This window comes from Prevotella sp. lc2012 (assembly GCF_900107065.1).
Classification (GTDB): domain Bacteria; phylum Bacteroidota; class Bacteroidia; order Bacteroidales; family Bacteroidaceae; genus Prevotella.
This window is the reverse complement of sequence record NZ_FNUF01000001.1, coordinates 288,358-403,700: the sequence shown is the minus strand read 5'-3', so window position 1 is coordinate 403,700 and position 115,343 is coordinate 288,358. Positions and strand designations below refer to the sequence as shown.

The following is a 115,343-nucleotide window of genomic DNA, read 5'->3' as shown; positions in this document are numbered from 1 at the left end:
AGGTCGGCAATCTGAGGATGCTGGAGTTCACTTATTCCGTACAGGAGGGGAGGGTTACGCAACAGAAAAAAGCTTCCATCCCGCTGATGACTCTGGTGCCGTTGCCTTTGCTTCAGGTCAAGGAGGCTGACTTCGATTTCGATATCCAGATTATCGATGCGCTGGATCCTGACGATCATTCCACGTTCTCACTGAGGGACAGGGGGGACAACGCCGCACCGAAGCAGGAGGGGGTGAAGCTCAGGGTGTCTATGGCTGCGTCACGTATAGAGGGGGATGCAGAAAGTAAGATCAGACAGGGACTGGCTGCGAATATGAAGGTGAAAGTGAAGATGCGACAGGCGGATATGCCTGGCGGACTGTCTAACCTGTTGAATCTGGCAACCAACAATCTACAGGTGGCGGATGTGGTTGAGAAGAAAGAGGAGCCCCAGAAAAACGAGTAAATAAACAAAATAGTCAAATGGAAACAAAAGTAACAACAACTTCTCAGGCACAGCAACGTGTACCGGGCTTCGCTTGTCCGCGTTGTGGTCAGTTCATGCCTGTTCCTATCCAACAGCTTCTGCATCATAGCAGCTTGGTTTGTCCGTGGTGTCATCAACGGTTGAATATCGACCGACATGCGTCTGCGAAAGCGCTTTCTATACTGGCCAAGGTCGAGGAGGCCCAACAGAGGGTCAATAACGCCGGTTCTATCTAACCGTTAGTGAGGAAGATGTCGTTGATTCGTACATGGGGAAACTGGATCAGGTCGGTGTTCAGGCTTTTGTTTCGGCGGGGGTCTGGAAGACGCGAAAATGATCTCTATATCGAAACATTGACAGAATACCTTCTCCAGCGTTCCCCTCTGCGTTCCCTGAGCTTGTCGAAGGGTATACCGCAGGGGCACGGCCTTGTGCTTCGACCTGCCCTTCGACAAGCTCAGGGACCGCTCAGCACCCGCAACGCCCCTGGTCATCGCCGCTGGAAAGGGACGGTGTTATCTTTGACGGAGGCCTATACCTTTCTCCTGAACCTCCCTGGCGTTTGTCTCTCCCGTGTCGAGTGTTATATGATCGCCGACCGTCTGGTCTATCAGGTCCAGATCAATCGCCAGATGGAAATCATTATGCGGGAACATACGAAAGGCTTTGACAGGTGGGTCTGTCTGACGCTTCTTGAAAGCAAGAAGCCGAGACTGCAAATCAGGTTGCGTTTATGCGAGGTGGAGACTCACGAGTTGGTCAGTTATTAGCATGATGAGCTCTTTTTAACACGTTTCCTCGAGCCAATCAGCACGAACGCTTCTTCAACATTATAACGGTATTCCCTGCCAATGTTGAGTTCAACACCATTGTCCATTCTTATCATGTTACCGGCAAATAAGGTGACATGCTCGATGTTGATGGCATAGGAGCGATGGATACGTACAAACAGAAGAGGGTTCAGGTCCTCTAACACTTCGCACATGGGGATAGATACAATCTTCTTTCCGTTGTTCGGGGAAAGATGTATGTAACAATAGCTTTGTTGAGCCTCCAAGTAAATAATATCATGAATGCTGACTCGTTTGTAGCCCCATTCACTCAAAATAAAGACGTGTTCGCTGAATATTCGCTCAACCTCATGGACAGATTTCTTCTCCTCCTCCATACATACGAGATATAGTTGATTATTTTATTAACTGGATTGTGTTGGCATCTCTAAGTATCGTAAGATATCTTGTTATGTTTACCTAAGTTACAAAATTCGACAAAAAATCTGATATATGCAAGAATCTTTATCTTTTTTTTTGCCTGCCATCTCCCTGAGCTTGTAGTCCCTGAGCAATCCCCCTCCATACATTTTTATTCGTTTATTTGGTGGGATAGAAGAAAATGATTATCTTTGCCCACGATGTTCGAGAAAGAGATTGAACAATACGAAAGCATCCGACAGGAGTATCAGAGGAAAATCTCAAAGAGGATGAGTCAGAAACAGTGGATGGAATACAACGAGATTCTGTTCTCTGCTCATTCTTGTGCCATTGAGGGAAACTCGTTTACGGTCGATGATACGAGGATCCTCAGGGAACAGGGTATGGCGATGGTGCCAGTGGGGCGCTCGCTTCTGGAGTGTACGGAGATGGCGGATCATTTCCGGGCGTTCGACTATATGGTGACTCACTTGGATCATGCCTTCGATGAGATGTTGCTAAAGGAGATCAATCGTCTGGTGACGGAGCACACCTTAAGCTATCGTGTGCCTGATGCTGTTGCCGGAGCTTATACAACAGAGGATATGGCTGCTGGAGATACGGTCTTCGGCAATCATGAGGAACTGATCGCTCGGGTGCCGAAACTGATGGCGTCAACATGTCGGGCACTTGATGATGGACAGCATCCGATGGTCGTGGCTGCCAAATGGCATGGGTATTATGAATATCTGCATCCTTTCCGCGATGGTAACGGCCGGACGGGAAGACTGTTGTCGAACTTTATTCTTCTGAAGACTGGTCATCCTCTTTTGATTATCAGGATTGAAGATCGCGCAGCTTATATCTCGGCCTTGAAACAGATACGTACCGAGGGTACGGATGAACATCTGGTCGCTTTCTTCTTTAAGACGGCCATCGACCGAATGACTAGTGAACTGGAGCAGAAGCGTAAGAACTCTCTGCCCACGATGTTTTTCTAGACTGCCCTTACTGTCTCGCACTCCCTGAGCTTGTCGCGCTCGAGCTCTGCTCGCTTGGCTCGTCCAAGAAGGGCCATTCTCACTTGCGTCAAGAGTGGCGGCATAGTGCAGGGTTATACCCTGCGGGTTCACCAACAACCCCAACCCCTTCTTGTCCTTAAGAAGGGGCTTCGAACCACTCCCCAAACCCCTCGCCAATCGTTGGCAAGGGGCTTAACCGCTCCTCCTGTCGCTCTTACATTAAGGTAAGCTGGGACCATCAGAGGTCCCGCTTGTCACTCTCGGCTGGCGCATTGATGATGGCGCAGCACCCGCGACGTTCTTTGTGCTTCGACAGGCGCAGCACCCGCAACGCTCGGTGATCGTACTCTTGTATTAACAGGAAATGTTAAATAATGATATAAAATAGCAATATATTTGCCATAACTTATCATAAAATAAATAAAAACCTTTATATTTGCACACATAATTAAGTGTTGTGATTGTTATGGGTAAAACAACAATGGGTACAAAACTACCCCGTAAACTGGAACAGAAGATGCAGACGGTGGGCGAACAGATAAAGCTTGCACGACTGCGAAGGAATCTAAGTGTGGCACAGATCGCGGAACGTGCGACTTGCTCTCCGCTGACTGTGGCACGAATAGAGAAAGGTGCCCCGACAGTTGCTATGGGTATCTATCTCCGTGTGCTTTATGCTCTTCAACTTGATGATGATATCCTACTACTGGCACAGAAAGATGAGATGGGGCGTGCCTTGCAGGACCTCGCTCTCAAACATCGTGAACGCGCATCGAAGAAATAGTGAAATCTGAGGCACCGAAAGCCCTTGACGGTTTTGAACTATATAAACTCACCATAAGGTTGAGAATTCTGTTGATTTGTTGTATGTTGTCTTTATGTGGGTTTGATAATAGTAGGATTAATGAGATCATGAAGGAAAGTCATTCAAAGGTGTTAGAGGTCGTGTGAAGGACCTGCGGAGATGAGTAGTGAATGAAGGTGGGGAAATGGTCGTTATGGCATAACAACAAACTGAATGAATAAGAAGAAAAAAAGATATTATATAAAATTATTCAAATTAGGTAAGAGGTATAAGCGTATTAATCAAATTAGTAATTGTTCTCTTTTTTCGAAAAATAAAAAAAGGATTTCAATCATTTTCTTCTCACTCCGAGATGGTTAGTCATGATTTATATCGGCTGCGCGGGCTAGTGAGGAACGAGTGGGGAAATAAAAGCAATAAAATGAAGATTTTGGCATGATTGTTGTTGTTGTATCGGAAATTATTCCTATCTTTGCGCCATAAAAGAAAGTTGTAACAATGGCATTAGATAGAATTCATTTACCACAGGAACGTTTTCTTTGGGCAATTCAAAGAGCGGGAATGGATTTGGATACTTATCAGAGTAAGTACCCAAAGTCGTCTGTGGCAAAATGGATTACTGAAGAAAAGACGCCTACCTTGAAACAACTTGAGGATTTTGCTAAACAAGTAAGAGTACCTTTTGGCTATCTTTTCTTGGAGCATGCACCACAAGAAGAAATACCATTTCCTGTGTTTCGAGGAGAGGCAGGTCAACGGCAAGGTTTTGATTTAGACGTTTACGATACTGTGAATGGCGTGAGACAACGTCAGGAATGGTTGTCGGATTATCTGGTCGAGAATGAAATACCTGTGTGTGAAATCGTTGAAGTGGTATCGCTTCATACTCCGGTAGCAGAAACTGTAGATGTCTTGCGGAGAAAATTGCAGCTTGATGCCCGATGGGCTTTTGAATTAGCATCGGATGGTGCGGCTGTAAGCAAAATGACTGAACAACTGGAAAATGCAGGTGTATTTGTGGCATTCAATGGTATTGTTGGTAATAATACCCATCGCCCATTGGACGTTAAAGAATGCAGAGGCTTTGCCTTGGTAGATCATATTGCTCCATATATTTTTGTGAACAGTCAGGATGCCAAGAAAGCACAATTGTTTACCTTGGTTCATGAGGCGGCACATATTATGCTTGGGGTGAGTGCAGGACATGCGGAGACTCTGACCTTGAGCCACGATGCCACTGAGAGGTATTGTGATATGGTGGCAGCAGAGTTCTTGGTGCCTGCAATGGTTCTTCGTGAATTATGGGATGGTGATTTGAAAAAGTTGTCACGCAGATTCTGGGTGAGTGAATTGGTAATAGCTAGAAGGGCTCATGATTTGGGATTGATGTCGGATAATGACTATCGGAATTTCTGGCAAGAATATAGTCATCGACCTCATAGCCAAAAGAAGGAAGGCAATGGAGGCGATTTTTACAGGTCGAGCCTGAAGCGAGTAGGAAAGTTGTTCGCAATTCATATACGAAATGCCGTTAATAGTAGTCAGTTGTCGTATACTGAGGCGTATAGGCTTACTGGCTTGAAGGGGCAAACGTATGATGTGTTTATGAATAATAATATTTAGGCGTCATGGCATATCTGTTGGATTCAAATATATTTATTGAGTCGAGGAAGAACCTCCCGATGGATGTGTGGACTACATTCTGGAGTAAACTGTCTGAGATGGCCATGAATGGGCAGGTGGTAAGTAGTGTAAAGGTGAAAGAGGAAATAGAGGATGGCTATGATGAGCTATCGGATTGGATAACACAACATGTTCCTGATGGTTTTTTCCTGCCTGTGGATGCAGAAGCGCTTAGTTCATACTCGATGTTGCAGAATTGGGCAGCAGGAGGTGATTTCACTGAAGTGGCAAAAGCAGACTTTGCATCAAAGGCTGATGCCTTTATAATTGCTACTGCTTTGGCTAAAGGTATGACGGTGGTTACTTTTGAAAAGTCGGCCCCGCAGAGAAGGAAGAGAGTGATGATACCTGATGCATGTGCGGCAGTAGGAGTTGCCTGTTGTGACTTGAATACAATGTTAAGAGGGATGGGCGTGACTATTTAACAGGAGAATTTGGATGACAGTTATTTTTTTTATGCTCGCCAATTTGTTGGACGTTTTTTCTGCTCAAAATTTGATAGTTACAAAAATATCCATTATCTTTGTCAGACCTTGATGTAACATAAATTAATCAAAAGATTCAAAGATGACGGATAATCCTCAAGACAAACAACGTGTACCGGGCTTCGCATGCCCACATTGCGGCCAATTCATGCCTGTTCCTACCCAACAGCTTCTACATCAAAAAAGCTTGGTTTGCCCGTGGTGTCATTATAGGTTGGAAATTGATTGTCAGATGTCTGAAAAGGTTCAGTCTATCCTTGACAGGGTGGACGAAGCTAATCGGAAAGTTGACGATGGTGATGTTTAACGCTGTGGCGAGTGCTGAGCAATTCTCCCCCCTGCGGTATCCCCTTCTTGCGTCCCGTTGGTAGCAAGCGAGCATAGCTCGAGCGCGACAGGCTCAGGGACCGAGGGGGATTGTGGGGTGGAAGTGTTATTTGTATACTTAAAATGGTTGAATTCCTTGCAGGGTTCGTTTTTTATTTTTACCTTTGTGGCGATTTATCTTGATCAGAATCTTACAAGGAAAAAAGACGTGCATAATCATGGCAAATAAAAGAATCTACCTCTGTCTGGCTCATATGAGTGAGGCCGGACTGGAACAGAAATATATCAAAGAGGCGTTTGATACCAACTGGGTGGTGCCCCTCGGGCCGAACGTGAACGGGTTCGAGGAGGATTTGAAGGCGTTCGTGAACTCCGAAGGACAGGAGAAGGAGGTGGTGGCACTGTCGGCAGGTACGGCAGCCGTACACCTGGCACTCATCGCCTGTGGGGTGGGACCTGGTGACGAGGTGATCGTGCAGAGCTTCACGTTCTGTGCCTCGTCGCATCCGGTCACGTACCTGGGTGCCACACCGGTGTTCGTCGACTCTGAGAAGGAGACGTGGAACATGGACCCGGAGCTGTTGGAGACGGCCATCAAAGACCGTATCGCGAAGACGGGTAAGAAGCCGAAGGCCATCGTGCCGGTGGCGTTGTACGGTATGCCTTATCAGGCCGACCGTATCATGGAGGTTGCCAACCGTTACGGGATCCCTGTGATCGAGGATGCCGCGGAGGGTTTCGGTTCCCGTTACAAAGGACAGGTGTTGGGTACGTTTGGTGCGTATGGTGTGCTGTCGTTCAATGGTAATAAGATGATCACGACCTCTGGCGGCGGTGCCCTGATCTGTCCCGACAAGGCGGCCTGGCAGCGGGTGATGTGGTTGGCCACGCAGGCACGTGAGAGTTACCCGTACTACCAGCACGAGACCATCGGCTATAACTACCGCATGTCGAACATCTGTGCCGGCATCGGACGTGGACAGATGACCATCGTCCAGGATCATATCGCTCATCATCAGCATGTGCAGGCCTTATACGAGGCGTTGCTGAAGGATGTGAAGGGGGTGACCGTACATGGACAGCCCGCCAACGGCGACTACGACTCGAACTACTGGCTCTGCACCATCACGCTCGATCCGGAGCTGAAGGTGAAGGGACAGGAGAACGCTTATAAGACAGTGGTGACAGGGGCCGTGGGCGGTGCTGCCGGTGTGATCCATACGGCATCGGTGGCTGTGACCGACTGTCAGCCTAACGATAATGTGGAGGCCATGCGTATGGCGCTCGACAAGGCGGGCATCGAGGCCCGACCGGTGTGGAAGCCCATGCACAAGCAACCGGTTTACAAAGAGGCACCGGCCTACGTGAACGGGGTCAGTGAGGCCATCTTCAAGGTGGGCATGTGTCTGCCGGCAGGTCCTTACGTCTCCGACGAGGATGTGCGGTACATCGTTGACAGCATCAAGGCAAGTATTGAGGGATAAGATGATGCAAGACAACCGGTTGGAGACGTTTCCGTTGGTGGATGAGAACGGGGTGGTGATCGGGTCGGCCACGCGTGGCGAGTGTCACGACGGGTCGAAACTGTTACACCCGGTGGTACATCTGCATGTGTTCAACTCCAAGGGGGAGCTGTATCTGCAGAAACGTCCGGCATGGAAGGACATACAGCCCGGGAAATGGGATACGGCCGTAGGCGGACATATCGACTATGGTGAGACGCCCGAGGAGGCACTGACGCGTGAGGTCCGTGAGGAACTGGGCATCACGGCGTTCGTACCGGAACGGTTGGGGATGTATGTCTTCGAGAGTCAGCGGGAGAAGGAACTGGTGTATGTGCACCGTACGGTGTACGACGGTCCGGTCTGTCCGTCGGAGGAGCTCGACGGTGGACGGTTCTGGTCGGTACAGGAGATCCGCGAGACCATCGGGAAGGGGGTGCTGACACCGAACTTCGAGAATGAGTTCCAGCGGTTCTTCCCGAAGACACAGCGTTATTTCATCACCCTCAGCTATGACGGCACGCGCTATCACGGTTGGCAGGTACAGCCGAACGGTGAGTCGGTACAGGAGCGCTTGCAACAGGCGCTCTCGACCTTGTTGCGGGAACCGGTGGCGGTGACGGGTGCCGGACGCACGGATGCCGGCGTACATGCCAGGATGATGGTGGCCCACTTCGACTATAGGTGCGGGGTGATCGACTGCGAGCAACTGGCCTATAAGCTCAACAGACTGCTGCCTTATGATATTGCTATCCAGAAGATCGAACCGGTAGAGGATGAGATGCACGCCCGTTTCTCGGCGGTGTCTCGTACCTACCATTACTATATCCACACGGTCAAGGAACCGTTCCTGAGGGCTTATTCGTGTGAGCTGCATTACTCGCTCGACTTCGACCGAATGAACGAGGCGGCTCAGACGCTGCTGGAATACGAGGATTTCGGGGCCTTCTGCAAGAGTGGGGCCGACGTGAAGACGACGCTCTGCCGGGTGACGGCGGCGCAGTGGCATCAGACATCGCCCGACAGCTGGTACTTCGAGATCACGGCCAACCGCTTCCTGAGGAACATGGTGAGGGCCGTGGTGGGTACGCTGGTCGATGTGGGGCGCGGGCGACTGTCGGTCGAGGAGTTCCGACAGGTGATTGAGGGACGGCGGCGCACGGAGGCCGGAGAGAGCATGCCGGGGCATGCGCTGTTCTTAGAGAAGGTTGAGTATTAAGGTATGTGGCTGATATTGGCATTTATGTCGGCAGCGCTGTTGGGCTGCTATGATTCGTTTAAGAAACACGCGTTGAGAGAGAACGCGGTGATTCCGGTACTGTTCCTGAACACGTTGTTCTCATCACTGATATTCCTTCCTTTTATCGTCCTGAGCGGTTCGTCGACGGTGCTCGACGGAACGGTGTTCCATGTGGCCAGCGGCGGTTGGGAGCTGCACCGTTATATCCTGTTGAAGGCCTTGATCGTCCTGTCGAGTTGGATACTGGGCTATTTCGGTATGAAGCATCTGCCGCTGACGATCGTAGGACCGATCAATGCGACACGTCCGGTGATGGTGCTGGTGGGCGCCTTGCTGGTGTTCGGTGAGCGGTTGAACCTGTGGCAGTGGGTCGGTGTGTTACTGGCCATCGCCTCGTTCCTGTTGCTGAGTCGCAGCGGTAAGAAGGAGGGTATCGACTTCAAGCACGACCACTGGATCTATATGATCGTGGGAGCGGCTGTGTTCGGTGCTATCAGCGGTCTCTATGATAAGTTCCTGATGGCACCGCCCGAGAGTGGCGGCGTAGGACTGGACCGGATGATGGTGCAGTCGTGGTATAATATCTATCAGTGTGGGATGATGGGTGTGATGCTGTGGCTGCTCTGGTGGCCGAAGCACGGGGAGACGACCCCGTTCCACTGGTCGTGGTCGATCCTCGGCGTGAGTCTCTTTCTGTCGACGGCCGACTTCATGTATTTCTATTCGCTGAGTCTGCCGGAGGCCATGATCAGCATCGTGTCGATGATTCGTCGCGGCAGTGTGATTGTGAGCTTTATGTTCGGCGCCCTGTTCTTCCACGAGAAGAACCTGAAGGCGAAGGCCTTCGACCTGGCGCTGGTACTCCTTGGAATGGTGTTCCTCTATATCGGCAGCAGATAACAGCTCCCGTTCTTTATTTTTTCTTTTTGCGCTTCTTCTTGATCGTGAAGAGGTCGCGAAGTCCGTTGAAGTCTTTCTTCATGATAAGACCGATGCCCTGGGTGTTGAGCGACGACTTGGTGAAGTAACGGTCGTTGGTCTGGTTGTACACCTTCAGGGCCAGGTTGCCGTTGGGGTAGAGCAGGTACTGCACGTCGAAGTCGCCGATGAACGACGGATTGGCCTGGGTGGCATTGTCACGGTAACCGAACTGTCCGTTGAACAGCAGACGGTTGTTGAGCATGCGACCGTTGATGATACCCTCGTACTCGGCGTTATGCCATCCCTCGTTACCAGTGGAGATGTTCGCACCGAAGTTCCAGTTGTCGTTCTTGATGATCTGGTTCAGCAAGGTGTTGATCTGTGTGGAGAGCGTGCCGGAGAGGAAGCTCTGCATGGCCAGTGAGGCCTGGTCGGGCTGCTCACTGCCGGTGCTGTTGTTCACGCCCTGGTTGTAGAAACGTCCGATGCCGAGCAGATAGACCACCTGTTGGTTCATCTCCTGTTGACCGTTGATGACGGAGCGTACCATCTGTTGCTCGTCGGCATTGACGTTCGGCATCTCCAGGTCGAAGTCCACCTGCGGGGCCGCCGGTTGACCGCCGATGTTCATCAGACAGTTCACACGGATGGTGTTGTTCGTGAAACTGTTGCCGATATTCAGGTCGGAGAGGCTGACACCGTTGACGGGATAGACCGCCTGCAGGTTCAGTGCAGCCTGATAGGGGTCACCACCGAAGACGATCGTGCCGCCGCGGTTGAAGGTGAAGTTCTTCTTGATGATGTTCTGAATCGTGATGCCGTAGGTACCGTGGTCCACGGTGTAGGTGCCGAACATGTTGAAGGCGCCCTTATCATGGAAGGTGGCACGGATGGTACCGTCGCCGTTGAGCGTGATATAATCCTTCGTGGTGGCATCCATCAGCAGACGGAGGGTGGCCGCCGGGGTGGCATTAATCAGGAAATTGATATAGATATCGGTGTCAGTGGCCCGGTTGGGTACACTGGTGCTCTTGGCGGTCTGGGTGGCCGTGGAGTCGGGGGCTGTCACCCATTCGATGAACTCCTGACTGGAGATGGCATCGGGGTTGGCGGCGTTATAGACGAAGACAGAGTTGCGCTGCGGGGTGACATTACAGTCGATGACCACCTCGTTGGAACGTCCGTGGATGGCCACGTCGCCCGTGGCATAGACAGTGCCGTAGAACGTGTTCTCGCCGAAGTCGTTGAAGTCGTAGGCCAACAGGTTATTGGCCTCTACCGACAGGTCGTAGCTCAGGTTCGTCAGGTGCTGGTGGTGGATACCGCCGGAGAGGTAGCCGGTATGTCCGTCACGGTCGTAGAGCGGCATGTGGCGCAGCTCGATCTCGTCGGGGATCATGACCACCGTGTCGCGGCGTAGCTGGTAGGTGGTGTTGAGCGGTGTGACGGAGGCCTCACCGTCGACCACCAGTTGACCGGTCAGGTTGATGTTGTCGAGCGTGCCGGCCAGACGCACCTCACCGTCGGCATGTCCTGTGATATGACTCAGGAAGCTCTTCGTGAAGTTATGCATGAACTCGATATAGGTGCCGTCGGCACGGATGGCGAGGTCGATGGTGTTGTGTGTCGGCGACACGAAGCCGTTGATATGGGTCTTGGCCTCAGGTCCGTCGTCGGCCACGGCATGGATGTCGATCTGCTGTTTCTCCTGGTTCCAGGTCGTCTGTGCGTGTAGCACGCCCATGCGTCCTTGCTCGAACTTAAACTCGTCGACCGTCAGGTCTGCGTTAGCGGCGAAGTCGCCGAACGCCGATGATATCTGCGCCCGACCGGTCGCCTTACCGTTGAACTCCACAGCGTGGAAGTTGACGAGGTCGAGGATATAGCCCACCTCCACCTCGTTGAGGTCGACGGTGAGCACGTCGCTGCTATGTTTCGAGGCGGTGCCGTCGATGATGATATGCTGTTCGCCACGGTTCACAGCGAAGTGGTCCACCAGCAGGTGGTTCTGTGCATAGAGGATGTCTGACGGCTCCACCGTCCAGGTGCCGTTGTTCAGGATGACATGTGACGGCAGGATGCGGACATGCGCTTCCGACTTGTTGTCGATGTTCTGGTAGAGACTGATGATGCTGTTCAGCTGACCGCTCATCCGTTTCTCGAGGTTATGATTGTCCCAGTCGAGGGAGGCGATGATCTCGTTCTGATGGGCATCGGCCTGCAGGTGGATGCTCTGGATGTCACCGTCGTCCTGATGCTTCTTCACCTTCACGTCGCATTTCATCGTGTCGGCGGGGGAGGTGATGCGGATCATACCGTCGGAGTAGCGGGCACCGTTATAGGCGAAGGCTGGCAGTGTACCGTCGAGGTTGATCGCCTTGGTACGGTCGTTCATCTGGGCGGTCAGGGACAGCGGACGGGTGAGCTGGAGATCGACCCCGAAGAACCGCTGCAGCCAGTCGGACTTGGTCATCAGGAGCGAGAGACTGAAGTTATTGTCGGTCTTCTGACGTGTGACGGGCAGGCCCGGCAGGGTTGGGAGCTTGGAACCCACATAGTTGGTGACGCTCTGTGCGAGCGTTTTGTAGTCGAAATAGCCCTTCAGCTCCGCGTCGGCGAAGTCGCTCTTCAGCGATACGAAATGGATGCCACCGTCGTAGCCCGACGTGACGGTCAGGTGGTCGAGTCGGTAGGGTGCGGCATTCTCCGTGCCTGTCATGGTGAAGTCGCGGATGTGCAGACTACCTTGTGCGTCGTTGATGGTATGGGCGGTGAAGTCGGCATCGATGGTCGCCGACACCTCCGTCGTGCCCCAGTCGGCCAGTCCGACGGCTGCAGGTACGAATCGTGTGACTGCCCCTTCAACCTTCACCTTCTTGGCCTTGACGGAGGAACCGTCGAAGAGCCCCTCGGTCAGCTCACCACTCAGTTGGGCCACGATGTTCGGGTCGGCAATGTTAAAGGTGCCGCTCATGGCGCCCTGCTGGTAGGTGCCGTCGATGGTGATATGATTATAGGTATAGTGGTTATACTCCAGTTGGTCGATGAGACCATTGACGGTGATGTCGGGCTTCTGCTTGTCGTACAACCGACCTTTGACGTCGATCTGTGTGGCGAGGATGCCGAAGGCCTCGTCGGCCAACAGGCGCTGGAGCTGGAGTCCGTCGGTATGTACCTTTCCGTCGAAGGAACGGTCGGCGGTCATCGTGAACTGCAGGTCCACATCGCCCGCACCGGAGTTGACGATGCTCTTCAGCGCTGTCGTCCCTTGTTGGTTGCGGTCGAAGGTGCCGTTCATCCGCAGACTGCCGATACGCTTAATCTCCTGAGGCAGTTGGGGGAAGGTCTTGGCGAGGAAGTCCAGACTATATTCCGAGCAGGCGATCCGGTCCATCTGCAGATGCCAGGCGGGTTGCTTCTGCCAGTGCTCTATCCAGCCGTTGACATCGATGTCGATATCCTTCTCCTGGGTGAACAGCTGGAGGGAGGGGACTGTCAGGTGGGTGTCGGTACCATGCACCTGTGTCTCGATGTATATCTCTCTCTGGAAGTTCTTGAGTGAGGGATTGAAACATCTTAGGTCTGAAGGGGTTATGAAGGAGTTTTTGATGCCGCCATGGAAGGTCAACGTGCCCTTCGACAGGCTCAGGGACCGTGGCGTGGAGTGATGTGGGGACCGTGGCGTGGAGTGATGTGGACGGGCGGTCGATTTGGACGCTGTGGGGGATAGGCGGTAGGTGGCTTTGAGGGTGTCGATCTGCAGGCGCGAGCTGGGCATCTCCAACAGGAGATCCTCCAAAGAGGCCGACTGCTGACCAGCCTCGAGATGGAAGGTCAGACGGTTCACCTCCAGACCCGACTGTTCCTTAAATCCCAGTCGTCTCACGTTGACGTGCAGGGAGTCGTCGGTCAGAGCCTTCAGACTGATATAGGCACTGATATCACTCAGATACAGGTGGTGCGGGTTGAAGCGCCCGTGTGTCGGGGCGACATCATATTCGTCGTACGCCACACTGGAACGGCGCATGATGAACGAGTTGATCTTCAGGTCGAGGGGCGTATGGGTGGTCGTATCCTTCGATGCCAGGGAGTCGAGCACGAACTGGTAGTTGGGCTTCGACTGCGCATCCTTCCGGTACAGACGGGCATGGGCACCGAACAACTGTGCCGACGAGATGGAGATGCGTCCTTCGGTGAGTGGCATGAGCTCGACCTTGGCCGACAGGCGGGCCACCCGGAGCATCTCTTTCTGCTGCTGGTCGTAGATCAGTACGTCGTCGATGATCATACGGTTGAGGAACCCTAGGTCGACACGGCCCACGGACACCTGGGTACCCAACTTCTCCCCAAGCACCTCGGACACTTTCGAACCGATGTACCGTTGGGCTGCTGGCAGGTGCGACACGCCCAGGAGCATCAGGTTGATGGCGATGATGCTCCAGATGGCTATACTGACAAGTCGTTTGAGAACTTTCACGTGGATCTGTCCTGGTGGTTTCTATATTTTGTCAGTCAGATATGGCAATTATTTTCCCTTTGACTGAATTACTCTGCAAAAATACGACAATTTATCGGTATAATCGCATTTTTCTATTGTTTTTTGCTCAATTTATACCTAATTATTATTAATTTTGCAAGCGCATTTGAGCGACTATTCAATCAAACTTTATATAAATGGCAAATGTGATTAAGTTACGCAAAGGCTTGGACATTAACCTGAAAGGACTGGCTGAGGAGAAGAAGATCCAGTTGAAATCGAGCGGAAAGTACGCATTGGTTCCGGATGATTTCGAGGGAGTGACTCCGAAGGTGATCGTCAAGGAAGGTGATAAGGTCAAGGCCGGGGATGCTTTGTTTGTGAATAAACAGTATCCGGAAGTGAAGTTTGCCTCGCCTGTCAGCGGTACAGTCCGTGAGGTGGTGCGTGGTGAGCGTAGGAAAGTGCTCTGCGTGAAGGTGGATGCTGATGCCCAGCAGGAGTTTACGGACTTCGGCAAACGGGAGGTCGGCACCATGACAGGCGAGCAAGTGATCAACGCGTTGCTGGAAGCCGGTATCTTCGGTTACATCGACCAGTTGCCTTATGCTGTTTCAACCAACCCGAGTGTCCAGCCTAAGGCAATTTTTGTATCTGCGCTGCGCGACAAACCGCTTGCTGCCAGTTTTGAATATGAGGTGAAAGGTCAGGAGGCAGATTTCCAGACGGGTCTGACCGCCCTCTCGAAGATTGCCAAGACCTATCTCGGCGTGGGCGTGGGCTCTGCCCTGGAGGGCATGAAGGATGTCGATGTGAACGTGTTCGACGGTCCGTGTCCTGCCGGTAACGTTGGTGTTCAGGTGAACCATCTCGACCCGGTGAATAAGGGTGAGGTGGTGTGGACCATCGGTGATCCGACGGTCGTGCTCTTCATCGGTCGTCTCTTCAATACCGGAAAGGTGGACCTGCGTCGTACGGTGGCCCTCTGCGGTAGTGAGGTGAAGAATCCCGCCTATGTCGATATGCTGGTGGGTGAGGAGCTCGCCACACTCCTGAGCAACAGTTATGACGCCACGAAGAGCGTACGTATCATCAACGGTAATGTGCTGACGGGTCGTGTGACGACCAAGGACGGTTATCTGGGTGCCCACACCTCTGAGATCACCGTGATACCCGAGGGTGACGACGCCGACGAGCTGTTGGGTTGGATCCTGCCGCGCTTCAAGCAGTTCTCTGTGAACCGCAGCTATTTCTCTTGGCTGTTGGGTCAGAAAAGCTATGCGCTGGATGCCCGTGTGAAAGGTGGTCAGCGTCATATCATCATGAGTGGTGAGTACGACAAGGTGCTGCCGATGGATATCTATGGCGAGTATCTGATCAAGGCCATCATCGCCGGTGATATCGACCGTCAGGAGGCGCTGGGTATCTATGAGGTGAGTCCAGAGGACTTCGCCCTGGCGGAGTTCGTTGACAGCTCGAAGCTGGAACTGCAGCGCATCGTGCGTGAAGGACTGAATATCTTGCGTAAAGAGAACGCATAGGTAAGAATGTAGATGATACTGCAAATAAAAAGAATATGAGTTATTTAAGAAATTATCTCAATAAGATCAAGCCGAACTTCGAAGAGGGTGGCAAGCTACACGCCTTCCGTTCGGTGTTCGACGGCTTTGAGACCTTCCTGTACGTGCCTAATGACACGGCGAAGACTGGCGTGAATATCCACGACGCCATCGACTCGAAGCGTATTATGAGTATGGTGGTGCTCGCCCTGATGCCTGCCATGCTGTTTGGTATGTATAATATCGGTTATCAGAACTACCTGGCTGCCGGTACACTGGCATCGGCCAGCTTCCTGGAGGTGTTCTTCTTCGGTTTCCTGGCAGTCCTGCCTAAGATCCTGGTCAGCTACATCGTCGGTCTCGGCATTGAGTTCGCCTGGGCCCAGTGGAAGGGTGAGGAGATCCAGGAGGGTTATCTGGTGTCGGGTATCCTGATCCCGTTGATCGTACCTGTCGGTTGTCCGTTGTGGATGCTGGCTCTGGCCTGCGCCTTCAGCGTGATCTTCTGTAAGGAGATCTTCGGTGGTACGGGCATGAACATCTTCAACCCGGCCATCGCAGCCCGTATGTTCCTGTTCTTCGCCTATCCGTCGAAGATGACAGGTGACACCGTCTGGGTGGCTCAGGACTCGATCTTCGGTCTGGGTAACACACTGCCCGACGGCTTCACCGCTGCCACACCACTCGGACAGATCGGTCAGGGCATCGCTCCCGATGCTTCCATCTGTGATATGATCTGTGGCTTCATCCCCGGTTCTATCGGTGAGACCTCCCTGTTTGCCATCGCCCTGGGCGCTATCCTGTTGCTCTGGACGGGCATCGCCTCATGGCGCACCATGCTGAGCGTGTTCGTAGGTGGTGGCGTGCTGGCCTTCATCTTCCAGACGACCGGTCAGTCGATCGAGTGGTGGCATCATTTCGTACTCGGTGGCTTCGCCTTCGGTGCCGTGTTCATGGCTACCGACCCCGTGACCTCTTGTCGTACGACCTGCGGTCAGTATATCTACGGCTTCCTCATCGGTGCGATGGCTATCATCATCCGTGTGATGAACGCCGGTTATCCCGAGGGTATGATGCTCGCCATCTTCTTTGGTAACATGTTCGCTCCGATGATCGACCACTTCGTGGTGGAGCGTAATATCTCGAAGCGATTGAACAGAAGTAAAGGTGTAAAGGAGTAAGGAGGGAAGTAGATATGAAAATGAATACAAACTCGAATTCGTACATTATCATATATAGTGCGATACTGGTGGTGATCGTCGCCTTCCTGCTGGCCTTTGTCTATAAGGCACTGAAGCCTATGCAGGATGCGAACGTCGCCCTTGACGTGAAGAAGCAGATTCTCTACTCGCTGAACATCCGTAACCTCGACGGTTCGGAGGCCGAGGCAAAGTATGCCGAGGTGGTGAAGGCTGAGAAAGAGAACGAAGATAACGGCCAGAAGACTTATGAATGCCAGATTGATGGCAAAGACATTACCGTAGTAAGCTTGAAGGGTATGGGCCTTTGGGGTGGTATCAGCGGTTATCTTGCTATCGACGAAAAGGGCAAGGTTTACGGTGCCTACTTCAACCACGAGGGCGAGACCGCCGGTCTGGGTGCCGAAATCAAGGACTCTCAGGCTTGGCAGGAGAAATTTATCGGCAAGCAGATCTGGGATGAGAACGGCAACGTAGTACTCTCGGTTGTTAAGAAGGTTGAGGATGCCGCTACACAGGTTGACTGTGTGACTGGTGCTACTCTGACTTCGAACGGTGTTGATGCTATGCTGAAGGATGGCCTGAAGGGTTTCCAAATATACGCTGTCGGCAGAATGCTCGAGACTGTTGCAAATACTGATTCAACTAAAGTAGTGGAGGAATAAAACTATGGCATTATTCAGTAAGCAAAATAAGGAGGTTTTCACAAACCCGTTAAACGTAGACCATCCTATTCTGGGTCAGGTGCTGGGTATCTGCTCGGCACTGGCTGTGACCTCACAGTTGAAGCCAGCTATCGTGATGGGTCTGGCCGTAACGGTGATTACGGCATTCTCGAACGTGATCATCTCGATCATCCGCAATACCATCCCTAACCGTATCCGTATCGTGGTGCAGTTGGTCGTGGTAGCTGCGCTCGTGACCATCGTATCGCAGATCCTGAAGGCTTTCGCTTATGATGTGAGCGTGCAGCTGAGCGTGTATGTCGGTCTGATCATCACCAACTGTATCCTGATGGGTCGTCTGGAGGCGTTCGCCATGCAGAACAAGCCCTGGCCGTCGTTCCTCGATGGTGTGGGTAACGGTCTCGGCTATGCGATGATCCTCGTGATCGTCGGCGCTGCACGTGAGCTCTTGGGTCGTGGCAGTCTGCTGGGCTTCCAGATCATTCCCGACTGCGCCTATGATTTCGGATATATGAACAACGGTATGATGACGATGCCGGCCATGGCCCTCATCCTCGTGGGATGTGTGATCTGGGTGCATCGTGCCTATTTTTATAAGGAGAAGTAAGATATGGAACACGCAATATCATTATTATTCAGGTCGATCTTCGTCGACAATATGATCTTCGCCTTCTTCCTGGGCATGTGCTCTTATCTGGCTGTGTCGAAGACCGTGAAGACCTCGTTGGGCCTCGGACTGGCTGTGACCTTCGTGCTCACCGTCACCGTACCCGTGAACTATCTGTTGCAGACCAAGGTGCTGGGTCCCGACTGCCTCGCAGAAGGCGTCGACCTGAGCTATCTGTCGTTTATCCTCTTCATTGCCGTGATCGCCGGTATGGTGCAGCTCGTTGAGATGACCGTCGAGAAATACTCACCGTCGCTCTATGCCGCACTGGGTATCTTCCTGCCGCTGATCGCCGTGAACTGCGCCATCATGGGTGCCTCGCTGTTCATGCAGCAGCGTATCCTCATGGAGCCGACCAACTCTCAGGCCATCACCTCCATCTGGGATGCGATGGTGTACGGCTTCGGTTCGGGTCTCGGTTGGACGCTCGCCATCGTGGCACTGGGTGCCATCCGCGAGAAGATGCAGTACTCGGATGTGCCCAAGCCCCTGCAGGGCCTCGGTATCGTGTTTATTACCGTCGGTCTCATGGCCATGGCGATGATGTGTTTCTCAGGACTGAACATATAAAACTTAAGAATTATAGAATTGAAAAATTGAAGTTATGGCTCAGTTTATAGCATATAGTATAGGGGTTTTCCTCGCGGTAATCATCCTGCTGGTGATTATCCTGTTGGTGGCTAAGAAGTATCTCAGTCCCAGCGGTAATGTGAATATTGAGATTAACGGCGACCGTACCCTCAGTGTGGCCCAGGGAAACAACCTGATGGCGACACTCAACGAGAACGGTATCTTCCTGCCCTCAGCCTGTGGTGGTAAGGCCAGCTGCGGTCAGTGTAAGGTACAGGTGCTCGAAGGCGGCGGTGAGATCCTCGACTCGGAGAAACCCCATTTCTCACGTAAAGAAATTAAGAACCACTGGCGTCTGGGATGTCAGTGTAAGGTGAAGGGTGATCTGAAGATCCATGTCGATGAGAGCATCCTCGGTGTAAAGGAATATGAGTGTACGGTGATCTCCAATAAGAACGTGGCTACGTTTATCAAGGAGTTCAAGGTGCAGTTGCCTGCCGGTGCCCATATGGACTTCCTGCCAGGCTCTTACGCCCAGATCAAGATCCCTGCCTTCGACTGCATCGACTATGATAAGGACTTCGACAAGTCGCTCATCGGTGACGAGTATCTGCCGTCGTGGGAGAAGTTCGGTCTGTTCCCCTTGAAGTGTAAGAACCCCGAGCCCACCATCCGTGCATACTCGATGGCCAACTATCCGGCAGAGGGCGACGTGTTCATGCTCACCGTGCGTATCGCTACACCGCCGTTCAAGGCCGACCGTAGCGGATTCATGGATGTGAACCCGGGCATCGCCTCGTCGTATATCTTCTCACTGAAGCCCGGCGACAAGGTGATCATGTCGGGACCGTTCGGTGACTTCCACCCGCACTTCGACTCGAAGAAGGAGATGATATGGGTCGGCGGCGGTGCCGGTATGGCTCCGTTGCGTGCTCAGATCATGCACATGACGAAGACCCTTCACACCACCGATCGTGAGATGCATTACTTCTATGGTGCACGTGCGCTCAACGAGGTGTTCTATCTGGACGATTTCCTCGGACTGGAGAAGGAATACCCGAACTTCCACTTCCATCTGGCACTCGACCGTCCCGATCCCGCTGCCGACGCCGCAGGCGTGAAGTACACGCCGGGCTTCGTCCATCAGGTGATGCTCAATACCTACCTGAAGGATCACGAGGCTCCGGAGGATGTGGAGTACTACATGTGCGGTCCTGGACCGATGTCGGCCGCCGTCGTCTCAATGCTCGACAGTCTCGGTGTCGATCCGGAGTCGATCATGTACGATAATTTCGGAGGCTAAATAAATGCTAATCCCCTGACGGTTACGTCGGGGGATTTTTTCTTTCAGCCAAAAAGTTTGGTGGTTACAGACTTTTTTCGTATCTTTGTCGCCATACAAGCCATAAGCTTGAAACGGTTGCCAATATGAAGCTAAGACTGAGTTGTATCCTTTTTATGCTGACACTTGCCTTTTCGGTAAGCGCCGACAATCTTGGTTATACGAAAGACAACCCGCTCTTTTTCTCCATCGACCTGGACTATGCGCCCCTGCAGATGGTGGATATGAGGGGTGAGCCCCATGGACTTGATCTCGACTTCACGAAGGTGTTGATGAACCGGTTGGATATCCCCTTCGAATACAAGCCGGACAACTGGGAGACCATTGTGGATGATGTGGTGAACAACCGAGTGGGACTGGCCATGATGCTCTATTCGCCGAACCGGAAGAATCTGACCAACTACTCGCAGGCCGTGTTCCGGCTGTACTACCAGATCGTGTACCGGAAAGGGGAGGAGCAAAACAGAGACGGACTGCGTAGCGTGAACGGTAAGACCATCGCCCTGATGGAGTCGCAGCCTGTCGTCGATACGTTGACCAAAGCTGGTGCCAATCCGGTGGTGGTGAAGGACCTGAGACGAGCTCTGTTCGAGTTGGCCTCGGGCAGTTACGACGGGGTGATCTGTTTCCGTTTCCAGGCCCAGTTCATGATCGAACAGAACCACCTGAACAATCTGGCGAGCGCCGATCTGACGCTTGGACCACGGGAGTACTGTTACGTGAGCTCCGACAAGCGTCTGATAGAAGCCATTGACAAGGAGTTGGACAAGATGGAGGCCGACGGTGTGACGGAGGCCGTGTACGGTCGGATCAAGACGAGTTTCGACACGAATATCATCCCGACATGGGTGTGGTTCCTCATCGGTATCCTGCTGCTCCTGCTCTCGCTCCTGATGATCTACGTGCTGCTCCTCAACCGCCGACGGATTCTGCGGGAGATGGAACGTGCCAAGAAGAGTGAACAGCTGAAGGGACTCTTCCTGAGTAATATCAGTCATGCCCTGCGGACACCGCTGAACGCCATCATCGGTTTCTCGGACCTGTTGATGACGACACCCGACGGGGAGATGCCGGAGGATGAGAAGGCGCAGTTGATGAATCTGATTAACGGTAACGGACTGCAACTGCTTCATCTCATCAACGAGCTGCTGTTGCTGTCGGATATTGAGGAGAATGACCATCTCTTCGACCCGCAGGAGGTGGATATCGACCAGGTGATGAACGACTATGCGGAGGAGACCCGGACACAGTTGGCCGAGGGTGTGACGCTCGACGTGAACGCGGCGGTAAGCGGTGTCCGTGTGATGATCGACCCCAAGCTGCTGCGGATGGTGACCATGCATCTGCTGGAGAACGCCCAACAGCATACGGAGGAGGGGAAGGTGACGCTGAGCTATGACGTGAAGGACGACGGTCTGTCCGTGGAGGTGAAGGACACCGGTTGCGGACTGCCAGAGGAACTCAAGGATAATATCTTCGCCTTGCTGTCGGATAAGAACACCTACCTTCAAGAGAAGACGCCCGGACTGGGACTGAGCATCTGTAAGGCCGTGATCGACAAGATGGGCGGAACGATTGGAGCCAAGGATAATGAGGAGGATGGGCGAGGAACCGTAGTTTGGTTCCGGGCCCCCGTTAAAATACTATCGTAAAAATGACACTGATAATTGTTATATTGCTATTGCTGGGGTACGTGCTGATCGGCACGGGACATCTGACCGGTGTGAACAAGTCTGCCATCGCCATGTTCATCGGAACCGTGGGATGGGTGTTGTATATCTGCTATGGTACCGACTTTGTCATGTCGCAGCATTCCCTGGACTATATCGACTACCTGGCGGGTGCCGACCCGACGAGTGAGACCGCGAAGGGTTATATCTACGATAATCTCTTCCTCTACTATGTGGGTAGGGCCGCAAGCATCGTGATGTTCCTGCTCGCTACGATGAGCATCATCGAGATCCTGAACAACAACGGCTGTTTCGACTTCGTGACCTCCTGGATCAGGACGCGTAACTCCAAACGCCTGTTGTGGACGATCACCTTCGCCACCTTTATCGTGTCGGCCAATCTTGATAACCTGACCACGGCGACGATGATGCTGGTCATCATGCACTCGATTGTACAGAACCGTCGCCAGCGGATGCTGATAGGATGTGCCATCGTGATCGCAGCCAACTGTGGCGGTTGTTTCACCGTTATCGGTGATCCGACGGGACTGCTCCTCTGGGGCGACGGTGCCGTGACTGCCACGAACTTCACGTCGTATATGGCTCTGCCGGCTATCGTGGCGTGGGTGGTGCCGACCATCCTCATCAACCGTGAGCTGCCGGAACGGCTCGACACACAGTGGTCGCCGATGCCTTACCGTGGCGACGACACCAACCTGAAACCCTGGCAGCGTGTGGTGATGCTGTTCGTGGGCATCGGTGGTCTGTGGTTTATCCCGACCTTCCATAACATCACGAAGCTGTCACCGTTCTTAGGCGCTCTCTGTGTGCTGAGCGTGCTCTGGGTGGTCAACGAGGTGATGAACCGTAAACTGATGAATGCCGACCAGATGTCGCAACGCCTGACACCCCGGGCGCTCCAGTACGGTTCGTTGCAGCAGATACTCTTCATCATGGGTATCATGCTGGGTATGGGTGTGGTCACGGAGACGGGCGTGTTCGAAGATGTGTCGGCATGGATGAACGAGAACGTGCACAGCGTGTGGATCCTGGGTATTGTCTCCGGTCTGCTCAGTGCCTTGGTCGACTCCTTCACCATTGCCATCAGTGATATCTCGCTCTATCCGGTGATCAGAGGTGCACTGCCGGGCGACTATATCGGTAACTTCATCGCCAACGGTGCCTACTGGAAGATCATCGCCTATACGACAGCCGTCGGCGGTTGTCTGCTGTCCATCGGTTCCATCAGTGGTGTGGCCCTGATGAAGATGGAGCATATCCGTGTGGGATGGTATATGAAGAACCTGACACTGAAGGTGCTGACGGGATGGCTCATCGGACTGGGCGTCTTGTGGTTGGAAATGTATTTGTATAACTAAAACATATATGGAAATGACAAAGATAAGGACGATTGGTGTGCTCACCTCAGGAGGTGATGCACCAGGCATGAATGCTGCTATTCGCGCGGTGACGCGTGCCGGCATCTATAACGGGTTTAACATCAAAGGCATATACCGTGGCTATGACGGTCTGATCAAAGGTGAGGTCAAGCCGTTCACGACAGAGGATGTGAGTGGTATCATCAATCGTGGCGGTACGATCCTGAAGACAGCCCGTTCCAAGGACTTCATGACACCGGAGGGTAAGTTGAAGGCTTATGAGACCTGTGTGAGAGAGGAGATCGACGCCCTGGTGGTGATCGGTGGTAACGGTTCGCTGACAGGTGCCCGTGACTTCGGTATGGAGTTCGACTTCCCCTGTATCGGACTGCCTGGTACCATTGATAACGACCTCTACGGTACGGACTCTACCATCGGTTATGATACGACCATGAACACGATCATGGTGTGTGTGGACCGTATCCGTGACACCGCCAACTCGCACGAGCGTATCTTCTTCGTCGAGGTGATGGGACGTGATGCGGGCTTCCTGGCCCAGAACTCAGCCATCGCCAGTGGTGCCGAGGCCGCCATCATCCCTGAGGATATGACAGATGTGGACCAGTTGGCACAGTTCATGGGACGTGGTATCCGTAAGTCGAAGAAGTCGTGTATCGTCATCGTGTCGGAGAGTCCGAAGTGTGGCGCTCTCTACTATGCCGATCGTGTGAAGAAGGAGTTCCCGGAGTTCGATGTACGTGTGTCGATCCTGGGGCATCTGCAGCGTGGCGGTACACCGTCGGCTCACGACCGTATCCTGGCCAGTCGTACGGGTGTCGGTGCCATCGAGGCCCTGCGTCAGGGACAGCGTAATATCATGGTCGGTGTCAGAAACAACGAGGTGGTGTACGTGCCATTCAGTGAGTGCATCCGTACTGATAAGCCGTTTGATAAGAAACTGATAACGGTACTTGATGAATTAAGTATTTAATGGGCGTAAGCAGGAGTTAGGAAGATAACATGGCGGAAATCAAGAAGATTGTTCTGACGGGAGGACCCTGTGCCGGTAAGACGACGGCACTGGTGAAGATTAATGAGTATTTCTCCGGAATGGGATACAAGGTGTTTATGGTGCCTGAGGTGCCTACGCTGTATAGCCAGGGCGGCTGGAACTACCTGACACCTAACCGTAACCTCTATTACGAGGGAGAACGGGCCATCCTTGAGACACAGTTGGCGTTGGAAGACTCTTTCCAGCGGTTGGCCGAGGTTTGTACGAAACCGGTGCTGATGGTCTGCGACCGAGGGACGATGGATATCTCTGCCTATATGAAGCCCGAGGAGTGGGAGGAGATCACGGCGATGTGCGGGTCGGACTCCAACCGTCTGCGTGAACGCTATGACGCGGTGCTCCATCTGGTGAGTGCCGCCGACGGTGCGGAACAGTATTATACGACGGCCACGAACGCCATCCGTTATGAGAATGCCGATGAGGAAGGACTGCGTCTGGCCCGGGAACTGGACAAAAAGGTGATCAAGGCCTGGACCGGTCATCCGCATCTGCGCGTGATCAACAACCACGATGACTTCGACGCGAAGCTGAACCGTGTCATCAAGGAGATCTCGAATGTGCTCGGACTGCCTCAGCGGGTGCAGGAGGAGCGGGTCTACAGAGTGGAGATCGTTGGGGAGATTCCCGAGTGTACGGAGAGTGATATCATCCAGACCTATCTGGTGGCGGAGCCGGGGTGTGAGGTGCGCCTGCGCCGACGTATCTGGGACGGTAAGGTGGTCAACGTGCATCGTACGAAGAAACGTATCTCTGATACGGAGCAGATAGAGACGGAACGCCAGGTGAACAACAACCTCTATAAGTCGTTGCTCCAGCAGGCCGATCCCTATCGGCAGACCATCCATAAGCACCGTCGGAGCTTTATCTGGAAAGGACAGTATTTCGAGATCGACACCTTCCTGGCGCCCATCGACAATCTGGTGATGATGGAGACAAAGGGTATTGCCGAGCAGGAGACCGTGAACTTCCCGCCTTTCATCAAGGTGATCGAGGAGGTGACGGGAAACAGTCGCTATTATAATTATACGCTGGCATTGAGGAAATAGAAAACAGTGAATTTAGGATAATTTTACACTGAAAAGAGTTCTGTTAGGATAAAAATATCTACCTTTGCATGTAACTAACATCACTTAAACCAAACAACAATTAAATAAAAAGCATATGTCACAAATTGCTGGACACATTTCGCAGATTATCGGTCCTGTTATCGATGTCTATTTCGATACGGAAGGACAGGATGCGGAAAAAGTGCTTCCGAAGATTCATGATGCCTTGAGAATTGACCGTGGCGACGGGCGCGAACTGATTGCCGAGGTGCAGCAGCACATCGGTGAGGATACGGTGCGCTGCGTGGCTATGGATAATACCGACGGACTGCACCGTGGACTGGAAGCGATCCCCCTGGGCTCACCGATCGTGATGCCTGCCGGTGATCAGATCAAGGGTCGAATGCTGAACGTGATCGGTCAGCCTATCGATGGTATGAAACAACTCGATATGGAGGGCGCTTATCCAATCCACCGCGAAGCTCCGACATTTGAGGATCTCTCCACGAAGAAGGAGATCCTGGCCACAGGTATCAAGGTTATCGATCTGTTGGAACCCTATATGAAGGGTGGTAAGATCGGTCTCTTCGGTGGTGCCGGTGTAGGAAAGACCGTGCTCATCATGGAGCTGATCAATAATATTGCCAAGGGACATAATGGATTCTCAGTGTTCGCCGGCGTGGGAGAGCGCACTCGTGAGGGTAATGACCTGATCCGAGAGATGATCGAGTCGGGCGTAATCCGTTACGGTGATAAGTTCCGTCAGGCGATGGATGAAGGCAAGTGGGACCTCTCACTCGTCGATCCCGAGGAGTTGAAGAAGAGTCAGGCTACTCTGGTCTATGGACAGATGAACGAGCCTCCTGGGGCACGTGCCTCTGTGGCCCTGTCGGGACTGACCGTGGCCGAGGGCTTCCGTGATGCAGGTGGTAAGGACGGCGGTGCCGCCGATATCCTGTTCTTCATCGATAACATCTTCCGTTTCACCCAGGCTGGTTCTGAGGTGTCGGCCCTGTTGGGTCGTATGCCGTCGGCCGTGGGTTATCAGCCGACGCTGGCCTCGGAGATGGGTACGATGCAGGAGCGTATCACCTCAACGAAGACGGGCTCTATTACCTCCGTGCAGGCTGTGTATGTGCCTGCCGACGACTTGACCGACCCGGCACCTGCCACCACGTTCACGCACTTGGATGCGACGACGGTGCTCGACCGTAAGATCGCTGAGCTCGGTATCTATCCGGCTGTGGATCCTCTGGGTTCTACCTCTCGTATTCTTGACCCGCTGATCGTGGGTAAGGCACACTATGACTGTGCCCAGCGCGTGAAGGAGATTCTTCAGCGTTACAAGGAGTTGCAGGATATCATCGCCATCCTCGGTATGGACGAACTCTCCGACGAGGATAAGTTGACGGTGAACCGTGCCCGTCGTGTACAACGCTTCCTCTCTCAGCCGTTCTCTGTGGCATCACAGTTCACCGGTCTGCCGGGTGTGATGGTGCCCATTGAGGAGACTATCAAGGGCTTCAACGCCATTCTCGACGGTGAGGTGGATGATCTGCCTGAGCAGGCATTCCTCAATGTCGGAACCATCGAGGAGGCCAAGGAGAAGGCCAAGAAGTTGCTTGAGGCCGCGAAGGGGTGACTTGACTCTGCTCTCGCTTCATCGCGAGCTTGAACTTTGAACTTAGAACATTGAACTATATGTTGCAACTGAGGGTTGTCTCGCCTGAGAAAATTGAATACGACGGAACCGTTGAGAGTGTGTTGGTGCCTGGTGCCATGGGACAGTTTGAGATCCTGACGAACCATGCGCCTATCATCTCGTCACTGTGTCAGGGCGACGTGATCTATACTGCTGCCGACGGTAAGCACACCATCGCTATCGCTGGTGGCTTTGTGGAGGTACAGAAGAATAAGGTGAGTCTTTGCGTAGAACTACAAGAACATGACTAAGAACGTTGTCAATACCTACCTGAGACAGAGTATTTGTCTGATAGCAGGTCTCAGTCTGCTATTCCTGCTCTATGTCAACATCTGGGGTGATGTGGAGCTGATGGCAAAGCCGATCTGTATCTCAGCGGTGTTCCAACTGGTGGCCTGCATCGCTTACGCCCTGGTGTGGAAGTGGGTTCAGGCGACATCGCCTTCTAGCATGCCTACACTCTACATGGCGGCATCGTCTATCCGTATGTTTGCTGCCATCGTCGTTGTGCTGGCGTTCTGCTTCCTGGCTTCCAGTCGTGCTTCAATCCTGTGGTTTGTCGGCATCTTCCTGATATACTATTTCGTAGTTCTGATCTATGATACGTGGTATTTTGTCAGGAACGAGAAGAAGAATAAACAAAATGTATAAACTGAAGATAATGAGATATTTGCTTTTATGTCTGACCCTTCTTTTGGCCGTCGGCACGCCTGTGTCGGCTAACGAGAGTGAGGGGGTGGATGTGAAGGAGATTGTGCTTGGACACCTCTCTGACGCTTATGAGTGGCATATCACCACCGTAGGCGGTCATCATATCAGTATTCCTCTGCCGGTCATCGTCAGAAGTGAGGCCACCGGTGAGTGGCATGCTTTCTGCAGCTCGCGCATCGAAGAGGCGATGGAGGAGGGGAAGGCCGACTACATGGGCTTCTATTTCAATGAAGAGAAGAACGGTAAGATCTACGAGCGTCTCTCCGACGGGACAAGTGTCCGTCCGTGGGATATCAGTATCACCAAGAGTGTGGTTCAGATATGGATTGTCGTAGCCATCATGCTGGCTATTTTCCTTGGCTGTGCCTCCTGGTATAAGAAGCACGATGCGACCAAGGATGTGCCTAAGGGCTTTGTCGGTATGGTGGAGATGCTGGTGATGACCATTCACGATGATCTGATCAAGGACTCTATCGGTGAGAAGCATTACCGTCCGTATGCCCCTTACCTGCTCACGGTGTTCTTCTTCATCCTGATCACCAACATGTTGGGACTGTTGCCTATCTTCCCCGGTGGCGCTAATGTGACGGGTAACATCAATATCACATTCTTCCTGGCCCTCTGTACGATGCTGGCTGTCAACCTCTTCGGAAACAAGGAGTACTGGAAGGAGATCTTCTGGCCCGATGTGCCGGCTTTCCTGAAGGCTTATCCCGTGGCTATCATGCCTATCATCGAGTTCTTTGGCATCATCACCAAGCCTTTCGCCCTGATGGTCCGTCTCTTTGCCAACATGATGGCCGGTCACGCCATTATCCTGTCGTTTACGGCTATCATCTTCATCGGCTGGTCGCTGAATGCCTATCTGGGCTCAGGCCTGACCCTGCTCAGTTTCGTGATGATCCTTTTCATGAACTGTCTGGAGTTTCTGGTGGCTTTTATACAGGCTTATGTCTTTACGATGCTCAGTGCCGTGTTCATCGGACTGGCACATCCCGAGCATCATCACGAGTGAAAATAAAAAATTAAAACATTAAATATTTACAACTAAAATTTTAAAGTTATGATAACATCATTGTTATTACAGGCAGCAGCCGCTGCTGGTCTTGCTAAGTTTGGTGCCGGTCTCGGCGCAGGTATTGCAGCTATTGGTGCCGGTCTCGGTATCGGTCGTATTGGTGGTAATGCTATGGATGCCATCGCACGTCAGCCCGAGGCAGCAAGTACCATCCGTACCAACATGATTCTGACAGCCGCATTCGTTGAGGGTGTTGCCCTGTTCGCTGTCGTCGTATGTGCACTTTGCGTATTCATCTAATCCTCAAACTCATCTGTGCAAATGGACTCAATTAACTTACCATCAATACTTACGCCCGACTTCGGACTCTTCTTCTGGATGTTCGTGGCGTTCTTGGTGGTCTTTCTCCTTCTTGCCAAGTTCGGCTTCCCCGTCATAACCCATATGGTGGAGGAACGGAAGAACTATATCGACGAGAGTCTCCGTAAGGCCCACGAGGCCCAGGAGCGTCTTGCCAATATCGAGAAAGAAGGTGAATCCATCTTGCAGGAGGCTCGCGAGAAGCAGGCTCAGATATTGAAAGAAGCTGCCGAGACGCGCGACGCGATCGTGGAGAAAGCACAGGAGAAGGCCAAGAGTGAGGGGGCTCGTCTGCTTGACGATGCGCGTAATGCCATCGAACAGGAGAAGAAGGCCGCCATTGCCGATATCCGTGCCCAAGTGGCCACGCTCAGTGTCGAGATCGCTGAGAAGGTTCTCAAACAGAACCTCAAGGACGATCAGTCGCAGATGGATCTGATTGACCGTATGCTGGATGATATTTCTTCAACTCACTAATTTGGTATAACGTATGGATATAGGAGTCATATCGGTAAGATACGCCCGTGCGCTGCTCAAGAGTGCTACTGACGCGAAGATCGAAGATGCGGTATATGCCGAGATGCAGCAGCTCGCCAAGAGCTATGCCGACGTGCCGCAGCTGCGGTTGACGATTGACAATCCGATGCTCTCGAAAAACGATAAGGAGAAGCTCTTGCTGACCGCTGTCGGCAAGGAGCCCTCCTCGCTCACCAAGGCCTTTGTCGAGTTGGTGCTCAAGGAAGGTCGAGAGAGTGTGATGCAGTTCATCGCCCATTCGTATGTCACGCTATACCGGCAACAGAAGAATGTCATCCGAGGATGCCTCATCACCGCTGCTGCAGTGTCACCTGCCACAGAGCAGAAGATGCGCCAGTTGGTGGAGAGCAAGACCAATGGAACGGTGGAGTTCGAGACGGAGGTGAACCCCGATATCATCGGTGGCTTCATCCTCGAGTATGACACTTATCGCATGGATGCCAGTGTCAAGACGAAGCTCAACTCCATCCTAACACAACTAAAGAAGTAAACGACCACGAATGACACAAATTAATCTAATTTTTGTCAAGTGCAGCAATTCGTGAAATTAGTGAAATTCGTGGTAGAAAGAAAATAGAATTAAAGTATTTATGTCAGATAAGATTAAACCAAGCGAAGTATCCCAGGTCCTGCTTGACCAGTTGAAGGGCATCTCTCAAGCAGAGAAGTTCGACGAGGTGGGTACTGTGCTCACCGTCAGCGACGGTGTGGCTCGTATCTATGGTCTGCGTAATGCCGAGGCCAACGAACTCTTGGAGTTCGAGAATGGTACGATGGCTATCGTGATGAACCTGGAGGAGGATAACGTCGGTTGTGTGCTCCTCGGTTCGACATCGGGCATTAAGGAGGGTATGGTCGTGAAGCGTACCAAGCGTATCGCTTCTATCCGTGTTAATGACAACATGCTCGGTCGTGTGATCAACCCGCTGGGACAAGCCATCGATGGTAAGGGCGATATCGACCTGAGCGAGGCATTCGAGATGCCTCTTGACCGTAAGGCCCCCGGTGTGATCTACCGTCAGCCCGTGAAGGAGCCGTTGCAGACCGGTCTGAAGGCTATCGACTCGATGATCCCCATCGGTCGCGGTCAACGTGAGCTCATCATCGGTGACCGTCAGACGGGTAAGACAGCCATCGCCGTGGATACCATCATCAACCAGAAGAGTTTCTATGAGGCAGGTAAGCCTGTCTATTGTATCTATGTGGCCATCGGTCAGAAAGCCAGTACCGTAGCCGCTCTTGTCTCTACGTTGCAGGAGCACGGTGCCATGCCTTACACCATCGTGGTGGCTGCTACTGCAGCCGATCCGGCTGCCATGCAGTACTACGCACCGTTTGCCGGTGCTGCCATCGGTGAGTATTTCCGTGACCGTGGTCTGCCCGCCCTCGTGGTCTATGACGACCTGTCGAAGCAGGCCGTAGCTTACCGTGAGGTGTCGCTGATTCTGCGTCGTCCTTCGGGTCGTGAGGCCTATCCGGGTGATGTGTTCTATCTCCACTCCCGTCTCCTTGAGCGTGCCGCCAAGATGAACGAGCAGCAGGAGGTGGCTGAGCAGATGAACGACCTGCCCGAGTGCATGAAGGGTCATGTGAAGGGTGGTGGTTCTCTCACCGCTCTGCCTATCATTGAGACACAGGCAGGTGACGTGTCGGCTTATATCCCCACGAACGTGATCTCCATCACTGATGGTCAGATCTTCTTGGAGAGTGACCTCTTCAACCAGGGTTTCCGTCCCGCCATCAACGTTGGTATCTCCGTGAGCCGTGTCGGTGGATCGGCCCAGATCAAGTCGATGAAGAAGGTGGCCGGTACGCTGAAGATTGACCAGGCCCAGTACCGTGAGCTCGAGGCCTTCTCGAAGTTCTCGAGTGATATGGATGCCGTGACGGCGATGACCCTCGACCGTGGTCGTAAGAACAACCAGTTGCTGATCCAGCCTCAGTATAGTCCGATGCCCGTAGGAGAGCAGATTGCCATCCTCTATTGTGGTGTCCATGGCTTGATGCGTGAGGTGCCCATCGACAAGGTGCGCGAGTGTCAGGGACAGTTCCTCGACAAGATGCGTTCTACTCACCCTGAGGTGATCGAGACGCTTGCCAGTGGAAAGATCGACGACGCTACGACCGCCACGATCGAGTCTGTCATGGCCGACATCGCGGGAACGTATAAGTAAGTCCTTAAAACAAGGAATTATGCCAAGTCTGAAAGAAATTAAAGGACGGATTGCCTCTGTAAATTCCACACGGAAGATCACGTCGGCCATGAAGATGGTTGCATCGTCGAAGTTGCACCATGCCCAGGTGGCGATACAGAATATGCTTCCCTACGAGACCCTGTTGGAGCATATTCTGAAGTCGTTCCTGGCTGCCGAGGCCGACTCACAGACCATCTATGATCAGGTGCGTCCGGTGAGACGTGTGGCACTTCTGGTGTTCTCGTCGAACTCCTCTCTCTGCGGAGGTTTCAACGCCAATATCATCAAAATGATGAATCAGGCCGTTGATGCCTATGCGCAGGAGATAGGTCGTGAGAACGTGGAGGTATATCCTATTGGTCGGAAGGTCTATGAGAAAGCCCAGAAGATGGGACTGAATGTGCAAGGTGAGTTCTCGGCTTTGGCCGACAAACCTAACGTACATCAGTGCATAGAGATCGCCATGGAACTCGGACGGAAATTTGCTGAAGGTGAGTTAGATAAGGTTGAACTAATCTATCATCACTTTAAGAGTGCGGGTTCGCAGGTGCTCACTCGTAAAACCTTCCTGCCCATCGATATCGAGGAGGAATTACATCGCGACCATGAGCGTGATCTCACCAGTATGGTGGCTACGCGGGAGTCGCAGGAGTATCTGAAGAAGAGAGGAGACAGAGGACAGGAGTCGGGAGATCGGAGTCAGGAGGAGGTGAAGCCGCTCAATGATAACTTCATCGTGGAGCCCGACATGGACACCGTTCTCTCGCAGCTGATACCGAAGTTAGCCCACCTGATGCTCTACACAGCTCTGCTCGACTCGAATGCTTCGGAGCATGCCGCCCGCATGGTGGCCATGCAGACGGCAACCGATAATGCCGATGAGTTGCTCAGACAGTTGAACCTGCAATATAATAAGAGTCGTCAGCAGGCCATTACCAACGAGTTGCTCGATATCGTCGGCGGTTCCGTCAACAACTAAACTGTTTATTGTACCTGTAATCAACCTATATATCATGAAGATCGGAGATCAAGTGAGATTCCTCAGTGAGGTTGGCGGCGGACGAGTAGCCGGTTTCCAGGGGAAGAACATCGTTCTCGTAGAGGACGAGGACGGCTTCCAGATGCCTATGCTCGTCAATGAGGTCGTGGTGGTAGGCGACGAGGACTACGACACGAAGCATGTGGTGGAGGCCAAGGCCAGTTCGGTGAAGGCTGCCCTGCATGCTCATGACGAGGATGAGGAGACGGAGCCGGCCGACAGGCCCATCACCTTCCGTGCCAAGCCGGAAGAACGTCGTGGCGGTGATAAGTTAAGCGTTTATATGGCTTTTGTGCCGATGGATGTGAAAGAGCTGTCACAGACCCGTTTCGAGACCTATCTGGTGAACGACTCAAACTACTATCTGCGCTATGTCTATATGACTGCCGAGGGTAATGCCTGGCAGGTGAGGGCAGAAGGAGAGATCGAGCCGAACACCAAGGAATTTATCGAGGAGTTCGGACGGGAGAACCTGAATGAACTGGAGCATGGCTGTGTGCAGATGATCGCCTATAAGCGTGACAAGCATTTCCTTTTGAAACCGGTGGTCAACGCACAGGTGCGGATGGATCCGGTGAAATTCTATAAGCTACATGCGTTCCGTGAGAATGATTTCTTTGAGCAGCCGGCTCTGATTTATCCGGTGATTGAGAATGATGTCCAAAAGATTAAGTTATGAGATACGGATTTGCGAAGGTGGCCGCAGCCGTTCCTGCGGTGAGAGTGGCGGATGTCGATTACAACATCCAGCAGATTGAGAGTCTGATTGCCCAAGCGGAAGGACGAGACATTGAGTTGATGGTGTTCCCGGAACTCTGTGTCACGGGCTATTCCTGTCAGGACCTTTTCAAGGAGCAGTTGTTGCTCGACAAGGTGGAGGAAGGCGTCATGGTGTTGTTGGACTTCACCAGGAAGTTGGACATTATCTCCGTGGTCGGTCTGCCAGTTGTGATCAACGGTCTGTTGTATAACTGTGCGGCTGTCATACAAGGCGGTTCTCTTCTGGGTATCGTTCCCAAGACCTACCTGCCCAACTATGGCGAGTTCTACGAGAAACGCTGGTTTGCCTCTGCGCAGGATCTGAATCCTACGGACATCTATTTCGCAGGCAGTCCTGTCCATGTCAGTGCCGAGCCTCAGTTGTTTGTGACGCGAGGAGGTATGAAGTTCGGTATTGAGATCTGTGAGGATGTTTGGGCTCCGATTCCACCGAGCAACAATCTGGCACTGGCAGGTGCGGACATCATCTTGAACCTCTCGGCCAGTGACGAGCTGATCGGTAAGCATGCCTATCTGAAGTCGTTGTTGGCCCAGCAGAGCGCACGAATGGTCTGTGGCTATGTCTATGCGAGCTGTGGTTTCGGAGAGTCGACGCAGGATGTGGTCTATGGCGGTAATGCCATGATCTTCGAGAACGGACAGTTGCTCGTTGAGGGCGACCGTTTCTCGTTCCAGCCACAGATACGGATGACTCAGATTGATATCGAGAAGCTGCGTGTGGAGCGTCGTTGTAATACGACGTTCATCAATGCACAGCGTCATGCCAGTGCGCATGAGGTGGCGTGTAAGCCCGTTGCACCACGTGACTTCGAGTTGCAGCGAGAGATAGACCCGCATCCCTTTATTCCGAAGGACGAGAATATGCAGGCATCCTGTGAGGAGATACTGAATATCCAAGTGTCAGGTCTGGCGAAACGTCTCTATCATGTCAACGCCCAGAAGGCGGTGATCGGTATCAGTGGTGGACTGGATTCTACTCTCGCCCTTCTGGTTACGGTGAAGGCCTTTGATAAGATCGGTCTGGATCGGAAGGGTGTCATCGGCATCACCATGCCGGGCTTCGGCACGACCGACCGAACCTATCATAATGCGATGAAGCTGATGGAGACCCTGGGTGTGACCATCCGTGAGATCAGTATTGCCAAGGCTGTGACCCAGCACTTCAAGGATATCGGTCATGATCACGACCTGCATGATGTGACTTACGAGAACTCACAGGCCCGTGAGAGGACGCAGATCCTGATGGACGTGGCCAACAAGGAGAATGCAATCGTGGTCGGAACGGGTGATCTCTCGGAGCTGGCACTCGGTTGGGCCACCTATAATGGCGACCACATGTCGATGTATGGCGTGAATGTCGGTGTACCGAAGACGCTGATCCGTTATCTGGTCAGTTATGTGGCTGGTGAGATGGCGACGGAGACCCTGCTCGATATCATTGACACGCCGATATCGCCGGAACTGATTCCTGCCGACGAGGATGGAAAGATTAAACAGAAGACCGAGGATCTTGTCGGTCCTTATGAGTTGCATGATTTCTTCATCTATTATTTCCTCCGCTACGGGTTCAGTCCGAAGAAGATCTTCCTTCTGGCACAACGGGCATTCTGTGTCCCCTCGACGAACAATGGAGGAGAGCCTCTCTATACGGAGGATGTGGTTAAGAAATGGCTTACCACCTTCTGTCGCCGTTTCTTCACGCAGCAGTTTAAACGCAGTTGTCTGCCCGACGGACCGAAGGTCGGTAGTGTGAGTCTGTCGCCGCGCGGTGACTGGCGGATGCCGAGTGACGCGTCGTATGCGATATGGATGAAGGAATGTGAAAAACTTTAGGATATTGAAGATAAAGAAAAATGAGTTAGCTGAATGCTAACTCATTTTCTTTTAGTGTGATGTGGATCGTGGCACCGGGTTCGAGATTGCCATTCACAATCAGATCGCTGATGCCATCTTCGATATAGTTCTGGATGGCGCGCTTAAGAGGACGGGCACCGAACTGCACATCATATCCCTTTGTGGCTACGAACTCCTTGGCATCGTCGGCGAGGTCGATGTGGTAGCCAATCTGTTCGATACGCTGATAAAGTCCTTTCAGTTCAATATCGATAATCCGTTTGATAGCCTCCAAGTCGAGTTGGTCGAAGGTGATGATCTCATCAAGACGGTTGAGGAACTCAGGTGAGAACTGCTTTGAGAGCGCTTTCTGTACGATGCTACGCGCATTGGCCTTGTCGCGCTCGTTGAGAGCCAGACCCGTGCTGTTCGACGCACTGAAACCAACCCCTCGGCCGAAGTCCTTCAACTGACGTGTTCCTGCATTCGACGTCATAATGATGACCGTGTTACGGAAGTCGATGAACCGTCCATTGCCATCCGTCAGTCGTCCTTCGTCAAGCACCTGCAGCAAGAGGTTGAACACATTTCCATGAGCTTTCTCTATCTCGTCGAGCAAGACGATGGAGTAGGGGTGACGACGCACCCGCTCCGTCAGTTGTCCACCTTCCTCATATCCCACGTATCCCGGAGGGGCACCAATCAGTCGGGAGGTGTTGAAGCTCTCCGTATATTCGCTCATGTCGATGCGGATCAGTGCTTCGCTGCTGCCAAACATGAATTCTGCCAGTTTCTTGGCAAGGTAAGTCTTACCGACACCTGTAGGACCGAGGAACATAAACACACCGATGGGGTGGTTGGGATCCTTCAGACCGACCCTGTTGCGCTGGATGGCCTTCACCATCTTGTCGATGGCCGCATCCTGAGCAATGACGGCATTCTTCAGTTCCTGTGCCATACCTTTCAGACGGATACCCTCCTGTTCGGCCATCCGTTGTACGGGAACACCAGTCATCATCGAGACGACGTCGGCAACCTGTTCGGCACTTACGACTTGTCGTTCCTCGCCATCGCCTTCTTTCCAGCGGTCGTTCAGGATCTTCAACTCTGCTTCCAGCACGGTCTGGCGGTCACGATAGCCCGCAGCGAGCTCGAAGTTCTGGTTCTTGACGGCAAGCTGTTTCTTCTCCTTCACGAACTCGATCTCCTTCTCCTTCTCAGTGATCTCGGGTGGAATCTGGGCATTACCCAGGTGGACACGTGATCCCGTCTCGTCGAGCGCATCGATAGCCTTATCAGGCATGAAACGGTCTGTCACGTAGCGGTCTGTCAATTTGACACACGCTTTTAGAGCCTCATCGGTATAGATGACATGGTGATGGTGCTCGTAGCGTTCCTTGATATTCTGAAGAATCTGCAGTGTCTCCTCATTGGTGGTCGGCTCTACCTGTACCTTCTGGAAGCGACGCTCCAAGGCTCCGTCTTTCTCGATGGAGTTTCTGTACTCGTCGAGAGTCGTGGCACCAATACACTGGATAGTGCCTCTTGCCAAGGCCGGCTTCATGATGTTCGCGGCATCCATGGAACCAGGTGTTGAGCCCGCGCCGATGATGGTATGGATCTCGTCGATGAACACGATCACGTCGGGGTTGGCCTCCAACTCTTTCATCAGGGCTTTCAGACGTTCCTCAAACTGACCGCGATACTTCGTGCCGGCAACTACACCCGTCATGTCGAGGGTGAAGATCCGTTTTCCGAAGAGCATCGGACTGGTGTGATGACTGGCAATCTGCTGTGCCAGTCCTTCGACGATGGCGCTCTTACCGACACCCGGTTCACCTATCAGGATCGGGTTGTTCTTCTTCCTTCTTCCGAGGATCTCGATGATACGTTGTATCTCCTTCTCTCGTCCTACGCACGGATCCAGTTTGCCGTCAACGGCAGCCTGGGTCAGATCGGTGCCAAAGGCCTCCAGGACAGGTGTTTTCGAGGTGGACTTCTTCTGGGTGGTAGCCGTCGCCTTCTTGGACTGCCCGGACTCACCTAAGTCCTCTGTTTCATCGAAATCGTCCTCATCTTCGTCGGGGAGTCCGATACCGTTAGTGATTCCATTATGCGGGGCGAATAGCATGGCCATCGCATCCTCGTAATTGACGTTGTTCATTTCTAATACTTGTTTGGCACCATTGTTAACGGCATCATGCAGGATGGCCAGCAACAGGTGCTGTTCGTCTACTTTGGTCGTCCTCTGGATTCTGGCTTCCAGAACGGCCAGCTTCAGAATGTTACTTGCTTTCTCGTTGAGCACAAGCTCTGTCGTATTGATTGGCATTCCGATTTCGTCCTCACGTACCCTTTCCTCCAGTTCCGTCTTGACTGATTGTAAGTTCAGGTTAAGACGATGAAACAGGTCGATGACAGGACCGTCATTGCTTCTGAGCATACCCAACAACAGGTGCTCCGGTCCTACTGAACGGCTGGCCAGACGTGCTGCCTCCTCACGCGAGAAAGCGAGTATTTCCGATACTTTGGGTGAAAACTGGCTAGTCATATTATAAATGTATTTTTGTTAGATAATGCAAATATACGAATAATTCTGCAAACATCGTGCCAAACTTACCGAAAAACTTTCCGCTAAAATAGCTTAAAAGGTTTGTCGGAATGGAAAAAAATAACTACCTTTGCACGGTTAAAAACGCGTCAGAATGGCTAAAAAATGCCTTAAACGCAAAATCACGAAAAATAAGAAGAGTAAAAATTAGAATAAATGATGGATCAGAATTTCGACAACGACAGAATTATTAAGATCAACATTGAGGAAGAAATGAAATCCAGCTACATTGACTACTCTATGTCAGTCATTGTGGCACGTGCCCTCCCTGATGTGCGTGACGGCTTCAAGCCTGTGCATCGCCGTATCCTATACGGTATGATGAATATCAATAACGTCTCCACACAGCCTTACAAGAAATGTGCACGTGTCGTCGGTGAGGTGCTCGGTAAGTATCACCCCCATGGTGACTCCTCAGTGTATGGCGCCCTGGTGCGTATGGCACAGGACTGGAATATGCGCTATACACTTGTTGATGGACAAGGAAACTTCGGTTCTGTCGACGGTGACTCGCCTGCAGCCATGCGTTATACGGAGTGCCGCCTATCGAAGATGGGTGAGCATATCATGGACGACCTCGATAAGGAGACGGTCGATATGATGAATAACTTCGATGACTCGTTGGAGGAGCCGACGGTCATGCCGACCAAGATACCTAATCTGTTGGTGAACGGTGGTAATGGTATTGCCGTGGGTATGGCAACGAATATGCCGACCCATAATCTGGGTGAGGTGATTGATGGCTGTTGTGCCTATATCGACAATCCCGATATCGATACCGAGGGGTTGATGCAGTATATCCCAGGTCCGGATTTCCCGACAGGCGCATATATCTATGGCTTGCAGGGTGTCAAGGATGCCTATGAGACCGGTCGTGGACGTATTGTGATGCGTGCTAAGGCGGAGATCGAAAGTGGCGACACCCATGATAAGATTGTCGTGACGGAGATCCCATATGGTGTTAACAAGGCCGATCTGGTGGCCTATATCGCCGATCTGGCCACTCAGCATAAGATTGAGGGTGTGGCTAACGTCAACGATGAGTCGGGACGTCAGGGTATGCGTATCGTGGTCGATGTGAAGCGCGATGCCAATGCCAATGTGCTCTTGAACAAGCTCTTTAAGATGACTGCCCTGCAGAGTTCCTTCTCTGTGAATAATATCGCACTGGTGAAGGGCAGACCCCGTCTGCTCACGCTGAAAGAGTGTGTGAAGTACTTTGTGGAGCATCGCCACGATGTGACGATACGTCGTACCCAGTACGACCTGAGAAAAGCCCAGGAGCGTGCCCACATCCTTGAGGGCTTGATTATCGCCGTGAACAATATCGACGAGGTGGTACACATCATCAGAAACAGTAAGACGCCTACCGACGCCCAGCGTAACCTTGAGGCTCGCTTTGAGTTGGATGAGCTCCAGTCGAAGGCTATCGTCGATATGCGTCTGGCACAGTTGACCGGTCTGCGTGTCGACCAGCTCCATCAGGAGTTTGATGATCTCCAGAAGCTGATCGCTGATTTGCAGGAGATCCTGGATAACCCTGAGCGCTGTAAACAGGTGATGAAGGATGACCTTCAGGAAGTGAAAGAGAGATACGGAGACGAGCGTCGTACGGAAATCATTCCGTTTGACCATGAGTTCAATGCAGAAGACTTCTACCCAGATGATCCCGTGGTCATCACGATCTCGCATATGGGCTATATCAAGCGTACAAAGCTGGATGAGTTCCATGAGCAGGGACGTGGCGGTGTAGGTGCTAAGGCTGCCCGTCATCGTGACAACGACTTCACGGAGTATATCTATCCTGCTACGATGCATAATACACTGCTCTTCTTCACCCAGAAAGGACGCTGTTACTGGCAGAAGTGCTATGAGATCCCGGAGGGTGATAAGAACTCGAAGGGTCGTGCCATCCAGAATATGCTTAACATCGAACCGGACGATGCCATCAATGCCGTTCTGCGTATCAAGAACTTCAACGATGAGGAATTCCTGAAGTCGCACTACGTGGTATTCGCCACCAAGCAGGGTATCATTAAGAAGACCTGCCTGGATCAGTATAAGAACGTGCGTTCTGCTGGTGTCAAGGCTATCATTATCAACGAGGGTGACGAGGTCGTAGGTGTTCGCCTTACCAATGGTCACAACGAACTACTGCTGGCTAACCGTAACGGTCGTGCTGTACGTTTCGATGAGAAAGATGTTCGTACCATGGGACGTGTCTCTACCGGTGTCATTGGTATGCGTCTTGACGGTGGTGACGACGAGGTCGTAGGTATGGTCTGCGTCAATGATCCTAATGAGGAGACTATCATGGTGGTCAGCGAAAACGGCTATGGAAAGCGTTCAGAGGTAGAGGACTACCGTAAGACCGCCCGTGGTGCCAAAGGTGTGAAGACCCTCGCTGTCACGGAGAAGACCGGTCGTCTGGTGGCCATCAAGGTGGTAACCGACGAGAATGACCTGATGATTATCAACAAGAGTGGCATCCTGATTCGTCTGAAGGTCGCTGATGTGCGTGTGATGGGTCGTGCTACACAGGGCGTTCGTCTTATCAATCTCACGAAGAAGAACGATACGATCGCCAGTGTTTGCAAGGTCATGCACTCTCAGGCTGAGGAGGAAGATATTGAGGAGGCAGAGGTCGTCAACGACGAACAACTCTCTGATAGTCCTGTTGATGCAGCCTTTGAGACAGATGACAACAACAATAACGAACAATAACATTATCAACCAATTAAAAGGCTTATGAAAAAGTTAATGATGATGGCAATGATGCTGGTGGCCAGTGCTACCACATTTGCCGGTGACAGTGATGCTTTGAAGGCTATCCTCAAGGCAAAGACCTACGCAGAGGCTGAGCAGCTCGTCAAGAGCAGTCTCGGACAGCTTGCTAATGACGCTGAGAAAGCAAAAGCTTATAACAAGCTCGTTGATCTGGCGATGGCTGCTTTCAATGAGCAGAGCACCATCCAGACCGAGAACCAGATTGCGAAGCAGATGGGAAAAGAAGAGAAACCTATTGACGAGAATGCCATGTCAGAGGCCGCATACAATGCAGTCGTATATGGTATTGAGTGCGATAAGTACGATCAACTGCCCAACGAGAAGGGGAAGGTCGCTCCGAAGTTTGCTAAGAACAACGCTATGCGTCTGTGGCTGGCTCCCAGAAACCAGTTGGTTAATGCCGGTCAGAACGCACTGACAGCCAAGGACAATGCCAACGCACGTCGTTTCTGGCAGCTTTTCGCTGAGAGTGATGCCGCACCCCTCTTCAAGGAGTGTGACCGTACTCAGCAGGCTCCTTTCTTCGGTCAGGTAGCTCGTTTCGCTGCTATCTTCGCTTATCAGGACAAGGATATCGAGAAGGCTCTTCAGTTGGCTGATGTCGCCATGAAGGATACTGCAGAGTTTGAGAACGCTCTGAACCTGAAGCTCGAGATCCTCGGTAATGGTCTGACGACCAAGGAAGACTCTGTGAAGTATGTGGATAACCTGAAGGCTATCTATGCTGAGCACAAGGTGAACGGTGTGATGGAGAAGCTCTACAACGTGCTGATGGGCTTGGGTGAGAAGGCTGCAGCCAACCAGCTCCTCGACGATGCACTTGCTGCCGATCCTAATAACTTTGTGGCTCTGGCCGACAAGGGTATGGGACTGCTCAGTGAGAATCCTGCAGAGGCTGTTACCTATCTGAAGAAGGCCTATGAGCTGAAGCCCGACAATGCGCTTCTTGCCACCTATGCTGCTACAGCTCTGAGCATGCAGGCTCAGACACTTGAGGATCCGGCTCAGAAGAAAGCTCTTTATACCGAGGCTATCAAATACTACGATAAGGCTAAGGAGTTGGATCCAGACCGTCTGCAGGCCAACTGGGGTTACAACCGTTATAATGCCTACTATAATCTCTATGGTGAGGATGCACCAGAGACTAAGCAGGCAGAGGCTGACTACAAGAACTAAACGGATAAGTTAAAATCCGTCAAATAGTTTGCGGATGCAAGGGGAAATGGTTACCTTTGCATCCGCTATTCTTATAGGAAAAACGAACCAGATGAGAAATAAGAGAAGGATATTGACGATTGGTTGTCTGTTTGTGGTCTCTCTCTGTCTAGCCCAGCGAAGGCAGATCGGTGATGCGCGTACGATCCTGAAAAGTGGCAAGAATTTCGATAAGGCAGAGCAGTTGATGATCGGTCTGTTGAAAGACTCCGTTAATCAGGATAACCCGCGGATATACGATCTCTGGCTGCAGTCGGTAGAGAAACAGTACGAGCAGGTGAACGAGAAAATGTATAAGAAGGAGGTCGCCGATACTGTCCAGCTCTTCAGTCTTGTCCGTAGGCTCTTCACGATCGGGGAACGCCTTGACTCCCTTGATATGAAACCAGACAAAAAAGGAAAGGTAAACCTTCTGTACCGGGAAAACAATGCACGACGTCTGATGGGATACCGGCCTAATCTCTTCTTCGGAGGTGCCTTCCATCTGAGGAAAGGCAACTACGAAACAGCCTTCGACTATTTTGAACAGTATATCGACTGTGTGAGACAACCGCTATTCTCGTCATATAACCTGCAGGCAAACGACGGACATATCGGGGAGGCGGCCTATTGGGCAACCTATTGCGGTTACCGGATGGGCAATGCCGTACAGACACTACGTTACTCTGAACAGGCACGTCGTGACTCGACCAAGCTGGAGTACACACTGCAGTATGTGGCAGAGGCGTGGTTGCAGTTGAAAGACGACTCCCTCTATCTCAGTACAATCAGAGAAGGTTTCCGGCGATTCCCTCAATCATCGTACTTCTTCCCGCGGCTAATAGATAGTCATACAGCGAGAGGAAACTATAGGCAGGCCTTAGCTGTGGCCGATGAAGCGTTACAGAGCGATAGTCTGAATGAACTGTTCCTATTTGCTAAATCGACGATGCTGTTGAACCTGGGGCGTTATACAGAGTGTCTGGACTATAGTCAGCGACTTATCAGACAGAACGACCAGATGGCCGATGCTTATTATAACGCGGGAACAGCCTGTCTGAATATCGCCCTTGGCATGGATTCCAGGAAAAACAAGAAACAGGTTGTGAAGATGTATCAACAAGCACTTCCCTATATGGAGACCTATCGTAAGTTGGCACCGGAGGAGAAACAGAAATGGGCACCAGCCCTATATCGTATCTATTTTAATCTCAATATGGGAAAGCAGTTTGACGAAATAGACAAAATCTTAAAGAAATAAAAAAGATAACATAGGCAGATACAAGTTTGCTGTTTTATTTTTATCTTTGTAAGTTACAAGTATTATAACAATCCGAAATAAACAAATAAAGGAAAACTATGGCAGATAATGCACAGTTGATTGCCCAGTGTGAGGCAAAAGCAAAGGAATGGCTTGCTCCCGCCTTTGATGAGGAGACACGTAAGGAAGTACAGGCGATGCTTGATGCAGAGGATAAGACCGCTCTCATCGATGCTTTCTATCAGAATCTTGAGTTTGGCACAGGTGGTCTGCGTGGTATTATGGGCGCAGGAACCAATCGCATGAATAAGTATATCGTTGGTATGGCCACGCAAGGTTTTGCGAACTATATCCTGAAGGCCTTCCCCGGTAAACAGTGCTCGGTCGTGGTGGGCCATGACTGCCGTAACAACGGTCGTATGTTTGCTGAGACCGTTGCAGACATCTTCTCGGCCAACGGCATTAAGGTATATCTTTTCGAGAGTCTGCGTCCGACGCCAGAGATCTCATTCGCCATCCGTCAGTTGGGTTGTCAGGCAGGTGTCAATGTCACCGCATCCCACAATCCCCGTGAGTACAATGGCTATAAGGCATACTGGGACGATGGTGCACAGGTGCTTGCTCCGCACGATGTAGGTATCATCGACGAAGTAAATAAGGTATCTATCAATGACGTAAAGTTCGAAGGAAACAAAGAACTTATCGATATTATTGGTGGTGAGATGGACTGGGACTACCTGCAGGCCGTGAAAGAGGCGATGGTTGACCAGGATGTGATCTTGCGCCAGAAAGACCTTAACATCGTTTACTCGCCAATGCACGGAACGGGTCGTGTCATCATTCCTATGGCCCTGCGTTCATGGGGCTTCCAGAACATCCACGTGGTACCCGAGCAGATGGTTATCGATGGTAACTTCCCAACGGTAGTATCACCGAACCCCGAGAATGCCGAGGCCATGACGCTGGGTATGAAACTCGGTACGCGTCTGAATGCCGATCTCGTGATTGCCTCTGACCCGGATGCCGACCGTCTGGCTATCGTCTGCCGCAACCCGAAGGGCGAGTGGGAGATCCTGAATGGTAACCAGACCTGTATGATGTTCTCTTGGTACATCATTGCCAATAAGAAGAAACTCGGTCAGCTGAAGGGTAATGAGTTCCTCGTGAAGACCATCGTGACCACCGAGGTGATTGCAGAGATTGCCAAGAAGAACGGGGTTGAGTTGCGCGACTGTTATACGGGCTTCAAGTGGATAGCCAATGAGATCCGCGTTTCTGAGGGTCAGAAGAAATATATCGGTGGTGGTGAGGAAAGTTTTGGTTTCCTGCCATTCGACAAGGTGCGTGATAAGGACTCTCCTGCATCTATCTGTCTGATTTGTGAGATCGCAGCATGGGCCAAGGATAATGGTATGACGCTCTATGACCTGTTGATGAATATCTATGCTGAGTATGGTTTCTCGAAAGAGGTGACCATCAACGTGGTTCGTCCAGGTAAGTCGGGCGCTGATGAGATCAAGCAGATGATGACCAATTTCCGTGAGAATCCTCCTCAGGAACTGGGTGGTTCAAAGGTATGTCTATGGAAGGACTACAAGACGTTGGAGGCACGGGATGCAGCAGGTAATGTGACGAAACTCAATATGCCGGATACATCGAACGTGCTCCAGTGGTTCTGCGAAGACGGTACGAAAGTGAGTGTCCGTCCTTCAGGTACGGAGCCGAAGATCAAGTTCTATACCGAGGTAAAGGATCCTTCGTTCAAGTGTGCCGGCTGCTACGAGCGTTGCAGTAAGGCTGCCGAAGAGAAAATTGAGGCCCTTAAGAAGAGTCTTAATCTCTAAGAAGTAACCAGATATAAAGAACAGGGCCCGCAGTTGTGCGAGCCCTGTTTTCTTATGAGTATTTTTAATAGATGATATTAGAGAGCGTATAGGCTACGATGGTGGAGACGATCACACTGATGAGACCTGGCATCATGAACGAATGGTTCAATAAGTATTTGCCGATGACGGTCGTCCCAGAGCGGTCAAAGTTCACCGTGGCGATATCCGAAGGATAGTTGGGGATGAAGAAATAACCGTAGACAGAAGGCAGTACGCCGAGAAGTACGGGACCGGAGATACCCAACGAGTAGGCGAGGGGAAGCATCGCCACGACAACAGCTCCCTGAGAGTTGATGAGCACAGAAACCAAGAAGAACACCAGTGCTATCGACCACGGATAAGCTTTCACAATGTCGGCCAGCATCACTTTCATCTCAGGCAGATAGTTGGAGAAATAAGTATCGGCCAGCCAGGCAATACCGTAAATGGCCACGACGGCTACCATGCCCGACTGCCACACAGGACCGGAGACAGCTTTCTTCGGGGCTGCCTTACAGAAGATAATCATCAAAGCGGCGGCAGAGATCATAACGATCTGGATGACCAGGTTCATAGCCAATGGCTTGTTGAACCATTCTGTCATGCCATTTACATGGACCTTTGCCTTCACCAGCATGTCTGCCGTCAGCGTGGCATTCGTATCGAGGATGAGCGGTTCTGAGCCTTTCACGGCACGAAGGGTATCGTAGGCAGGCAACGCATTCTGGAAGATAGCGAAGAAGACAATGACGGCCAATGCACCGAGGAAGATGAATACGGCATTCTTTGCTGACTGCGGGATTTCCTTGTCGAGCGTCGTGGCATTGCTGCCGTAGATATATTTATATTGCTCAGGATCCTTTAATTTGGCCTGGAACTTCGGATCCTTATCGAGGTCGAGTCCACGGTGGTAGCTGGCAGCGGCAGCGGCCATCAGACCACAGAGACAGGCTGGTATTGAGATCATCAGCACGCCCGGAATGGTGATGTCGAAGTGGTTGGCATTGGAGATACTTACAAAGGCTACTACGGCAGCAGCGATGGGCGAGCAGGTGATACCAACCTGTGATGCCACAGAAGCCACGCCACAGGGGCGTTCTGGACGAATACCTTTCTTTAGGGCGATATCACAGATGATCGGCATCAGTGTATACACCACATGACCTGTTCCTACCAATATGGTCAGGAAGAAGGTACACAACGGAGCCAGGAATGTAATCCGGTCGGGATGCTTACGTAGCAGTCTTTCTGCCATCTGGATCAGCCAGTCCATTCCACCGGATGCCTGCATGATACCAGCACAGGTGACGGCGGCGATGATGATGTAGATAACATCTGTCGGTGGCGTGCCGGGTTTTAGTCCGAAGCCAAAGACCAGAATGGCCAATCCGATACCGGAGATGGCACCCAGGGCAAGGCTGCCGTAACGTGAGCCTACCCACAACGCTCCAAGTACGATACAGAGCTGAAGAATCATTGTAAAAGTTACCATAGATTGTTGATTTGTGTTTATTGTTTTTTGATGATGTTGCTATTCTGGTATATTACTGCAAATATAAGCAATTTATTTATAAAACAACACTTTTTTAGCGGAAATATTAAAAATATTAATTTCATTTTGTAGGCTCGAATATTTTTAGTACCTTTGCGCCCAATATAAAAGTAGAAGAAAAGAAATTTAAGACATAAAGAAGATAATATGGCTAAGAGATTTGCCGAGCATAACGGTCTGAACCTGACCCAGGTCAATAATGATATTCTGGAGATGTGGCGTGCGAAAAACGTGTTCTGGCGCTCTGTGGAAGAGCGTGAGGGCTGTCCGCAGTTTGTTTTCTTCGAGGGACCTCCCTCGGCTAACGGACATCCCGGTATTCACCACGTACTGGCTCGTACCATCAAGGATACCTTCAACCGTTACAAGACGATGAAGGGATATCAGGTGAAGCGTAAGGCAGGATGGGATACCCATGGTCTGCCCGTAGAGCTCGGTGTAGAGAAAGAGCTCGGTATCACGAAGGCAGATATTGATAACAAGGCTTCGGAGAAGTATATCTCAACTGAGGACTACAATAAGAAGTGTCGTGAGAATGTGATGATGTTCACCCAGGAGTGGCGTGACCTGACGGAGAAGATGGGTTATTTTGTTGATCTGGACAATCCGTATATCACCTATGACAACAAGTATATCGAGACGCTGTGGTGGTTGCTGCAGCAGTTCTATAAGAAAGGCCTGCTCTACAAGGGTTATACCATTCAGCCGTATTCGCCAGGTGCCGGTACAGGATTGAGTTCACACGAATTGAACCAGCCCGGTTGTTACCGTGATGTGAAGGACACCACTGTTACCGCTTTGTTCAAGGTTCTGAATCCTAAGGAGGAGTGGACCAAGTGGGGAACACCTTACTTCGTGGCATGGACGACCACACCCTGGACTTTGCCTTCGAACACCGCCCTTTGCGTAGGTCCGAAGATTGACTACGTGGCTGTGGAGACCTATAACGCCTATAATGGTGAGAAGATTACTATCATCTTAGCAGAGAGTCGCCTGAACGCCTATCTGGCTCCCGAAGGTAACATGACCGACGGTGAGGAGATGCCTGAATACAATAAGGGCGAGAAGTTTGTACCTTATCGTATTGTTGGCCACTATACTGGTGAAGAGCTGGTAGGACTGAAGTATCAGCAGTTGATGCCATGGGTGAAGCCATCGGCAAAGCTTGACCAGAACGCAGCCGACTATGTGAAGGCATACGCTGCAGCTCATCCTGAGAAGGTGTTTACCGGTGAGAACGGTAAGGATCAGTTCGTGGAGATGGAGAGCGAGGCTTTCCGCGTGATTCCCGGAGACTATGTGACCACAGAGGATGGTGCCGGTATTGTGCATATCGCACCTACCTTTGGTGCTGACGATGCCAAGGTGGCCAAGGATGCTCATATCCCAAGTCTTTTCCTTATTAATAAGAAAGGTGAGACGCGTCCGATGGTTGACCTGCAGGGTAAGTACTATGTGATGGACGAACTCGATGATAACTTCATCGCTAAGTGTGTGAACAAGGAAGGCTATGGCCATCATGCAGGTGACTATGTGAAGAACGCATACGCCCCTGAGTTCAATAAGGACGGCAAGTATGATGAGCAGGCTGCAGCCAAGGCAGAGGATCTGAACATCGTCATCTGTATGGAGATGAAGCAGGAGGGCACAGCTCTCAAGATTGAGAAGCACGTACACAACTATCCTCACTGCTGGCGTACAGACAAGCCCGTGCTCTACTATCCGCTTGACTCTTGGTTTATCCGATCTACGGCCAAAAAGGACCGTATGTTCGAACTCAATAAAACCATCAACTGGCAACCGGAGTCAACTGGAACAGGCCGTTTCGGTAACTGGTTGGAGAATTTGAATGACTGGAACCTCTCTCGTAGCCGTTTCTGGGGAACACCACTGCCCATCTGGCGCGACGAAGATGGCAAGGAGATCTGTATCGGTTCTGTGGAGGAGCTCTACAACGAAATCGAAAAGGCTGTGAAGGCTGGATTCATGAAGAGCAATCCGTTGAAGGATAACGGTTTCGTGCCTGGTGACATGTCGAAAGAGAACTACGACAAGATTGACCTCCATCGTCCGTATGTTGACCATATCGTATTGGTGTCTGAGAATGGTAAGCCCATGAAGCGTGAGAGCGACCTGATTGACGTCTGGTTTGACTCTGGTTCGATGCCTTATGCCCAGATACACTATCCGTTTGAGAACAAGGATCTCATTGACAAAGGCATTGCCTTCCCCTGTGACTTTATCAACGAAGGTGTGGACCAGACTCGAGGTTGGTTCTTCACGCTGCATGCCATCGCTACGATGATCTTTGATTCCGTGGCATTCAAGAATGTGATTTCTTCAGGTCTTGTGCTCGATGCTAAGGGTAACAAGATGTCGAAGCATGTGGGTAACGTGGTGAATCCGTTTGATATGATTGGTAAGTACGGCAGTGATGCTGTGCGTCTGTATATGATGACAAACTCGGAGCCTTGGGACAACCTGAAGTTCGATCCTGAGGGCGTTGACGAGGTACGCCGTAAGTTCTTCGGAACCTTGTATAATACATACAGTTTCTTTGCGCTGTATGCCAATGTAGACGGTTTTGATCCACAGGCTGCTCAGGTAAACTTTGATAAACGTCCTGAGATTGATCGTTGGATTCTCTCTTGTCTGAACACACTTATCAAGGGTGTGGAGAAAGAGCTCGACGGTTATGATCCCACACGTGCAGGTCGACTGATCGACACATTCGTGAATGACGACCTGAGCAACTGGTTCGTTCGTCTGAACCGTAAGCGATTCTGGGGTAAGGAGATGAGTGAGGATAAGCTCTCAGCTTACCAGACACTCTATACTTGTCTGATGACCGTAGCTAAGTTACTGGCTCCGTTTGCGCCGTTCTATGCCGACCAACTGTATAAGGATCTGGGTGGCGAACTCGACTCAGTACATCTGGATCAATTCCCTGTAGCCAACGAAGCTCAGATTGATAAGGATCTGGAGGCCCGTATGGAAATGGCTCAGAAGATTACCTCGATGGTACTTGCCCTGCGCCGTAAGGTGAACATCAAGGTTCGTCAGCCGCTGCAGGCCATCATGATTCCTGCCGTTGACGAGACTCAGAAGACGCACATTGAGGCCGTGAAGGACCTGATTATGAACGAGGTGAACGTGAAGGAACTTCGTTTCGTCGAAGGTGCTGGTGTGCTGGTCAAGAAGGTGAAATGTAATTTCCGTACGATGGGTAAGAAGTTCGGTAAGCTGATGAAGAGTGTGGCTGCCGCTATGGATGCCCTTTCGCAGGAGCAGATAGCTGAACTCGAGAAGCAGGGTACCATCGATATCGAGGTCGAGGGCCAGCAATTGACAGTTGAAGCCGTAGACGTTGATATTATCAGTGAGGATATTCCGGGTTGGTTGGTAGCCAACGAGGGGAACCTGACAGTAGCCCTTGAGGTAGAATTGACTGAGGACCTGAAGAACGAGGGTATGGCTCGCGAGCTGATTAACCGCATTCAGAATATCCGTAAGGAGAGTGGTCTGGAGATTACTGACCGCATCAGTGTGACGCTGGCTCCGAACGATGATGTAAAGAAGGCCGTAGAAAGCTTCGCCGACTATATCAAGACACAGGTATTGGCCGATGATATCAAGTTGGAAGCCAATGATGGTCAGGAGGTTGACTTCGATGAGTTCAAGTTGAATATTAAAGTGAGTAAGAAATAGAACAATAACTATCAAACTTAATGTCTTAATTATTATGGCAGAGAAAACACGATACACTGACGAGGAACTGGAAGAGTTCCGTCAGATCATTAACGAGAAGATGACATTGGCAAAACGTGACTATGATCAGATGATGCGTGTATTGACCAATCAGGACAGCAATGATGTCGATGACACATCACCCACCTATAAGGCTTTGGAAGAAGGGAGTGTCACACAGTCAAAGGAAGAGTTGATTTCCATGGCTGCCCGTCAGCAGAAGTTTATACAGGGCTTGAAGGCTGCATTGGTACGTATAGAGAACAAGACCTATGGTGTTGACCGCATTACCGGACAACTGATCCCGAAGGAGCGTCTGCGTGCGGTGCCACATGCTACTTTGAGTGTGGAGTCGAAAATGAATCAGAACAAGAAAAGGTGATTTCAAGTAAGAGCCTTATGACAAAAGGCAGAGTGGCGGCACTGGTGGTAGTCGCCATTCTCCTTATAGACCAAGCCATCAAGATCTGGGTCAAGACTTCGATGACATTACATGAGAGCATCCATGTGTTCGATTGGTTTTACATTACGTTTATCGAGAACATGGGTATGGCCTTTGGTATGCAGTTAGGCAGTAAGATTGTATTGTCTCTGTTTCGTGTCGTGGCTATTACCGCTCTTGTTTATTATATCCGGTCGGAAGTTAAGAAGAATGCGAAGACTGGATATGTCATTTGTCTGGCTATGGTGTTGGCCGGTGCAATCGGTAATCTGATTGACAGTATGTTCTATGGACTGATCTTCAACGAGTCGTCTCCTTTTTATGTCTCCTATTTTGTACCTTTCGGAACAGGCTATGCGCCGTTTTTGATGGGAAAAGTGGTTGATATGTTCTATTTCCCTATAATAGAGACTGATTGGCCATCGTGGATTCCCTTAATCGGAGGAGACCATTTCGTTTTCTTCAGTCCTGTTTTCAATTTCGCAGATACCAGCATTAGTGTTAGTGTCGTTCTTTTGCTATTGTTCTATCGCGAAGAGATCGGTAAGATATCTTTGAGCAGAACGATTCAGAAAGAAGGGGAGTCATAGTCATGAAGCGTGGAGTCGTACATCTGGTCACAATGGTGGTGCTGACAGGGCTTTTGTCTGCCTGCAAGCCTGGTGTTCCTTCTCGGTATATTCAGCCTGACGAGATGGAGGATCTCCTATATGACTATTATATTGGGCAGAATATGGCATATGATCATGATGACTCTGAGGGAATAGACTACCAACGAGAGTTGATATATCAGGCAGTCCTGAAGAAACACGGAGTGACGCAGGCTGAGTTTGATTCCTCTTTGGTCTATTATTATACACGTGCTGACCGTTTTGTAAAGATCTATGACAGAGTGCAAAAAAGACTTAACGATCAGGCATCGGAACTCGGTGCACCTGTCAGTGAAGTGGAACGCTATATGAGTCTGTCCCAGACGGGGGACACGATGGACATCTGGAACGGTAAGCGTCATTTGATGCTATTCCCTCAAGCGCCGTGTCATGTTATGCAGTTCGCTTTGAAAGCAGACTCGTCCTTTCACCGTGGAGACAGTTTTATGTTGTCATATAACGCGAGTTTCCTGGTACAGAGTGGTTCGAAAAGTATGACAGCCTATCTGTCTGTGATATACGAGAATGACAGTGTCGCCTTCCAGCAGCAGACTTTCTCTTCACAGGGAAGATCCTCTGTGCGTATTCCTGCTTGTGATAAGAATGTAAAGGAGATAAAAGGCTTCTTCTATATGCCTCCTCGTCAGAGTACAGATCAAACTAATGACATGTGTCTGCTGTTTATTGACTACATCCAACTTATCAGATTCCATCATCAGCAAAGTTCCCATCAGACTATGCCGAATAATGATAAGGACGTGGAAGGACAGAGCGACACGTTGAAGCATGACGTTGATACGATAGAAAGACGGGCTCGTAAACTCGGAGAACGATCGATTTCCTTGAACAAGAAGAACGAGCCTGTAAAAACAGATTTAAAACCAATAACTAGAAAATAAAGAGATATGAACCTGAAAATCCGTTTGGCACTTATGAACTTCCTGGAGTTTGCCGTATGGGGTGCCTATTTGACATGCATGGGAAACTATCTGGGAGTAGCAGGATTGGGAGATAAGATCTCCTGGTTTTATGCTATTCAAGGTATTGTCAGCATCTTTATGCCTACTCTGATGGGTATTATTGCAGATAAATATATCCAGCCACAGCGATTGTTAGGACTCTGTCATCTGGTGGCAGGAGCATTTATGCTGGGATGCTGGTGGATGGGATTACAGGCAGGTTTCGGTCAGGAGCTGACAGACAAGTCGACCTTTATTACCCTCTATACGCTAAGTGTGGCTTTCTTCATGCCTACCATCGCATTGTCAAACACGTCTGCTTTCACGATCTTAAAGAACAACGGACTTGACACGGTGAAAGACTTTCCGCCCATTCGTGTTCTGGGGACGGTCGGTTTTATCATAACAATGTGGTTTGTCAACTGTGCAGTCTGGGAGAACGGCTCCTTCTTCATGACACTTGCAGATAATTCCCATAAGTTCCAGTATACCTATATGCAGTTCTTTGTCTCTGGTATCTTAAGCATTGTGTTATGTCTCTATTGCTTTACTTTACCAGAGTGCAAACTGGAGAAGAAACAAGGTGTATCTCTGTCAGAGACCTTAGGACTTAATGCTTTTAAGCTGTTCAAGAATAGCAGAATGGCGATGTTCTTTGTGTTCTCAGCTTTGTTGGGAATGTGTCTGCAGGTAACCAATGGTTATGCAGGTCCATTTATCACGAGTTTTAAAGGTAGTTCAGATATCGCCGTTGCATCTTCGTTTGCGGCCAATAACGCAACACTGTTAACATCCATCTCTCAGATTAGTGAAGCACTATGTATATTGATGATACCTTTCTTCTTGAAAAGATACGGAATCAAGATTGTGATGTTGATGTCCATGTTTGCATGGGTATTCCGCTTCGGTTTCTTCGGAATAGGTAATCCTGCCATGCCTGGAGTAATTATGTTTATTCTCTCATGTATTGTGTATGGGGTGGCCTTCGACTTCTTCAATGTATCGGGTGGTATTTTTGTGGATCAAGAGTGTGAACCGTCTGTAAAAGCATCGGCACAAGGTCTGTTTATGATGATGACCAATGGTGTTGGAGCAACAGTTGGCACATTGGCAGCCGGAGAGATTGTTAATCACTATTGCTCTTGGGAGAACGGCTTCTTACAAGGAGATTGGACCGCTTGTTGGTTTATTTTCTCCGCTTTTGCATTAATAGTAGCCGTCTCGTTCGCTATCGTCTTCCATCCGGAAAAGACACACTAAGTAAGAGCACGATGAAGGAAGTGAGATTTTTCTATGTCCCAGATGCAGGACAACAGACAGAGTTACCTGCAGAGGAGGCTATGCATGCGGTACGTGTGTTGCGCCTGAAAGAAGGAGATGAGATGTTCCTGATGGATGGTGCAGGTTCCTTTTATCGTGCTAAGGTGACAATGGCTGCATCACACCATTGCTATTATGAGGTAGAGGAGAGAATCCTGCAAGAACCTCAATGGAAGGGACATCTTCATTTGGCTATCGCTCCAACAAAGATGATGGAACGAATGGAATGGATGGTTGAAAAGGTGACTGAGGTAGGAATTGATGAGATATCATTCCTGAACTGCCAGTTCTCTGAGCGTAGAATGATAAAGATACAACGCCTTGATAAAATCGTCATATCTGCGGTTAAACAGAGCCATAAGGCATGGAAACCGCTACTGAATGAGATGACCTCATTCAAACAGTTTCTTGAAGGGCATCGTGAAGGTCGACGATATATTGCACATTGTTACGAGGAGATTCCTCGGACCAACCTGTTTGATGAGTTGCAAAAATCTCATGACACAGAGGATGTGACGGTATTAGTAGGACCGGAGGGCGATTTTTCTGTTGATGAGGTTAAACAGGCGGTTGACGCAGGCTTTCAGTCCGTAGACTTGGGGAAAAGTCGTCTACGCACAGAAACAGCAGGACTGTCTGCCGTGATGACAATGCATCTAGGACAACAAATATTACAACAATAAACCGAACAAAAATGACTGACGAAAAGATTATGTCCACCATCAAACCAGATGGGGAGTATTGGCAACCGGAGATTGAAACGATGCCACGAGAGCAGCTAAGACAGTTGCAAGTTAAAAAACTGAAAGAAACGATTAATGTCTGTCTAAAATCGCCTTTTTATAAGAAACGCTTAGGCGAAGTAGGAGTTACAGCCGATTCGATTAACAGTCTCGACGACTTGCGCAAGATACCTTTCACCACGAAGCAGGATCTGCGTGATAACTATCCCTTCGGACTTGTCGGCGGTAATATGGATGATGCCGTTCGTATTCACTCTACCAGTGGTACGACAGGTAATCCCTGTGTTGTTCTATATTCAGAGCACGATATCTGCTCATGGGCTAACATGATAGCCCGTAACCTCTATATGGTGGGCTGTCGTAAGAGCGATGTGTTCCAGAACTCATCTGGTTATGGTATGTTTACCGGAGGATTGGGCTTCCAGTATGGAGCAGAATGGCTGGGTGCTATGACAGTTCCTGCAGCTGCAGGTAACTCCAAGCGTCAGATCAAGTTTATTAAGGACTTTGGAACAACTTGTCTTCACGCGATACCTTCATATGCCATCCGTTTAGCTGAGGTGTTCAAAGAGGAAGGCGTAGATCCTGCCACCACCAAACTGCGCACGCTCTGCATCGGTGCCGAACCTCATACCGAGGAACAGCGTCGTCGTATTGAACGTATGCTAGGTGTCAAAGCCTACAACTCTTTTGGAATGACGGAGATGAACGGTCCAGGCGTGGCCTTTGAGTGTAAGTATCAGGATGGTATGCATTTATGGGAAGATAATTATATCGTTGAGATCGTTGACCCTGACACGTTGGAACCTGTGCCCGATGGTGAAATGGGAGAGATGGTACTTACGACCCTAGACCGCAACATGATGCCTATTCTGCGTTATCGTACTCGTGACCTGACCCGTATCATCGCTGAACCTTGTAAGTGTGGACGTACGCATCGTCGTATCGACCGTATCAAAGGACGTACAGACGATATGTTTATTATTAAGGGTGTCAATGTGTTCCCAATGCAGGTAGAGAAGATCCTCGTGCAATATCCCGGGCTCGGTTCAAACTATTTAATTACCCTTGAGACTATTGATGATAATGATGTGATGACGGTAGAGGTTGAACTCGATGGATTGCAAACTGATATATATCCTGAAATGCAGAAGATGATGAAGGATATTCAACGTGCTCTGAAAGATGAGATTCTTCTAACACCTGTGGTTAAACTTGTCAAGAAAGGTTCTCTGCCTCAGAGCGAAGGTAAGGCCGTACGAGTAAAGGACTTGAGACCGAGTAGAGGATGAAAAGATGGATGATTGCGGCCTTGATGGTGCTTGCGACAGGGCATGTATATGCACAGAAAACGTGTATAACGGATGTCTTTAAGTTGATGCCGGATTCTATTATGCCATACCTGTCTGTCAATAACCGGCTTGATTTTATCGACTTCTTGGAGTCAGGAATGAAAGCTGAGGTGAGGAACCAACTGGGTGGCATTAGTGAGATGACAGCTTTGACAGAAGATAGTTTGTCTATTAAGATGAATGATGCCCTAAAAGTTGACATGTTGCTGATGCGACTTGACGAACCTGTAGACACCATCAACCAGATTGTAGTCGTTATTGAAACATTTATGACAGACTCTATATATGGAGAGAGTTCTGTTCGTATTTATACACCTGAATGGCAGTGTATTACAAAGAGGCATATACCATTGAATCAGGAGCAACGTCAACGTGTCGAAAGGATCAGGCTGCAAAATATCCTTAAATGGAACGAAGATAAATTAAATAAAAGTTAAATATGATTTCGTGCAGATATTGTTTAGATCACACGAATGAAAATCTTTACTATATTTGCATTGTGTTTTTCATGGTATTAGATTATTAAGGTTAATAAACTGAGTATTATTTGTCGAGAGACAGGTAAAATTCAACCTCCATGCGCAGTATAAGATTTTATAATGCGGATGGTTCAAAAAAAGGGAGCCTGAGAAGGTTCCCTTTTTACATGGATATAATGAAGTGGGGGTAATGCTTAATAGCTTCTGGCTATAATTACACGTGCCTTTGATGGTTTACCGCTGACCATATCTACGCCAGGCGTCTGTTCTACGCCAAAGGGCACGCAACGGATTGTGGCCTGTGTCTCTTCCTTTATCTTAGCTTCGGTCTCAGCTGTACCATCCCAATGGCAGAGGAAGAAACCTCCGTCTTTTACTTTTTCTTTGAACTCCTCGTAGTTCTCGCACTCATAGATGCGAGCATCACGGTAGGCCTTAGCCTTTTCAAAGATATTCTTCTGGATGTCCTCCAACAACTGCTCCACATATTCTACGATTCCCTCAATAGGACGAGTCTCCTTCTCAAGCGTATCGCGACGCATTACCTCAATGGTGCCATTCTCTAGATCACGAGCGCCCATGACGAGACGTACGGGTACTCCCTTCAACTCATAATCGGCGAATTTGAAGCCTGGGCGTTTATTGTCTGCATCGTCATATTTCACAGTGATACCGGCTTTTCGTAATGCTTCGATTACGGGAGTCAGTCGCTCCGTGATATGCTGCAAATCATCACCTTTGGAGATGGGGACGATGACAACCTGGATTGGCGCGAGTCTTGGCGGAAGTACCAGACCATTATCATCAGAATGTGTCATGATAAGGGCACCGATGAGTCGGGTAGAAACACCCCATGATGTGGCCCAAACATATTCAGGTTTGTTGTCTTTGTTGAGGTATGTTACCTCGAAAGCCTTCGCGAAGTTCTGTCCTAAGAAGTGCGACGTCCCAGACTGCAAGGCCTTGCCGTCCTGCATCATTGCCTCAATAGTATAGGTGTCAAGAGCGCCTGCGAAACGCTCTGTCTCACTTTTCACTCCTTGGATAACGGGAACTGCCATCCATTCTTCTGCAAACTTGGCATATACTTTCAGCATCTTCTGTGCTTCCTCTTCAGCTTCTTCACGGGTAGCATGGGCTGTATGTCCTTCTTGCCACAAGAACTCAGAGGTACGGAGGAACGGACGGGTACGCATCTCCCAACGCATGACATTACACCATTGATTGCACATCAGTGGCAGGTCACGCCAGGAGTGAATCCAATTCTTGTATGTGTTCCAAATAATTGTCTCTGATGTTGGACGTACAATCAGTTCTTCTTCCAATTTAGCCGCAGGATCGACCTCCACACCGCTTTTGTCCTCTTTTGCACGCAGACGATAGTGTGTCACGACAGCACATTCTTTGGCGAACCCCTCTACGTGTTCAGCCTCTTTCGAGAGGAACGATTTGGGAATCAACAAGGGGAAGTAGGCATTTTGAGCGCCGGTCTCCTTGAACATCTTATCCAATTGCTGCTGCATCTTCTCCCAAATGGCATAGCCGTAAGGCTTGATAACCATACACCCACGCACGGCAGACTGTTCTGCCATATCAGCTTTCACGACAAGGTCGTTGAACCATTGGCTGTAATTCTCCGCACGTTTTGTTAATTCTTTTAATTCTTTGGCCATTGTTTTTTTGTCCTTAAACCTAATTTGCGTGCAAAATTACTAAAAAAATATGAATTTGATATGCATTATATAAATAAATTCTTATCTTTGCACTCAAATATAGTCGTTTAACAATTTTAAAAAGGTAGATTATGAAAAGTTTAAAGTCAATTGCTGTCGGCCTTTGCGCTGTAATGGTGCTGGCTGGATGTAACATTAGTAATACCGCTAAAGGAACTGCTATTGGTGCAGGAGGCGGTGCAGTACTTGGTGCCATCGTTGGTAAGATTGCAGGCAATACTGCTATTGGCGCTGCCGTTGGTGGTGCTGTGGGTGCTGGAGCCGGAGCTATCATTGGTCATAAGATGGATAAAGCCAAGAAAGAGGCTGAAGCCGTTCAGAATGCTCAGGTTGAAGCAGTGACCGATGCCAATGGTCTTGAGGCCGTAAAGGTGACTTTTGATTCTGGTATCTTGTTCAGCACAGGTAAAGCTGATCTCTCTGCTACAGCAAAGTCTTCGCTTGCACAGTTCGCTAATGTATTAAAGGATAATGCTGATTGTGATATCGCCATCCAGGGATATACCGACAATCAGGGTTGGAAGGGATCTACAGCAGAGCAGAGCGCCCAAAAGAATCAGGCTCTTTCATTGGATCGTGCAAGTGCCGTTAGCTCGTATCTGATTGGTCTGACTGTTCCTGCTTCCCAGATTAAGAGTGTGCAGGGATTTGGCGAAGCTAATCCTGTTGCTTCTAACGCCACCAAGGAAGGTCAGGCACAGAATCGTCGTGTTGAGGTTTATCTGTATGCTTCTCAGAAGATGATTCAGGAGGCACAGCAGGCTGCTCAATAACTTCGAATGCAGCTGATTGTACATAAAATTCGCGCCATCATACGCTGGGTATTGGTAGCCTTTTTCGGCTCCACTATTCTTGCGGTGGTGGCGCTTCGTTTTATCCCTGTATATTTTACCCCTTTGATGTTTATTCGCTGTTATCAGCAGATCGCAGAGGGGAAAAAGTTGAAACTTGCCCATCATTGGGTATCTATAGAGAAAATCTCTCCGAGTCTTCCTGTGGCAGTCATTGCCAGCGAAGACGCAAATTTCCTATCTCATCACGGCTTTGACTATAAAGCCATAGAGCATGCTGTCAAACGGAATATGGAGCATCCTGAGAAACGTAGGCTAGGTGCTTCTACAATTTCTCAACAGACTGCAAAAAATGTATTCTTATGGCCCGGTCGCTCTTGGATCCGTAAAGGTCTTGAAGTATACTTTACGGGTTTGATAGAGTTAATGTGGTCAAAACAACGTATTATGGAAGTGTATTTAAATTCAATTGAGATGGGAGACGGTATATATGGAGCTGAAGCTGTAGCGACGGAACATTTTCATACTGACGCTCTTCATCTCTCGCGAGCACAATGTGCGCTCGTGGCTGCAACGCTCCCTAATCCCCGTCGTTTTTCCAGTAAATCCCCTTCTTCCTATATGCTTAGACGTCAATCTCGTATATTGCGTGAGATGAGACATGTCGCCAGTTTCCCGAAAGAAGGTGAGGATGCACCAAAGAAATAAGGCTGTCTTCTTATCTGTTACGTAGTTCCCAAAAGGCGACAGCCGCGGCTGCGGCTACATTCAGAGAGTCGACCTGATGGGACATGGGTATCCTTACAACATAATCAGAATTTTGTATTGTTTGATAGGGAAGTCCGTCCCCCTCTGTTCCCATTATGATTGCCAGTTTTTCAATATCCCTTAATAGGGGAGAGTCAACGTTTACAGAATTTTCTGTAAGAGCCATGGCGGCAGTTTTGAAGCCGAGTTCTCTCAGTTGGGTATAAGAATCAAGCCATGTCCATGGTACTAAGAACACACTTCCCATCGACACACGGATAGCTCTGCGATTTAATGGATCACAACTATTGCGAGTCAGCAGGACGGCATCTATACCTAATGCTGCTGCCGAGCGAAAAATGGCTCCGATATTTGTCGTATCAACCACGCCGTCGATAACAACAATTCTTTTAGCATCTTTACAAGCCTCTACGATTGGAATAGGACGTGGTCTTTGCATGGCGCATAGAACACCTCGTGTCAGTGTATAGCCTGTTAGCCTACTTAATAGTTCTCGTTCTCCTGTGTAAACAGGAATGTTACCGCAGTCTTTTATAATATCTTTAGCGTCTCCTGTAATATGCTTCCGCTCGCACAATAGGGCAGTCGGTTGATAACCTGCACTCAAAGCCACATGGATTACCTTCGGACTCTCCGCTATAAAAAGTCCGTTTGCAGTCTCCATCTTGTTTCTTAGTTGTGCCTCTGTCAGTGTCCCAAATATATCCACACCAGGATGTGACAGAGAACTGATTTCAATAATATTATCTGCCATGAGAATTAAAGACAACATTTTAGACTGCAAATTTATATCTTTTTATCCAAAAAGCTTAGACATTTCATCATTATTTCATATCTTTGTGGCGATTAATATCTATTTTTGGTATGAGGAGATTTGTTATTATATTGGTAGCGTTCTTTCTTGTAACAAAGGTTTTATGTCAGGATGTGGCAGACAGGAAGAAGGTCGCTGTGGTGTTAAGTGGCGGCGGTGCAAAAGGTATGGCTCATATAGGGGCCCTGAAGGTGATTGAGCGCGCAGGAATCCCTGTGGATATAGTCTGTGGCACTTCCATGGGGAGTATTGTAGGGGGATTGTACGCTATCGGGTATAATGCAGATGTGCTTGACTCAATTGTTCGTAACCAAGACTGGAGTTATGTGATTACTGATAAGGAAGATTTAGCACAGCAAAGTCTGGCAGATCGGGAAAAGCAGAATACCTATGTAATCTCAAGGGGGTTGACTATTGGCAAGCGTAATGAGAATGATGGCGGAATCATCAAAGGGAAAAATCTGGCGGAACTATTTTGGAAATTATGTACGGGATATACAGATTCTATAGATTTCTCCCATGACCTTCCCATCCCTTTTGCCTGTGTTGCAACAGACATTGTCGATAATACGGAATACGATTTTCATAGCGGTTGTTTACCTCAAGCCATGCGGGCCTCTATGGCGATTCCTGCCGTGTTCTCACCTGTTCGAAAGGGTGATCATGTGTTGGTGGATGGTGGACTACGTAACAATTATCCTGCGGATATAGCCCGAGAGATGGGGGCTGATATCATTATCGGCGTAACTGTACAGGGGGCTCCGAGAACTGCAGAAGACTTAGGTGGAACAATGAGTATCTTGAGTCAGATCGTTGACGTTAACTGTAAAAACAAGTATGATGAGAATCTGGCGATGACAGATGTGCCTATTCGTGTGAATACGACGGGCTATGGGGCCGCCAGTTTTTCGGCAAATGCCATTGATACGTTGATCAGGCGAGGCGAAGAGGAGGCCATGAAACATTGGGATGAACTTATGACGCTTAAGGATCAGATTGGCATTGACAAGACATATGCTCCACCTCGACTTACTCCGTTACGACCTGCGGTCATGTCCGAGAAAATAAAGATAATAGCATATGAATTTGAGAATATGACCCAACAAGACGAGCGCTTCTTACGGGAAAAGTTCCAACTGAAAGAAGGTGATAGTATCGATGTTCGCAAACAGGAACAGATAACCACAGCTATGAGAATGGACTTGTTCTACCAGAACGCTAAGTCAAGAACGGTACCCAACGGTGATGGATATCAACTTATTCTTACGGCCGGCAACCGTAAGACTAGTCAGGTCAATGCGGGATTTCGTTTTGATACAGAGGAATATGCCGCTGTACAACTAGGAGCCGACTTCCCCTTAAAGACTTCTCTGCCGATGAATGCCGAATTCACATTACGGTTAGGAAAGCGAATGATGGGACGTGCAGAACTCACATTCCATCCTCGTAGTTTTACACGTCCTGCCATATCATATTCCTTTCATAGAAATGATGTAAATATATATTATAAAGGTGATCGTGACTATAGTGTCGTATACAATCAACATCAGGCAGAATTCTCTCCTGTTAACTTGAATGTTCGGAATTTTAATGTCCGGATGTCTATACGCTGGGACTATCTGCATTATCAAGACAAACTAGTAGCGGATGCTATTAATTCTCAAGAACTGTTGTTGGAAAATAGCAGTTATATCAGTTATCGTGCGCAAATCAAGTACAACTCGGAGAATAGTTGGCATTTCCCCACGCGTGGTGCCCGTTTCAAGGCGGAGTATGCATATTTGACAGACAACTTCACGAAGCTTGAAGGTAAGCCTGGTATGAGTGACGTGAATGCCAACTGGCGAATGTCTTTTGCCTTGAGTGAGCACTTTACTGTTCAGCCGATGGTATATGGAAGACTCCTCTTTGGTTCTATCGTTCCCGTTGTCTTTGCCAATGTTATGGGAGGAGAATGGTTCGGGCACTACCTAGAACAACAGATGCCGTTCGTAGGGGTTGGTTATGTGGAATATACACGTCCATTTGTCGTAGCAGCACAACTGCAGGCTCAGCAAAGTCTTGGTAGTGATCATTATCTTCTATTGCGTCTTACTACAGCCCAGCATGCAGCTGTCATAAAAGATATTCCTGATAGTAAGATGATGCTCGGTTGTCAAGCAGCCTATTATTATAATACAATGCTGGGGCCCATAGGTGTAACATTGGGCTATTCCAATAAAACAAAGGAACCATATTTCTATATTAATCTCGGCTATGAGTTCTGATAATAATTAATGGTTCAGCAAGGATGAAGCGGTATATGTATGTGACAATGTCAGTCTCGCTACTGTTTATATATGCATGTGGCGATTTGTTTGACATACATCCCTATGATGTGAATTTTCATGGGGAGACAGACATCAATGCCAAACAGATAACAAGAATTGAAAATGAATTTGCAGACAAGGATACATTACGCGTTGCCTTTATTAGTGACACGCATGGATGGTATTCAGATACAAAAGACGAAATACTTGACTTGAATAATCGTCGAGACATCGATTTCGTTATTCATTGTGGCGATCTGACGGATACCGGAACGGCCATGGAGTATGAGTGGATACGTGATATTCTCGGTGATTTGCATGTGCCATATGTCGGACTTATCGGCAACCATGATTTTCTTGGTACTGGTGATCAGGCGTATATGAAGATGTATGGTAGTATGGATTTCTCGTTTATTGCGGGACGTATCAAGTTCGTATGTCTAAACACAAATGCTACTGAATATGATTACATTGCTGCGGTCCCGAATTTTGATTATATGGAAACTGAAATGGAGATGGATCGGGAACGTTTTGACAGGACGATACTTGTTATGCATGCACCTCCTTATAGCGATCAATTCAATAACAACGTGTGTAAAGCTTTCCGACGCTATCTCGATTTCTTTCCTGGCCTGATATGTTGTGTATATGGGCATAACCACAACGATCTGGTCGACGACATCTATGATGATGGTCTTCTGTTCTATGGTATTGATTGCGCAAAACATCGACGCTATCGCATTTTTACCTTTACTCCCGACGGCTATGAGATGGAACAGATATCTTTTTAGCATATTTCTATTGCTTACTGCTGTTGATATCATGGCAGATGACAGTATCATAGTACAGCAGAATCGTGAAAGCAAGTATGAAAGGCGTGTCTATCGGTATCGCAAGCGATGGGCAAATATGATTCCAACCCAGTTTGTCATTCAGAATGCTGGAAATATGGGGATAGCCTCTATGGGGTTTGGGTGGAATTATGGTAATCGGAAACAGTGGGAGACGGATTGTATGATCGGATACATACCAAGGCATCAGACCTCTCGAGGTAAGTTGACGATGACTGTTAAAGAAAACTATATTCCATGGAGTTTGACTCTATATAAAGGCTACAGTATCGAGCCGTTGACTGCCAGCATTTATTTGAATACCGTATATGGACATGAATTCTGGAAAACGCAGCCAGGACGTTATCCGGACAAGTACTATGAATTTATGTCGACGAAGTTCCGTCTGAACATCGCGCTTGGCCAACGCTTCACCAGACAAATTCCGTTGGAAAAACGTAAAGGCTGCAAAAGCATCTCCTTGTTTTACGAAATCAGTACATGCGACCTTTATATCCGTTCCAAGATCATGGATCATGATGTCCCACTGAAAGATATCATTGGCTTATCACTTGGCATTAAACTCCAAACATTGTAATACTCCTATGACATCCACGCCATAAACAAAGCCTCTATTTCGTGTAGAAATCAATCAGGCGAATAAGAGCTTGTTGGCATACTAGACAAAACTCCGGCTCTTCATTTGTACGCATACGACAGTTCTCAAAGCCACGCCACACACCTTTTGTCAGGTATCCGCCTCCTTCAATGAGTCCAGCTTTCCCTTCCTGAACAAGTTTTTCCCATTTTCCATGGAAATTATTCTGAGTCGTCAGGTTGGGTTCCCATGGCTCTGTATCATAGAAATACATGGGATCATCTTCTCCGTAAGGATACTCATCGCCTAAACCTCCGAATGAGTGTCCAAACTCATGGACGACAACAGGTCTGAAAAAAGGTCCGTGTGCATCAGTAAGTGTATAAGAATTGTAGATTCCACCGCCTCCGTAACGTTGTCCGTTAACCAAAACAATTATATGTTCATAGGGTATGCCAGCCAAAATGTCGTTCAGTTTTTTCAAATGCAGTGTTGTCAGGTAGCGTTCACTATAGAACGTGTCAAAATGGGCACCGAGGATTGTATTCCGCCATATACCTTTGCTTGGTTCACTGACCCCGCTTTCTTCAGATGGTGACATCACGGCCACCATATTGAAACGATCCTGCATCTGTTTAAAAGGATCATGCGTAAAAAGAGCATTCATCGCATTTTTGCAATCTTCGATGAAAACGCTCATCTCATGGGGTTGATATCCCTCTGCGACATAAGCTACATGAATACATCGTGTGGTGTCTGCCGCTTGTTGCAGTGTGATATGCGGCGTAATCTGCCGTTCACCTGCTCTTCGAATTAAAATATCATGAGGATCAACAGTGTGTGTCATGGTAGCGTTGATTCTGTCATGATAGTCTCTAAGTTCTATAGTGATATCGATGGAATCTTTAGGAAAAGGAATGAGGAATACATTCTCAAAAGATTTCTTTGTCGTCTTTGATTCTGCAGTTGACAGCCACTCTTGAAAAAGACTTGAGAAAGAATGACGATAGATAATATCCTCACGTCCATGTATACGAACGATAATTTGTCCATTCCCACGTAGTGGAACCTCCGACAAATGCTGGCGCTTCCCATACCACCGAGGTAGCGAAATCAATTCATCCACATAAATACTCTGGTTTTGATGATCACCCGAGAAAGTATAGTCAAGTCGGAGAGTGCGATCTTCAAAGTACTGATCAAAATCTTGCGAGAATAATGACAAGAAGTTTAGATATAATATACTGATTAACAATAATTTTCTCATAATTCGCTAATTAGATTCTTTACATAGTCTCTTTCCCAATCCCGAATGTGCAAAAGCTCATCGTCATATTGTAAAAGATCCAAGTCGATGGTTACAATTCCATCCTCATTATGTGTTCGTCCTTGTCTCTTCTCAATCTCCTTTAGCACTTCATTTGTAAGGTTCAAACTGAAATCGGTTTTAGCCTTGCAGAGTTGATTCAGATAAGGAGCCGGGCAAATGGAGTGGATAGGTTCGGTCCATTGTTCTGATGTAAAATGCAGATCGCTCAGTAACAGAGACAACTGTTCCCTAGCAGCCTTTAAATTTTGTTCCTGATTCTCGTTAGAAGCAAGACAAATGATGATCTGATGTTTCTTGTGAGTCATAACGAATGCAAAGATACGAAAAAAACATTTTAATCCGCACTATATTAGAAAATTATTCAGTAAATTTGCAGTATGATATTGAATATTTGGCAAGCCGACTTGACAAAATGAAAGAAAAAGTTATATTTTCGTGAATTTCTGCTCAAATATTTGGCAGAATAAAATAAAAAGTGTAATTTCGCAGCGTTTTTCAAAAACGAATTAGTTAAACCAATAAAAATAAGAATCAAAATGAAGAAGTACAACTTTAATGCTGGTCCCTCGATGCTTCCCCGTGAGGTCATCGAGAACACCGCTAAACAGTGTCTCGATTTCAATGGCTCTGGTCTCTCTCTGATGGAGATCAGCCACCGTGCAAAGGACTTTCAGCCTGTCGTTGATGAGGCTGTGGCTCTGGTTAAGGAACTGCTTGATGTTCCCGAGGGCTACTCCGTTATCTTCCTTGGCGGTGGTGCCAGTCTTGAGTTCTGTATGATTCCTTACAACTTCCTGATCAAGAAGGCCGCTTACCTGAACACTGGTGTTTGGGCCAAGAAAGCCATGAAGGAGGCTAAGTTGTTTGGTGAGGTCGTTGAGGTGGCTTCTTCAGCTGATGCGAACTATACGTTCATCCCTAAGGACTGGAGCGTACCTGCTGATGCCGACTATCTGCATATCACAACCAACAACACCATTTACGGTACAGAGATCCGCAAGGATCTTGATGTTCCCGTTCGTCTGATTGCTGATATGTCATCGGATATATTTAGCCGTCCTGTTGACGTAGCTAAGTATGATGCTATCTATGCTGGTGCTCAAAAAAATCTGGCCATGGCTGGTGTCACAATCGTGATTGTTAAGGATGATGCTCTGGGCAAAGCTCCGCGTGAGATTCCTACAATGCTCGACTATCGTACACACGTAGATAAAGGCTCGATGTTTAACACACCGCCTGTAGTGCCTATCTATTCTGCTCTTGAGAACCTCCGTTGGATTAAGAAACAAGGTGGTGTAGAAGCTATGGACAAATTGGCTAAGCAGCGTGCTGAGATCGTATACGGCGAGATCGACCGCAACAAGTGCTTCGTCGGTACAGCCAAGGAAGAGGACCGTTCACTGATGAACCTCTGCTTCGTGATGGCTCCAGAGTACAAGGAGCTCGAGAAGGACTTCCTTGACTTCGCAGTTTCTAAGGGTATGGTCGGCGTAAAGGGTCACCGCTCGGTAGGCGGCTTCCGTGCTTCTTGCTATAATGCACAGACCATTGAGGGATGCAATGCGCTTGTTGCCTGCATGAAGGAGTTCGAGGCCAATCATTAATTGTTGACAGTTTACAGTTATGAAAGTATTAGTTGCAACAGAGAAACCATTCGCAGCAGCCGCTGTCAATGGGATCAAGGCAGAAGTAGAGGCAGCCGGCCATGAGTTGGCGCTGCTCGAGAAATATACAGAGAAGGCTCAGTTGCTCGACGCCGTTAAGGATGCCGACGCGCTGATTATCCGTTCTGACAAGGTCGACGCCGAGGTACTCGACGCCGCCAAGCAGCTGAAGATCGTGGTTCGTGCCGGTGCTGGTTACGATAACATCGACCTCGCTGCCGCCACGGCCCACAATGTGGTTGCCGAGAACACGCCGGGTCAGAATGCCAATGCCGTAGCCGAGCTCGTGTTCGGTCTGCTCGTGATGGCCGTTCGTGGATTCTACAACGGTAAGAGCGGTTCAGAGCTGCTGGGCAAGAAACTCGGTATCCTTGCTTTCGGAAATGTAGGCCGCAATGTAGCCCGCATCGCCAAGGGCTTCGGTATGGATGTCTATGCCTTCGATGCTTTCTGTCCTGCAGAGGTGATCGAGAAGGCCGGTGTTCACGCCGTTGCTAATCAGGACGCTCTCTTCGAGACCTGTGATGTTGTCTCACTGCATATCCCCGCTACCCCTGAGACCAAGCAGAGCATCAACTACGCTCTGGTGGGTAAGATGAAGAAGGGTGGTATCCTTGTGAACACAGCCCGTAAGGAAGTGATCAACGAGCCCGAGCTGATCAAACTGATGGCCGAGCGCGAGGATCTGAAGTTCGTTACCGACATCATGCCCGATGCCAACGACGAGTTCGCGAAGTTCGAGGGGCGTTATTTCTCAACCCCGAAGAAGATGGGTGCTCAGACAGCCGAGGCAAACATCAATGCCGGTATCGCTGCCGCCAAGCAGATCAATGCCTTCTTCAAGGATGGCGATACGAAGTTCCAGGTGAACAAGTAAAAACACTCCTAAATAAAGAAGCCTCCCAAACCGGGAGGCTTTTTTTTATTTCATCACGACCTTTCGTCCGTTTTGGATATATATTCCTTTCCGAGGATTCGAGACACGCTGGCCATGGAGGTTGTAGATGGCATCGTCGGCCTCGGCCTTTTGGAACCGGATGCCTTGGATGGCGGTGGTCTTAGGGGTAGACTCTGAGCTGACGGTACATCCCCAACCTACGGTTACTGATCCGGAAACCTCCGTATCATCCGTCTTAATCAGTTTCACATCATTCAATTTGGCTGTCAGGGCTGTTCCTTCAAGCGCCTGGAGTGTGATGCGATAGACGCTTGATCCCAGTTTGGTGGCGTCGAAGTCGAGTGTCGAGGTGGCGGAACCAGCCTGCAGAGCAATGTACTGTTCATTGTGCTTGGCGCTACCGTCGTCGTTTTTGCCAATGATGTCACCATACACCTTGATCTGTAGCTTGTCAGAATAGTCGTTGTCTAATTCCACGCGAATACTCTTGTAGTCGCTCAGTTTGAACGAGGTGGTATTGTTCCATCCGCCATAGAGAAACAGCTCTCCCCACTGACTGTTATAGTTGATGGTATATACCGTCTGATAGTCATCAGGCGTGGGATACTTATAACCGTCGGTACTGCCATAGTAGGCCTTGATGAGGGTCTGGGCGAGATCAGCTTGATGGAAAGCGGGTAGGGTGCGGTAGGTGCCATCTGAGAGTCCCATCCAGTAGAAGGTCCCGACACCATTCTCCTTGGCCTTCTTGACGAGATAGTCCATGGCATAGAGAGCCACCTTACGATCCGTATTGTAATAGTCGATATTCGAAGGCCATGTGGTGAATGTCGCATATTCTCCGATGATCACAGGAGCCCTGTTCAGCAGATTCTTCTTGATATTATTGAGCAGGTTGTCGATCTCATTCTTCGCATTGCTCTCACTCGTCCAGTTAGGATAGCTGTGCAACTGGAAGATGATATGCCCTGTTTCTTCTGGCAGCTCCAGTTGTTTCATGGCGTCACCGGTGCTGCTGGCAGAGTAGGTGTTCACGACCAGATTGCGATCCTTGTTATTGCCACCAGTAGCACGGACGATGGTCACGAAACTCTTGGCATAGTCGTTGATGGCCTTATAGCCATCCGTCTTGTCAACAGGCTCGTTCCAGGTGTTCTTCTCGTCAAGCATCTCGTTGAATGCCTCGAAGAGCAGCTTCTGGTCATAGTCCTTGAATGTCTCGGCAATCTGTTTCCACAGACCTTCGTATTTTGCCTTGTTCGTGTTGTAGTTGTTGCCTGATGCCTTCAGCCACGACTTGTAGGTGTTGCTGTCCGCACCTGTATCGTGATGTACATTGAGGATGCAGTACATGCCCTGGTCGATCACATAGTCTACCACCTCTTTGACGCGATTCATCCATGCGGCGTTCACCTTGCCGTTGCTATCCATCTCCTGATACCAGGTCACGGGCACACGGATGGCACTGAATCCTGCCTCTTTCATCATCTTCAGGAGCTCAGGCTTTGTAACGGGCTGTCCCCAGCAGGTCTCATGCTCAGCCGTGGTCGTCCAGGTCTTCGAAGCGTCATTTGCATCAAGGGTGTTGCCAAGATTCCAGCCCACGCCCATGTTCTTCACGGCATCTTTGGCCGTCTCGAAATCAGCGGCCTGTGCATACGAACACATCACCAGGCCACACAGTAATAGTAGAGTTTTCTTCATACAAAATGTTTTTGGGTCATATTTATAGTTTTATCTCCCGCAAAGATACCATTTATTTGTGAAGTGGGCAAATAATATTCCGAAGATTTTGAGAATTCGGAACTTTTGAGTAATTTTGCAGTCCTATCTATCAGTAACTTCATTATAAATATTAGAATATGGCAATTATCAAACCTTTCAAAGGTATCCGTCCACCCAAGGAACTGGTGGAGAAAGTGGAAAGCCGCCCCTACGACGTCCTTAATTCCGAAGAGGCACGCGCAGAGGCCGGCGACAACGAGATGAGTCTGTATCACATCATCAAGCCTGAAATCGACTTCCCTGTAGGCACTTCAGAGTATGATCCCCGTGTCTATGAGAAGGCCGCCGAGAACTTCCAGAAGTTCCAAGACAAGGGTTGGCTGGTGCAGGACGCTGACGAACATTATTATATATATGCCCAGACCATGAACGGCAAGACGCAGTACGGTCTTGTGGTATGCGCCCATACCGATGACTATATGGCCGGCCGTATCAAGAAGCACGAGCTGACACGCCGCGACAAGGAGGAGGACCGCATGAAGCATGTGCGTGTGAACAATGCCAACATCGAACCGGTGTTCTTCGCTTATCCCGACAACAAGGTACTCGATGATCTGATCATGCGCTATGCCGCTACCGAGCCCGAGTACGACTTCATTGCGCCCATCGACGGTTTCCGTCATCAGTTCTGGATTGTCTCTGATGATAAGGATATTCAGATTATTACCGAAGAGTTCGCAAAAATGCCTTCTCTGTATATCGCAGATGGACACCATCGTAGTGCTGCTGCTGCTCTTGTTGGCGCAGAGAAACAGAAACAGAATGCCAATCATAAAGGAACCGAAGAATATAATTTTTTCATGGCAGTATGCTTCCAGGCTTCTCAACTTACTATTCTCGATTACAACCGGGTTGTGAAGGACCTCAATGGTCTTTCGTCAGAAGAGTTCCTCGCATCACTGCAGGTTAACTTCGAGGTTGAGGATAAGGGCATCGAGATTTATAAACCTCAGCAGTTGCACGAGTTCTCGCTTTATCTTGACCAACATTGGTATAGTCTGAAAGCAAAGGAAGGAACATATGACAACAATGACCCCATTGGAGTTCTCGATGTGGACATTTCCAGTCGATTGATTCTTGATGAGATTCTGAACATTGGCGATTTGCGCTCATCTCAGCGTATTGATTTTGTGGGAGGTCTGCGTGGTCTTGGAGAATTGAAACGTCGTGTAGATTCTGGTGAGATGCGTGCAGCTTTGGCACTTTATCCTGTCTCTATGCAACAGATTATGGATATTGCCGACAGTGGAAAGATTATGCCGCCGAAGGCTACATGGTTTGAGCCGAAACTTCGTTCTGGCTTAGTCATTCATAAACTCAGCTAATTATAATATGGAAGAAGGGAACCGCACGGGTTCCCTTCTTTTTTTATGCGGAGAGTGAGGGATTCAAACCCCCGATACCCGAAAGGGGTATACCGGATTTCGAGTCCAGCGCGATCGATCACTCTGCCAACTCTCCAAATGCGAATGCAAAGGTACTACAAATATCTGAATCCACCAAAATTATTCGAAAGAAAGTTTATTCAGTCTATTTTGTAGTTGTTCTGCCTCACTTTTACGGATGCTAAGTCTAATTTCACAGGTATTATCATAGGTTTGCGAGATAATGCGTGGTTGCATCTCTTTAACGATACGCATTACTTCGTTCATTAATGGGTAGGCAAAAGAATATGTAATTACCTCTTCGACCAAACGGGTCACGATCTCAGAGTGGGCTATAGCGTCGGAGGCCGCCTCTCGATAGGCAACAATGAGCCCGCTTGTGCCAAGGTTTACACCGCCATAGTAACGTACTACTACAACAAGAATGTCAGTAAGTTCATGACTGTTAATCTGTCCTAGAATAGGCTTACCTGCAGTCGAAGAAGGTTCTCCATCATCGTTTGCGCGGAAATCTGTGCGTTCAGGACCAAGCATATATGCATAACACACATGACGGGCATCATAATACTTTTTTCGATATCCCGCCAGTATTTCCTTGATTTCATCGACAGTTGAAACATGATGAGCGAAGGCGAGAAACTTGCTACGCTTATCAGTGTAGTAGCCCTCGCCCTCGCTTTTGATCGTTTTATACTCGTCGAGCATATTAATTGTTATACTCCTGCCAAGATTTTATCTTTACATCCTCAAGGTTCATGGCTGTGAAAGCTTCGATGAAAGCTTTGGCCAAACGAACGTTGGTCATCAGGGGGATGTTGTGGTCAATAGCGCCACGACGAATCTTATAACCATTGGTCAGTTCGCGACTAGTATGGTTTTTGGGGACATTGATAACAAGACCAACCTTGTGCTGACTGATAAGATCCATCACGTTATTGTTGCCATCCTCGTCGGGCCATGCCACAGCTATGGCCTTCACACCATTGTCGTTAAAGAACTTAGCTGTTCCTGCAGTCGCATATATTGTATAACCTTTCTTGGCTAATTGCTGAGCTGGCTCAAGCAGGGAGACTTTTCCTTTTGCTCCACCAGAAGATATAAGAACAGCTTCCTTTGGAATACTATAACCTGTTGCAATCAAGCTATTTAAAAGAGCCTCGTTCAAGTCATCTCCTAAGCAGCCAACCTCACCTGTTGAACTCATATCAACACCTAATACCGGGTCTGCATTTTGAAGACGGGCGAAAGAGAACTGCGATGCTTTTACACCGATTCTATCGATATCGAACTCACTCTTATCTGGTTTCTGATAGGGTGCATCAAGCATGATTTTTGTGGCAGTCTCAATAAAGTTCCGTTTAAGAATCTTCGATACAAACGGGAACGAGCGAGAAGCGCGGAGATTACATTCGATAACCTTTACTTCGCGATTCTTCGCCAAGAACTGAATATTGAACGGGCCGCTGATGTTCAGTTCGGCAGCTATCTTACGTGCAATCTTCTTAATCTGTCGAATGGTTGAGAAGTAGATGTTTTGAGCAGGGAAGACCATTGTAGCATCTCCAGAGTGCACACCTGCATATTCAACATGTTCTGAGATGGCATATTCAATCACCTCACCTTTATCAGCAACAGCATCGAACTCTATCTCCTTAGTCTCTGTCATAAACTTAGAAACTACCACAGGGAACTCCTTTGAAACTTCCGTGGCCATGTTAAGGAATCGATGTAACTCTTCCTCGTCGTAACAAACGTTCATCGCAGCACCTGAGAGAACATAAGAAGGACGGACTAATACGGGATATCCTACTTTAGCCACAAAACCTTTTACGTCGTCGAAGGATGTTAGGGCCTGCCATGCAGGCTGGTCAATTCCCAATTTGTCGAGCATAGCCGAGAACTTATCACGATTCTCTGCACGATCGATATTTACAGGTGATGTTCCTAATACGGGTACACCCTGACGATGTAACTTCATGGCGAGGTTATTGGGTATTTGTCCACCAACAGAGACAATCACGCCACGAGGCGTTTCCAAATCGATGACATCAAGTACACGCTCCAATGACAGTTCGTCAAAATATAAACGGTCACACATGTCGTAGTCGGTTGAGACGGTCTCTGGGTTATAGTTGATCATTATTGACTTATAACCTAATTTACGGGCGGTATTGATGGCATTCACCGAGCACCAATCAAACTCAACGGAAGAACCGATGCGATAGGCTCCCGATCCAAGCACGACTACTGACTTTTCATGAGAATAATAGTTTATATCGTGTGCTGCAACATATTTTTCACCTTCGGGATTACCGAAAGCAGGGATATGCGTGTAGGTGAAATAGAGATAATTGGTCAGCTCTGGGTGCTCAGATGCAACAGTCGGTATACGCTTCACACTTGGTACAATACCACGTTGTTTACGATACTTACGTACCTCCAGATTCTCCTTCTCCATATTTGTTGCTTTTGATTTTAGAACAAAACGAGCAATCTGGAAATCGCTAAATCCACAGCGTTTTACCTCTAGCAACAACTCATCAGGCAACTCTTCAAGTTTATTATATTTCTGAAGTTCCTGTTTTAAATCTACGATATGTTTCAGGCGCTCCAGGAACCAGACGTCAATCTTTGTGAGCTCTTCAATACGTTCTATAGCATAACCTTCTTCAAGAGCCTGAGCGATAGCAAAGATACGAAGATCAGTTGGATTTGCCAACTCCTCCTCAAGTTTATCAAACTTCGTATGATCGTTGCCGACAAAGCCGTGCATGCCTTGTCCAATCATGCGGAGACCTTTCTGTATCATTTCCTCAAATGAACGTCCAATAGACATGATTTCACCGACAGATTTCATCGAAGAACCAATCTGACGACTTACACCGGCAAATTTAGTAAGGTCCCAACGCGGAATCTTGCAAATCATATAATCAAGACTCGGAGCAACGTAGGCACTTGAGGTCGTACCCATTTCACCAATCTGGTCAAGTGTATATCCGAGCGCTATCTTGGCAGCAACAAAGGCGAGGGGATAGCCTGTTGCCTTTGAAGCCAAAGCGGAAGAACGTGACAGACGAGCATTAATCTCAATGATACGGTAGTCGTTAGTCTCTGCATTGAATGCGAACTGAATATTACATTCACCAACAATACCAAGGTGTTTTACACACTTAATGGTAATTTCTTGTAACATCTTCACCTGCTCTTCTTTTAAAGAACATGTCGGCGCTACAACAATTGATTCGCCCGTGTGAATGCCTAAGGGATCAAAGTTCTCCATCGAGGCAACAGTGAAACAACGGTCGTTTGCATCACGAATACACTCGAACTCGATTTCTTTCCATCCCTTCAGTGATTCCTCAACCAAAATCTGGGGAGCGAAAGTGAAGGCCGACTCAGCCAGTTCAATAAACCTTTTCTCGTCGGGACAGATACCCGAACCAAGACCGCCGAGCGCGTAGGCAGAACGAATCATGATCGGAAAACCAATCTCGTGAGCTGCCTTCAAGGCATCTTCCATCGACTCTACAGCATGTGATACAGGTACTTTCAGATTAACTTCTGCCAGCTTTTTAACAAAAAGGTCGCGGTCCTCAGTATTCATGATGGCCTCGACGCTTGTACCTAAAACTTCAACTCCGTACTCCTTAAGTGTGCCATTTAAATAGAGTTCTGTACCACAGTTTAAGGCAGTCTGGCCTCCGAATGCCAATAGAATACCATCGGGACGTTCTTTTTTGATAATCTCAGTTACAAAATGGGTATTTACCGGTTGGAAGTATACCTTATCAGCAATACCTTCACTTGTTTGGATAGTAGCGATATTGGGGTTTACGAGCACAGACGAAATCCCCTCTTCGCGGAGTGCTTTCAGTGCCTGTGAACCGGAGTAGTCAAATTCTCCTGCTTGTCCGATTTTCAAGGCGCCTGAGCCGAGGACAAGTACCTTCTTCAGTTCTTTCTTCATATTATGTATTGGGTTGATTTGAGATTTCTTTTTTTAGTCGTTTGCAAAGGTACAAAGTTTTTGCGAAACCACCAAACATCAGACTGCCGTTATTTGTTAAAAACCATGGCCTTTTCATATTATCATAGCAGGCCGTATTCAAAGAGTATATTTATACAAATAGAACGGAGAACCTATGGAATTTAGGATCTCCGTTCTTATGAGATGAAAATACTATCTATACAGTTATTGATAATATGTGATAGTACGTGTGGTTACCATCTCCTGGCCCATCATGCTTGCCTTTCTGCTGATCCAGTTCCCATGGTCATCAAATTCATAGTCAGTATACGGAGATTCCATTTTCTGACCACCCATATCAATTGTTTCGGATGTAACAACACCATTTTCGTCGTAGTTAGATGTTGTCTTGATGTCCTGTCCCATCATGTTAATAGTCTGGCTCTTTACACGACCGTCTTCCCATGTGTACTTCACGTCTGTGGACTGTCCTTGCATGCTCATCGTGGCAGACTGAAGATAACCATTCTCATCATACACCACGTTGGAAATCTCAGAGGATTTCATTTGACCGTCTTCAGTGAACTCGATGGTGCGTGTCATACCCATCATACTTGTACTAATCGACTTGACGGGACCTTTTGCACCATTGGCCTCTACGTCATGGAACTTTGTTTGTGCCTGCATAGCGAAAGGAAGCGCCAGCATGGCAATCATCATCATTACTTTTTTCATTTTACTTGTTAGTTAGGGTTTATAATAATAAATGTTGATGGGGCAAAGTTAGTTTTTCTTTTTTAAATGACAAAATTATCTTATTATTTTTTTGTTTTATTAAACGTAAGCATGGAGACAGTAACTGTCTGTGTGCGTTTTTTATGAAAAAGGAATCTTATTTCAACAATTTTTGATTATCTTTGCACACTAAACATAGCATGACAACATGAACAACGACATACTAAAACAACTAAATGATAGTCAACGCGATGCCGTATTATATTGTGATGGAGCATCATTGGTAATAGCGGGGGCAGGCTCGGGTAAAACACGTGTTTTGACCTATAAGATTGCATGGCTTCTGGAGCAAGGAATGAAGCCTTGGAATATTCTGGCACTGACATTTACGAATAAAGCGGCAAGGGAGATGAAGGAACGAATAGGGCGACTAGTTGGAGAGGAACAGGCAAGATATTTGAACATGGGGACTTTCCATAGTGTCTTTGCCCGAATTCTAAGAGCAGAAGCAGAGCATATCGGTTATAATACGAACTTCACGATATATGACCAAGCAGATGCTCGTTCGTTGGTTAAGACGATAATAAAGGAGATGCAACTTGACGATAAAGTATACAAACCATCATCTGTGGCCGATAGAATATCTATGGCCAAGAATCATCTTCTTTTGCCACTTGCATATGCCGAGAGCACGTGGGCGAAAGACGATGCGACACAGAAACGTCCTCTGGTGAGTGCTATTTATAAAAGGTACGCGGAAAGGTGTCGTCAAGCAAATGCGATGGACTTTGATGATTTGCTCGTCCAAACATTCGTATTATTCAAGAATCATGAGAGTATTCGTAGGAAATACGTAGATAAATTTCATTTTGTGCTTGTCGACGAGTATCAAGATACTAATTTCACTCAACAGTCTATAGTCTATCAGTTGACCAAGGAACGCCAGAAAGTGTGTGTAGTTGGTGATGATGCGCAGAGCATCTATTCTTTCCGGGGTGCAAATATCAATAATATTCTGAATTTCCAAAGTCAGTATGATCATGCTAGACTCTTCAAACTGGAACAGAACTACCGTTCAACACAGTTGATTGTGCAGGCGGCAAATTCATTGATACGTCGTAATGAACAGCAAATACCGAAGAATGTTTTCTCGAAGAATGAACAAGGTGAACGACTCCAACTGAAACCTGCTTATTCTGACAAAGAAGAGGCTATGATAGTGACGCAGGATATCAAACGTATACGACGACAGGACCAATGCAACTGGAGCGATTTTGCCATACTGTACCGCACAAACTCGCAAAGTCGATCATTCGAAGAACAGATGCGTAAGGATAATATTCCATATCGTATATACGGAGGATTGAGTTTCTATCAGCGTAAGGAGATCAAGGACGTCATTGCTTATTTTCGTCTGGTTGCTAATCCTGATGATGAGGAAGCTTTCAAACGTATCATTAACTATCCGGCTCGTGGTATCGGTGATACGACAGTGGGCAAGATTGTTCAAACGGCTCAGAAATACGGTGTAAGTCTTTGGCAGGTAATTAAGGAACCTATTCTTTTCCCGATGGAAGTAAGTAAAAGTACCATGACAAAACTGACAACTTTCAAGAATCTGGTTGATGGTTGGATCGAAAAACTAAATGTAGAAGATGCCTATTGTCTCGGGCATGATATTATCATGCAGTCGGGTATAAGTAAGGATATCTATTCGGGACGTAATCCAGAGGATATGTCAAGACAAGAGAATCTCGAAGAGTTTTTGGGCGGTATGCAGGACTTTGTGGAGAGTCGACGCGAGGAAGATATGGGGGATCATGTCTATTTGCCAGATTTCTTACAGGAGGTGGCTCTGTTAACGGATCTTGATAGTGATAATGGCGAGACGAATGATAAAGTAACACTGATGACAATTCACTCGGCAAAGGGACTGGAATTTCCTACTGTGTTTATTGTCGGACTGGAGGAAAACGTTTTCCCTTCACCGATGTGCACAAATTCCATGCGTGAATTAGAGGAAGAACGTAGGTTACTCTATGTGGCAATCACGCGTGCCGAAAAACATTGTATTCTGACATGTGCACAGAACCGTTTCAGGTATGGACGGATAGAATACGACACTCCCTCGCGATTTATCCGTGATATTGATCCGGAGATGTTAGATGTGCAATCAGAAGTGGGTGGGGAAGAATCTATCTTTAATAATATACGTCCTTATAACCGCTATGACGGAGGGGCATACGGTACAGGAAACAGCTATGCAGGTAAGCATCGTGGCTTCGAGAGTGAGAGACCGGAATGGATGCAGAACCCTCGTCCTGTTGCCACACAGTTCCGGGCGGATCCAAAACCAAGAGCTGTGGCGCCAAGAAAACCAGAACGACCTGTTGATCCTTTTGGGCCGAACTTCAAACGTATTCATCAAGCGGTGGCACCCCGATCAATGACATCATATACTGGAACAAGTAACCTTCATGAGGGGTGCACAATAGAACATCAGCGTTTTGGTGTTGGAACAGTCATTAGCATAGAAGGGACTGGAGAAAACACAAAGGCAACTGTACAGTTCCGTAACACGGGAACCAAGAAATTGCTGTTAAAGTTCGCAAAGTTTAAGGTCATCGGATAGAAGTATCTAGTATGTAGACCAAAATAAATTAGAGCGCCTCATCATCGGGGCGCTCTAATTTATTCTTAGCATTCACCTTCGGAAGATGTTTCTTTTTCCGAAGCCATGCTTCTTTTCTTATTTCATAATCTTCATGGTGTTTCTCCAAATATCCGTCAGCCATCACATTCTACTTCTTAAATTTCGCATAAATGACATTAATCTGAATTGGAGAGTTGGGGCCACCTACCAACTGGGTGCTTGAAAGTCCCATATTGTTGCCTATAGCTGATACCGTATTATTTCCATAACTATCTTTTGTGGAAGTGGTGGAAATGGGGACTAATACAACTTTATTCCAGTCGGGGTGTTTTACCAACCAATTAGGGTCTTCATTCACACCTTTGATTCTAAGTTGTTGCATATGGGTGATGAGATTACCAATGTTTGAGAATGTGTATGCGTTGTTCGTAAGCGTAGCGGAATACGAACATATCTGGTCATATAACTTCTCTTGCTCAAAGAATGAATGTAGACTGTCTTTCTGAACCATCAGAATGGTCTTAGGTGTTTGTAACAGATAATCACTATCTTGGAATTTACTATTCTGACGCTGGAATGAAAGACTAGCAGACAGAAGCGAATCACCAACATGGCTTTGAGAAATATCTTCAACAGGCAGAGTTACTTCGGTAAAGATACCAGCCGGTGTCTTGAGGTATGTACAACTTTCGTCAGCTACAAGCCTGGCCAATGCCTTCTGATCATTAGTGATCTTGGTAGTCTGCAAGACCTCTGGTGTCGCTGACATATTCATAACGCCATAATAGACGGTGGTATCACCTTGGTAGTGGTAATAGACATTCATGCTTATCTCTGCCAGCTTCGCCATAACACCAAGTCCGTCATTCACCTCAAAGAAGAAACCAGGACAGACATTGTGGATAAAAGTATACGAATTTTTAAAATACTCCGGGTGCTCATAGAAATTCCGCATAATATGAGTACCATAGTTGTTATATGTTATCCCATTTTTGCCTGTATAACTATCATTCAAACAGATTCGAGCGCAGTCTGTATAGCCGGAAAGATTTCGAATACTATCCTTATATGTAAGATTCGCCATCGTGAACACATGACTTTTTATGACGTCGCTAGTTTTCACGTAGCCTTCGCTTTTAGGATCGAAGTTACTGTAATACCGCCTCATATCGCTCATGGGTTCATTTAGCTCATAGATGTCTAATTTTACCGGTGCGAGTGAATCTCCATAACTCTCCGACTTGTTAAAATAGAGTATTATTTCACATGAGTCGGCTGCAACACCATTCGCATAACTTCCAAGAATCTTACTCTTTTCAGGCATCCGATAATTCTCCAGCATATTAAACTGGGTCATAAACTCACTCTTCACGTATGCTCCAGTCTCAGGATCTTTGATCTTTCCGATATAACTGGTAGAACTATGCGCATATACTGAATCGGCAAATATGGATCTGGATATAGCGTGGAAGACTCCCGTCGACATGTCCAGTTGGTCTGTATGACCAGTTAACGAGGAGCCGATAGTTTCTGTGTCTTCATTACAAGAAATTATCGCCATTGCGGTAAATGCAATCGCTGTAAACAATCTTAGTTTCATGTGTTATAATGTTTAATCTTCTTCTACGGTCTGCTCCTCCTCAGGGAAGAGTTGCGCATAGAATTTCTCGTATTCATCTGCAAAATCTCTGTGGTAACCAAGTACAGGTATATTTCTACCTTTTGCGTAATCAAGCAATTTCTTGTTGACAACTTCATCTGCCTGAACGACACCATCACTATAATCAATAGCCAACTTCACTAATTCGTTGATATCAAAGTTGTCGTTATATCCCTTTAATAGTTCTGCCTTGGCTTCACGGAATTCAAGACATTTCTTGAAGTTTGTTCCAAGATCTTTTTCTAAGCTCTTGGAAAACAGAGAAGTGACAACCTTTGTCTTAGCGAAAGAAGGCTCGTCATGGTAGGCTGTCTTTACGTAAAGAGGTACGACAGCGCTCATCCATCCTTGGCAGTGTATGATATCTGGTACCCAACGCAGTTTTTTTACTGTCTCCAGTACACCACGAGCGAAAAAAATAGCTCGTTCACCATTATCAGGATAATCTTCTCCTTGTTCGTCTTTTTCCATCAGACGTTTTCCGAAATAATCGTCATTGTCTATGAAATAGACTTGAACCCTGGCGGATTGTATTGATGCCACTTTGATAATCAACGGGTGGTCTGTATCATTAATAATCAGGTTCATTCCTGATAGGCGGATAACTTCGTGCAACTGTCCGCGACGTTCATTGATCGTCCCCCATTTGGGCATAAATGTACGAATCTCATGATTGAGTTCTTGCATAGCCTGTGGCAGATCCTTGCCCATGAGCGACAATGAGTTGTCTGGAACATAAGGAGATATCTCCTGGTTGATGAATAGTATTTTTTTCTTTGCCATCTTGGATGATTTTACCTTGCAAAGATACAAAAAAAGTTGCACTAAAAAGACTTTCTGTGCATGTTTTTAGCAAAAAGTGACATTTTATGGCCTTTTTTTTGTTTCTTTTTCCCTTTTTCTTAAAATAATTGTAGTTTAGGTATGACTTTATACGAACCTGTTAATAAGTGCGACAAAGCGTGCTCCATACTTTTGCTTTTTATAATCTCCTATTCCGGAAACGTTGCCGAACTGCTCTAATGTGGTTGGCTTGATTGTAGCCAAAGTATGGAGGACCTTATCGCTAAAAACAATATACGGTGGAAAGCCTTCCTCATTAGCACATGTCATACGCAAGACACGCAAGGCTTCAAATAATTTTGCATCCTCGACTCCTGTTGTCGAAGGTAGACCAGGAATGGTGATAGTTGGTATCTCCAGTTTTAGTTTTGGTCTATTCTGTGATTCGTTTACATGATGGTCTACGACACAGAGTTGTACTGTCTTTCGTCCATATAGGACATCATCACCCATCTCTGTTATCTTAACTTTGTTCTTGTCATTATAAGCTATCTCAATATAGCCCATCTGCATCATCTGTAACAGATAATCTTGCCAATCATTTGTCGTTATTTCTCTTCCAACCCCAAAAGTCTTAAGGCGGTCAAATCCATGTCGGACAATAGTGGGCGAATGCATGCCTTTCAGGATCTCAATAACAGTTGCGATACGGATATTTTCCTCTGTACGTTTGATAGCACTCAGCGCCATCTGTACATAGCGCGTTCCGTCGAACCGTTGCGGTGGATTATCACAGACATCGCAGGCGCCACAATCATGGTCGGTCTGTTCGCCAAAATAATTGAGTAGAATCCGTCTACGACAGACGGTTGACTCTGCATATTCCCGCATCCGCCGGAGTTTGTCCATGTTAATATCTTGCTGTCCACTCTGTTTGGCGAATTCCGTCAGTTGGATGATATCAGCCAAGGAATAGAACAACACCGTATCGGCTGGTGCACCGTCTCTGCCTGCTCTTCCGATTTCCTGGTAAAAACTCTCAATACTCTTTGGCATATTGTAGTGAATCACCCATCTGACATTGCTTTTGTCAATCCCCATACCAAAGGCAATCGTCGCACAAACTACTGATAATCGGTCGTTCTTAAACAATTCTTGCGTCTGACTCCTTTCTGACGGAGAGAGTCCAGCGTGGTAGGGGGCAGCGTTAATGCCTTTTTTTCTTAAGTCGGCGGCAACTTTTTCCGTCGTTTTTCTACTAAGACAATAAATGATACCAGCATCTATTGGACGTGCTTTAATGAAGTTGAGGATAAAGTGCATCTTCTCTGCCGCTTTGTACCCACGTTTGACCGTGAGCGTAAGATTGGGACGATCAAAACTTGACACAAATTCATGGGCGTCTTTGAGTCGAAGCTGTTGTATAATGTCATGTCGTGTTATCTTATCTGCTGTTGCAGTTAGAGCCAGGACCGGCGTGTCGGGAAATTTATCCCGGAGTTGTCCCAGCTGTGCGTATTCCGGACGGAAATCATGTCCCCACTGACTGATACAATGTGCCTCGTCAATGGCGAAGAGTGAGATCTTGATATAACGGAGCAGTCTATCAATCTCTGACAACACCTTTTCTGGAGAGATATATAGAATCTTAATTTCACCAGCAGCGCATCGGCGACGGATTAAGGTGTCCGCAGTCAAATCGTTCACACTGTTCAATGCTTCTGCTTCAATCCCGTTCGCACGCAGGGCTTCCACCTGATCTTTCATTAAACTGATCAACGGCGAGATCACGATAGCTGTTCCAGTAAGAGCCAATGCAGGAATCTGGTAACAGAGGCTTTTTCCTCCACCTGTCGGCATTAGAACAAGGGCATCACCGCCTTGTATGACATGTTTGATGATCACCTCTTGGTTTTGTCTAAAAGAATCATAACCAAAATACCGTTTCAGGAGCTCATAGATGTCCATAAAATTGAAATTTTCTACAAAGATAGTCGTTTTTTTGAAAAAAAACGGAAAAAATAGTTGCTTATTTGTTTTTTTTGTGTATATTTGCGCAATAAATGATTCTTAATCATCATAACCGGTAGGAGTATGGGAAAGTATAACATTACTGAGAAGAAAGAAAAAGAGGCTGCCTATAGGAGTCTAGTCAGCCCCAAGATGATGGATGAGATGCAGGAGAAAATCCTGAACATCATCGTGATGCAGAAAAAGTACCGTGACAAGGACTATTCTGCAAAAAAACTTGCGGAAGACTTGGGTACAAACACTCGTTACATCTCTGCAGTTGTCAATGTTCGTTTCCATATGAATTACACATCGTTTGTGAACAAGTATCGTATTGACGAGGCCATGAGTATTCTTGTTGACAAACGCTATCAAGATCTTCGTATGGAGCAGGTGAGTGATATGGTTGGTTTTGCTAACCGCCAGTCTTTCTATGCATCGTTTTACCGGGTTGTTGGCATTACTCCCCGTGAATATCGCCTTCAGCATCTGAAGCAGCATCCTGCGATGAAGGCAAAACGGCCTCGCAAAACTAAAGCATAAGGAGGAGAGGATTTAGTGGATTTTGAATATCGTGATGAGCGGTTTGCGGATTTGCAACTGCTAAGATATCGTTTGAACGGGTTTGAGAAGTTAACGCTCCAGCAGAAGGAGTTAGTATATTATCTAGCCAAGGCGGCCCTGTCCGGACGAGATATAACATTTGATCAGTTTGGAAAATATAACCTCCGCATCAGAAAGATGTTGGAGGTTATCTATGTTGATAAAACAACTTCGCATGAATCTGAAGAATTCAAGGCGTTGGAAGTCTACTTGAAACGGATTTGGTTCTCAAGCGGAATTCATCATCATTATGGCTGTGAGAAATTTAAGCCTGGTTTTTCTCCAGAGTTTCTACGTGCTGCATTAGTGAAAGTTGATTCGAGAAAACTGCCTTTGAAAGAAGGGGAGACAGTTGCCAACCTGTGTGATGAGCTCTTTCCTGTTATTTTTGACGATTCAGTGTTGCCAAAACGAGTCAATAAGGCAGATGGCGAAGATTTACTATTAACATCGGCATGTCATTTTTATGATGGGGTTACTCAAGAAGAAGCAGAGCAGTTCTATGCTGATATGAAGATACAGCATGCTGATACTAATGCACCTATTTCTTATGGTCTTAATTCCACTTTGGTGAAAGAAAATGGCATATTGCAGGAACAGGTATGGTGCGCTAGTGGTAAATATGCCAATGCTATTCAGCATATCATATATTGGTTGGGGAAAGCACGGGATGTAGCAGAGAACAACCAACAGAAAAAGGTAATTTCTTTGCTTATAAAATACTATGAATCAGGAGATCTTAGCATATTCAATGAATATTGCATTGAATGGCTAAAAGAGCACGATTCCGTCGTTGATTTTATCAACGGTTTCATCGAGGTTTATGATGATCCGTTAGGTCTGAAAGGCTCTTGGGAAGGATTGGTGGAATATATTGACGAAGAAGCCACGCAGCGTACACAGACTATCAGTCGCCATGCACAGTGGTTTGAAGACCATTCTCCTGTTGACCCGCGTTTTCGTAAGCCGGTAGTTAAGGGCGTTTCTGCCAACGTGATATGCGCAGCAATGTTGGGAGGCGACGAATATCCTTCTACGGCCATTGGCATCAATCTGCCAAATGCCGATTGGATCAGGGCCGAATATGGAAGCAAAAGCATTACGATCAGTAATATAACGGAGGCTTACAACAAGGCATCGCGCGGTAACGGTTTTAAAGAGGAGTTTGTTATCGATAAAGATACTCTCCAGTTGATTGATAAGTATGGTGACATCTGCGATGATTTGCATACTGATCTGCACGAATGCCTTGGTCATGGAAGTGGACAGTTGCTTGCCGGGGTTGACCCAGATGCGCTGAAGGCCTATGGGAACACCATTGAGGAAGCACGCGCTGATCTCTTTGGACTTTATTATATTGCCGATAAAAAACTCATCGAGTTGGGACTTCTTCCTGATAGTGAGGCCTATAAGTCACAGTATTACACTTACATGATGAACGGCTTAATGACCCAACTCATCCGTATTAACCCAGGAAACCATATTGAGGAAGCGCATATGCGTAATCGAGCGCTCATTGCTCATTGGTGTCTCGAAAATGGGCATGCGGTCAAGTTGGTCAAACATAAAGGTAAAACATACGTTGAAATCACAGATTATGAAGAGTTACGTGCCCTTATCGCTCGTTTGTTAGCAGAGGTTCAACGTATCAAGAGCGAAGGAGATTATGAGGCGGCCCGACAGTTGGTTGAAAAATATGCTGTAAAGGTCGATCCTATACTCCATGAGGAAGTGTTGGAAAGATATAAACGCCTGGATTTAGCTCCATATAAAGGTTTCATTAATCCGATGATGCTTCCCGTATATGACAACAACGGTTGTATTACTGATATCCAACTGAATTATGGAGAGAGCTATGCACATCAGATGCTACGCTATAGCTCGGAATATGGGACTCTAATCTGATAATTGTAATGGATGTTAATAATCAGGTAAAAGAAATCAAGCAATCATTCCGCCAAATGATGGACGGGATGGTCTCTAAATCTATGCGCGGCAAGGGGGTGACATATAAACTCAATTGGGGGGCGACGATACCTAGACTGAAAGAGATGGCAGACGGGCTGGGGAAGAATTACGACTTGGCGATTGCTTTATGGAAGGAGAATGTCCGTGAGTGTAAGATTCTGGCTACGATGGTGATGCCAGCAGAACAGATGCTGCCAGAGGTGGTAGACATTTGGATGGAACAGACCGACACCCAGGAAATTGCAGAGCAAGCGGCCTTTAATCTGTATCAGTATCTGCCTTGTGCACCTGAAAAAGCATATACTTGGATGGCATCAGGCAAGGAACTCTTTCAATTATGTGGCTTCCACATTTTATCTCGTCTATTTATGAATGGGCAAGAACCAAATGAGCGCGGTATCAATGAGTTTATCGACCAGGCTTTGGCAGCTTTGCAAGGCGATAGTATTCCCGTAAAAAAAGCCGCATGGTCGTGTCTTCAAAGATTCGCAAGTTTAGGACTGGTCTACGAACGACTAACAAAAAGCGCACTTAAAACAATCAATTTAGATTTTTTATAAATTAACTCTCTTTTATCTGATTAAAAAGTAGTACCTTTGTGCGGTTTTCGAGAATTCAGATGAAAGAAAGTGTGTTGACGGCGGTGGAGCGTATTCTGGATAACTATCTTGAGATGAATAATCATCGCAAGACACCTGAGCGTTACACCATACTGAAAGCCATATACAGCATGAATGGACATTTCACACTGGAAGAGTTGAATGAGAAACTTTCGTCGGAATTGAACTTCCCAGTAAGTAGGGCTACACTTTACAATACATTGAATTTATTCTTGGAACTGCGTCTGGTCATCCGGCACCGTTTCCAGGGAACCACAAAGTATGAGGCATGCTATGATAATAATAGTCACTGTCATCAAATATGTACCATGTGTGGAAAAGTAACAGAGGTAAAGTCGCCTGAGATCATCCAGGCTGTCGATAATATGCATCTGCGCCGTTTCAGAAAAGACGGCTTCACTCTTTATGTGTATGGTGTATGCAGTACTTGTCAGTCGAAAATCACCAGACGAAAGAAACTGGAGAAGGTGAAAAGAGTTAAAACAGAACAATAATAGTTATGAACAAAGGAAAAGTTGATGTCCTGCTCGGGTTGCAGTGGGGCGACGAAGGAAAAGGTAAAGTGGTCGACGTGCTGACCCCGAAGTACGATGTGGTTGCCCGTTTTCAGGGCGGTCCTAACGCTGGTCATACGTTGGAATTTGAGGGACAGAAATATGTACTGCGCTCCATCCCGTCAGGAATCTTTCAGGGAGGAAAGGTGAATATCATCGGTAATGGTGTTGTACTGGCTCCGGATCTCTTTATGGAAGAGGCCAAGGCGCTTGAGGCTAGCGGTCACAATCTGCATGCCCGTCTGCATATCTCCAAGAAGGCTCACTTGATCATGCCAACGCATCGTGTCCTTGATGCGGCCTATGAGGCACAGAAAGGCAAGGATAAGGTGGGTACAACAGGAAAAGGTATTGGTCCGACTTATACCGACAAGATTTCTCGTAACGGCCTGCGTGTAGGTGATATCATTGAGAATTTTGAAGAGAAATATGCTAAGGCTAAGGCACGTCATGAAGCTATTCTGAAATCGCTGAACTTCGAGTATGATATCACGGAGGTCGAAAAGAAATGGCTCGAAGGTGTCGAGTATCTTCGTCAGTTCCCCATCGTCGACTCAGAACACGAGATCAACAATATCCTGAAAAGTGGCAAGAGTGTGCTGTGCGAGGGTGCACAAGGAACGATGCTCGACGTCGATTTCGGCAGCTATCCTTTTGTTACTTCTTCGAATACAATCTGTGCAGGTGCATGTACCGGTCTAGGTATTGGTCCTAATAAGATCGGTGATGTCTATGGTATCATGAAAGCTTATTGCACACGAGTAGGTGCAGGACCATTCCCTACAGAATTATTCGATGAGACGGGGAAAAAGATTCGTGACCTTGGTCATGAGTATGGAGCCGTGACTGGCCGTGAGCGCCGTTGCGGCTGGATAGACCTCGTTGCTCTGAAATACTCTATCATGGTAAATGGTGTGACACAGTTGATCATGATGAAGAGTGACGTGCTCGACGGTTTTGACACCATCAAGGCCTGTGTGGCATATAAGCAGAATGGCGTTGAAATCGATTATTTCCCCTACAATATAGAGGAAGGCATCGAACCTGTATACAAGGAACTCCCCGGATGGAAGACAGATATGACGAAGTTTACTTCTGAGGATCAGTTCCCGAAAGAGTTCAGCGATTATATCTCTTTCTTGGAGAAAGAGTTAGAGACGCCGATTAAAATTATTTCTATAGGCCCTGATCGCGACCAGACAATCGTTAGAAAATAATGGCACAGAAACCGAGTATACCCAAAGGAACGCGCGACTTCTCTCCAATGGAGATGGCAAAGCGCAACTATATCTTCGACACCATCAAACAGGTGTATCAACTCTATGGCTTTCAGCAGATAGAGACACCGGCCATGGAAACATTGCAAACACTGATGGGAAAGTACGGAGAAGAAGGAGACAAACTGCTTTTCAAAGTGCTGAATTCTGGCGATTTTCTCAGCAAGGTTACCAACGAAGAACTGCAAGAACGTAACAGTCTACATTTGGCAGCCAAGCTATGTGAGAAAGGTCTCCGCTATGACCTGACCGTTCCTTTTGCACGTTATGTGGTGATGCATCGAGAAGAGTTGCAACTGCCGTTCAAACGTTATCAGATGCAGCCCGTATGGCGTGCGGATCGCCCCCAGAAGGGACGTTATCGTGAGTTCTGGCAGTTTGATGGCGACATTGTCGGTTCCGACTCATTGTTAAACGAGGTGGAACTGATGCAGATTGTAGACACGGTGTTCTCACGTTTTGGTGTCCGGGTACAGATCAAGATTAATAACCGAAAGATTCTGACCGGTATTGCCGAAGTCATTGGCGCTGCTGATAAAATTGTGGATATCACCGTTGCTATCGATAAACTCGATAAAATCGGGCTTGATAATGTAAATGCCGAACTTCGCGAAGACGGACTTAACGAGGAACAGATCAGTAAACTTCAGCCTATCATCTCATTAGAAGGGACGAACGAGGAGAAGTTGAATGTGATTGCTGAAGTTTTGGCGTCTAGTGAGACGGGACTAAAGGGAGTAGAAGAGACTCGTTTCATTCTTGACACCCTGAAAACACTTGGGTTGAAGAATGAGATTCAACTTGATCTCACGTTAGCTCGTGGCCTTAACTATTATACAGGTGCTATCTTCGAGGTAAAGGCCCTGGATGTTCAGATTGGTTCAATCACAGGTGGAGGTCGTTACGATAACCTTACTGGTATCTTTGGCATGCCGGGCATTTCTGGCGTAGGCATCAGTTTTGGTGTCGATCGTATCTTCGACGTGCTCAATGCTCTTGACTGCTATCCTAAGGATGCCACTGACGGCACGCAATTGCTCTTCATCAATTTCGGTGAGAAAGAAACGGCCTATTGTCTGCCCATTGTAGCAAAAGCTCGTGAGGCGGGTATCCGCACAGAGATTTTCCCCGATTCAACGAAGATGAAGAAACAGATGTCGTATGCTAATGCCAAACAAATTCCGTTTGTTGCCCTCGCAGGTGAGAACGAGATGGCTGAAGGCAAATTCACTTTAAAGAATATGTCGACCGGTGAACAACAACTCCTTTCTGGTGAGGAAATTATAAAACTCGTAAAAGATTAAGGCAAGATGTTGAAACGTTAGACAGAGTATAAATTGAAACGAAATCCCACAAAAAACTTGTGGGATTTGTTTTTTCTACGTATATTTGCAAACGAAGCTGTTTTGACCATATAGAAATACAATTAATAAACTAAAAAACAAATACGATTATGAAAAAGAAGTTTATTTGCGCCGTTTGTGGATATATCTATGAAGGCGACGCTGCTCCTGAGAAGTGCCCAATCTGTAAAGCGCCTGCTTCTAAGTTCTCCGAACTCAAGGAAGATGCAGAGATGACATATGCGACTGTTCATAAAATAGGTGATGGTAAGCCAGAGGGCGTTAGTCAGGAAATGATCGATGATCTGCGTAACCATTTCAACGGTGAATGCAGTGAGGTCGGAATGTATCTGGCCATGGCTCGTCAGGCCGATCGCGAGGGGTATCCTGAGATTGCAGAGGCTTTCAAGCGTTACGCCTTCGAAGAGGCAGATCATGCAAGTCGTTTTGCCGAACTACTCGGAGAATGTGTATGGGACACCAAGACTAATCTGGAGAAGCGTGCTGCAGCAGAGGCTGGTGCATGTGAAGACAAGTTCCGTATTGCCAAAAACGCGAAGGCCGCTGGTTTTGACGCTATCCACGACACTGTTCATGAGATGGCAAAAGACGAGGCTCGTCATGGTGCCGGTTTCGCAGGTCTGTTGAAACGTTATTTCAAGGCATAAAAGTACAATAAATCGACAGATAATCCGTTTTGTCAATACGATGAAACGGATTTTTTGTTTTCTTGTAGTTACTTTACTACTTTTGGCATGTGCGGATGATGACTCGTTCAGCACCGATTCATCCTTACACCTTCGTTTCTCGACAGACACATTACATCTCGATACAGTCTTTAGTCGTACGCCTTCATCGACTTATTCGTTCTGGGTATATAACCCTCATAACGATGGAGTCCGCATAGAAAGCGTCCGTTTGAGGCGTGGAAATCAGTCAGGTTATCGAGTGAATGTGGATGGTATCTATCTTGACAACTCCAATGGTTCTCAGACACAAGATGTGGAGATACGTCGTAAGGATAGTGTGCTGGTGTTTGTCGAATTGACGGCACCGGAGACAACTCAACGTAAACCAGTATTAATCGAGGACGAACTATTATTTCTCTTGGAGAGTGGGGTGGAGCAGAAAGTATGCCTACAGGCATGGGCTTGGGATGCCATCAAGCTCTACTCTCCTGTAATCACAACCGATTCAGTTATAGAATCCGATCGCCCTGTGGTTGTATATGGTGATCTTCGTGTGGAAACTGGCGCCAGATTAACCGTCAGAAATACGACATTATTCTTTCATGATGGATCTGGTATAGATGTTTATGGGCAGATAAAGGCAGAAAACTGCGTATTCAGGGGTGATCGACTTGATCGTATGTTTCCATATCTGCCATACGATCGTGTTAGTGGTCAGTGGAATGGCATACACTTACATGCTTCATCAACAGAAAACCATCTGCGATGTACGGAAATACGAAATCCAACCTATGGCATCATTTGCGATCCTGCCACCATTGATACGTCGCTCTATCGCTTGGAGATGAAGGATTGTATCATACACAACTGTCAGGCAAGTGGCTTATCAACAACCAACGCGCATGTCAGTCTGGATCACTGTCAGATTACAAACACTGGCGGAGATTGTATATCGGTGATCGGTGGATTGGTTGATATCAGCAACTGTACTCTGGCACAGTTCTACCCGTTTTCTGCTAGTCGTGGTGCTGCACTTCGCTTTTCCAACCATCAGGGAGATACAGATTATCCTCTCATACACCTTTCCTGCCAAGGCTCAATCCTGACCGGTTATGAGGATGATGTGATGATTGGCGAGCATGGAAGTGATGAAGCCATCTTGAACTATCTATTCCAGGATTGTCTGCTCCGATCGCCGGTAATAGACGATTCCTTACATTTTAGAAAGATTATCTGGGAGAACCCTCATGATGAAATTGAAGGGAAGAAACATTTCCGGGTGATTGACGAGGAGAATCTGTATTACGATTTCCACCTCGACTCACTTTCAACGGCAAGTGGACTTGGTTGCTATTAGAATTCCGAAAAAGTAAGCGGCATGAGCTTTTCTATGCCATCAATAACATAGATACACTTTTTGCCGTATAGCAGAATACGAATGGGATGCTTGGCCCGTGTCTCTGCCTCGATGATCACCTGGCGACAACTTCCGCATGGAGCAATGGGCTCATATTGCAACTCTCCGTCAGTCCCCTTGGCAGCGATAGCCAATATCTCGACCGGCGTATCAGGGTACTGGGCACCAGCGGAGAATAAGGCTGTTCGCTCGGCACAGAGTCCCGATGGATAGGCGACATTTTCCTGATTACAGCCAACCACTTCCACACCGTTCGCTAATCTGACAGCTGCTCCGACACAAAAACGAGAATAGGGGGCATAACTGCGATTAGTAGCTTCAATGGCAAGTTCTACGAGATGCTGTTCCTCTGTGGTTAGTTCTTCCAAGTGGCATGCCATGATTACGGATTTTAGTTCTATTGATTCCATCGCTGCTGATATTTTTCTGCAAATATACGAATAATTCGAGAGAAATCATTACTTTTGCAACAATAAAATACGGACATGAGAAAGATATTTATCATGATAGCGATGGTACTGTCGTTGGGCGCACAAGCTCAGATACGATGGAATCAGGCATATCAGCAGTATATAGATCAATATAAAGATATTGCGATTGAGCAGATGCGGCAATGGCATATTCCGGCATCTATCACCCTCGCGCAAGGTCTTTTGGAGAGCGGAGCCGGTAAAAGTGAGTTGGCCCGCAAAGGAAACAATCACTTTGGTATCAAGTGCAAGGGGTGGACTGGTCGTACCACCTATCATGATGACGATGAGCGGAATGAATGTTTCCGGGCATATAACTCAGCTTATGAGTCGTACACCGATCATTCGCGTTTCTTAGCAGGCAGTGCCCGGTATCGCTCGCTGTTCTCTTTGGGGACCACCGACTACAAGGGGTGGGCAAAAGGGCTGAAGGCCGCCGGTTATGCTACCAATCCGCAGTATGCACAGAAACTGATTGAGATTATCCAGTTGTATAAGCTCTACCAGTATGATACGGCGAAAGACTACGATCGCTTTATGAGTGACCGTGCCAAGGAACCACACGTAGGTGGAATGGATCTGCATCCTATTAAGATTTTCAATAAGAACTACTACCTTATTGCACGACGGGGCGATACTTTCAAGTCTATAGGCGAGGAGGTCGGTATCAGCTATCGGAAGATTGCCGGCTATAATGAGCGCCATCGGAAAGATCGTCTCGAGGAGGGAGAGGTCATCTGGTTAAAGAAGAAACAAAAGAAAGCCCCGAAGGAATATAAAGGACGTATCCACGAAGTACGTGAGGGCGAATCGATGTATTCCATCGCACAAGCGTATGGTATCCGTTTAAAGAGTCTGTATAAGATGAATCATCTGTCGCCAGAACATCAAATCAGGGTAGGCGAAAGATTGAGAGTAAGATAGAGCGGAATACGGGAATCGAACCCGCCTCCCAGGCTTGGGAAGCCCGTGCACTACCGATGTGCTAATTCCGCATAAAGTAAGTTTCCTGATTCTATTTCTGAGCCGATACCCGGACTCGAACCGGGGACCTACGCATTACGAATGCGTTGCTCTACCAACTGAGCCATATCGGCAACCTTTTGTCTAGTACGCCTGCAGGGGGTCGAACCCTGGACACCCTGATTAAGAGTCAGGTGCTCTACCAACTGAGCTACAAGCGCATGTTTTTCAAAAAGAAAGGAGGTCGTTCCCTCCTTTTGTACACCCGCAGGGGCTCGAACCCTGGACACCCTGATTAAGAGTCAGGTGCTCTACCAACTGAGCTACGGGTGCATCGTTTGTTTTGCGGGTGCAAAGGTACGCACTTTTTTTGATACTACCAAACTTTTTCGTAATTTTCTTTCTGAAAAATTATTGTCTAGTTGCATGAAAGCCTTCTAAGTTCTCGTATCTACGCGCCATCATACGTTTATAGATGTTTCTTATCCATATGGGATGGGTCAGGATAAATCCTAATCCCAGAACGATCATGAACACGTAAGTCCAAGTCATGCCGATTAACAACCCACCCACAGCTGCAATGACACCAGGGCAAAGCAGGGCTGCCGTTTCTATAACAAGCTGGATACCGTTTTCGATATTACCTTTACTAGTCAGCTTGGTCTGAAGAGGTAATGTTTGTTTGTTATATACAGCCAATTGGAAGATGATAAAATGAACCAGACCGGCCGTGGTGAACATATATGCCAACAGCATAAGCAAGGTGTATTTCCCAGAGAATAGAGCCGGCATCATAATCAGGAAGGGAATGCCCAGCACCGCACTATAAAACCAGTATTTGGCCTCCAGCAAAGTGATGATATTCTCCTTGTGTGTCATCAGTAGGTCTATATAGTTACCTTCCTGTCCCATGATCTTAACGAGAGTTATTGCGCTGTAAATAGCAAAACAATACATACACCAGTAGTTTCGTGATACCGTATCGTTGTATAAACCCGTGTATGTGATAAGAAAACTGAATACGGTCACAACTGCGAGACTTGAGATACAACGACTTTTCATCGTTTTATTCCGCATATTTGACTTCATCTCAATCTTCAGATACTCACCCACAAGACCGAATCGGTTGAGATACGAGAACTGGGATACGTGTTTTAGGGCCTTCTCACTCTTCTTGGAGATCTCTTCATAGACATATTTGAATTGGAAATGCCTGTTTATTGCGAATAAGAGGATGAGGAGTATCAAGATAACGGGAATGACATACCATTCTCCTGCCAGTTCTGTATACGTATCAAGCAGTGATCTGAAGGAATTGCCTTTTCGACTAAACAGAAGAGGTGCGAAAGGAATGGCATATAACAGTACAACACTCAAGAACCAATATACCTTACGGTTGATAAGGGTGCGGAAGAACAGATATATCTGACTGTTTAAAATAATGAGCAGGATTGAGGCGATAAACTCGAGCAAGATTGCCCCGAAGCCTGCTCCCGCAAAGAACAGAATGACGGAGTAGGGGATGAACATCGCCAGCCATAGGAAATTATAGCCGCTAACATGCGATGATACCAAGAAACACTCGATAGCCGTATATCGTGAGATGGGTTGTAGGATATAGGGCTTCACCATCATACTGGGTGTTGTCTGGAAGATGAGTCGCAGATAGAAATCTACGGCAAGGATGATCGGCATGTACGAAATCATTCTGCCAGCTTCGCCTTTGGCTTCCATGGCAATAATAGAACCGATCATGATTAAATAGAGCACAAATACTGCGCATCCGAAATAGGTCAGAACCTTGGCCCATTTGTTCTGCTCAAAAATAGGACTACGCTTGTAACTGATATTTATATTCTTCCGGAGCAACCGGTATAGTTGGAATCTGTTCATTATCTAAATCTTAATAATACTCAATTATCTCAAGTCGATAACCTCTGCTGTCGGGAAATCCTTAGCGTTAAAACGGAACTGTGAATCGGGAATTCTCTGTTTCTTCAGGTCAGAGATGTCGAAGATGCTCCATTTCTTGCCTTGAAGCAGTTTTACCTGTGTCGGATGGTAGGTTTTCTTATCAATAGTGATGAAGAGCTCTTTGATCTTTCGCTCCTTCGAGGTGGCTGTTAGATGAACCACATAATCCTTGCCTGTCTTATTAAGGGTACTCTCGTAACCTTTTTTGTACAGATTGATAAAGTTGTAGGGGTTGATGGCCTGCAATTGTGCTTCCGTCGGGGTACTGACGTTTACCTCATCGTTATTCTTCATATACGTCCATTGTGTCTTGCCGTCGAACCAGATGGTAGCCTGTGGGGTGGTGGCATGAAACTTCTGTCCTTTGATGGCAATGGTACCACTCGTATTCCCATAGCTACCAGACGTCCTGAAATTAGCCTTTACACCCTCTTTCGCAGTAATGGCGGCTGCGGCCTTATCGAGCACCGTCCTAGCGGTCTGGGCCGATGCAGTAGCACAGAGGAGAGCTGTCGTTATCAGAAAACAAATCTTTTTCATATTCATTTATTATAAACTGTATTATCTCATATTACTGAGGAGGTTGTTAAGACTCACCTCGTCTTGTATCATCACCTCACGTGGTTTTGAACCCATGGCGGCTCCAACCACACCAGCCTTCTCCAACTGATCCATGAGACGACCGGCACGATTATAGCCGATGGCGAATTTCCGCTGGATCAACGAGGTCGAACCACTTTGGTTGAGTACAATCAGACGAGCAGCATCCTCAAAGAGTGGGTCAAGATGCATCATGTCCACTTCAGCGCCACCGCCCTCACCAAAATCGACCTCTGGCGTATCAGGCTCTGGTAGTTCGAAGGCCGTACCATAGCTCTGCTGTGAGGAGATGAAATCATTGATACGCTCGACCTCTGGGGTATCGACAAAAGCACATTGTACACGTACGGGTTCTGCCCCTCCAACAAGTGCCAACAAGTCACCTCGTCCGATAAGCTGTTGGGCACCTGTACGGTCGAGGATGGTCTTAGAGTCGATACCCGCACTCACCTTAAAGGCGATTCGAGCAGGGAAGTTCGCCTTGATATTACCCGTGATAATCGTCGTCGTCGGGCGCTGGGTAGCAATAACCATATGGATACCAACGGCACGCGCCAACTGGGCGATACGGGCGATAGGTAACTCGATCTCCTTACCGGCTGTCATAATCAGATCGCCGAACTCGTCAATGATAACAACGACGTATGGCATGTAGCCATGACCGCCGCGAGGCGGAATCCTACGGTCAATGAACTTCTTATTATACTCCTTGATGTTTCTGGCGCCCACCTCTTTCAGAAGGTCATAACGGGTATCCATCAACTTACAGAGAGAATTCAGCGTACGAACCACCTTCGTCACGTCTGTGATGATAGGATCCGCATCCTCGTCAGGAACCTTCGCAAGGAAGTGATTGATGAGCGGATTATAGATTGAGAACTCGACTTTCTTCGGGTCTACAAGCACAATCTTCAGTTCCGCCGGATGTTTCTTATATAATAAGGAGGTGACAATGGCATTCAGACCGACCGACTTTCCCTGACCAGTGGCACCGGCCACAAGCAGGTGAGGGGCCTTGGCCAGATCGAACATAAAGACCTCGTTGGTGATCGTCTTTCCCAACGCACATGGCAGTTCCATCTGTGTCTCCTGGAATTTCTTCGAGTTGAGGATAGACTCCATAGATACAATCGATGGCTTGGCATTCGGTACTTCTATACCCACTGTTCCCTTGCCAGGAATAGGGGCAATGATACGGATACCGAGAGCCGACAGACTCAAAGCGATATCATCTTCCAATGAACGGATCTTGGAAATACGTACACCTGGTGCCAGCGTAATCTCGTAGAGTGTGATGGTTGGACCAACAGTTGCCTTGATACTACTTATCTCAACACCGAACGTCTGCAGTACTTCCACGATACGGTTCTTATTAGCCGTCTGCTCGGCCATATCGATATAGGGTTTGCCGTCGTTGTCGTATTTCTTCAGCAGATCAAGGGTCGGATATCGATAGTTCTCCAGGTCGCGTTTGGGATCGTAGGGTTCCAAATCCTCAATGGCCGTAAGAGCAGATTTCGTATCAGCAGTCTCGTCGCCCTTGGCTACCTCAACACCAAACTCCACATCATCATGCCTCTGTAATCTGTCGATTTCTTGAGTAGTCTCAGCATGATTAGACAGTCCCACACTCTCAGCTGCGGCCTTGTAGCCATCATCTAATACGACGGCCTTTCCGTCTTTTCTGAACTCCACCACCTGCTCGGCAGGGTCATCAAACACCTCAGGATCCTCTTCCATATCCATCTGTTGCTCATACGATTCCTGGGGCTCATCGGGATCGTCGTTTGTGATCTTGAACTTCACCTTGTTAATGAATTTCGTCGGATTCAGTAATTTACGAATCACGAGGATGGTCTCTGCACTCAGATAAGTCAGAAAGGCAATGGCTGTCAGCGCCAGGATGGCTGTCAGACCTGGAGCACCGACGAGATTCTCCGTATACTGACAGATATACAGTCCGTGATCGCCGCCCGGACTAAAACTGGCATCTTCAAAGAATGGAGCCAGGAACTTGGCAAAGGTGACAGATGCCCAGATCATCAGAATCATCAGGGCCAAAAACCATTTCAGAAGGTTCACACGGTATGCCTTCATAAGGTGAATGCCCAATAATAGCAAGAAGAGGGGTACGATAAAGGCTGGCAGACCAAAGCAACGCTTGATAAAATACCATGCTGCATATGATCCAAGGCTACCACAGGTATTACTGAACTCCTGATGGGCGTTGAGCACCTCTCCTTCCTTGGGGTCCTCAATCATGCTCTGATCGGCCGCACCTGTAGAGAAATAGGAAATAAAGGCGAGCGTCAGATAGATTGCCAGACCAAACAGCAGTAAGCCAAGGCAGAAATTCAGCTTTTCGTTGTGGAATATATGATTGAATCCCAAGATGCCGGAGATACCGGAACCGCTTTGGGACCTTTTTTCTTTCCTTTTCTTAGCCATACGAAGTTCTTTTTCTCTATTTTGATGCAAAAGTAGCTGAAAAAACTTAGATTTCACCATAAAATGAGGTTTTTTTTGTAATTTTGCACCAAGAAATGAAAAAGTTAATATATAATAAGATTGATAAGAAGGCTATCGTTGATTTACCGAGAGTCACCTTTCCCGGACGTATCTACGTCGTGCTGACCTCAGAGGAGGCAGAGCGTTGTGTAGACTATCTGTTAACACAACCTGTCTTAGGCTTCGACACAGAGACACGTCCGGCATTCACGAAAGGACGACGTTTCAAATGCTCCCTGCTTCAAGTAGCCACCGCCGACAGTTGTTTTCTGTTCCGTCTGAATCACATGGGGATGGCCCCGGCCGTGGTACGTCTGTTGGAAGATACCACGGTGACGAAAGTAGGACTGGCATGGAGTAACGACATGCTCTCTCTGCACGAATTGGGTGACTTCAAATCGGGGGCATTTATTGATCTTCAGGATCTTGTGAGAAAACTCGGTATCGAGGATCAGAGTCTGGTGAAGATCTATGCCAATCTCTTCGGTGAGCGCATCAGCAAGAGTGACCGTCTGTCAAACTGGGAACGCGATGTGTTAAAAGATAGTCAGAAAGCTTATGCAGCTATTGATGCGTGGGCTTGCGTGCGGATCTACCAAGAGGTGCAGAGTCTATTGGAGACAGGTGATTATGAACTAGTAACGGTTCCTGAAGAAAACAAACAGAATGATGAAACAAGTATATCTTAAAAGAGGCAAAGAGGACAGTCTGCTGCGGTTCCATCCGTGGGTGTTCTCTGGTGCCATCCAGCGTGCCGACGATGGTATAGAAGAGGGTGAGGTGGTGCGTGTACTGACCTCTAATGGGGATTTTATCGCTATCGGACACTACCAGATCGGTTCTATTGCCGTCAGGGTACTCTCGTTTCGTGATGTGGCCATCGATGCTGATTTCTGGGCATCACGACTGGCTTCGGCGCTGAAGATGCGCCAGGCCATCGGTATCGCCGATAATCCGAACAACAACACCTACCGACTGGTTCATGGAGAGGGCGACATGCTACCAGGACTGGTCATTGATGTGTATGGTAAGACTGCGGTAATGCAGGCTCATAGTGTGGGCATGCATGTCTGTCGCATTGATATTGCGGAGCAGTTGATGAAGGTGATGGACTCCCGACTGGAGAATGTCTATTATAAGAGTGAGACCACCTTACCGTATAAGGCCGACCTCGGTCAGGAGAACGGTTTTATCTATGGTGGTTCCGATGATAACACCGCGATAGAGAATGGTTTGATGTTTTATGTCGACTGGCTGCGCGGTCAAAAGACCGGTTTCTTCGTTGATCAACGTGAGAACAGATCATTGCTGGAGCGCTTTGCAAAAGGGAAGAGAATTCTAAACATGTTCTGTTATACTGGTGGCTTCTCTTTTTACGCTATGCGTGGCGGTGCCAAACTGGTTCATTCCGTCGACAGTAGTGCTAAGGCTATCGAACTGACCAACCGTAACGTGCAATTAAACTTTCCCGGTGATCAACGTCATCAGGCTTTTTGCGAGGACGCGTTTAAGTATCTGGAACAAGCAGGCGACCAGTACGATCTGATTATTCTCGACCCACCGGCCTTCGCTAAGCACAGAGGGGCACTCCATAATGCTCTGAAAGGTTATACCCGTCTGAACATGAAGGCCTTCCAGAAGATTCAGTCAGGCGGTATCCTCTTTACGTTCAGCTGTTCACAGGTTGTCTCGAAGGATCATTTCCGCAATGCGGTGTTTACGGCTGCCGCTCAAGCTGGCCGTAAAGTGCGTATTCTTCATCAGCTTCATCAGCCTGCCGATCATCCCATCAATATCTATCACCCAGAAGGAGAATACCTGAAGGGACTGGTGCTGTATGTGGAGTAATGTAAAAAACAAAGTATCTGATTTCATCGGGAAGCATCAGCTTCTTTCTCGCGACAGTCTTCATATTGTCGCCCTTAGTGGTGGTGCCGACAGTGTGGCTCTGTTGCATATATTATCTGAGTTGGGCTATCGGATTGAGGCTGCACATTGTAATTTCCATTTACGAGGCGAGGAGAGCAACAGAGATGAGTTATTTGTAAAAGAACTCTGTGAGAAGAACAATATTCCTCTTCATTTAATTCACTTCGACACAGAAGAATACGCATCATTACATCAAGTAAGTATTGAGATGGCGGCCAGAGACCTGCGCTATCGTTATTTTAGTCAACTTTGTCAGGATATCGGAGCTGCGTCTGTATGTGTTGCCCATCATCGTGATGATGCAGTTGAAACCTTATTAATGAATCTGCTAAGAGGGAGCGGCATTCATGGACTGACCGGCATTCGTCCTCAAAACGGTCTGGTTGTCCGTCCTTTGCTATGCCTGAGTCGGCAGGAAATAGAAGACTACCTCCATTCCATCGGACAGGAGTATGTCGTAGACTCTACAAATCTGACGGACGACGTGTTAAGAAACAAGATCCGCCATCATGTTATTCCTCTTCTGAACGACATGAATCCTAAAGCCATTGAGAATATCGATAAAACAACGGGATATCTTCAAGAGGCAGAGAAAATCTACAATCAGGCTATTCGTGAACAATTGGAGGAGCTTGTGACGAACGACAAGACGTCGGAAACACAGACGGTGTCGCTCGTACGATTGGCAGAACTGCCATCACCACTGGCTTTTCTGCATGAGTGGCTGAGTCCATTCGGCTTTAACTCCACACAGATACAACAGACGTATACATGCCTTGGAGGACAGTCTGGTAAGGAGTTTAGAAGTCCTACGCACATCTTATTGGTCGACAGAGACGTCGTGGCCGTGGAGCCTTTAGGCGCACCGATGAAAGCGATGAAATTGCCAGAGCATGGGCATTATGTATATAAGGAAGATATACATTTTAATGTTGAAATATCCAACGATATATCAATCTCCAAATCAGCGGATTGCGCAACATTAGATGCTGAAAAGGTTCAACTCCCGTTAACGGTACGCCCAGTCTGCACCGGTGATGTTTTCGTACCATTCGGCATGGACGGTCATAAGCTTGTCAGCGACTATCTGACCGACCGGAAATGCACGCTCTTTGAAAAACGACGTCAGCTTGTGGTAACCGATTGCCATGATCAGATTATATGGCTTGTAGGACAGCGAACAGACAATCGATATCGGGTCACAGAACAGACAACATCAGTCTTACGCATCACGCTCAAATAACCGTCCATCTTTCATTCAAAGAGATAGGCTCCATGAGTTATGGAGATAGGACTTACGAGTGAAAGAGATAATCCCTATACCCTATAAGACCCTATCTCCATGAGTCGTAAGTGCCATCCCTTTCACTCATGGAGATTATCTCTTTAACCTAAAGAAGGGGGTAGGGCGAAAACACTGGTTTGACAACCAAAATCACATTCATCAACGAAGTTTGATAAAGAACAAATCACTATAAAATGTGTTAATTTGGTAAATTCATCGATGAAACAATTAAATAATACAATCCATGAAAAACATATAGAAAATAAAGAAAATGCCAGAGAAATGCAAAAGAAAAAATTGTTTTCTTTTCATTTCCGAGTGCATAGTAACAACAAAGCCAAAGTAAAAAAAACGCTGACATTTCAAAAACCCATCAAAAAATATGTAATTTCATAGAGGATACCTTTGACTGATTGCAAAAAGACGTGAAATAATTTGGAAATTTACATGATTTACCCTATCTTTGCTCCCGAAAAATGAACTAACGTGTGTTCATGTACCTGAAAACAGAAACAAACTATGGGGTTATTCTATAAACTGTTTAACTGGTATTTCAGCCGTAATGCGCTGCCATATTGGTGTATATTTATTATTGACGGTCTGACTCTACTGGTATCTGGCATCGCTGCCTTTTGGATTTTTGAGAGTGGAGAGTGTGTCAGTCGTCATTTCTGGCCGCTGATTGCGACCTTGATGATATATCTAATGCTGAGTGTTTTTGGTGTTAGACTTTTCCATACCTATACGGGTGTCATCCGATTTACTTCTTTTGTTGACCTCAGACGTGTGGCATATGCGAACATCTTATCGCTGGGTCTGTCGTTATTAGTTCACTATATCTTATTAGAGGTAAATATAACAACGTCGCTGCTTATACCGCTTCACTCGCGCCACTTAGTTACGATGTTCATAATAGCCACCCTTTTGATGTGGGCTATTCGTATCTTGGTGAAAACGATGTTCGATGTGATTGCCTCGTCAAAGCGCGGTAAGCGCGTACTGATTTATGGAGCCATGTCTGGTGGTGTCGGATTGGCGAAGAATATCCGCGACCAGCATCCAGTACGGTTTATAGTGAAAGGTTTCATCACACACAACCCAAGTCTGAGACACAACCAATTGATGGGCGAGAAGGTTTACACGCTTGATGACAACCTGGTGGGTATCATCCGTAAAGAGGGCATCGAGGGAATCATTGTCTCACCGGTACGTGCTCAGGACTTCCGTAACCAACAAGGACTGCAGGATATGCTGATCAGTGCTGGAGTAAAAATATACATGGCCACCACGGCACAGGAATGGACCGGCGACGAGAACGAAAAAGCGATATTCCAGATGACGGAGGTGAGCGTAGAAGATTTGCTGCCACGTGCAGAGATCAACGTTGACATGAGGTCGGTTGGCGAACTGCTGAATGGACGACGCGTGATGATTACGGGTTCGGCAGGAAGTATCGGCTCGGAAATGGTCAGACAGGTGGCCGTCTTCAATCCTGCCGCTATGTTGCTGGTTGACCAGGCTGAGACACCAGAACATGATATTCGGCTGATGATGGCAAAGGATTTCCCCAATATCGATGCGGAGACGGTGGTAACATCCATCTGCAACCAGTCCAGGATGGAGAAGATCTTCGATGAGTTCAGACCCGACTACGTATTCCATGCCGCAGCGTATAAGCATGTACCGATGATGGAGGACAACCCCAGTGAGGCCGTGCATAACAACATCTATGGCACGAAGGTGATTGCCGACCTGAGCGTGAAATATGGAGTGAAGAAATTTGTGATGGTGTCTACAGACAAAGCTGTAAACCCGACGAACGTGATGGGTTGTTCGAAGCGTATCTGTGAGATATACGTGCAGAGTCTGGATCGTGCTATCAAAATGAGTCGTTTTGGCTTGAATGGACTACCTAAGGTGACCGCAGGTGTGGAACATCCCGTGACGCAGTTCGTCACCACACGTTTCGGTAATGTGCTTGGCTCCAACGGCTCGGTTATCCCTTTGTTCCGTGAACAGATACGTAACGGTGGACCGGTGACTGTGACACATAAAGATATCATCCGTTTCTTCATGCTCATTCCTGAGGCCTGTAAACTAGTGCTTGAGGCTGGCACGAAGGGTTGTGGCGGAGAAATTTTCGTGTTTGACATGGGTAAACCGGTACGCATCGCCGATCTTGCACAGCGTATGATTCGATTGTCGGGTGCCAAGAACGTAAAAATCGAATATACGGGTCTTCGCCCAGGTGAAAAGCTGTACGAGGAGGTGCTCGATGATATGGAAAACACGAAACCAACATTCCACGAGAAGATCCGTATCGCTGAGGTGCGTGAGCGTGACTATGCCGAGGTACGACGTGAGGTCGACGAGTTGATCGCTATTGCGGAGCAATACGACAATATGGCAACGGTCAAGAAGATGAAAGAGATTGTTCCAGAATATAAGTCGAACAATTCGATCTATGAACAGCTTGATGAAGCCAAGGTCGTGAATATCTCATGATTATCTTAACTAAAAAGGTGATATTGGTGACGGGAGCTGCAGGGTTTATTGGCAGTTTCCTTGTAAGACGTCTCTTCCATGACGAGAAAGAAATAACCATTATCGGTATTGACAATCTGAACGACTATTACGATGTTCGTCTGAAAGAACACCGGCTGGCTGAGATTGAGAAGGTCGCTACTGCTCAACATCAGTCGTGGGTGTTTATTAAGGGGGATATCGCTGATAAAACGACCGTCAATAGCATCTTCGAGTCATATCGTCCTCAGATTGTGGTGAATCTCGCAGCACAAGCAGGAGTGCGGTACTCCATCACGAATCCAGATACTTTCATACAATCGAACCTGATTGGGTTTTATAATATCCTGGAGGCTTGCCGCCACTGGCCAGTAGAGCATCTGGTCTTTGCGTCATCATCAAGCGTCTATGGTTCAAACAAGAAAGTACCTTATTCACCAGATGATCGCTCTGATTTCCCTGTTAGTTTATATGCTGCAATAAAGAAGTCTAACGAGTTGATGGCTCATGCTTATTCTGTATTGTATGACATCCCAACCACAGGTCTGCGTTTCTTTACGGTTTATGGTCCTGAAGGTCGTCCCGATATGGCGTATTTCAGTTTTACGAACAGACTTGTGAAAGGTGATACGATTCAGATCTTCAACTATGGCCATTGTGCCCGTGACTTCACTTATGTTGATGACATCGTGGAGGGGGTTGTCCGTGTCATACATGGTGCTCCGGAGAGACATTCCGAGGAGGACGGTTCTCAATTACCGCCGTTTGTCGTATATAATATCGGAAATAGCACACCCATAAATCTGTTGGTTTTCGTGGATACACTGCAACAAGAGTTGATACGGGCCAAGGTGTTACCCGAGAACTTTGATTTCAGAAGTCATCAGGCATTAGTACCCATGCAGCCAGGGGATGTCCCGGTGACGTTCGCCGATACCCATGGATTAGAGCGGGATTTCGCTTTCAAACCGAAAACACCTCTTCGCGTCGGTCTACGAAAATTTGCCGAATGGTATTATGATTTTTACTGCAAAGAATAGCTAAGGCAAGATTTTCTTATTGTATTCAAAGTGCTGGTAGTCTTTGGACGACTTCCAGTCGCCACCCCATGCGAAACCATACTTGATGAATAACCTGTAGCAGAGATCACCCTTCAGAATGATGTAAGGATGAGGGCTGTTCCGTTTCACATACGGTCTGGCTGTCACAGGTTGGACTTCTATACTGCCGTTTTTTCTCTTTCGTATAAAAGGATTATAGAGAGGGTTGATGTCGATGGCGAGACCGCGAGCGTGGTACGACAATTTCTGTGAGCCTGACACCGTACGGTAGTTGAAACAACTGGTGTTGTTGTCACGCATCTGACGTTCGTCATCACCGTCATAGTCATCGGTCAATCGGATTCGTTGAATCGGGTAGTGGTGAATATATAGCTCCTGGAAGATTTTCAGGACTTTGTCAGCGATGAGCCGGTTGCATATGATCTCTCCATCGTGGGTTTTACCATCATAGTCGTAATGACGCACTCTCAAGTATCGCAGATCGGCACGACCAATATGAGGATTAGGACGATAACTCTTTCCCTGCATATGTTGCCAGATGCTATCGGGTATCGCCTGTACGGAAAAACCATCAGAAATGTCCTGGCTCTGCACAGGAGAATGCCAGGAGAGCCAGGACAGGATGATTAAAAGTTTAATAAGTGTCATTGTCAGTAAACAACTTTCCGACCGTCCTGAATATAGACGCCGGGGTGTGAGGGACTGTCAACACGAATGCCCTGGAGGTTGTACACCGGTGCCTCAGACTGTTCGGCACGAACATCACGGATAGCCGATGTTCCTTTATACTCCTGTCGGGCCAGTTCGAGTTGTTCGAGGAACGCAGTATTAGTATGCAGACGTGCATAGATGGCTGACGCTACGAGGCGCCCCATGTCAACATCACTCTGCCAATGGTAGCCGGATACGACACGGCCCTGACCAAACAGATAGGCACGCGCCAGTAGAGCCTCCTCAGCATCAGGATTAATTTCCGCTAACACGAGAGCATGAAGCCAACTGCCAGAGGCATGACCAGAGGGATAGGAACCGGTATCACGGAGATGGTCCTCGTCGGGGGCGTAGAGTGTCAGTTCGTTCATCTGCACATAGGGACGCGGTCGCATATAATAAGCCTTGCATGTCTGAGTGGCACCGTTGCCCAACGGGTGCACTAACGACATGAGTTTATAGAGTTGCGGCGTGGCTGTCGCAGAGATTTCCTTACCGAGTATAGGGGAATAGACCTTACAGAAGTTATCGGCCGAATAGGTAATATCGGTCAATGCCTGCTGTCCAGTCTCCGTCAGGTCTCCGTAGACGTCTTCACGTGCAGCCTTGCCTTGTTCGTAGGCACTCAGGTCGCAGGCGAAGAATGGAGAGATGGTCTCGGGAGGAGCAGGCAGATACTTATAGGCATCAGGTAACTCACTGATGGCAAAATAGGCCTCGTCGCTATTACCTGCTGTGGGATTCTTGACACCCGTCTTCTTCTCGTATTCCGTCCGAGCGGCGGTAATCATACCACTGAACCCGGGGAAAGTGTGCAGACGTGAGACAAGTGCCGACGCCAGAAGAAAGCCTGCATAGACATCGCTATCCCAGTGGTAGCCGGAGATGACAGAGCTGGCACCAAAATCATAGCCACGTGCCAGGATCTCATTCTGACGGTCGGGGGCTATCTCGGTTAGAACCATCGCATACATCCAACCGAAGAGCGCCTGACTAGCGGGATAGGAACTGACATCCCGATAGGTATCTTCAAAGGCAGGAATGAGCGTCTTGTCCTTGAAGCGGGCATAGGGACGACGATAAGAATAGCTTTTCTGGGCTTGATTCTGCATTCGGATGCCGTAGTTCATACAGTACTCGAACAAAAGATTCAACTTAGGCATATCACTCGTAAGGTCGGTATTCAGCACCTTAGAGTAAGCCTTCAGATAGGTTGAAATCTCCGTACTGAAGTCACTCACAGCCTGCTGACCGCGTGTGCTGTCACGTAAACTCTTTCCCCATACATACTGGAGGTAGTCTTTGATGTATTGCACAGAGGTAGTCTCTGGCGGTCCAGGCAAGAACCTACTGGCATCGGGCAGGTCTTGCGCATGACTACTGACGCCCAGCAGTATGGCAGTCATCAAAAAGCATATTCTTCGTCTCATTTTTATCATTTTTATGTCCACTATGCAAAGGCGACGGTCAGACCTGCCATCACGATGCTTACCATGGACATCAGTTTGATCAGAATGTTCAGAGAAGGACCGGAGGTATCTTTGAACGGGTCACCGACGGTATCACCGACGATACAAGCCTTATGGGCAAAGGAACCCTTACCACCGAAGTTTCCTTCCTCAATATTCTTCTTCGCATTATCCCAGGCACCACCGGCATTTGCCATGAATACAGCAAGAGTGAAGCCACCAGCGAGACCACCAACAAGCAGACCCAGGACACCTGCCACGCCAAGAACGATTCCCACGATAATAGGAATAATGATGGCAAGGATAGAGGGGATGATCATCTCATGCTGAGCTGCACGGGTAGAAATCTCCACACAACGACCGTAGTCGGGAGTGCCTGTTCCCTCAAGGATACCAGCAATCTCACGGAACTGTCGACGTACCTCTTGTACCATTTTCTCAGCGGCACGACCTACAGCCTCCATGGTCATACCACAGAATAAGAATGCAGCCATGGCACCGATGAAAGCGCCCACAAGCACCTTCGGGTTCATGAGGTTCACTTGGAAATAGTTCATAAAGTCGGGAATCGTCGCGTTTGAAGCAGCAATGACATCACCACTCACATTCGTCAGCGTCTGACCGGCACGAACCATGGCGATCTTAATCTCCTCGATATACGAAGCAAGTAGAGCCAAGGCTGTGAGTGCAGCCGAGCCAATGGCAAAGCCTTTTCCTGTTGCAGCCGTCGTGTTTCCCAGAGCATCAAGGGCATCTGTGCGATGACGCACCGCCTCACCAAGACTAGACATCTCTGCATTACCACCAGCATTGTCGGCGATAGGACCGTATGCGTCGGTAGCCAGAGTGATACCCAAGGTGGAGAGCATACCCACGGCAGCGATACCAATACCATAGAGACCATGTGCCAAAGAAGTCGATGACATAGAGAGGTCGAAACCGTTAGCACACAGATAGCTGAGCATGATAGCCACACCGATGGTAATAACAGGGATACACGTGGAGATCATGCCGGTACCAATACCTTTGATGATGACAGTGGCAGCACCTGTTTGTCCGGCCTCAGAGATCTTCTGAGTAGGTTTGTAGCTGTGTGAGGTATAATACTCGGTGGCCTGACCGATGATGACACCAGCAGCCAGTCCGGAGATGACGGAGAAGGAAAGTCCCAACCAGTTGTCAATACCAAGCAGGTAGAGGATGGCGAAAGTAGCTATAGCAATGAGCACAGCACTGATGTTCGTGCCCAAAGAAAGCGAACGCAGCAGATCCCTCATCGTGGCACCCTCTTTCGTGCGGACGAGGAAAATGCCTAACAGGGAGAGAAATACACCTACAGCAGCAATGATCATCGGTGCGATAACCGCCTTGATCTGCATGCCGTCAACAGCACTGGCCGCAAAGGCAGAGGCGCCAAGTGCTGCAGTAGAAAGTACCGAACCACAATAGCTCTCGTATAGGTCGGCTCCCATGCCGGCCACATCACCCACATTATCTCCGACATTATCAGCGATGGTTGCAGGGTTACGTGGATCATCCTCAGGGATATCGGCCTCAACCTTTCCCACGATATCGGCACCCACATCAGCAGCCTTCGTATAGATACCACCACCCACACGGGCAAAGAGTGCCTGTGTCGAAGCGCCCATACCGAAGGTGAGCATCGTGGTAGTAATGGAGATCAATCCATCGGCGTCGAACTGGTTCAGAACGACAAACCAGATGGCGATATCGAGCAAGCCCAGACCGACGACGGTAAGTCCCATCACGGCACCAGAGCGGAACGCGATTTTCAGACCGGCATCGAGACTCTCACGGGCAGCATTAGCCGTACGAGCAGAGGCATAGGTGGCAGTTTTCATGCCGAAGAAGCCTGCCAAACCGGAGAAGAAACCACCGGTGAGAAAGGCAAAAGGCACCCACGGATTCTGGACGTGTAGCCCGTAGGCCATAAAGGCGAAGAGGGCACAGAGCACGACAAAGACAATAGTGACCACGCGATACTGTTGTCTAAGGTAGGCCATAGCTCCTTTGCGTACATACAGTGCAATCTCTCTCATACGGGGCGTACCCTCGTCAGCTTTCATCATCTGAGTGAAAAACAGATACGCCATGCTCAGTGCCACGACCGATGCGACGGGCACGAGCCAGAATACAGTGGGGATGTTCATGTTAATAATCTTAGGCTTTTTATTGGTTTATAATATATGTGTGCTATTCGTCGGAGAAGTCAATCATACCGGCTGCCTCGTCGTCGGGATCCTCACCACCCAGATCCATCATCGTAGAGTAGTTATCCTCGGTGATATCTTCATCTTTAGGATCCTCCACCACTGAGTCATCCTCATCATGTGAGCTATAGTTGTCCTCAACCTCATAGTCCTCATCATCGTCGAGATCCTCGTCACCACGCCCCTTGCTTGAGAACTGCATACGGATCTTTTCTTGCTCAGGCTTCAGTTTTGCGAAAATGGCTTCAACCCAGCCGCCTTTTTCCACCTCCAGCACATCATAGCCATCGGCCACTTTCTTCTCGTACATGCCACCTTTCTTGTGAAGACGGTCCTTGGGAAGGGTAGTGGTGGAGATATCGAAACCGCTCAGGATAATGTCCTGGATTGACTGGGACAGAGAATCCCAACCACCGCCGAAATTACGGTCGATGACCTCAAGCAATTTCGTAGCGGAAATATGACGGATATTCTCGTATGTAAGATCGGTGACGCGCATGATAGGACGTTTCTTGATGGCCCATGCAAATTTCATGTTTTCATCAAACTTGATCTGTGCCACCTTAAAACCACGTTTCTCATAGCTTTTCTTCACGAGCAACACGTCTTCCTTGATCTCCTCAACAAGAAAGGCGCTCTTGAAAATATCGAGATAGTGATGAATGTTTTCCTTAACTTCTGTGTCTTTTGCGGCCGCATCCCACATGCGGAACACATCGTTCTCCTGAATATCCCAGACACTGCTCTTTGTAATAGACTTAATAGACAGTGTTGAGTTGCTTTCCTGTAGTGTTTGTTTTGTTCTTGCCATGTTTTCTCTGATTTTTACTGCAAATGTATATACTTTATTTTTTATTAGCAAGTTTTTAGGGCATATTTTTTCGATTTTCTCTTCATATATAAGAATTATAGAGTTTTTTCGAGACCCTTCGCAAGCACCGCACACCACATCATCATTTCACACTTACCACGAACAAAGGTAATCAATCACACGGCGTATACGGAGACTCGTCGTAACACGCTTCGCCTGTAGGTACAAAACGCATTTCTCCATCACATGGCCAGATTCCACATAAACAATCCCTCAGAGACAGCCAATGAGTCTATTAGTTTTTTTGACTCCTCCGTTGGATTATAGACAGTCATATAGGTGTTATCACCGCTGACTGTTATTAGGGCATCAGCTGATTTCAAAAGGATGTAAAGCATCTGCTTGTCGGTCATACATGCCAACAATGCATTCTCCAGTTCATGTGGGGCTGGATTCGTAATCCATTCATCACCGTCATGACTCACATTGATATCTTCATAACAATTCAGTTTCAGCAGGATATTGGTGAACTTTCTGTAGATGATGTCAATCTGAGGATGCTCCAAAAAGTATTTCTCAACCCTGAAGTACTGCCCTCTGCCATCGGCGGGAACTTGCTTGGGCAGTATGTCTATTACCCAATATGGCTTATTCAAATACTCTTCTATTGTCATAATTGCAAATCTTTTGTTTCATCTCGTTGGCAAAGATACGATTTAATTTTCCAATTATCGACTCACTTTGGGTTTAAAATGAATAAATCTGAGCCGATTCAACAATAATAACCTATAGACTGGAAGGAAGGCGAGAGAAATGAAGGAATAAATTTGGGATTTCAATCGAGTTTTTGTATTTTTGCAAGCAAAAACCAAAAATGGCAGAACCTTTAGCCGAACGACTACGACCTCGTACCCTTGACGACTACATCGGCCAAGAGCATCTGGTGGGCGAGGGCGCTGTCCTGCGGAAGATGATTGACGCAGGACGGATATCGTCGTTTATCCTATGGGGACCGCCGGGGGTGGGCAAGACCACCTTGGCGCAAATTATCGCTCACAAGTTGGAGACACCGTTCTTCACGCTGTCGGCAGTAACTAGCGGAGTGAAGGATGTGAGGGACGTGATAGAGAAAGCCCAGAAGGGACGCTTCTTCAATGAACGGTCTCCCATTTTGTTTATCGACGAGATACATCGTTTTTCGAAGTCACAGCAAGACTCCCTGCTTGGTGCAGTGGAGAAAGGTATCGTTACCTTGATAGGTGCCACGACGGAGAACCCTTCGTTCGAGGTAATCCGACCGCTGCTCTCACGTTGTCAGCTCTATGTATTGAAATCGTTGGAGAAAGACGATTTGCTGAAACTGCTCGATCGGGCAATCCATACTGATACTTTTCTAAAGGAACGAGATATCCAATTAAAGGAAACTGATGCACTGATTAGATATAGTGGTGGCGACGCTCGTAAACTACTGAATATATTAGAGTTGGTCGTAGATGCTGAAGCATCTAAGGAAGTTATAATCACCGACGAGACCGTAGTAAACCGTTTGCAGCAAAACCCATTAGCCTATGACAAGGACGGGGAGATGCACTACGATATTATATCAGCTTTTATCAAGAGTATCCGGGGCTCAGACCCTGATGCCGCACTCTATTGGTTGGCACGGATGATTGAGGGTGGGGAAGATCCGCAGTTTATTGCCAGACGATTGGTAATCAGTGCCGCTGAGGATATCGGACTGGCAAATCCTAATGCCCTATTATTAGCCAATGCCGCCTTTGACGCTGTGATGAAAATCGGCTGGCCGGAGGGACGAATACCTCTGGCAGAGGCGACGGTCTATCTAGCCACTTCACCGAAGAGCAACAGTGCCTATCTGGGCGTTGATGCAGCCTTGGCAACCGTGAAACGAACGGGAAATCAGCCGGTGCCATTACCTATTCGTAATGCACCTACGGAACTGATGAAGGAGTTGGGCTATCACGACGGTTATAAGTATCCCCATGATTTTCCCGGCCATTTCACGCCCCAGCAGTATCTGCCTGACGCTCTGACAGAAGAACGTTTCTGGCATGGTCAGCATAACCCTACCGAGGAAAAGATGTACCAACGGATGGTGAACTATTGGGGGAAAAGATATGAATAATAGCAGTTATAATTGATAACACCGATTGCCGAAATCCAATATGGAACAAGAAGTAATTATTAAAATAATAGAGCTACTGGGTACGTTTGCCTTTGCTATATCAGGTATCCGACATGCAGCTGCCAAACAGTTCGACTGGTTTGGTGGTTATGTGTGTGGTGTAGCGGTGGCAATCGGTGGCGGTACCATCCGTGACGTGATGCTTGGTACGACACCGTTCTGGATGACCACTCCCATTTATCTGATATGTACGGCCGTGGCTTTGTTGACGGTGGCTTTCTTCGGAAAATGGATGGAGCCATTGAAAAATGCATGGTTCGTGTTCGACACACTAGGCTTAGCACTCTTTACCATCGCCGGTATACAGAAGAGCATAGCACTCGGACAACCGTTCTGGGTAGCCATCATCATGGGATGCATCACCGGATCGGCAGGTGGCGTCATCCGTGATGTACTACTGAACAACGAACCTGTGATTTTCCATAAAGAGATATACGCCATGGCGAGTGTACTCGGTGGACTGGTTTACTGGCTGCTAATCAGTGTGGGACTATCGGTGGAATGGAGTGCGGTGATAAGTTTCGTCGTGACATGTATGACACGATTTCTTGCCGTTAGATACCATATATCACTACCGGTACTGAAGGAGACACCAAAGACAAACAGCTAACAGAAAAAGATTATGCCTGAACAAGAAAATACGAACAGAAGAAGACAGCGCAGGCAGCAACCTGTGGATAATACCTACGGACACCTGCAGCCGCAGGCGCTGGAAGTTGAGAAGGCAGTGCTGGGTGCACTGATGATTGACAAGGATGCGTATGCCGTGGTATGCGAACTGCTGCATCCAGAGAGTTTCTATGAGCCAAGGAACCAGATGGTATATACTGCCATTCGCGACCTAAGCATGGAAGAAAAACCCGTAGACGTGCTGACAGTCACGGAGCAGTTGGCGAAGATGGGACATCTCGAAGAAGTAGGTGGACCAGGATACGTAGCTGAACTGAGCTCACGTGTGGCCTCGTCGGCGAATATCGAGTATCATGCAAACATCGTAGCGCAGAAGTCGTTGGCACGACAACTAATATCCTTTGCCAGTGTTATTGAGACAAAAGCCTTCGATGAGACCATCGACGTGGAAGATCTGATGCAAGAGGCGGAAGGATCGCTCTTCGAACTGAGTCAGCGGAATATGAAGAAGGATTATACTGCTATCGACCCAGTGATTAAACAAGCGTTGGACGTGATTTCAAAGGCTGCACAGAACACAGATGGTCTGACGGGCGTGTCGACAGGCTATTATAAGCTTGATGATATCACCAGTGGTTGGCAGGCCTCCGATCTGGTAATCATTGCCGGTCGTCCGGCCATGGGTAAGACTTCGTTTGCTTTGTCTATGGCAAAGAATATCGCAGCCGACATGCATGTACCGATGGCATTCTTCTCTTTGGAAATGTCGAACGTGCAGTTGGTTAACCGACTCATCTCCAATGCATGCGAGATACAAGGTTCAAAAATTCTGAATGGTCAGTTGCAGCGTGACGAGTGGGATCGTCTAGATAAACGTATCAACAACTTGCTCGGTGCTCCTTTATATATTGACGACACACCGGGACTCTCGGTGTTTGAATTACGAACGAAGGCGCGTCGATTGGTTCGTGAGCACGGTGTGAAGCTCATCATGATTGACTACCTGCAGCTGATGAACGCCAATGGTATGCGGTTTTCCTCCAGACAAGAGGAGGTGTCGACCATTTCACGATCATTGAAAGGACTGGCAAAGGAATTGGATATACCTATCCTCGCACTGAGTCAGTTGAACCGTGGTGTTGAGAGCCGTGAAGGATTGGAAGGAAAACGACCGCAGTTGTCTGACCTCCGTGAGTCGGGTGCCATTGAGCAGGATGCCGATATGGTTATTTTTGTACACCGACCAGAGTATTATCATATCTACCAGGATGATAACGGTCGTGATCTGCATGGTATGGCTCAGATTATTATCGCCAAGCATCGTAAGGGTGCTACGGGCGATGTACTGCTGACCTTCCGTGGCGAATATACACGTTTTGAGAACCCAGAGGACAAGAACCTTGCTAATCGTCCACCCATCGGTGGAGAGATTGTCGGCTCGAAAATTAATGGCGACGGACAGATGCCTGATATTGCATCTGGTTATGATCCATTCGGCGGTGCTCCTCTGCCACCACCAACAAACGACGGGCCGCTACCGTTTTAATGCGTTGCATCGGGTTATACAAATATAAAGAATCCCACCAAATGGTGGGATTCTTTATTGTAGGGAATATCAAATTCTAACAACGACCTCCAAACAGTGTATTACTGGTATCTCTCAATGAGTGCTTGTGCCTGCGGGTCGCCCATTTCCTTGGCTTTCTGCAGATTCTTAATACCTTCCTGTTTATCACCTTTCAGGCACTGTGCCAAACCAAGGAAGAGAAAGCCATCGCTGTTGTCGGCATTAATGGCAATACACTCCCGGGCTGTGGCGATAGCATCGTCATAATGTCCCACACGGATCTCAAGTGAGGCCTTCTCAGCATAGTAGAGAGTCTCATTCGGATTAATCTGAATGGCACGATTGATATCGTTGAGTGCTTGTTGGTAGAGACGTCCCTGTATTTCTGTCTGATGACGGAGATAGTAGAAATTATCGTTGATCGAGGCTTTCATCAGTTCCTCATATTCATTCATGTCGCTGACGGCATCACGGAACTTACCGGCATCACGGCGTGCTTCGGCACGCGTCCACAGATATACAGCAGCCTCTTTCAGATACGGTTTACTAAACGTGTTCATCGTACTGTCGAGAAGTGCCAGACGAGCGGTGGTGTCGTTAAGTTGCTGCTTACAACTAGATGCAGAAAACCACAGTTCTGCGTTATTGGACTCTCTGGCTAAGGCCACAAAGAGATCACACGCCTCCTGATAGTGTCTCTGGGCATAGAGAATGTTTCCTTCCATCTGTCGATAGGTGAGCAAGGGGTTAATACTATTGGCCTCACGAATCAGTG

General features: G+C 48.1%; 95 protein-coding genes, 5 tRNA genes and 1 pseudogene (2 of these 101 only partly in view). 70 read left to right on the top strand and 31 right to left on the bottom strand.

The features are described from left to right. From BLU99_RS01790 to BLU99_RS12130, 3 genes are all read left to right on the top strand, one after another. Positions 1-446: the 3' portion of a DUF2589 domain-containing protein gene (locus BLU99_RS01790; protein WP_255397406.1), read on the top strand. The gene continues 127 nt to the left of window position 1, outside the view; only the last 446 of its 573 coding nucleotides appear in the window; its start codon lies off the left edge, out of view; the stop codon is at positions 444-446. A 17-nt stretch (positions 447-463) separates the two neighbouring features. Further along, positions 464-703 (top strand): hypothetical protein, encoded by a 240-nt coding sequence (locus BLU99_RS01785; protein ID WP_091899456.1) that lies wholly within the window; start codon positions 464-466, stop codon positions 701-703. 117 nt (positions 704-820) lie between these two features. Beyond that, positions 821-1,237 carry a hypothetical protein gene (locus BLU99_RS12130; RefSeq protein ID WP_144006069.1) on the top strand — a complete coding sequence of 139 codons (417 nt, stop codon included), beginning with the start codon at positions 821-823 and terminating at the stop codon, positions 1,235-1,237. Here the strand turns inward: BLU99_RS12130 and BLU99_RS01775 are convergent. Further along, entirely contained in the window at positions 1,234-1,635 is a 402-nt protein-coding gene (locus BLU99_RS01775) for a LytR/AlgR family response regulator transcription factor (protein ID WP_091899454.1), read from the bottom strand. The two genes, BLU99_RS12130 and BLU99_RS01775, sit on opposite strands and share 4 nt — an antisense overlap. A 312-nt stretch (positions 1,636-1,947) precedes the next feature. Here BLU99_RS01775 and BLU99_RS01770 point away from each other — a divergent pair, with 312 nt between their 5' ends. The 8 genes and pseudogenes from BLU99_RS01770 to BLU99_RS01740 all read left to right on the top strand — a co-directional run bounded on the left by BLU99_RS01770 (position 1,948) and on the right by BLU99_RS01740 (position 9,621). Then, complete coding sequence (locus BLU99_RS01770) at positions 1,948-2,658, top strand: Fic family protein (protein WP_369807687.1); 711 nt, start codon at positions 1,948-1,950, stop codon at positions 2,656-2,658. Positions 2,659-3,145: 487 nt separating this feature from the next. Next, the gene (locus BLU99_RS01765; protein WP_036909573.1) at positions 3,146-3,463 is read left to right on the top strand and encodes a helix-turn-helix domain-containing protein; all 318 of its coding nucleotides are present in this window, start codon (positions 3,146-3,148) and stop codon (positions 3,461-3,463) included. 519 nt (positions 3,464-3,982) lie between these two features. After that, positions 3,983-5,107, top strand: coding sequence for an ImmA/IrrE family metallo-endopeptidase (locus BLU99_RS01760; protein ID WP_091899452.1), 1,125 nt, complete (start codon positions 3,983-3,985; stop codon positions 5,105-5,107). Between the two features lie 5 nt (positions 5,108-5,112). After that, complete coding sequence (locus BLU99_RS01755) at positions 5,113-5,592, top strand: DUF4411 family protein (protein WP_091899451.1); 480 nt, start codon at positions 5,113-5,115, stop codon at positions 5,590-5,592. Between the two features lie 605 nt (positions 5,593-6,197). Next, positions 6,198-7,463, top strand: coding sequence for a DegT/DnrJ/EryC1/StrS family aminotransferase (locus tag BLU99_RS01750; protein WP_091899450.1), 1,266 nt, complete (start codon positions 6,198-6,200; stop codon positions 7,461-7,463). After that, a pseudogene (locus BLU99_RS12370) lies at positions 7,417-7,890 on the top strand (NUDIX domain-containing protein); the annotation flags it as partial. The gene BLU99_RS01750 and the pseudogene BLU99_RS12370, both read left to right, overlap by 47 nt. 30 nt (positions 7,891-7,920) lie before the next feature. Continuing rightward, complete coding sequence (truA, locus tag BLU99_RS12365; RefSeq protein ID WP_255397438.1) at positions 7,921-8,700, top strand: tRNA pseudouridine(38-40) synthase TruA; 780 nt, start codon at positions 7,921-7,923, stop codon at positions 8,698-8,700. 3 nt (positions 8,701-8,703) lie between these two features. Further along, on the top strand, positions 8,704-9,621 hold the full coding sequence (locus BLU99_RS01740) for a DMT family transporter (RefSeq protein WP_091899448.1): 918 nt from the start codon (positions 8,704-8,706) through the stop codon (positions 9,619-9,621). Between the two features lie 13 nt (positions 9,622-9,634). On the opposite strand, the gene BLU99_RS01735 is transcribed toward BLU99_RS01740, so the two are convergent. After that, a complete protein-coding gene (locus BLU99_RS01735; protein WP_091899447.1) occupies positions 9,635-14,119 on the bottom strand; it encodes a translocation/assembly module TamB domain-containing protein in 4,485 nt (1,494 codons plus the stop codon). A 197-nt stretch (positions 14,120-14,316) separates the two neighbouring features. On the opposite strand from BLU99_RS01735, the gene BLU99_RS01730 reads away from it, so the two are divergent. The 21 genes from BLU99_RS01730 (at position 14,317) to BLU99_RS01630 (ending at position 35,484) form a co-directional block, all read left to right on the top strand. Further along, entirely contained in the window at positions 14,317-15,660 is a 1,344-nt protein-coding gene (locus BLU99_RS01730; protein ID WP_091899446.1) for a Na(+)-translocating NADH-quinone reductase subunit A, read from the top strand. A 35-nt stretch (positions 15,661-15,695) separates the two neighbouring features. Then, positions 15,696-16,859 carry an NADH:ubiquinone reductase (Na(+)-transporting) subunit B gene (locus tag BLU99_RS01725; protein ID WP_091899445.1) on the top strand — a complete coding sequence of 388 codons (1,164 nt, stop codon included), beginning with the start codon at positions 15,696-15,698 and terminating at the stop codon, positions 16,857-16,859. Between the two features lie 20 nt (positions 16,860-16,879). Continuing rightward, positions 16,880-17,542, top strand: coding sequence for an FMN-binding protein (locus BLU99_RS01720; protein ID WP_091899444.1), 663 nt, complete (start codon positions 16,880-16,882; stop codon positions 17,540-17,542). 4 nt (positions 17,543-17,546) lie between these two features. Next, the gene (locus BLU99_RS01715) at positions 17,547-18,170 is read left to right on the top strand and encodes an NADH:ubiquinone reductase (Na(+)-transporting) subunit D (RefSeq protein ID WP_091899443.1); all 624 of its coding nucleotides are present in this window, start codon (positions 17,547-17,549) and stop codon (positions 18,168-18,170) included. Positions 18,171-18,173: 3 nt separating this feature from the next. Continuing rightward, on the top strand, positions 18,174-18,800 hold the full coding sequence (nqrE, locus tag BLU99_RS01710; RefSeq protein ID WP_091899442.1) for an NADH:ubiquinone reductase (Na(+)-transporting) subunit E: 627 nt from the start codon (positions 18,174-18,176) through the stop codon (positions 18,798-18,800). A 34-nt stretch (positions 18,801-18,834) separates the two neighbouring features. Next, complete coding sequence (nqrF, locus tag BLU99_RS01705) at positions 18,835-20,103, top strand: NADH:ubiquinone reductase (Na(+)-transporting) subunit F (protein ID WP_091899441.1); 1,269 nt, start codon at positions 18,835-18,837, stop codon at positions 20,101-20,103. A 125-nt stretch (positions 20,104-20,228) separates the two neighbouring features. Continuing rightward, the gene (locus BLU99_RS01700) at positions 20,229-21,794 is read left to right on the top strand and encodes an ATP-binding protein (protein ID WP_091899440.1); all 1,566 of its coding nucleotides are present in this window, start codon (positions 20,229-20,231) and stop codon (positions 21,792-21,794) included. A gap of 2 nt (positions 21,795-21,796) precedes the next feature. Next, positions 21,797-23,191 carry a sodium:proton antiporter NhaD gene (gene nhaD, locus BLU99_RS01695; RefSeq protein ID WP_091899439.1) on the top strand — a complete coding sequence of 465 codons (1,395 nt, stop codon included), beginning with the start codon at positions 21,797-21,799 and terminating at the stop codon, positions 23,189-23,191. 13 nt (positions 23,192-23,204) lie between these two features. Next, complete coding sequence (gene pfkA, locus BLU99_RS01690) at positions 23,205-24,182, top strand: 6-phosphofructokinase (RefSeq protein WP_091899438.1); 978 nt, start codon at positions 23,205-23,207, stop codon at positions 24,180-24,182. A gap of 29 nt (positions 24,183-24,211) precedes the next feature. Then, a complete protein-coding gene (locus tag BLU99_RS01685; RefSeq protein WP_091899437.1) occupies positions 24,212-25,309 on the top strand; it encodes an AAA family ATPase in 1,098 nt (365 codons plus the stop codon). A 115-nt stretch (positions 25,310-25,424) separates the two neighbouring features. After that, positions 25,425-26,951 carry a F0F1 ATP synthase subunit beta gene (gene atpD / locus BLU99_RS01680; RefSeq protein ID WP_091899436.1) on the top strand — a complete coding sequence of 509 codons (1,527 nt, stop codon included), beginning with the start codon at positions 25,425-25,427 and terminating at the stop codon, positions 26,949-26,951. 59 nt (positions 26,952-27,010) lie between these two features. Further along, complete coding sequence (gene atpC, locus BLU99_RS01675) at positions 27,011-27,262, top strand: ATP synthase F1 subunit epsilon (protein ID WP_091899435.1); 252 nt, start codon at positions 27,011-27,013, stop codon at positions 27,260-27,262. Beyond that, complete coding sequence (locus tag BLU99_RS01670) at positions 27,255-27,662, top strand: hypothetical protein (protein WP_091899434.1); 408 nt, start codon at positions 27,255-27,257, stop codon at positions 27,660-27,662. Before atpC ends, BLU99_RS01670 begins: the two co-directional genes overlap by 8 nt. Before the next feature lie 10 nt (positions 27,663-27,672). Continuing rightward, on the top strand, positions 27,673-28,737 hold the full coding sequence (gene atpB / locus BLU99_RS01665; RefSeq protein ID WP_369807686.1) for a F0F1 ATP synthase subunit A: 1,065 nt from the start codon (positions 27,673-27,675) through the stop codon (positions 28,735-28,737). A gap of 48 nt (positions 28,738-28,785) precedes the next feature. After that, positions 28,786-29,040 carry an ATP synthase F0 subunit C gene (gene atpE / locus BLU99_RS01660; protein WP_091899433.1) on the top strand — a complete coding sequence of 85 codons (255 nt, stop codon included), beginning with the start codon at positions 28,786-28,788 and terminating at the stop codon, positions 29,038-29,040. A 21-nt stretch (positions 29,041-29,061) separates the two neighbouring features. Next, a complete protein-coding gene (atpF, locus tag BLU99_RS01655; RefSeq protein WP_091899432.1) occupies positions 29,062-29,577 on the top strand; it encodes a F0F1 ATP synthase subunit B in 516 nt (171 codons plus the stop codon). Between the two features lie 13 nt (positions 29,578-29,590). Beyond that, a complete protein-coding gene (locus BLU99_RS01650) occupies positions 29,591-30,127 on the top strand; it encodes a F0F1 ATP synthase subunit delta (protein WP_091899431.1) in 537 nt (178 codons plus the stop codon). Positions 30,128-30,227: 100 nt separating this feature from the next. Beyond that, positions 30,228-31,811: a F0F1 ATP synthase subunit alpha gene (gene atpA / locus BLU99_RS01645; protein WP_091899430.1), complete on the top strand. Its 1,584-nt coding sequence runs from the start codon at positions 30,228-30,230 to the stop codon at positions 31,809-31,811. A 19-nt stretch (positions 31,812-31,830) separates the two neighbouring features. Then, entirely contained in the window at positions 31,831-32,811 is a 981-nt protein-coding gene (locus BLU99_RS01640) for a F0F1 ATP synthase subunit gamma (protein ID WP_091899429.1), read from the top strand. Between the two features lie 34 nt (positions 32,812-32,845). Beyond that, positions 32,846-33,550 carry a DUF2027 domain-containing protein gene (locus BLU99_RS01635; protein ID WP_091899428.1) on the top strand — a complete coding sequence of 235 codons (705 nt, stop codon included), beginning with the start codon at positions 32,846-32,848 and terminating at the stop codon, positions 33,548-33,550. Continuing rightward, the gene (locus tag BLU99_RS01630) at positions 33,547-35,484 is read left to right on the top strand and encodes an NAD(+) synthase (protein WP_091899427.1); all 1,938 of its coding nucleotides are present in this window, start codon (positions 33,547-33,549) and stop codon (positions 35,482-35,484) included. The genes BLU99_RS01635 and BLU99_RS01630 overlap by 4 nt, the downstream gene beginning before the upstream one ends. A 25-nt stretch (positions 35,485-35,509) precedes the next feature. On the opposite strand, the gene BLU99_RS01625 is transcribed toward BLU99_RS01630, so the two are convergent. Then, positions 35,510-38,035 carry an ATP-dependent Clp protease ATP-binding subunit gene (locus BLU99_RS01625; protein WP_091899426.1) on the bottom strand — a complete coding sequence of 842 codons (2,526 nt, stop codon included), beginning with the start codon at positions 38,033-38,035 and terminating at the stop codon, positions 35,510-35,512. A gap of 219 nt (positions 38,036-38,254) precedes the next feature. On the opposite strand from BLU99_RS01625, the gene gyrA reads away from it, so the two are divergent. The 4 genes from gyrA (at position 38,255) to BLU99_RS01605 (ending at position 45,181) form a co-directional block, all read left to right on the top strand. Continuing rightward, positions 38,255-40,819: a DNA gyrase subunit A gene (gene gyrA, locus BLU99_RS01620; protein ID WP_091899916.1), complete on the top strand. Its 2,565-nt coding sequence runs from the start codon at positions 38,255-38,257 to the stop codon at positions 40,817-40,819. Positions 40,820-40,843: 24 nt separating this feature from the next. Continuing rightward, positions 40,844-42,058 (top strand): tetratricopeptide repeat protein, encoded by a 1,215-nt coding sequence (locus BLU99_RS01615; RefSeq protein WP_091899425.1) that lies wholly within the window; start codon positions 40,844-40,846, stop codon positions 42,056-42,058. 91 nt (positions 42,059-42,149) lie between these two features. Next, complete coding sequence (locus tag BLU99_RS01610) at positions 42,150-43,337, top strand: tetratricopeptide repeat protein (RefSeq protein ID WP_091899424.1); 1,188 nt, start codon at positions 42,150-42,152, stop codon at positions 43,335-43,337. Between the two features lie 98 nt (positions 43,338-43,435). Then, a complete protein-coding gene (locus BLU99_RS01605; RefSeq protein ID WP_091899423.1) occupies positions 43,436-45,181 on the top strand; it encodes a phospho-sugar mutase in 1,746 nt (581 codons plus the stop codon). 64 nt (positions 45,182-45,245) lie between these two features. On the opposite strand, the gene BLU99_RS01600 is transcribed toward BLU99_RS01605, so the two are convergent. Continuing rightward, entirely contained in the window at positions 45,246-46,694 is a 1,449-nt protein-coding gene (locus BLU99_RS01600) for an anaerobic C4-dicarboxylate transporter (RefSeq protein ID WP_091899422.1), read from the bottom strand. 207 nt (positions 46,695-46,901) lie between these two features. Between BLU99_RS01600 and ileS the strand changes: the two genes are divergently transcribed. The 8 genes from ileS to BLU99_RS01560 are packed head-to-tail and all read left to right on the top strand — an operon-like array spanning position 46,902 to position 56,404. Continuing rightward, on the top strand, positions 46,902-50,462 hold the full coding sequence (gene ileS, locus BLU99_RS01595) for an isoleucine--tRNA ligase (RefSeq protein ID WP_091899421.1): 3,561 nt from the start codon (positions 46,902-46,904) through the stop codon (positions 50,460-50,462). A gap of 34 nt (positions 50,463-50,496) precedes the next feature. Beyond that, positions 50,497-50,883 carry a TraR/DksA family transcriptional regulator gene (locus BLU99_RS01590; RefSeq protein WP_091899420.1) on the top strand — a complete coding sequence of 129 codons (387 nt, stop codon included), beginning with the start codon at positions 50,497-50,499 and terminating at the stop codon, positions 50,881-50,883. Positions 50,884-50,900: 17 nt separating this feature from the next. Further along, entirely contained in the window at positions 50,901-51,533 is a 633-nt protein-coding gene (locus tag BLU99_RS01585) for a lipoprotein signal peptidase (RefSeq protein ID WP_091899419.1), read from the top strand. A gap of 2 nt (positions 51,534-51,535) precedes the next feature. Next, the gene (locus BLU99_RS01580; protein ID WP_091899418.1) at positions 51,536-52,492 is read left to right on the top strand and encodes a DUF4296 domain-containing protein; all 957 of its coding nucleotides are present in this window, start codon (positions 51,536-51,538) and stop codon (positions 52,490-52,492) included. Between the two features lie 6 nt (positions 52,493-52,498). After that, on the top strand, positions 52,499-53,812 hold the full coding sequence (locus BLU99_RS01575; RefSeq protein ID WP_091899417.1) for an MFS transporter: 1,314 nt from the start codon (positions 52,499-52,501) through the stop codon (positions 53,810-53,812). A gap of 11 nt (positions 53,813-53,823) precedes the next feature. Beyond that, complete coding sequence (locus BLU99_RS01570) at positions 53,824-54,555, top strand: 16S rRNA (uracil(1498)-N(3))-methyltransferase (protein ID WP_091899416.1); 732 nt, start codon at positions 53,824-53,826, stop codon at positions 54,553-54,555. 29 nt (positions 54,556-54,584) lie between these two features. Then, positions 54,585-55,907, top strand: coding sequence for a phenylacetate--CoA ligase family protein (locus BLU99_RS01565; protein ID WP_091899915.1), 1,323 nt, complete (start codon positions 54,585-54,587; stop codon positions 55,905-55,907). Next, positions 55,904-56,404, top strand: coding sequence for a DUF3256 family protein (locus BLU99_RS01560; protein WP_091899415.1), 501 nt, complete (start codon positions 55,904-55,906; stop codon positions 56,402-56,404). Before BLU99_RS01565 ends, BLU99_RS01560 begins: the two co-directional genes overlap by 4 nt. A gap of 236 nt (positions 56,405-56,640) precedes the next feature. Here the strand turns inward: BLU99_RS01560 and proS are convergent, their stop codons facing one another. Continuing rightward, entirely contained in the window at positions 56,641-58,119 is a 1,479-nt protein-coding gene (gene proS / locus BLU99_RS01555; RefSeq protein WP_091899414.1) for a proline--tRNA ligase, read from the bottom strand. A gap of 131 nt (positions 58,120-58,250) precedes the next feature. On the opposite strand from proS, the gene BLU99_RS01550 reads away from it, so the two are divergent. Both BLU99_RS01550 and mtgA read left to right on the top strand, forming a co-directional pair. Further along, complete coding sequence (locus BLU99_RS01550) at positions 58,251-58,952, top strand: YiaD family glycine zipper/OmpA-like lipoprotein (RefSeq protein ID WP_091899413.1); 702 nt, start codon at positions 58,251-58,253, stop codon at positions 58,950-58,952. 6 nt (positions 58,953-58,958) lie between these two features. Next, positions 58,959-59,678 carry a monofunctional biosynthetic peptidoglycan transglycosylase gene (gene mtgA, locus BLU99_RS01545; protein ID WP_091899412.1) on the top strand — a complete coding sequence of 240 codons (720 nt, stop codon included), beginning with the start codon at positions 58,959-58,961 and terminating at the stop codon, positions 59,676-59,678. A 10-nt stretch (positions 59,679-59,688) separates the two neighbouring features. On the opposite strand, the gene BLU99_RS01540 is transcribed toward mtgA, so the two are convergent. Next, positions 59,689-60,492, bottom strand: a complete 804-nt coding sequence (locus BLU99_RS01540; protein ID WP_091899411.1) for a TrmH family RNA methyltransferase — start codon at positions 60,490-60,492, stop codon at positions 59,689-59,691. Positions 60,493-60,665: 173 nt separating this feature from the next. On the opposite strand from BLU99_RS01540, the gene BLU99_RS01535 reads away from it, so the two are divergent. The 3 genes from BLU99_RS01535 (at position 60,666) to BLU99_RS01525 (ending at position 64,289) form a co-directional block, all read left to right on the top strand. Beyond that, a complete protein-coding gene (locus tag BLU99_RS01535; RefSeq protein ID WP_369807685.1) occupies positions 60,666-62,819 on the top strand; it encodes a patatin-like phospholipase family protein in 2,154 nt (717 codons plus the stop codon). 23 nt (positions 62,820-62,842) lie between these two features. Further along, on the top strand, positions 62,843-63,652 hold the full coding sequence (locus BLU99_RS01530; protein ID WP_091899409.1) for a metallophosphoesterase family protein: 810 nt from the start codon (positions 62,843-62,845) through the stop codon (positions 63,650-63,652). A gap of 157 nt (positions 63,653-63,809) precedes the next feature. Beyond that, entirely contained in the window at positions 63,810-64,289 is a 480-nt protein-coding gene (locus BLU99_RS01525; RefSeq protein ID WP_144006068.1) for a hypothetical protein, read from the top strand. Between the two features lie 34 nt (positions 64,290-64,323). On the opposite strand, the gene BLU99_RS01520 is transcribed toward BLU99_RS01525, so the two are convergent. Both BLU99_RS01520 and BLU99_RS01515 read right to left on the bottom strand, forming a co-directional pair. After that, entirely contained in the window at positions 64,324-65,556 is a 1,233-nt protein-coding gene (locus BLU99_RS01520; protein WP_091899407.1) for a M64 family metallopeptidase, read from the bottom strand. Beyond that, the gene (locus tag BLU99_RS01515; RefSeq protein WP_091899406.1) at positions 65,553-65,924 is read right to left on the bottom strand and encodes a 2-amino-4-hydroxy-6-hydroxymethyldihydropteridine diphosphokinase; all 372 of its coding nucleotides are present in this window, start codon (positions 65,922-65,924) and stop codon (positions 65,553-65,555) included. Before BLU99_RS01515 ends, BLU99_RS01520 begins: the two co-directional genes overlap by 4 nt. A gap of 231 nt (positions 65,925-66,155) precedes the next feature. Between BLU99_RS01515 and serC the strand changes: the two genes are divergently transcribed. Continuing rightward, the gene (gene serC, locus BLU99_RS01510) at positions 66,156-67,223 is read left to right on the top strand and encodes a 3-phosphoserine/phosphohydroxythreonine transaminase (protein WP_091899405.1); all 1,068 of its coding nucleotides are present in this window, start codon (positions 66,156-66,158) and stop codon (positions 67,221-67,223) included. Positions 67,224-67,242: 19 nt separating this feature from the next. Then, complete coding sequence (locus BLU99_RS01505) at positions 67,243-68,160, top strand: NAD(P)-dependent oxidoreductase (RefSeq protein ID WP_091899404.1); 918 nt, start codon at positions 67,243-67,245, stop codon at positions 68,158-68,160. Between the two features lie 45 nt (positions 68,161-68,205). Here the strand turns inward: BLU99_RS01505 and BLU99_RS01500 are convergent, their stop codons facing one another. Further along, positions 68,206-69,885 carry a glycoside hydrolase family 5 protein gene (locus BLU99_RS01500; protein ID WP_091899403.1) on the bottom strand — a complete coding sequence of 560 codons (1,680 nt, stop codon included), beginning with the start codon at positions 69,883-69,885 and terminating at the stop codon, positions 68,206-68,208. A gap of 158 nt (positions 69,886-70,043) precedes the next feature. Between BLU99_RS01500 and BLU99_RS01495 the strand changes: the two genes are divergently transcribed. Next, the gene (locus BLU99_RS01495; RefSeq protein WP_091899402.1) at positions 70,044-71,291 is read left to right on the top strand and encodes a DUF1015 domain-containing protein; all 1,248 of its coding nucleotides are present in this window, start codon (positions 70,044-70,046) and stop codon (positions 71,289-71,291) included. A 48-nt stretch (positions 71,292-71,339) separates the two neighbouring features. Here BLU99_RS01495 and BLU99_RS01490 read toward each other — a convergent pair. The 4 genes from BLU99_RS01490 to BLU99_RS01475 form a co-directional block, all read right to left on the bottom strand. Further along, positions 71,340-71,427: transfer RNA gene (locus tag BLU99_RS01490), tRNA-Ser, on the bottom strand. A gap of 44 nt (positions 71,428-71,471) precedes the next feature. Then, positions 71,472-72,056 (bottom strand): IMPACT family protein, encoded by a 585-nt coding sequence (locus BLU99_RS01485; RefSeq protein WP_091899401.1) that lies wholly within the window; start codon positions 72,054-72,056, stop codon positions 71,472-71,474. Position 72,057: 1 nt separating this feature from the next. Beyond that, positions 72,058-75,318: a carbamoyl-phosphate synthase (glutamine-hydrolyzing) large subunit gene (gene carB, locus BLU99_RS01480; protein ID WP_091899400.1), complete on the bottom strand. Its 3,261-nt coding sequence runs from the start codon at positions 75,316-75,318 to the stop codon at positions 72,058-72,060. A 225-nt stretch (positions 75,319-75,543) separates the two neighbouring features. Next, on the bottom strand, positions 75,544-76,053 hold the full coding sequence (locus tag BLU99_RS01475; protein WP_143065686.1) for a hypothetical protein: 510 nt from the start codon (positions 76,051-76,053) through the stop codon (positions 75,544-75,546). A 208-nt stretch (positions 76,054-76,261) separates the two neighbouring features. Here BLU99_RS01475 and BLU99_RS01470 point away from each other — a divergent pair, with 208 nt between their 5' ends. After that, entirely contained in the window at positions 76,262-78,685 is a 2,424-nt protein-coding gene (locus BLU99_RS01470; RefSeq protein ID WP_091899398.1) for an ATP-dependent helicase, read from the top strand. A 28-nt stretch (positions 78,686-78,713) separates the two neighbouring features. Here the strand turns inward: BLU99_RS01470 and BLU99_RS01465 are convergent, their stop codons facing one another. The 4 genes from BLU99_RS01465 to recQ all read right to left on the bottom strand — a co-directional run bounded on the left by BLU99_RS01465 (position 78,714) and on the right by recQ (position 83,117). Continuing rightward, positions 78,714-78,848 carry a dehydrogenase gene (locus BLU99_RS01465; RefSeq protein ID WP_091899397.1) on the bottom strand — a complete coding sequence of 45 codons (135 nt, stop codon included), beginning with the start codon at positions 78,846-78,848 and terminating at the stop codon, positions 78,714-78,716. 6 nt (positions 78,849-78,854) lie between these two features. After that, positions 78,855-80,306: a DUF4270 domain-containing protein gene (locus tag BLU99_RS01460; RefSeq protein WP_091899396.1), complete on the bottom strand. Its 1,452-nt coding sequence runs from the start codon at positions 80,304-80,306 to the stop codon at positions 78,855-78,857. 12 nt (positions 80,307-80,318) lie between these two features. After that, positions 80,319-81,149 carry a glycogen/starch synthase gene (locus BLU99_RS01455; protein ID WP_091899395.1) on the bottom strand — a complete coding sequence of 277 codons (831 nt, stop codon included), beginning with the start codon at positions 81,147-81,149 and terminating at the stop codon, positions 80,319-80,321. Between the two features lie 147 nt (positions 81,150-81,296). Beyond that, positions 81,297-83,117 (bottom strand): DNA helicase RecQ, encoded by a 1,821-nt coding sequence (gene recQ, locus BLU99_RS01450; RefSeq protein WP_091899394.1) that lies wholly within the window; start codon positions 83,115-83,117, stop codon positions 81,297-81,299. Positions 83,118-83,243: 126 nt separating this feature from the next. On the opposite strand from recQ, the gene BLU99_RS01445 reads away from it, so the two are divergent. The 8 genes from BLU99_RS01445 (at position 83,244) to BLU99_RS01410 (ending at position 91,570) form a co-directional block, all read left to right on the top strand. After that, the gene (locus tag BLU99_RS01445; protein ID WP_091899393.1) at positions 83,244-83,702 is read left to right on the top strand and encodes a helix-turn-helix domain-containing protein; all 459 of its coding nucleotides are present in this window, start codon (positions 83,244-83,246) and stop codon (positions 83,700-83,702) included. 15 nt (positions 83,703-83,717) lie between these two features. Beyond that, on the top strand, positions 83,718-85,667 hold the full coding sequence (locus BLU99_RS01440; protein ID WP_091899392.1) for a dipeptidyl-peptidase 3 family protein: 1,950 nt from the start codon (positions 83,718-83,720) through the stop codon (positions 85,665-85,667). 8 nt (positions 85,668-85,675) lie between these two features. Next, positions 85,676-86,290: a DNA alkylation repair protein gene (locus tag BLU99_RS01435; protein ID WP_369807684.1), complete on the top strand. Its 615-nt coding sequence runs from the start codon at positions 85,676-85,678 to the stop codon at positions 86,288-86,290. A 59-nt stretch (positions 86,291-86,349) separates the two neighbouring features. Beyond that, positions 86,350-86,844, top strand: a complete 495-nt coding sequence (locus BLU99_RS01430; RefSeq protein ID WP_091899390.1) for a Fur family transcriptional regulator — start codon at positions 86,350-86,352, stop codon at positions 86,842-86,844. 5 nt (positions 86,845-86,849) lie between these two features. Further along, positions 86,850-88,121: an adenylosuccinate synthase gene (locus BLU99_RS01425; protein WP_091899389.1), complete on the top strand. Its 1,272-nt coding sequence runs from the start codon at positions 86,850-86,852 to the stop codon at positions 88,119-88,121. Beyond that, entirely contained in the window at positions 88,121-89,485 is a 1,365-nt protein-coding gene (gene hisS, locus BLU99_RS01420) for a histidine--tRNA ligase (RefSeq protein WP_091899388.1), read from the top strand. The genes BLU99_RS01425 and hisS overlap by 1 nt, the downstream gene beginning before the upstream one ends. Positions 89,486-89,634: 149 nt before the next feature. Continuing rightward, positions 89,635-90,192, top strand: a complete 558-nt coding sequence (locus BLU99_RS01415) for an NADH peroxidase (RefSeq protein ID WP_091899387.1) — start codon at positions 89,635-89,637, stop codon at positions 90,190-90,192. Positions 90,193-90,232: 40 nt separating this feature from the next. After that, on the top strand, positions 90,233-91,570 hold the full coding sequence (locus tag BLU99_RS01410) for a right-handed parallel beta-helix repeat-containing protein (protein ID WP_144006067.1): 1,338 nt from the start codon (positions 90,233-90,235) through the stop codon (positions 91,568-91,570). Here the strand turns inward: BLU99_RS01410 and BLU99_RS01405 are convergent. Further along, positions 91,567-92,040 carry a cytidine deaminase gene (locus BLU99_RS01405; protein WP_091899385.1) on the bottom strand — a complete coding sequence of 158 codons (474 nt, stop codon included), beginning with the start codon at positions 92,038-92,040 and terminating at the stop codon, positions 91,567-91,569. The genes BLU99_RS01410 and BLU99_RS01405 overlap by 4 nt on opposite strands. 75 nt (positions 92,041-92,115) lie before the next feature. Here BLU99_RS01405 and BLU99_RS01400 point away from each other — a divergent pair, with 75 nt between their 5' ends. After that, positions 92,116-93,024 carry a glucosaminidase domain-containing protein gene (locus tag BLU99_RS01400; protein WP_091899384.1) on the top strand — a complete coding sequence of 303 codons (909 nt, stop codon included), beginning with the start codon at positions 92,116-92,118 and terminating at the stop codon, positions 93,022-93,024. Here the strand turns inward: BLU99_RS01400 and BLU99_RS01395 are convergent. From BLU99_RS01395 to BLU99_RS01365, 7 genes are all read right to left on the bottom strand, one after another. Then, a tRNA-Gly gene (locus BLU99_RS01395) sits at positions 93,025-93,095 on the bottom strand. A gap of 29 nt (positions 93,096-93,124) precedes the next feature. Further along, positions 93,125-93,197, bottom strand: a tRNA-Thr gene (locus BLU99_RS01390). Positions 93,198-93,211: 14 nt separating this feature from the next. Next, positions 93,212-93,284, bottom strand: a tRNA-Lys gene (locus tag BLU99_RS01385). 39 nt (positions 93,285-93,323) lie between these two features. After that, positions 93,324-93,396, bottom strand: a tRNA-Lys gene (locus BLU99_RS01380). A 78-nt stretch (positions 93,397-93,474) separates the two neighbouring features. After that, the gene (locus BLU99_RS01375; RefSeq protein WP_091899383.1) at positions 93,475-94,956 is read right to left on the bottom strand and encodes a DUF5687 family protein; all 1,482 of its coding nucleotides are present in this window, start codon (positions 94,954-94,956) and stop codon (positions 93,475-93,477) included. Between the two features lie 24 nt (positions 94,957-94,980). Then, positions 94,981-95,577: an outer membrane lipoprotein periplasmic chaperone LolA1 gene (locus tag BLU99_RS01370; RefSeq protein ID WP_091899914.1), complete on the bottom strand. Its 597-nt coding sequence runs from the start codon at positions 95,575-95,577 to the stop codon at positions 94,981-94,983. A 21-nt stretch (positions 95,578-95,598) separates the two neighbouring features. Then, positions 95,599-98,085, bottom strand: a complete 2,487-nt coding sequence (locus tag BLU99_RS01365) for an FtsK/SpoIIIE family DNA translocase (protein WP_091899382.1) — start codon at positions 98,083-98,085, stop codon at positions 95,599-95,601. Positions 98,086-98,180: 95 nt separating this feature from the next. Between BLU99_RS01365 and BLU99_RS01360 the strand changes: the two genes are divergently transcribed. The 5 genes from BLU99_RS01360 to BLU99_RS01340 all read left to right on the top strand — a co-directional run bounded on the left by BLU99_RS01360 (position 98,181) and on the right by BLU99_RS01340 (position 104,922). Continuing rightward, complete coding sequence (locus BLU99_RS01360) at positions 98,181-98,834, top strand: 3'-5' exonuclease (RefSeq protein ID WP_091899381.1); 654 nt, start codon at positions 98,181-98,183, stop codon at positions 98,832-98,834. Next, the gene (locus BLU99_RS01355; protein ID WP_091899380.1) at positions 98,812-99,993 is read left to right on the top strand and encodes a class I SAM-dependent rRNA methyltransferase; all 1,182 of its coding nucleotides are present in this window, start codon (positions 98,812-98,814) and stop codon (positions 99,991-99,993) included. Before BLU99_RS01360 ends, BLU99_RS01355 begins: the two co-directional genes overlap by 23 nt. Continuing rightward, entirely contained in the window at positions 99,983-101,317 is a 1,335-nt protein-coding gene (tilS, locus tag BLU99_RS01350) for a tRNA lysidine(34) synthetase TilS (RefSeq protein WP_091899379.1), read from the top strand. Before BLU99_RS01355 ends, tilS begins: the two co-directional genes overlap by 11 nt. A gap of 561 nt (positions 101,318-101,878) precedes the next feature. Beyond that, positions 101,879-103,864, top strand: coding sequence for a polysaccharide biosynthesis protein (locus BLU99_RS01345; RefSeq protein WP_091899378.1), 1,986 nt, complete (start codon positions 101,879-101,881; stop codon positions 103,862-103,864). Continuing rightward, positions 103,861-104,922: an NAD-dependent epimerase/dehydratase family protein gene (locus tag BLU99_RS01340; protein WP_091899377.1), complete on the top strand. Its 1,062-nt coding sequence runs from the start codon at positions 103,861-103,863 to the stop codon at positions 104,920-104,922. The genes BLU99_RS01345 and BLU99_RS01340 overlap by 4 nt, the downstream gene beginning before the upstream one ends. Here the strand turns inward: BLU99_RS01340 and BLU99_RS01335 are convergent, their stop codons facing one another. The 5 genes from BLU99_RS01335 to BLU99_RS01315 all read right to left on the bottom strand — a co-directional run bounded on the left by BLU99_RS01335 (position 104,923) and on the right by BLU99_RS01315 (position 110,839). Continuing rightward, on the bottom strand, positions 104,923-105,591 hold the full coding sequence (locus BLU99_RS01335; protein ID WP_091899376.1) for a M15 family metallopeptidase: 669 nt from the start codon (positions 105,589-105,591) through the stop codon (positions 104,923-104,925). Between the two features lie 2 nt (positions 105,592-105,593). Next, on the bottom strand, positions 105,594-107,084 hold the full coding sequence (locus BLU99_RS01330; RefSeq protein WP_176771001.1) for a phosphatase PAP2 family protein: 1,491 nt from the start codon (positions 107,082-107,084) through the stop codon (positions 105,594-105,596). A 20-nt stretch (positions 107,085-107,104) separates the two neighbouring features. Beyond that, on the bottom strand, positions 107,105-109,294 hold the full coding sequence (locus tag BLU99_RS01325) for a sodium-translocating pyrophosphatase (protein WP_091899374.1): 2,190 nt from the start codon (positions 109,292-109,294) through the stop codon (positions 107,105-107,107). A 43-nt stretch (positions 109,295-109,337) separates the two neighbouring features. Then, the gene (locus BLU99_RS01320) at positions 109,338-110,165 is read right to left on the bottom strand and encodes a hypothetical protein (protein ID WP_255397404.1); all 828 of its coding nucleotides are present in this window, start codon (positions 110,163-110,165) and stop codon (positions 109,338-109,340) included. 242 nt (positions 110,166-110,407) lie between these two features. Next, positions 110,408-110,839: a hypothetical protein gene (locus BLU99_RS01315; protein ID WP_091899373.1), complete on the bottom strand. Its 432-nt coding sequence runs from the start codon at positions 110,837-110,839 to the stop codon at positions 110,408-110,410. A gap of 200 nt (positions 110,840-111,039) precedes the next feature. On the opposite strand from BLU99_RS01315, the gene BLU99_RS01310 reads away from it, so the two are divergent. Genes BLU99_RS01310 through dnaB form a run of 3 tightly spaced genes read left to right on the top strand, consistent with a single transcriptional unit; the run spans position 111,040 to position 114,547 of the window. Continuing rightward, positions 111,040-112,311 carry a replication-associated recombination protein A gene (locus tag BLU99_RS01310; protein WP_091899372.1) on the top strand — a complete coding sequence of 424 codons (1,272 nt, stop codon included), beginning with the start codon at positions 111,040-111,042 and terminating at the stop codon, positions 112,309-112,311. Positions 112,312-112,351: 40 nt separating this feature from the next. Then, positions 112,352-112,981: a trimeric intracellular cation channel family protein gene (locus tag BLU99_RS01305; RefSeq protein ID WP_091899371.1), complete on the top strand. Its 630-nt coding sequence runs from the start codon at positions 112,352-112,354 to the stop codon at positions 112,979-112,981. Between the two features lie 12 nt (positions 112,982-112,993). Further along, positions 112,994-114,547: a replicative DNA helicase gene (gene dnaB, locus BLU99_RS01300; RefSeq protein ID WP_091899370.1), complete on the top strand. Its 1,554-nt coding sequence runs from the start codon at positions 112,994-112,996 to the stop codon at positions 114,545-114,547. 101 nt (positions 114,548-114,648) lie between these two features. Here the strand turns inward: dnaB and BLU99_RS01295 are convergent, their stop codons facing one another. Further along, a protein-coding gene (locus BLU99_RS01295; RefSeq protein WP_144006066.1) for a hypothetical protein crosses the window boundary here: on the bottom strand, positions 114,649-115,343 show its final stretch. It continues 964 nt past the right edge of the window; the window shows 695 of its 1,659 coding nt (coding positions 965-1,659); the start codon falls outside the window, past its right edge; its stop codon occupies positions 114,649-114,651.

Bases quoted from the DNA above. Each gene is read 5' to 3' on its own strand.
- BLU99_RS01785 (WP_091899456.1), top strand. From the start codon at position 464: ATGGAAACAAAAGTAACAACAACTTCTCAGGCACAGCAACGTGTACCG.
- BLU99_RS01775 (WP_091899454.1), bottom strand. From the start codon at position 1,635: ATGGAGGAGGAGAAGAAATCTGTCCATGAGGTTGAGCGAATATTCAGC.
- BLU99_RS01770 (WP_369807687.1), top strand. From the start codon at position 1,948: ATGAGTCAGAAACAGTGGATGGAATACAACGAGATTCTGTTCTCTGCT.
- BLU99_RS01765 (WP_036909573.1), top strand. From the start codon at position 3,146: ATGGGTAAAACAACAATGGGTACAAAACTACCCCGTAAACTGGAACAG.
- BLU99_RS01760 (WP_091899452.1), top strand. From the start codon at position 3,983: ATGGCATTAGATAGAATTCATTTACCACAGGAACGTTTTCTTTGGGCA.
- BLU99_RS01755 (WP_091899451.1), top strand. From the start codon at position 5,113: ATGGCATATCTGTTGGATTCAAATATATTTATTGAGTCGAGGAAGAAC.
- BLU99_RS01750 (WP_091899450.1), top strand. From the start codon at position 6,198: ATGGCAAATAAAAGAATCTACCTCTGTCTGGCTCATATGAGTGAGGCC.
- BLU99_RS01740 (WP_091899448.1), top strand. From the start codon at position 8,704: ATGTGGCTGATATTGGCATTTATGTCGGCAGCGCTGTTGGGCTGCTAT.
- BLU99_RS01730 (WP_091899446.1), top strand. From the start codon at position 14,317: ATGGCAAATGTGATTAAGTTACGCAAAGGCTTGGACATTAACCTGAAA.
- BLU99_RS01725 (WP_091899445.1), top strand. From the start codon at position 15,696: ATGAGTTATTTAAGAAATTATCTCAATAAGATCAAGCCGAACTTCGAA.
- BLU99_RS01720 (WP_091899444.1), top strand. From the start codon at position 16,880: ATGAATACAAACTCGAATTCGTACATTATCATATATAGTGCGATACTG.
- BLU99_RS01715 (WP_091899443.1), top strand. From the start codon at position 17,547: ATGGCATTATTCAGTAAGCAAAATAAGGAGGTTTTCACAAACCCGTTA.
- nqrE (WP_091899442.1), top strand. From the start codon at position 18,174: ATGGAACACGCAATATCATTATTATTCAGGTCGATCTTCGTCGACAAT.
- nqrF (WP_091899441.1), top strand. From the start codon at position 18,835: ATGGCTCAGTTTATAGCATATAGTATAGGGGTTTTCCTCGCGGTAATC.
- BLU99_RS01700 (WP_091899440.1), top strand. From the start codon at position 20,229: ATGAAGCTAAGACTGAGTTGTATCCTTTTTATGCTGACACTTGCCTTT.
- nhaD (WP_091899439.1), top strand. From the start codon at position 21,797: ATGACACTGATAATTGTTATATTGCTATTGCTGGGGTACGTGCTGATC.
- pfkA (WP_091899438.1), top strand. From the start codon at position 23,205: ATGACAAAGATAAGGACGATTGGTGTGCTCACCTCAGGAGGTGATGCA.
- BLU99_RS01685 (WP_091899437.1), top strand. From the start codon at position 24,212: ATGGCGGAAATCAAGAAGATTGTTCTGACGGGAGGACCCTGTGCCGGT.
- atpD (WP_091899436.1), top strand. From the start codon at position 25,425: ATGTCACAAATTGCTGGACACATTTCGCAGATTATCGGTCCTGTTATC.
- atpC (WP_091899435.1), top strand. From the start codon at position 27,011: ATGTTGCAACTGAGGGTTGTCTCGCCTGAGAAAATTGAATACGACGGA.
- BLU99_RS01670 (WP_091899434.1), top strand. From the start codon at position 27,255: ATGACTAAGAACGTTGTCAATACCTACCTGAGACAGAGTATTTGTCTG.
- atpB (WP_369807686.1), top strand. From the start codon at position 27,673: ATGAGATATTTGCTTTTATGTCTGACCCTTCTTTTGGCCGTCGGCACG.
- atpE (WP_091899433.1), top strand. From the start codon at position 28,786: ATGATAACATCATTGTTATTACAGGCAGCAGCCGCTGCTGGTCTTGCT.
- atpF (WP_091899432.1), top strand. From the start codon at position 29,062: ATGGACTCAATTAACTTACCATCAATACTTACGCCCGACTTCGGACTC.
- BLU99_RS01650 (WP_091899431.1), top strand. From the start codon at position 29,591: ATGGATATAGGAGTCATATCGGTAAGATACGCCCGTGCGCTGCTCAAG.
- atpA (WP_091899430.1), top strand. From the start codon at position 30,228: ATGTCAGATAAGATTAAACCAAGCGAAGTATCCCAGGTCCTGCTTGAC.
- BLU99_RS01640 (WP_091899429.1), top strand. From the start codon at position 31,831: ATGCCAAGTCTGAAAGAAATTAAAGGACGGATTGCCTCTGTAAATTCC.
- BLU99_RS01635 (WP_091899428.1), top strand. From the start codon at position 32,846: ATGAAGATCGGAGATCAAGTGAGATTCCTCAGTGAGGTTGGCGGCGGA.
- BLU99_RS01630 (WP_091899427.1), top strand. From the start codon at position 33,547: ATGAGATACGGATTTGCGAAGGTGGCCGCAGCCGTTCCTGCGGTGAGA.
- BLU99_RS01625 (WP_091899426.1), bottom strand. From the start codon at position 38,035: ATGACTAGCCAGTTTTCACCCAAAGTATCGGAAATACTCGCTTTCTCG.
- gyrA (WP_091899916.1), top strand. From the start codon at position 38,255: ATGGATCAGAATTTCGACAACGACAGAATTATTAAGATCAACATTGAG.
- BLU99_RS01615 (WP_091899425.1), top strand. From the start codon at position 40,844: ATGAAAAAGTTAATGATGATGGCAATGATGCTGGTGGCCAGTGCTACC.
- BLU99_RS01610 (WP_091899424.1), top strand. From the start codon at position 42,150: ATGAGAAATAAGAGAAGGATATTGACGATTGGTTGTCTGTTTGTGGTC.
- BLU99_RS01605 (WP_091899423.1), top strand. From the start codon at position 43,436: ATGGCAGATAATGCACAGTTGATTGCCCAGTGTGAGGCAAAAGCAAAG.
- BLU99_RS01600 (WP_091899422.1), bottom strand. From the start codon at position 46,694: ATGGTAACTTTTACAATGATTCTTCAGCTCTGTATCGTACTTGGAGCG.
- ileS (WP_091899421.1), top strand. From the start codon at position 46,902: ATGGCTAAGAGATTTGCCGAGCATAACGGTCTGAACCTGACCCAGGTC.
- BLU99_RS01590 (WP_091899420.1), top strand. From the start codon at position 50,497: ATGGCAGAGAAAACACGATACACTGACGAGGAACTGGAAGAGTTCCGT.
- BLU99_RS01585 (WP_091899419.1), top strand. From the start codon at position 50,901: ATGACAAAAGGCAGAGTGGCGGCACTGGTGGTAGTCGCCATTCTCCTT.
- BLU99_RS01580 (WP_091899418.1), top strand. From the start codon at position 51,536: ATGAAGCGTGGAGTCGTACATCTGGTCACAATGGTGGTGCTGACAGGG.
- BLU99_RS01575 (WP_091899417.1), top strand. From the start codon at position 52,499: ATGAACCTGAAAATCCGTTTGGCACTTATGAACTTCCTGGAGTTTGCC.
- BLU99_RS01570 (WP_091899416.1), top strand. From the start codon at position 53,824: ATGAAGGAAGTGAGATTTTTCTATGTCCCAGATGCAGGACAACAGACA.
- BLU99_RS01565 (WP_091899915.1), top strand. From the start codon at position 54,585: ATGTCCACCATCAAACCAGATGGGGAGTATTGGCAACCGGAGATTGAA.
- BLU99_RS01560 (WP_091899415.1), top strand. From the start codon at position 55,904: ATGAAAAGATGGATGATTGCGGCCTTGATGGTGCTTGCGACAGGGCAT.
- proS (WP_091899414.1), bottom strand. From the start codon at position 58,119: ATGGCCAAAGAATTAAAAGAATTAACAAAACGTGCGGAGAATTACAGC.
- BLU99_RS01550 (WP_091899413.1), top strand. From the start codon at position 58,251: ATGAAAAGTTTAAAGTCAATTGCTGTCGGCCTTTGCGCTGTAATGGTG.
- mtgA (WP_091899412.1), top strand. From the start codon at position 58,959: ATGCAGCTGATTGTACATAAAATTCGCGCCATCATACGCTGGGTATTG.
- BLU99_RS01540 (WP_091899411.1), bottom strand. From the start codon at position 60,492: ATGGCAGATAATATTATTGAAATCAGTTCTCTGTCACATCCTGGTGTG.
- BLU99_RS01530 (WP_091899409.1), top strand. From the start codon at position 62,843: ATGAAGCGGTATATGTATGTGACAATGTCAGTCTCGCTACTGTTTATA.
- BLU99_RS01525 (WP_144006068.1), top strand. From the start codon at position 63,810: ATGGGGATAGCCTCTATGGGGTTTGGGTGGAATTATGGTAATCGGAAA.
- BLU99_RS01520 (WP_091899407.1), bottom strand. From the start codon at position 65,556: ATGAGAAAATTATTGTTAATCAGTATATTATATCTAAACTTCTTGTCA.
- BLU99_RS01515 (WP_091899406.1), bottom strand. From the start codon at position 65,924: ATGACTCACAAGAAACATCAGATCATCATTTGTCTTGCTTCTAACGAG.
- serC (WP_091899405.1), top strand. From the start codon at position 66,156: ATGAAGAAGTACAACTTTAATGCTGGTCCCTCGATGCTTCCCCGTGAG.
- BLU99_RS01505 (WP_091899404.1), top strand. From the start codon at position 67,243: ATGAAAGTATTAGTTGCAACAGAGAAACCATTCGCAGCAGCCGCTGTC.
- BLU99_RS01500 (WP_091899403.1), bottom strand. From the start codon at position 69,885: ATGAAGAAAACTCTACTATTACTGTGTGGCCTGGTGATGTGTTCGTAT.
- BLU99_RS01495 (WP_091899402.1), top strand. From the start codon at position 70,044: ATGGCAATTATCAAACCTTTCAAAGGTATCCGTCCACCCAAGGAACTG.
- BLU99_RS01485 (WP_091899401.1), bottom strand. From the start codon at position 72,056: ATGCTCGACGAGTATAAAACGATCAAAAGCGAGGGCGAGGGCTACTAC.
- carB (WP_091899400.1), bottom strand. From the start codon at position 75,318: ATGAAGAAAGAACTGAAGAAGGTACTTGTCCTCGGCTCAGGCGCCTTG.
- BLU99_RS01475 (WP_143065686.1), bottom strand. From the start codon at position 76,053: ATGAAAAAAGTAATGATGATGATTGCCATGCTGGCGCTTCCTTTCGCT.
- BLU99_RS01470 (WP_091899398.1), top strand. From the start codon at position 76,262: ATGAACAACGACATACTAAAACAACTAAATGATAGTCAACGCGATGCC.
- BLU99_RS01465 (WP_091899397.1), bottom strand. From the start codon at position 78,848: ATGGCTGACGGATATTTGGAGAAACACCATGAAGATTATGAAATAAGA.
- BLU99_RS01460 (WP_091899396.1), bottom strand. From the start codon at position 80,306: ATGAAACTAAGATTGTTTACAGCGATTGCATTTACCGCAATGGCGATA.
- BLU99_RS01455 (WP_091899395.1), bottom strand. From the start codon at position 81,149: ATGGCAAAGAAAAAAATACTATTCATCAACCAGGAGATATCTCCTTAT.
- recQ (WP_091899394.1), bottom strand. From the start codon at position 83,117: ATGGACATCTATGAGCTCCTGAAACGGTATTTTGGTTATGATTCTTTT.
- BLU99_RS01445 (WP_091899393.1), top strand. From the start codon at position 83,244: ATGGGAAAGTATAACATTACTGAGAAGAAAGAAAAAGAGGCTGCCTAT.
- BLU99_RS01435 (WP_369807684.1), top strand. From the start codon at position 85,676: ATGGATGTTAATAATCAGGTAAAAGAAATCAAGCAATCATTCCGCCAA.
- BLU99_RS01430 (WP_091899390.1), top strand. From the start codon at position 86,350: ATGAAAGAAAGTGTGTTGACGGCGGTGGAGCGTATTCTGGATAACTAT.
- BLU99_RS01425 (WP_091899389.1), top strand. From the start codon at position 86,850: ATGAACAAAGGAAAAGTTGATGTCCTGCTCGGGTTGCAGTGGGGCGAC.
- hisS (WP_091899388.1), top strand. From the start codon at position 88,121: ATGGCACAGAAACCGAGTATACCCAAAGGAACGCGCGACTTCTCTCCA.
- BLU99_RS01415 (WP_091899387.1), top strand. From the start codon at position 89,635: ATGAAAAAGAAGTTTATTTGCGCCGTTTGTGGATATATCTATGAAGGC.
- BLU99_RS01410 (WP_144006067.1), top strand. From the start codon at position 90,233: ATGAAACGGATTTTTTGTTTTCTTGTAGTTACTTTACTACTTTTGGCA.
- BLU99_RS01405 (WP_091899385.1), bottom strand. From the start codon at position 92,040: ATGGAATCAATAGAACTAAAATCCGTAATCATGGCATGCCACTTGGAA.
- BLU99_RS01400 (WP_091899384.1), top strand. From the start codon at position 92,116: ATGAGAAAGATATTTATCATGATAGCGATGGTACTGTCGTTGGGCGCA.
- BLU99_RS01375 (WP_091899383.1), bottom strand. From the start codon at position 94,956: ATGAACAGATTCCAACTATACCGGTTGCTCCGGAAGAATATAAATATC.
- BLU99_RS01370 (WP_091899914.1), bottom strand. From the start codon at position 95,577: ATGAAAAAGATTTGTTTTCTGATAACGACAGCTCTCCTCTGTGCTACT.
- BLU99_RS01365 (WP_091899382.1), bottom strand. From the start codon at position 98,085: ATGGCTAAGAAAAGGAAAGAAAAAAGGTCCCAAAGCGGTTCCGGTATC.
- BLU99_RS01360 (WP_091899381.1), top strand. From the start codon at position 98,181: ATGAAAAAGTTAATATATAATAAGATTGATAAGAAGGCTATCGTTGAT.
- BLU99_RS01355 (WP_091899380.1), top strand. From the start codon at position 98,812: ATGATGAAACAAGTATATCTTAAAAGAGGCAAAGAGGACAGTCTGCTG.
- tilS (WP_091899379.1), top strand. From the start codon at position 99,983: ATGTGGAGTAATGTAAAAAACAAAGTATCTGATTTCATCGGGAAGCAT.
- BLU99_RS01345 (WP_091899378.1), top strand. From the start codon at position 101,879: ATGGGGTTATTCTATAAACTGTTTAACTGGTATTTCAGCCGTAATGCG.
- BLU99_RS01340 (WP_091899377.1), top strand. From the start codon at position 103,861: ATGATTATCTTAACTAAAAAGGTGATATTGGTGACGGGAGCTGCAGGG.
- BLU99_RS01335 (WP_091899376.1), bottom strand. From the start codon at position 105,591: ATGACACTTATTAAACTTTTAATCATCCTGTCCTGGCTCTCCTGGCAT.
- BLU99_RS01330 (WP_176771001.1), bottom strand. From the start codon at position 107,084: ATGAGACGAAGAATATGCTTTTTGATGACTGCCATACTGCTGGGCGTC.
- BLU99_RS01325 (WP_091899374.1), bottom strand. From the start codon at position 109,294: ATGAACATCCCCACTGTATTCTGGCTCGTGCCCGTCGCATCGGTCGTG.
- BLU99_RS01320 (WP_255397404.1), bottom strand. From the start codon at position 110,165: ATGGCAAGAACAAAACAAACACTACAGGAAAGCAACTCAACACTGTCT.
- BLU99_RS01315 (WP_091899373.1), bottom strand. From the start codon at position 110,839: ATGACAATAGAAGAGTATTTGAATAAGCCATATTGGGTAATAGACATA.
- BLU99_RS01310 (WP_091899372.1), top strand. From the start codon at position 111,040: ATGGCAGAACCTTTAGCCGAACGACTACGACCTCGTACCCTTGACGAC.
- BLU99_RS01305 (WP_091899371.1), top strand. From the start codon at position 112,352: ATGGAACAAGAAGTAATTATTAAAATAATAGAGCTACTGGGTACGTTT.
- dnaB (WP_091899370.1), top strand. From the start codon at position 112,994: ATGCCTGAACAAGAAAATACGAACAGAAGAAGACAGCGCAGGCAGCAA.